The sequence below is a fragment of the Rhodovulum sp. MB263 genome, assembly GCF_002073975.1.
GTDB lineage: Bacteria > Pseudomonadota > Alphaproteobacteria > Rhodobacterales > Rhodobacteraceae > Rhodovulum.
Genome location: NZ_CP020384.1, coordinates 2,314,855 through 2,428,059, shown reverse-complemented (window position 1 = coordinate 2,428,059; position 113,205 = coordinate 2,314,855). Strand labels below are relative to the sequence as shown.

Here is a 113,205-nt window from a genome sequence, read left to right as displayed (position 1 = left end):
GACCCCAATGCCATCGCGCTTGCGACGGTCGACGGGCAGGGCCTGCCGAATGTGAGAATGGTTCTGTTGAAAGAGATCGAGGACGATGCATTCGTGTTCTATACGAATTACGAAAGTGCAAAGGCGGGTGAAATTGTCCTAACGAATAAAGCGGCCTTCGTGTTACACTGGAAATCTCTCAGGCGACAGGTTCGGGTTCGTGGCGTTGCTGAAAAGGAAGATGGTAAAAAGGCCGATGCCTATTATTCTTCCCGGGCCCTTAAAAGCAGACTTGGAGCCTGGGCTTCGCGACAATCCCGCCCTCTGGCGTCGAGGGGCGAATTGATGGCGGAGGTGGCAATGGTGACCGCGCGGCGCGGAACAGCGCCCGCGCGGCCGCCTTTCTGGGGCGGTTTCCGGATACGGCCTCTCGAAATCGAATTCTGGGCAGATGGGGCATTTCGCCTGCATGACCGCTTTCGCTGGTGCAGAGATACACTTGACGGAGAGTGGAGAATCAACAGACTCTACCCTTGATTGCCAGGAATGATTATCAATCCTGATTGTCTGCGGGCGATGATTGCCAGAGGGGCGATCCGGGCCGTCGAAAGACGGAGCAAAAGGCGTCGAATTCTGTAGCGAAGTCTCTGACGGCATTCCTTGCCGCCGAGGCGGTAAGACGACCGGGATCGGATGTATGGACAAGGACAGCGACACGGCGTTGCGCGTCGAAGGGCGTGTTAAATGGTTCGATCCGACAAAAGGCTTTGGTTTTGTCGTGACGGACGAAGGCGGGCCCGACATTCTGCTGCATGCCAATGTATTGCGGAATTTCGGGCAGAACTCGGTCTCGGACGGGGCCGGAATCGAGCTCGTGGTACACAGGACGGCACGGGGCCTGCAGGCGACAGAGGTGCTCAGGATAGAGCCTCCGGTTTCGCCCGGGGCCCCGGCGCTCGAGGATGCCATGCATCTGACCGCCGAAGAGGTGGCGGCATTGCCGTTGGAACCTGCGCGGGTTAAATGGTTCGACAAGGCCAAGGGCTTCGGTTTTGCCAATGTCTTCGGTCGCGACGACGACGTGTTCATACATATCGAGGTGCTGCGGCGGTCGGGGCTGGCCGATCTGCAGCCGGGCGAGGCCATCGCGGTGCGGGTCACCAGGGGCCAGCGCGGACGCCTCGCGATATCGGTGGGTCCATGGGAAAGTGCGCTCGGGCCGGGCGGAGCATCGGCTGGATGACCGGGGCTGCTGCGGCAGCGGGTCTTGTTTTTGCCATTCTGGCGACGGGGGCGGCACAATCTTCTGAACAGGCCTTTGCGCAATCCTCGGCACAAGTCTCGGACTGTGCGGAAAACCGCGTCGATCTGCGCGGCGACTGGGGAACGGCGCGATTCACCGTCGAGCTGGCCGATGACGAGGCCGAACGGGCGCGCGGGCTGATGAACCGCAAGCATCTGGCCGGATCGGCCGGCATGCTCTTTGTCTATCCCCACCCTCAGCGCGTCGCCTTCTGGATGGAAAACACCCTGATCCCCCTCGACATGATCTTTCTCGATGCGGCGGGACGGGTGAAGCGGGTCGCGGCCGATGCGGTGCCGCTCGACCGCACGCCCATCGATGGCGGCCCGGCCATCCTGGCGGTACTCGAGATCAATGGCGGGCTGGCCGCGCGGCTTGGCATCCTGCCCGGAACCGAGCTGCGCCACCCGGCCTTCGGGCCCGATGCGGCCTGGCCGTGCAACTAGAGATCGCGAAGCCTCTTTCCTTGCCCCCGTCCGGGCGCTAAGGAGGCCGTGACGGGGCGTAGCGCAGCCTGGTAGCGCGACGGCTTTGGGTGCCGTAGGTCGTGGGTTCGAATCCCGCCGCCCCGACCAGATCCGGCTTTGCCCCGCATCGGGCGCTTTCCCTTCTTCCGTCATATCCGCTCCTTCGGGCCTGCGCAGAGGCGTTGCGCGACGCCGCCATGCCACGGCCCCGGGTTTGCCGGCTTGCCTTCGGCCCGGGCTGACGGAATGATCGGCGCGGGCAATAACGGAGCAGATCTCATGCGCGGCGTCCTTCTTCCCCTGTCACTGGGGCTGGCGGCGGTGATGGCGCCCTTTGCCCTCGCGCAGGAAACCGACGATGCGGCGCTCATGGCCGAGGCGGCCTGGGACTGGCGCCCCGGCGATCTGATTTTCAGGGACGGGCTCAACGAGAGCGACGGCGTGATCAAACGGGCCTTCGGTCTTCGGTGGGAATCGGTCGGTATCCTGCGGCCCAGCAGCGGCGGTCCCCGGGTGGTCTATGTCGATCCGTCCGAGGGGGTGACCGAAGAGATGCTCTACGTCTATGTCGACGGGCTTTCGGCCCGGGATTACGCGGTCTATCGGGTTCGCGAGGCGGGCCGGGAACAGGCCCGGCCGGGGCAGATGAACGCGGCACAGATGAACACGGCACAGATGGAAACGGGGCAGATGAACACGGGGGCGCTGGCGCAACCGGCCTTGACCGTGTTTTACGGGGCGCCCTCCGATGATGGGCTGATGCTGGGCGACGGCGCGTTCTACAGTGCCGAGCTGGTCTATGAGGCCGCCCTAAACGCCGGTATCGTGCTGGGCGCCCCGATCCGGCTGAGCGATCTTGCCGCCAATCCCGACGATCTCGACCGCGGGCTTCGTGCGCGTCTGGAAGATCACAGATATTGCCGCTACGAGCTGTCCTTCGAGGCCTGCTGGGCCAACAGTCTTGGCCAGCATGCCATCGTCACGACCGGCAGCCTGATCGGATCGGGGATGCTGGAGCGGGTCTTTCCCTGAGCGTCGGAAAACGTCTCTGACGCAAGATGCAGGGGGGGGCGCATGGCGCATCTTGTGGCGTCGGGGCGGCGCGGGGAAGCGCTCCGGTAAGGGGCGGGACAACTCCGGGAGGACCCGGCCGGCTTAGTTAACCCTCCGGGGTGTTTCTGCTTTTCGACGGCGGTCCGGGGGCGGGGCATGCTCCGGGGCCGGAACATTTTCGGACCATTTGCGTAATCCGCTCTGTGCGCGTGATTTTTCAGGCTGTGCCCGGTTTTTCCACAAGCTGTGGATGAATCAACCCGTTGTGGACCGGTGCTCAGTCAACCCCAAAAACTTGGTCTTCGGCGCAAGAATCGCGTTGACCATTCCCTTAAAAATTCGTCAATTTGTATGGGCCTGGCGCAGCGACACCAGATCTAGTGGCGATACCGACGATCGGTGACAGCGCAGAGGCAGGACAGGACATAGGCAGTTCAGGCAGCCGCGCAGGCGGGTGCAACCGGGCCGAGGGAGCGCGGCCGGGAACCTGCTGTCCTTGCCCGACGGCAGGCAAGTCAGCGAACAGGGCCCGCGTCATGCGTGGCGCAGGGAAAAAGGACGGGGCAGATCGATGAAGATCGAACGGAAATTCACCACCGAAGAGACCGGCGCTTACGGAGCGCTCGATTTCACGATGACGACCTCGGAGATTCGCAATCCCGATGGCAAGGTGGTGTTTCGGCTCGAGGAAGTCGAAGTGCCCGCCGGCTGGAGCCAGGTCGCGAGCGACGTGATCGCGCAGAAATATTTCCGCAAGGCGGGCGTGCCGGCCCGGCTGGCGAAGCTCCCCGAAGAGGGCGTGCCGGAATTCCTGTGGCGCTCGGTGCCCGATACCGGGGCGCTCGAGGCCCTGCCCGAGGCCGAGCGCTTCGGCGGTGAGACCTCGGCGCGGCAGGTCTTCGACCGGATGGCCGGGGCCTGGACCTATTGGGGCTGGAAGGGCGGCTATTTCAGCGCCGAAGAGGACGCCCGGGCCTATTACGACGAGATGCGCTTCATGCTGGCCAGCCAGATGGCCGCGCCGAACAGCCCGCAATGGTTCAATACCGGTCTGCACTGGGCCTATGGAATCGACGGGCCGGGGCAGGGGCATTACTATGTCGATTACAGGTCGGGCGAGCTGACCAAATCGACCTCGGCCTATGAACACCCGCAGCCCCATGCCTGTTTCATCCAGTCGATCAGGGACGATCTGGTCAATGAGGGCGGCATCATGGACCTCTGGGTCCGCGAGGCGCGGCTGTTCAAGTATGGCTCGGGCACCGGCACCAACTTCTCGTCGCTCCGCGCCGAGGGCGAGTCGCTGTCGGGCGGCGGCAAGTCCTCGGGGCTGATGGGATTCCTGAGGATCGGCGACCGCGCGGCGGGCGCGATCAAGTCGGGCGGCACCACGCGGCGCGCGGCCAAGATGGTGATCTGCGACATGGATCACCCCGATATCGAATCCTTCATCAACTGGAAGGTCATCGAGGAACAGAAGGTCGCGAGCCTCGTTGCCGGTTCTAAGACCCATGAGCGCCATCTGAACGCGCTGTTCGAGGCGATCCGCGCCTGGGACGGCAAGCCGGAGGATGCCTATGATCCGAAGGTCAATGCCGGGCTGAAGGCCGCGATCCGTGCCGCCAAGAAGGCGCTGATCCCGGAAGGCTATGTCAAGCGCGTGCTCGACTATGCGCGGCAGGGTTATGACGCGATCGAATTCCCAGCCTATGACACCGACTGGGACAGCGAGGCCTATGCCACCGTCTCGGGGCAGAACTCGAACAACTCGGTCCGGGTCACCGACGCCTTCCTGAAGGCGGTGAAGGCCGATGCCGACTGGGAGCTGGTGCGCCGCACCGACGGCAAGGTCGCCAAGACCGTCAAGGCGCGCGAGCTCTGGGCCCAGGTCGGCCATGCCGCCTGGTCCTGCGCCGATCCGGGCATCCAGTTCCACGACACCATCAACGCCTGGCATACCTGCCCGGCCGATGGCGAGATCCGCGCCTCGAATCCCTGCTCGGAATACATGTTCCTCGACGATACGGCCTGCAATCTGGCCTCGATGAACCTGCTGGCCTTCTGGAATGACGGCGCCTTCCTGGCCGAGGATTATGTCCATGCCACCCGGCTCTGGACGCTGACGCTGGAAATCTCGGTGATGATGGCGCAGTTCCCGTCGAAGGAAATCGCGCAGCTCTCCTATGACTTCCGCACGCTGGGTCTTGGCTATGCCAATATCGGCGGGCTCTTGATGAATATGGGGCTCGGCTATGACAGCGACGAGGGCCGTGCGCTCTGCGGCGCGCTGAGCGCGATCCTGACCGGCATCGCCTATGCCACCTCGGCCGAGATCGCGGGCGAGCTGGGCGCCTTCCCGGGGCATGAGCGCAATGCCGAGGCGATGCTGCGGGTAATCCGCAACCACCGCAACGCGGCCTGGGGCAAGGCTGTGGGCTATGACGGGCTCGCGGTGCCGCCGGTGCCGCTCGATCATGCCAACTGCCCCGATGAAGGCCTGGTCGAGATGGCGATCTCGGCCTGGGACGAGGCGCTGGTGCTGGGCGAGAAACACGGCTTCCGCAATGCGCAGGTCTCGGTGATCGCGCCCACCGGCACCATCGGGCTGGTGATGGATTGCGACACCACCGGCATCGAGCCCGATTTCGCGCTGGTCAAGTTCAAGAAGCTTGCGGGCGGCGGTTATTTCAAGATCATCAACCGCTCGGTTCCGGCCGCGCTCGAGGTGCTGGGCTATGGCCCGGCCCAGATCGAGGAGATCATCGGCCATGCGGTGGGCCATGGCACGCTCGGCAACTGCCCCGGCATCAACCACACCTCGCTGATCGGCCATGGCTTCGGCCAGGCCGAGATCGACAAGATCGAGGCGGCGCTGCCCTCGGCCTTCGACATCCGCTTCGTCTTCAACCAGTGGACGCTGGGCGAGGAGTTCTGCACCAGGGTTCTGGGCATTCCGGCCTCGAAGATGGCCGATCCGGGCTTCGAGCTTCTGCGCCATCTGGGCTTCTCGCGCGCCGAGATCGAGGCCGCCAACGACCATGTCTGCGGGACGATGACGCTGGAAGGCGCGCCGCATCTCAAGCCCGAGCATTACCCGGTCTTCGATTGCGCCAATCCCTGCGGCAAGAAGGGCAAGCGCTTCCTCAGCGTCGACAGCCACATCAGGATGATGGCGGCCGCGCAAAGCTTCATCTCGGGCGCGATCTCGAAGACGATCAACATGCCCAATGACGCGACCATCGAGGATTGCCTCTCGGCCTATGAGCTGTCCTGGTCGCTGGGGGTGAAGGCCAATGCGCTTTACCGCGACGGCTCGAAGCTCAGCCAGCCGCTGGCAGCCGCGCTGGTCGAGGATGACGAGGAGGCCGAGGAGATCCTCGAGACCGGCACACCGGCCGAGAAGGCGCAGGTCCTGGCCGAGAAGATCGTCGAGAAGGTGGTGGTCAAGGAAATCGTCCGCAGCAACCGCGAGAAGCTGCCGACCCGGCGCAAGGGCTATACCCAGAAGGCGATCATCGGCGGCCACAAGGTCTATCTGCGCACCGGCGAATATCAGGACGGGACGCTGGGCGAGATCTTCATCGACATGCACAAGGAAGGCGCGGGCTTCCGGGCGATGATGAACAATTTCGCCATCGCGGTGTCCGTGGGGCTGCAATATGGCGTGCCGCTCGAGGAATTCGTCGAGGCCTTCACCTTCACCCGGTTCGAGCCCGCGGGCATCGTGCAGGGCAATGACTCGATCAAGAACGCGACCTCGATCCTCGATTACATCTTCCGCGAACTGGCGGTCAGCTATCTCGACCGGACCGATCTGGCCCATGTCAAGCCGAAGGGCGCGGCCTTCGAGGAGCTCGGCCATGGCCATGAAGAGGGCAAGGCCAATGTCACGCCGGTCTCGGAAAGTGCCGCCTCGAAATCGCTCGAGGTGCTCCGCCAGATCAGCTCGACCGGCTATCTGCGCAAGCGCCTGCCGCAGGAGCTGGTGGTCCTGCAGGGCGGCATGAATGCGGTCGCCCTGGCCGGGGCCGCCGCGCCGGCCGCGGCCGTGCCCGGCAATGCCGCAGCCGCTGTGCCGACGGTGTCCTCTGCCACCGCCATCGTCTCTGGCACGGTACCGATGGATGCCCGGGTCAAGGCCAGGATGCAGGGCTATGAGGGCGATCCCTGCGGCGATTGCGGCAACTACACGCTGGTGCGGAACGGCACCTGCATGAAGTGCAATACCTGTGGCGCGACCAGCGGCTGCAGCTGAGACCGGCAGTCCCGGGCGCCGGGGCGGAACGATATCTAAGGCACCGGCTGAGACCGGGACCATCTGCGAAGGGAAAGACCGTTGCAACTGATCATCGGAAGCCAGATCGTCGCCAATGCCAGGCTGCGTCGCATCCCCGGCGGGATCGAGGCGCAGCTGGCGGGCGATGCGCTCAAGCGGCTGATCGACGCCACCTTCGTCGGTCGCTCGATCGAGGTGCTGGACGGCGCGCACCGGGCGCGCGGGCTCGACGTGACCGATATCCGGATGGCAGGCGCCAGCACCACGGTGACGCTGAAAAGCACCGGAGCGCGCAGCATGCATTGAGACCGGGGGCGGGTGCGCCCGCCCTTATCGCCGGGAAGGACCAGGCAAAGCCAGACGTGTCGAGCGGTAAGGACAGAGCCTGACCGGCGCGCCTCGGCCCCCCTCCATTGCGGAAGGGGGCCTTTTCTTTGTCATCGCCCTTGGCGGGCGGGGTATGCCCTGTTCGGGGTCCGGTTCAGAATGGCGCGAAGCGGGTCGCGGCCCAGAGCAGCGCGATCAGCACCGGCTGATGCAGCAGATAGATGGCGAGACTGTGCCGTCCGGGCCAGGCCAGCAGGGCGCTCAGCCGCCCGGGCGGGCCGGACAGCCGGTGCCAGAGCCCGGCCCGGCCTGCAAACCCGGCCAGCGCCATCCCGGCCAGGAATGCGGCGGCCCAGGGAAAGAGCGGCTCGAAATCGACGCTCGGGCGCGGGGTCGCGGTCAGCCCGGTCCAGTCGAGCCAGCCGCGGTCGGGCAGGGGGCCGGGGCGGGGCATCGAGAGCATGCCGAGCGCGAATGCGGCCGGAACGAGCGGCGGCAGCCTGACCAGCAAGAGCCCCAGCAGGCTTGCGGCGGCAATGGCATGCAGGATGCCGAAATAGACGAAGGAGGCCGGAAAGACCGCCCAGGTGCCGAGGCTCACCAGCGCGGCCGCAGCCAGGATGCGCAGCAGGCGGCGCAGGAAGGCGCGCGGGCGCAGCCCCCGGCCATGGGCCAGATGCAGGCTGACCCCGGCCAGGGCCAGGAAGGCCGAGGCCACGCCGACCGACAGCAGCCGGAAGCCGCCGGTGACGACGGTGCCCGGCGGCAGATGGCCGAACAGCTCGAGATCGTAGCTGAAATGGAAGACGACCATGCCGAGAAGCGCGGCGCTCCGGGCAAGGTCGAGGGCGACGATCCGGCCCGGGCTGCGGCGGGCCTCGCTCAATCGGGCTGGTACCCGGCGATCAACTGGCGCAGCCCGAAGATCGCGCCCGCGGCGATGGCGGCCAGCGTCACCGGCGCCGACCAGGCCAGCGTGGCGAAGGCGGTCAGCCCCTGACCGATGGTGCAGCCAAGCGCGAGAACGCCGCCGATCCCCATCAGCGCGGCCCCGCCGACCTGCCGGCCCAGCTCGCGCGGGTCCTCGCAGGCTTCCCAGCGGAACGACCGGCGCCGCCGCGAGCCGAGCCAGGCGCCGCCCAGCACCCCCAGCACCGAGCCCACCGAGAAGGAGAGCCCGCCCGCCGAGGAGGTCATCATCCACATCAGCGTCCGGCCGAGCGGGGCGGTGAAGGTGTGGCCCTCGACATCGACTGCGCCCAGCGTGGCCTCATGCAGCGCCGATGTCCCCCAGAGCGCGGCACTCACCGCCAGCCCGGCCGCGACCGCCCAGCCGATGCGGTGCGGCTCGGCCCGGAGCGGCCGGTGCCAGAGGCCCCAGCCCAGCGCCAGCGCCGCCAGCCCCAGCGCCAGCGCCAGCGGTGGCAGCCCGGTCAGGGCCGCCCCCGTCAGCGCAAGGCTTTGCGGCCCGTCCGAGGGCTGTTGCGGGAAGGCCAGATCGCGCAGGGGCGCCAGCGGGCCCGACAGGGTGACGAAGCCGAAGATCGAGATCACGACGACGATGACCAGCGAGCGCAGATCGCCGCCGCCGAAACGCGCCAGCGCGCCGAAGCCGCAATTGCCGGCAAGCGCCATGCCATAGCCGAAGGTCAGCCCGCCCAGAATGCTGGCAGCCGGGTTCCAGCGGATCGTGTGATAGATCGTGGCGCCGGTATCGATCTGGCCTGCCGCCGCCAGCAGCGCGGTGGTGGCGATGGCGACCCCGAGGATCACCCCCCACATCCTGAGCCGCCGCTGATCGGCGCCCCAGATCGCGGTCTCGATCGCGCCGAGCGTGCAGAAATCGCCCAGCCGGGCGGCCAGCCCCAGCACGCAGCCGGTCACGAGGCCGATCAGCGCGGCAATGGCCCCTGGCGGTATCGTCTCCATCCGTCTCCCCCTCCGGCGGTGCCGTTCGCGGGCGCCGCCTCCTTTCGGTCGCCTCCTCCCGTCGCCGCTCTAGTCCCCCGGGCGCGCGGCCGAGGCTTGCGCCGGCGCCGTGGCATTGCAGAACATGTCATGCATCAGTTCAAGCAGACGGCGGGCCTTCTCGTCGGCCAGCGAATAATAGATCGCCTTGCCCTCGCGCCGGTAGGAGACCAGCCCCTCGAGCCGCAGCCGGGCCAGCTGCTGGCTGACCGCGGCCTGACGCGAGGACAAAAGCATCTCGAGCTCTGTCACCGATTTCTCGCCGGTCGAGAGATGACACAGGATCATCAGCCGTCCCTCATGCGACAGCGCCTTTAGAAAGCTCGAGGCGCTCTCGGCATGCCGGAGCATGTCCCGGGCCTGCATTTCATCCATCGACGGAGAACCGTCGGTCTGGGTCTGGGCAATATCTGTGGCCATACGTTCCCGGGGCGCGTCAGCAACGCCCCGTCTTCTCCTCGGTTGCGGCGCTGCCTGTCGCGCGTCGCGCCCTGGCCTGCCGGATGCTCATCCCCCTTCTCCCTCGTCCGTCTGCGCCCATTCGGGCTGTCGTTGCAACAGGGCGCCGATCAGGCCCCAGAAGAAATCCTCGCCCGGGTACCCTTCGAGACGGCCGATCTCAACCCCGTCGCGCAGCAGCACGAAGGTCGGAGTGAACCGGGGTCTGGAGACAAGTCGCACGTCTTTTGGCAGATTGGCGTCCAGATCGATCCTGCGCAAGGGGGCGGTGCGGCCTTCGCGGGTCTTCGGCCAGATCGGTGCGATCTCGCGGTCCCACAGCACGCAATAGGCACAGCCGACCCGCTCGAACAGGCCGAGTTCAAGCCCGGCCCGCGCGGGCGCCCCCGCCATCAGCGCCAGCCCGGCCGCGCAGATCCCTGCCCAAAGACGAGTGGTCATTCGACCTGGGGTCATTTTTTGCTATCCCGTCATATATACAAATCGTAATATGTTTCTGCATTGGCGGCAAGGGAGGGCTGGGATGCTGGAGATTTCCTATGGGGGGGCTGCACTGGCGGGGCTTCTGTCCTTCCTCTCGCCCTGCATCCTGCCGATCGTTCCCTTCTATCTGTGTTACATGGCGGGGATCTCGATGACCGAGCTGCGCGGCTCGGACCGGATCCCGCCCGGCGCGGTGCGTCGCCTCATGGTCTCGGCCATCGCCTTCGCGCTTGGGGTGACCTCGATCTTCGTGCTTCTTGGTATGGGGGCGACCGCGCTGGGGCAGGGCTTCCGGCAATGGAAGGACGAGCTCAGCTATGTCGCCGCACTGATGCTGTTCCTGTTCGGGCTGCATTTCCTGGGCATCCTCCGCATCCCGCTCCTTTACCGCGAGGCGCGGATCGAGACCCGGGCCGAGCCCAGCACGCTGATCGGCGCCTATCTGATGGGGCTGGCCTTCGGCTTTGGCTGGACGCCCTGCGTGGGCCCGGCGCTGGCGGCGATCCTGATGGTGGCCAGCGGCATGGGCGACATTGCCCGGGGCGGGCTTTTGCTGCTGGTCTACGGGCTGGCGATGACGCTGCCCTTCGTGCTGGCCGCGGCCTTCGCCCGGCCGTTCCTGGGCTGGATGCAGCGCAACCGGCGACATCTGGGCCATGTCGAGAAGGCGATGGGGGCGATGCTGGTCGTCTTCGCGGTTCTGATCGCCACCAATTCGGTCGGCTACCTCGCGCAGGTGCTGATCGACACCGTGCCGTGGTTCACCACGCTTGGCTGACCGTGTTTCAGGGAGGAAGACCATGAGACTGACGACGCTTCTTGCCGCGGGCTTCGTTGCCCTGGCTGGGCCGGCACTGGCCGTGCCGATGGGCGATGACGGGCTGCACAAGCCCGACTGGCTGCGCGAGACCTTTCGCGACATGCGCGAGGATCTGGCCGAGGCGGCGGCCGGGAACCGGCGGATGCTGGTGATCTGGGAACAGCGCGGCTGCATCTACTGCACCCGCATGCATGAGGAGGTGTTTCCCGATCCCGGGATCGGGGCGCTGATCCGCGAGCATTACTTCGTCGTGCAGATGAACCTCTTCGGCGATGTCGAGGTGACCGATTTCGACGGCACCGTGCTGACCGAGAAGGAGATGGCGCGCCGCTGGGGGGTGATGTTCACGCCGACGATGATGTTCATGCCCGAGACCGCGCCCGAGGGCGGGACGACGGCGGCGCAGGCGGCGGTGGTCACCATGCCCGGGGCCTTCGGCAAGGGCACGACGCGGGCGCTCCTGCAATGGGTGCTCGACCGTGGCTATGAGGGCGACGAGCATTTCCAGAAATACCTGGCCCGTACCATGGCCGATCCGGGCAACTGAACCGGCGGCGGGCCGGTGTCGCATGCAAATAATTATATTTGTTGTTGCGTGCCGCGGGAGGGCTCCGCTACAGTCGGAGCGAGGAGAGACAGGGAGGAGGCTGCGGCAATGCAAGGGATCGGGTTGATGACCGCCTGCCTTGCCCTTTGGGCAAGTGTGGCGCCGGGGGCGGCCGCAGAGGTCGCGCCGCAGGCCGTCGCGGTGGATGCCCAGGGCCATGTGGCCCTGCCGCTCACCGATGCGCCGGGCGATCCGGCACAGGGGCGCCGGCTGATGACCGACCGCTCGGTCGCCAACTGCATCGCCTGTCATCAGGTCACCGAGATGTCCGACGCACAGTTTCCCGGCACGGTCGGCCCGTCGCTCGACGGGGTCGCCGCGCGCTATCCCGAGGCGATGATCCGGGGCATCCTGGTCAATTCCAAGAACGTGTTCCCCGACACGGTGATGCCCGGCTATTACCGGGTCGAGGGCTTCAACCGCCCGGGGATCGCATTCACCTCGAAGCCGATCGAAGGAGAGATCCGGCCGCTGATGACGGCCGGGCAGATCGAGGATGTCGTCGCCTATCTGATGACGCTGACGCAGTGATCGGCCCGGTCTCCGGGCATGTCCGAGCAAGGAGGGAGAAGATGGAGTTCACCAGACGAGGAGCGATGGCGCTGGGCGTCGGGCTTGCCGCGGCGCTGACGCTGCCGGCAGGGGCGGTGCAGGCGGCCGTCGAGGACAAGATCGCCGAGTTCACAGGCGGTGCCGAGGCGGGGGCCGATGGTCTTACCCTCACCACGCCCGAGATCGCCGAGAATGGCAATACCGTGCCGATCGAGGTCGACGCCCCCGGCGCGGTCGAGATCCTGGTGCTGGCCTCGGCCAACCCGACCCCCGATGTCGCGCGGGTCAGCTTCGGCCCGCTGGCCGGTGCGCAGCGCCTGTCGACCCGGATCCGGCTGGGCGGCACCCAGGAGGTGATCGCGCTCGCGAAGATGGGCGATGGCAGTTTCCGGCGCGCGGCCAATACCGTGAAAGTCACCATCGGCGGCTGCGGCGGCTGAGGTTCGGGCCAAGGCTGAAGCTGAAGCTGAAGCTGAGGCGAGAGGAGGAGAACGAGACATGGCAGAAGGCGTCAAGGCCCGCGTCAAGGCCCCCAGGACGGCGGCGGCGGGTGAAACCGTGGTGATCAAGACCCTGATCAGCCACCAGATGGAATCGGGTCAGCGCAAGGACAGCGACGGCTCTCTCATCCCGCGCTCGATCATCAACCGCTTCGCGGTGGCCTTCAACGGCCAGAACGTGATCGACGTCGCGCTGGCTCCGGCGATCTCGACCAATCCCTATTTCGAGTTCGAGGCGCAGATCCCCGAGGCGGGCGACATGGTCTTCACCTGGTATGACGATGACGGCTCGGTCTACGAGGAAGTCAAGTCGATTGCCATCGGCTGAGCCGGGCTGCGAGCGGTCGTTGAGGCGCCTCCGCTGTGGCGGCGGGGGCTCCGAGGGAGGGGAAGGCATGAAGACCATGACAGGACGGCTGGCGGCTGCGGCGCTGGCCTGCTGCGGCACGCTTGGCGGTGCCGCGGTCTCGGCGGGGCCGGACGATCCGCTGGTGATCAACGAGGAGATCGAGATCGTCACCCGGGCGCCGGCGCCTGCCCATCTGGCGGACCGGTTCGACGAGATCCGCTCGGGCTGGACCTTTCGCAGCGACGATACCCAGGCGCTCGAGATGGACGATTTCGAGAATCCGGGCATGGTCTTTGTCGAGGAGGCGCGCGCGGTCTGGGACAGGCCCGAGGGGACCGAGGGCAAATCCTGTGCCGATTGTCACGGCGCTGTCGAGGAGGGCATGTACGGCCAGCGCGCGGTCTATCCGAAATATGTCGAAAGCGCGGGCAAGGTCCGCACCCTGGAACAGATGATCAATGCCTGCCGCAGCGCGCGGATGGGCGCCCCGGAATGGGATTATATCGGGGCCGACATGACGGCCATGGTCGCGCTGATCGCCTCGGTGTCGCGCGGGCTGCCGGTCAGCGTCGCCATCGACGGCCCGGCGCAGTCGACCTGGGAGAAGGGCCGCGAGATCTACTATACCCGCTATGGCCAGCTCGACCTGTCCTGCGCCAATTGCCACGAGCAGTATTTCGACCATTACATCCGCGCCGACCATCTGAGCCAGGGCCAGATCAACGGCTTTCCCAGCTACCGGCTGAAGAACACCAGGCTCAATGCCGCGCATGACCGCTTCATCGGCTGCATCCGTGACACCCGTGGCGTGCCCTTCAAGGCGGGCTCGCCCGAATTCGTGGCGCTGGAGCTTTACGTCGCCTCGCGCGGCAACGGGCTGTCGGTCGAGGGGCCGTCCGTCCGCAACTGAACGAAGGGCCCGCACCGGTTTCGGCGCGGGCCCTTTCCGACCAGAGATATTCATCTTGGCGCATATGATCTGCGCCCACGACCCGGAAGAGGAGGCCGAGACGATGATCGCGCGACGGGATTTCCTACAGGCCGCCCTTGCCGCCTCTGCCATCTGGGGGGCGTCGGGCACGGGCAACTGGGCGCGGCTTGCCGCCCGGCAGGCGCTGAGCCAGGACCGGCTCCTGGAGTTCGACAGCTTCGGCAATGTGACGCTTATCCATGTCACCGACATCCACGGCCAGCTCGTGCCCATCTGGTTCCGCGAGCCCGAGGTCAATATCGGCGTGGGGGCCGCCGAGGGGCAGCCTCCCCATGTGACGGGCGCCGATTTCCTCAGGCTCTACGGCATCCCCGCCGGCTCGCCCGAGGCCTATGCGCTGAGCTATGTCGATTTCGTCTCGCTGGCCCGGGGCTATGGCCGGATGGGCGGGCTCGACCGGGTGGCGACGGTGGTCAAGGCGATCCGCGCCGACCGGCCCGAGGCGCTGCTGCTCGATGGCGGCGACACCTGGCACGGCTCCTATACCTGCCTGCGCTCGGCCGCGCAGGACATGGTCAATGCGATGGCCTTGCTGAAACCGGACGCGATGACCAGCCATTGGGAATTCACCCTCGGCACCGACCGGGTCAACGAGATCGTCGACGGGCTCGACTTCGCCTTTCTCGGTGCCAACATCTTCGATGCCGAATGGGACGAACCGGCCTATGAGCCCTACAGGATCTTCGAGCGCGGCGGCGCGAAGATCGCGGTGATCGGCCAGGCCTTCCCCTATCTGCCCATCGCCAATCCGAAATGGATGTTCCCCGGCCTCAGCTTCGGCGTCCGCGAAGAGCGCATGGCCGAGGTGGTGGACGAGGTCCGCGGCAAGGGTGCCGATCTGGTGGTGGTGCTCAGCCATAACGGCTTCGATGTCGACCGCAAGATGGCCGGCAACGTGCCCGGCATCGACGTGATCCTGACAGGCCACACCCATGACGCGCTGCCTCAGCCGGTGATGGTCGGGCAGACCCTGCTGATCGCCTCGGGCTCGAACGGCAAGTTCGTCACCCGGCTCGACCTCGATGTGCGCGAGGGGCGGATGATGGGCTTTCGCCACAAGCTGATCCCGATCTTCTCGGACGCGATCGCGCCCGATCCCGAGATGACCGCGCTGATCGAGCGCGAGCGCGCGCCCTACAAGGACGAGATGGCCGAGGTGCTGGGCACGACCGACGGGCTGCTCTACCGTCGGGGCAATTTCAACGGCACCTGGGACGATCTGATCTGCAACGCGCTGATCGACGAGCGCGAGGCCGATATCGCGCTGAGCCCCGGGTTCCGCTGGGGGCCGAGCCTGCTTCCGGGCGATCCGATCACCCGCGAGGATCTCTATAGCGCGACCGCGATGACCTATCCGAACGCCTACCGCTCCGAGATGACGGGCGAGATGCTGCACACGATCCTCGAGGACGTGGCCGACAATCTCTTCAACCCCGATCCCTATTACCAGCAGGGCGGCGACATGGTCCGGGTCGGCGGCATGGGCTACCGGATCGACGTCACCAGGCCCCAGGGCCGGCGGATCACCGACATGACGCTGCTGAAGACCGGCGAACAGATCGATCCGGCCCGCTCCTACGTGGTTTCGGGCTGGGCCAGCGTGAACGAGGGCACCGAGGGGCCGCCGGTCTGGCAGGTGGTCGAGGATTACATCAAGCGCCAGGGCACGGTCCGGGTCGACCCGAACAAGTCTGTCGTGGTCAGTGGCGCATGAGCGGGACGAAGGAGGATGAGGCGATGACCGACCGGCCGGGCGCGCCCACGCGGCGCGGGTTTCTGAAGGCGGGGCTGGCGGGGGGCGGCGCGCTGGTCGCGGGCAAGGCGGCGGCCGAGGGCCCCGATCCGGTGATTCCCGACCCGCTGATCACCGAGACACAGCCCTGGGCGCAGATGTGGGGCGACGGTGTCGACGTGACCCCCTATGGCCTGCCCATAGACTACGAATCCGACGTGATCCGGCGCAATGTCGACTGGCTGACGGCCGACACGATTTCCTCGGTCAATTTCACCCCGATCCATGCGCTCGACGGCACCATCACGCCGCAGGGCTGCGCCTTCGAGCGCCACCATTCGGGCGCCATCGATCTGCCGAAGGAAGATTACCGGCTGATGATCAACGGGCTGGTCGAGACGCCGCTGATCTTCACCTATGCCGATCTCGAACGCTTCCCGCGGGTGAACCACACCTATTTCCTGGAATGCGCGGCCAATTCGGGCATGGAATGGGCGGGCGCGCAGCTCAACGGCGCGCAGTTCACCCATGGCATGATCCACAACATGGAATATTCCGGCGTGCCGCTGCGCACGCTCCTGCAAGAGGCCGGCGTCAGGCCCGAGGGCAAATGGGTCTATGTCGAGGGGGCGGATGCCTCCTCGAACGGCCGCTCGATCCCGCTCGAGAAGGCGCTCGACGATTGCCTCGTGGCCTTCAAGGCCAATGGCGAGGCGCTTCGCAAGGAACATGGCTATCCGGTCCGGCTCTGTGTGCCGGGCTGGGAGGGCAACATGTGGATCAAGTGGCTGCGCCGGGTCGAGGTCACGACCGAGGCCGTCGAAAGCCGCGAGGAGACCTCGAAATACACCGACACGCTGGCCGACGGCACCTCGCGCAAATGGACCTGGGCGATGGATGCGAAATCGGTCATCACCGCGCCCAGCCCGCAGGCGCCCATCACCCACGGGCCCGGGCCGCTGGTCATCACCGGGCTGGCCTGGTCGGGCCGGGGCGCGATCGAGCGGGTCGATGTGTCGCTCGATGGCGGGGCGAACTGGCAGACCGCGCGGCTGGCCCGGCCGGGGCAGAGGATGGCGCTGACCCGCTTCTATCTCGATATCGACTGGGACGGGTCCGAGATGCTGCTGCAATCGCGGGCGATGGACGAGACCGGCTATGTCCAGCCCACCAAGACCGCGCTGCGCGAGATCCGGGGGCTGAATTCGGTCTATCACAACAACGGCATCCAGACCTGGTGGGTCAAGACCAGCGGAGAGGCGGAAAATGTCGAAGTCTCGTAACCTGCCGGCCGCCGCGCTGCTTCTGGCCTTCGCCGGTCCGGTTCAGGCGGGCGATTTCGGTCTCGGCCGCCCGGCGCTGCCCGAGGAAATCGCGGCCTGGGATCTGGATGTGGCCCCCGACGGGCAGGGGCTGCCGGAAGGCTCGGGCTCGGTCGAGGATGGCGAAGAGATCTTTTCGGCCAATTGCGCCATCTGCCATGGCGAATTCGCCGAGGGCGTCGACAATTATCCCAAGCTCGCGGGTGGCGAGGGCACGCTCGACCGCGACGACCCGGTCAAGACCGTGGGATCCTACTGGCCCTATCTCTCGACCGTCTGGGATTATGTCCACCGCTCGATGCCCTTCGGCGCGGCGCAGGTGCTGACGGTCGACGAGGTCTATGCCGTGACCGCCTATATCCTCTATTCGAATTATCTGGTCGACGACGATTTCGTGCTGTCGAACGAGAATTTCCTCGAGGTCGCGCTGCCCAATGCCGAGGGCTTCATCGTGGATGACCGCGAGACGACCGAACTGCCGCGCTTCTCGCAGCCGCCCTGCATGACCGACTGCAAGCCGGAGGTCGAGATCACCATGCGCGCTGCCGTGCTCGACGTCACGCCCGAGGGGGCGGCGGCGAACTAGGCCCGGCCTCTTGAGCGGGCGCGCCGTACGGGCCCATGCGTCGCGGCCCGCAACGGCCCGCGCGCATGGCGGGCCTCTGGCCGCAGGACTGCAGTCCGGCGCGATGTGCCATGGCGCCTGGAGGGCCTTCAGGGGCCGAACGGGCGTGTCCGGGGCAAGGTCGGTTGACCGAGCCTGCGGGACCTGCGTGCCAGCCCTGATCGGGGCCCCTTGATCGCAGTCCGACGCAGCTCAGGCGGGACGCAGCGCCCGGCCGGAGACATGTATATCAGGCAGGGCCGCTGCGCCCGGAGCCTCTTTCCGGGCGTCTCGGGATCCACCGCACCGCGACGAGCCTGCCGGGCGAAAGAGGACGGCGTGGGGGCTGGTCGGTCGTATCAAAGGCGGCATGAAGACCCGGACCCATCCCGTCACGAAGCTAAGTCCGCCGGCTCGTTGCCGTCGGTCAGGAGAGCGCCGATAGCGACGCGCCGGGCGGATCGCCGGCGAGGCAATGATGACGCTCGGGTCCGCGAAACCTATCGGAGCAAGGGATAGGAACCGTCATCCAGGGGCGGACATTGCGCGGCAAGGCCGTTCGCGATGACATGCGGCGCGCGGGGCAGGCGGCGCGACCGCATCGCCTCCCGGCTCGGTCGCCTTTGGGACTGCCGCCTGGCTGCCGCCGGATTGCCGCCCGCCACGAGCGCTGTCCCAAGCTCTGCCTGACCGTCGCCGCTCTGGCTGCAGCCGTCCTCTTCGGGCCATGAGCGCCAACGAACCGGCTCGCGGAACCGGAAAGCAACGCCAAAGCCTTAACGCCGGTCTCAGGCTTTGGCGTCGCTGTCATGGGCCTGTTCTGTTGGCCCCCGGAGATGCGGCGCAGAGACCGCGACAGCCCGGCCGGGATGCGTCATTTCGTCCGCACGATTCGAGGCCCGGTGATGGAGAATCGCTTGCCTGACGCATAGCGGAATTGCATTGATTGCATATGAGGGAGGAACTGTGTCTGATCCTCGCGCTCGCTTTGGGAGGGGCGGGCGCGGGGCGGGCCGAGACACCTGTCGAGGCCATCGGCGACCCTGTCCGTGGCGCCGAGATCTGGGTCTATTGCAGCGGCTGCCATGAAATCGGTCCCGGGGCGCAGCCCGGCATCGGCCCGCCGCTGAACGGTCTGTTCGGACGGCGCGCGGCCTCGGTCCCGGACTTTCCCTATTCGCAATCGATGCGGCGGGCGGGCGATGACGGTCTGACCTGGACGCTGGAGACACTCGATGCCTATCTGGAAAACCCGCTGGTGCTGGTCTCGGGCACAAGGATGAGCTTTCCGGGGCTTGAGGACGCGGGTGAACGCGCGGACCTTCTGGCCTTCCTGCGCCGCTATTCCGACAAGCCCTCGAACATCCCCGAGGCGGCGCCGACCGCGCGCGCGGAGGAACCGCGGCTGCCCGAGGCGACGCTGGCGCTGGTGGGCGACCCGGCCTGGGGCGAATACCTCTCGAGCGAATGCACGACATGCCATCAGCGCGACGGCTCCGACCGGGGCATCCCCTCGATCACGCTCTGGCCCGAACGCAAATTCGTTCTGGCTATGCATGCCTACAAGCAGAAGCTGCGCCCGCATCCGGTGATGCGGATGATGGCCGGGCGCCTCTCGGACGAGGAGATCGCGGCGCTGGCGGCCTATTTCGGCGGGCGGGGCCTCTGACGGCCGGCCCTCACTGACAAGACGACCGGAAACGCGCGAATTCATGTCCATGGGGAGACAGAGACATGAGCCTGAACAGACGAAGCTTTCTGGGCACGGGGCTGGCGCTGGGCGCGGCGCTGTCGGCGCCCGGCGCCATCGGCCAGGCCCGGCCGCGCGTGGTGGTCGTGGGCGGTGGCGCGGGGGGCGCGACGGCCGCGCGCTATGTCGCCAAGGACAGCGGCGGCGCCATCGAGGTGGTGCTGATCGAGCCCGGCAAGAGCTATTACACCTGCTTCTTCTCGAACCTCTATCTGGGCGGGTTCCGCGAGTTCGCCTCGATCGCCCATGATTACGGGCGGCTTGCCAGCCGCTACGGCATCAACGTGATCCACGATCTCGCCGTCGATATCGACCGCGCGGCCCGCTCGGTCACGCTCGCCTCGGGCCATGCGCTGGGCTATGACCGGCTGATCGTCGCGCCGGGGATCGATTTCGTCGACGGCGCGGTGCCGGGCTGGGATCTGACGGTGCAGAACCGGATGCCGCATGCCTGGAAAGCGGGCAGCCAGACGCAATTGCTGAAGGCCCAGGTCGAGGCGATGCGCGCGGGCGGCGTCTTCTGCATGATCGCTCCGCCCGACCCGTTCCGCTGTCCGCCCGGGCCCTATGAACGGGTCTCGATGGTCGCGCATGTCCTGAAACGGCAGAACCCGACCGCCAAGATCCTGATCGTCGATCCCAAGGAGAGCTTCTCGAAACAGGCGCTGTTCGAGGATGGCTGGGCGCGCCACTATCCCGGCATGATCCAGCGCATCGGTCCCGATTTCGGCGGCGCCGATATCGAGCTGCGGCCAGCCGGCATGGAGGTCGTGATCGACGGCATGGTCGAGACGGTCGATGTCTGCAACGTGATCCCGGCGCAGAAGGCGGGCCATATCGCCGCTGTCGCGGGGCTGGCCGATGACAGCGGCTTCTGCCCGATCCTGCCGGGAACGATGCAAAGCCGGTTTGATGAAAATGTCTATGTTCTGGGCGATGCGACAATCGCCGGAGACATGCCGAAATCGGCCTTCTCGGCCAACAGCCAGGCCAAGGTGGCGGCGATGCAGGTGCACGCGGCGCTGACCGGGGCGCGGGCCTTCCCGGCGAAATACTCCAATACCTGCTGGTCGCTGATCGACAGCGAGGACGGGGTCAAGGTGGGCGCCTCCTATCAGGTCGGCGCAGACAGGATCGCCAAGGTTGACGGCTTCGTCAGCCAGATCGGCGAGGATGCCGCACTGAGGAAAGCGACCTATGAGGAAAGCCTTGGCTGGTATGCGGGCATCACGGCCGACATCTTCGGCTAGGCCCGGGGGGCGGCCTCCGGCGGTGTGCCGGGGGCTTTCTGTCCGGGGGAGAACGGGCCGGGCGCGGTGCGGGCCTAGCTCCCCCGATGCTGTGACGCAGCGTAATGCTGCGGTGCAAGGCGGCGGAATTCTGCCGGTGAGTCGCCGAGAGGTTGTCGTCAAGACGCGAATGTTCCTGACAGATGTGATATGGATTAATGCAAGGGACGCCCGTTGCCTCCTGATGCGACGAGGACGGCCCATGCGGCAGGGACGAATTGGGAGGAGTCGGCCGTGAACATGATCCAGGATATCAGACAAACTGCGCCCAGACCGGTGATGCGTCCGCGCCCTCACCCCGTCTTCGGCAAACTCGGCCCGATGCCGGCCGCGTCGCTGCGTGCGATGGTCGGTTATGGCCTGAACGAGGCCGAGATCGGGCGCTATTTCGGCGTCACGCCATCCTCGGTGCGGCGCCTGAAGCGCAGCCTCGGCATCTGCGACAGCGCGGCGGAGTGATCCGCCGCCCTGCCACCGGCCCGGGTCCGTTTCGCCCGGGTCTGGCCGGATTGCGCCTGGGCCGAAAGGCAGATCGCGCGCCGGGCGCATAATCTTCCGCCCTGAGCTTTCCCTGCGCAATCGCTTGGCTGTGTCCGGAGATCCGGCGTGGCCAAGGCGCGGCGTCCTGCTGGCATGGGCGACGTGGGTGACTTGGGGGGCGCGCCGCGGGGTGGGTCTTCAGCCGACCGGGCTGAAATCTCCATAGGCTCCGCCCGCAAAGACCAGCGGCGGGCCCTCGCGCCGGGCGCATTCCTCGACATGGCCGATCACGATGGCATGGTCTCCTGCGTCATGCAGCGCGACCTGGCGGCAGAGAAAGCGGGCGATCCAGCCCTGTTCGAGCAGCGGCGGATCGGCATCGGGCGCATAGTCGAGCCCCTCGAAATCGTCGCCCGAGCGGGCAAAACGCGCGGCGATGTCTTCCTCGCCCGCGCCCAGCACATGGATGGCGAAACGCTCGGCCCCGGTCATCGCCGGATAGCGTGCCGAGGCGCGGGCGGGCGACCACAGCACCAGCGGCGGATCGAGCGAGACCGAGGAAAAGCTGTTCGCGGTCATGCCGAGGGGGCCGTCGGGACCGGCGGCCGTGACCACGGTCACGCCGGTCGCAAAGCAGCCGAGCGCATCGCGATAAAGGCGCTTGGTGTCCGGGCCGGGAATGAATCGTTCCATGGGTCTTGCCGTTCTTCGGGTCGGTTGCGGGCGGCACCATGCGCCAGATGGCCGGCGGCGGCAACCTCGCCCGGTGGCACGCCGTTTCCGGGGCAAGGGCAAAGGCCCGCTCCGGGCTGGGCGCGCAACCTTCGCCGCCGCGCACGGCGTGACCCGCCAAAAAGGGGGCGCGCTTTCGTCGCGGCCCCCTGTCTGGTTCTGAAATGCAGTCTCATTCTGAAGGCGCGTCGTGAAATTTCCGGTCGCCGGATGGCGAAAAGATCGTTCCTGGTTACGATCGTCGCACCGTTTAACGAAACTCAGTCTAGACGCATTTCATGACATCCGTCCGGGGATGGCTTGCCCGGAGCGGGAAAAGGTGGCGCATCGGTTAAAAAGACGCCCTGTCCCGCTCACTCTGCCGCCATATCGAGCGCGTGAATGCGATGGACGAAGCGATGGGCGGCTTCGCCGGCCAGATAGGTCAGCCTCCCGCCGGCAATGGTCATCTCGACCATGCGCGTCCGCTCGTTGATCACGCAGAGATCGGCGCGTCTTCCGATATCGAGCCGACCTCGGTCGGGCAGGCGCAGGATCTCGGCCGGACGCTGCGAGACCATCGCCCAGGCCTGCGGCAGGGTCTTCAGCCCCAGATCGACCAGTCGCCAGACCGCGTGGGACAGCGCCGGATAATAGAAATCCGACACCAGCGCATCGCAGAGCCCCTGCGCGATCAGGTCTGTCGCCGGGACCTGTCCGGGGGGAGATCCGTCCTGCATCACATCGGGCGCGCTCAGCAGCACCGGATCGTTCATGGCCTTGGCGGCGGCGGCGGCGCGCCGGGTGGTGGGAAATTCGGCGATCCGGGCGCCGATCATCGAGAAGCGCTCGCGGGTCTCGCCATCGGGGTCGCCATGCGAGCCGTACAGGACCCCCATCGTGTCGAAGGCCTCGGCCAGCCGGCAGAGATAGCGCGGAACATCAGGCCGGGCCGCCTGCGCCGCCGCGAGCCCGTCGCGATCCGCGCGTCGCGGCGGCGGCCAGGTGCGCTCCTGCAGCCGCTCGGCCGCGGCATCGAGCCGGTTGTGGAACATGACATAGTCGATGCGATGCCGACCGATGGCATCGAGCAGCCGCTCGGCGGTGGCTACGGTATGGATCTCGCAGCGAAGCTGAAGACGCAGATCGGTCAGCATCCGGGGCCGGTAGGCCGCGAGCGCGGCCATCAGCGCCTCGGCCCGCTCAGGGGCACGATGCCCGCCCTCCCAGGACCAGTCCTGCGTCAGCCAGCCGGTGGTCACGCCATGGACGGCGGCCTCGCGGTCGGTCGCGGCCAGCGCCAGATCGGGCACCAGATCCGGCGCGAGCGGTGCGGTGCCGGGACCGGCCGGGCGCCGGGGCAGGTGGCGGCCGAAACTGTCGGCCTGCAGATCGACGATGCCGGGCAGGATCAGATAGCCCGTCAGGTCGACTTCCGGCAGCGGGCCCTTGGTGATGCGGCCCTCGGCGATGGCGATCGAGCGTCGCTGCATTTCGCCGTCGCGCAGGATGCTGGCGCCGGTGAAGCGGAGCGGGTGAAGGAACTGGGGCATGTCGCGGCTCGGGCGGCTGGCGGGGGTGACGTGGCCCGCGAAGGATAGCCGTCCACTGTATCGTCGGTGTGACAAGGAACCGGCGCCTGCCCGGGGTCATTCCGGGTCATTCCGGGGGGCAGGGGCGTGGGATGTCCGTCCTTCCGGGGCCGCTCAGCCGCAAGAGCCGTCACTGGCAAGAGCCGTCAGTCGGGGCATCGCTCCTTGGGGGGATCGTCGGTCACGATCAGGCTCACCCGGTCGCCCGCGAACCAGGTGCGGCCGTATTCCACCGCCCGGCCCTCGGGGTCGACATTGACCGAGACGCTGCGCAGGATCGGGTCGCCCGGACGCAGCTCCAGATGCAGGGCCTGGGTCGGACTGGCGCGCTCGGCCGTGATCCGGGTCGAGGCCCGGGTGTAATCCGTCACCCCGCTTCGGGCCAGCGCCGCGGTCACGCTTGCGGTTTCGGCCAGCGTGTCCAGTAGACCGGGAAATCGTTCGGCCGGGAACACGCTGCGAAACAGCGCAAGCGGGTGGCCATCGGCCAGCGAGATCCCCTCCGAGACATGCACGGGCGCGCCGTCTCTCAGCCCCAGCGCCTCGGCCTCGCGCCGGTCCGCTGCGCGGGTCGTGTGCAACAATGACTTGCGTTCGGCGCTCTGACCGGCCGCAGCCAGGTTCCGGTGCAGCCGCACCCGCCGTCCCAGCGGATAGTCGGTCGGCCGCGCCGTGACATAGACGCCCGCGCCGCGCCGGGCCTGCACCAGCCGCGCCTCGGCCAGATCGGCCAGGGCCCGCCGGACCGTATGCCGGTTGACCCCGAAGCGATGTGCCAGATCGGCCTCGCTGGGCAGCTTGTCGCCCGGGCGGTAGCTGCCGGAGGCGATCTCGTGGCGAAGCGTGGCGGCAATCGAGCTCCAGAGCGCGGCTTGGGTCATTTCCTCGACATCTTTCATCCCCGAGCCTTGCATGACTCGCCAGGTTCCCGTAACAACTTGTCTAGTTGTATAGGGCTGTGGATAAGTCGGCAAGCCATCGCAGGCCCGGATCGCGGGCAGGGCGGGGCGGGACATGGAAAATGGGCCATATGCCGACAGGGCGCCGGAAATGCCTGTGGATAAGTCTGGGAACAGAAGTGGATGCGCAGCAGAAAACACCCCCGGGGCGGAGGTGGGCAGGGCGCGGCCGGGTCGTGGCACCACGGTGCCCATCGGTCTCGGAAGCCCGCCGCATACACACAGTCCGCGGCCTCTGCAAGGGGGCGGACATCCGGTCTCGTCGCGGCAGGCGGCTTGTCCGATCTGGCCCTGCGCGGCCGGGCAGGGGCGAGGACCGGCTTTCCCGGGCGTTCGGACCCGGGACGGCGCATCGGGCGTGACAACGCGGGGTCCGAAGCGCCTTTCGTCGCGGGGGCGGCCGGCGCATTCCCGGGCCCGCGGGGCAGGAGAGTGTCACCCGCTTCATGCCCCGAAGAGACAGGGTGCCGCGTTCGCCTGCTCGCCGGGCGCCGCCGGGTCTCTGCGGCGGGCGACCGGCATCAGGCGGACCGGCGGTGACACGCTGCCCCGCGAGGCGTCAGCAGCTGCGATCCGGGCCTGGCGCGGCGGGTCAGCCCTTGCGTCAGCCCGAAAGGCTGTAGCGGTGCAGGTTGTGGAACCGCCCGTCCTTCGCCTCGCCGAAAAGGCAGAGGCTCCTGATCCGGATCGGCCGGTCGATCAGCGGCTCGAGCACGGGGCCCAGCACCACCCGCGTGGCCTCGGCCTCGGCGGCCTTCAGCGGTCCGGTCAGGGTCATGTGAAAGCGGTATTCCTCCATCACATAGGGATAGCCCCATTTCTCCAGCAGCTTGCGCTGCCGGGTGCTGAGCCGGTCGGGATCGCGCCGGGCCAGTTCCGCGGCCGTGGGCGCGGCGCGAAAGCCGTCCAGCGCCTTGACCACATTGCCCGCCATCTCGATCAGCCGCCGGGTGTCGCCGCGCGGCGTCAGCGCCAGGAAGCCGCCCAGAAGCGACAATCTCAGCCCCTCGATCAGCACCGGCCGGAGCTGGCCCGACAGCGCCACGACCGAGGCATGCAGGATCCCGATATCGCTGCCCTCGGCCAGCCGGAACGGCGCCTTGACGGTGGCGTGGAACCCGTATTTGCGCGGCGTTGCGGTCAGGTCTTCGACCGGCCTTGGCAGACCGCGCAGCCGGGGCTGCGCCCGGGTCGCCCCGGCTTCGGCATCCCAGCCCAGCCAGGCCTTGCCGAAATCGCCCAGGGCGCCTTCATCGGGCGCATAGTAGATCGCGTAGCGCCGGTAGCCTTCCATTGCCCCCTCCGCACTGGGATGCCGCGCCGTTCCCGTTATTGTCCTGCCCCAATTCACGCCGCGCATCAATAAGGAGGCGCCGATGCTCCCGACTGCCGAGACGGTTCTCGCCAATGCCACGCTGGTTCTGCCCGATGACATCCGGGTCGGGTCGGTCCGGATTGCCGGGGGCAGGATCGCCGCCATCGATACCGGCCCGGCGGTGCCTGCCGGGGCCATCGATTGCGGCGGCGATCTGGTGATGCCGGGGCTGATCGAGCTGCATACCGACAATCTCGAACGCCATATCCAGCCGCGTCCGGCCGTCGACTGGCCCCATGCCAGCGCCATCGTCGCGCATGATGCCGAACTGGCGGGCGTCGGCATCACCACCGTCTTCGACGCGATGCGGGTGGGCTCCATACCGTCCGGCAAGGCGCGTTACCGCCCCTATGCGCGCGGGCTTGCCTCGGAACTGCTCGATCTGCGGGCCCGCGGCGCGCTCCGGATCAGCCATTTCCTGCATCTGCGCGCCGAGATCTGTTCCGAGACGCTGCCCGAGGAAATGGCGGACTTCGGTCCCGAGGACCGGGTCGGCATCGTCAGCCTGATGGATCACACCCCGGGCCAGCGCCAGTTCCGCGACGAGGCCCGGCTCAAGGCCTATGTGATGGGCAAGCACAATTTCACCGAGGCCGAGTTCAGGGACCATGTCGCCGGGCTGAAACAGCTGCGCGCGCGGAATGGCGCCCGGCACGAGGTCCAGGCCCTGGCCGAGGCCCGCCGCTTCGGCGCGATCCTGGCCAGCCATGACGACACCACCGCCGACCATGTCGCGGTTTCGGCGGCTCAGGGCATCCGCCTGGCCGAGTTTCCGACCACGCTCGAGGCGGCCGAGGCCTGCCGGGCCGAAGGCATCGCGGTGATGATGGGCGCGCCGAACCTGATCCGTGGGGGCTCGCATTCCGGGAATGTGGCGGCGGCCGAGCTGGCCGGGCAAGGGCTTCTCGACATCCTGTCCTCGGACTACGTGCCCTCGGCGCTTCTGATGGGGGCGCTCCGGCTTGGCGATCTCTGGGGCGATCTCGCGCGCGGCATTGCCACCGTCACCCAGGCGCCCGCCGATGCGGTGGGGCTTGGCGATCGCGGCCGGATCGCGCCGGAGGCGCGGGCCGATCTGATCCGGGTGGTGCGGATCGGCGGTGCTCCGGTGGTGCGCGGCGCCTGGGTGCAGGGCGCCCGCATCGCCTGACGGCCGGGGCGCCTGCTTGTCGCGTCACTTGCCGGGCCTTGCGCAGGGCTTTGACCTGCGGCTGCCTTTTTCCTATTTTAAGATCCGTATCCGTGGTCCGCTTGCGAGGCTCCCATCATGTCCAAGACCCCCGTGACGCCCTCTGCCGCCGCCGCGCTCGAGGCGGCCCTGCGCGCCCAGGCCGAAGGCTGGGGCATGATGGCCTGGGTCGGGGCGACCATGGCCGATCATGTCCGCCGCACCGGCAGCGAAATGGCTGCCTTCGCGCGGGACGAGGCCCGGCGCAATGCCGATGCGATGCAGCGCCTCGCCGCCTGCCGCACCCCCGAAAGCCTGACCGACTGGCAGGGGGACTATCTGGGCGAGACGGTCGCGGCCTGTCGCGACGAGGCCGAGCGGCTGGCGCGGATGCAGGCCGAGGTCTGCGACATGACCCTGAGCCGGATGACCGGCTGGCGCGACTGACATCGGCGGGATGCCGGTCTTTCGATCCGGCCGGGTTTCGCGGCTTCGTAAAGGGTTTGTTTACCTTTCACGCTGCTTTGACGGGATACGGGCAGGTTCGATACGACGAGGAAACCTCAGGGAGTCGAAAGGATGTTGCAGAGCCAGTGCCATGACTGCGCCGAGGCCGTCGTCGCGCCGCCGCCGCTCCGGTCAGGCCCTCGACCCGGCTCTCGGGCAGGGCTTCCGGCCGGACCGCAGGCTGATCGCCGGTCGGGCCGCGCGTCGGACCTGCATTGCGGTCGCGCGCAGACCGACGCCTTGTCCTTCCCGGTCTGGCCCGAGGCTCCGCGCGGTCCGTCCGGCTGTTTCATTCCCGCCGCGCCCGGGATGCCAGGCGGGACCGGCATTGCGGCGCCGTCGCCTGCCGGGCCGGAAAGGCCCGCGATCCGTGCCCGTTTCGGTCGGCGCCTCGGCCAGCACATCGCCCTGCACATCGCCGCAGGCGCCGGGCTGGCCGAGGCTGCGGTTATTTCCGATATCGGGCGGTGCGATCCAATGCGGCGTGGCCGGACGGCAGAGACCCTCTGCAACCGGCGTCGCGGACGCCCGGCGCTCGACAGTCTTTATGGCGGCAAGATGGCCGACGAGGGGCCCGGCCCGGGCGCTCTCACCCGGCTCGCGACCGATGCCGGCAGCCCGCGTCCGAACGACATTGGCAGTGCCAGAGCAGAGGGCGCTGTCCCGGCAAGGCCGCCGCATGGGCGGATCGAAGGCTTCGGGGCGGGGTCCTGCGCGCAGCCGGGGCCGTGCTGTGCCGGCACCCCCTTGCTTCGGCTCGTCCGGTCAGGGGCCAATGGCATGCAGGCCTGTGCTGACGACAAGCGGGCGGTCGCGTGGTTCCATCAGGCCGTCCTTGCGCATGGCGCCGGCATCGGCAGGCCGCGGCCCGCGACCGGCACCCGCTTGTCGTCGATGGTCCGCCCGTCCGGCACTGCCAGGCATGGAGCATCCGGCAAGGGTCGTGAGTGCGGTCCTCCCGAGGACATCGCCCATGAAGAGGAACATCATCGGGAGCGGAAACCCTCTCGTCAGGCACAGCCTCGCCGCGAACGGCTCGTATCTGGCCTTCAGGATCATGAGCAAGGGCCCGTTTCATGACGGCTCTTGACCGGCCATGGAGCCGGGCCTCAGGCGGGCAGGGCGTGCCTGCCCTATCTCAGCGAACGGATCGGCTGTCGGGCACAGCATGAGGCAGAAAGCCCGAAAGAAGATCGGGACCAGACCGGGAAATTTCCCGGCACGGCCCGCGTGCCGACCGGTCAGCGGCCTCAAGACAGGTCGATCCGCAGGGTCGAGTGCCGCCGGATCGAACGGGGGCGGCCCATGATGCAAAAGGCCACCATCGCGAAGCGGGCCATTTCCGGCCGTTGGAGCGCCGGCGGGTAAAGCTCTTCGACCGCGAAGGCCGGAAGAGCATTCCCATCATCCCGAGGATCCCGCCTGGCATCTTCCTTCCGGTCCGGGCATTCGGTCCCGCGATCAGGCGCATGAAAGCGCTCATGCGCCTTCCGGATGGGCCGCATGGCGTCGTCCGGGCATCCTCTCGCCGCCGCCGCCCGCCGCCCCGATCCGTCGCCGGTTGATCCTTGCGTCCTTTTTGCGGTCCTTTTTATTTTGGGTGCTCTCACGGGGTCCGGGTCGGAGAATGCCGCGTGGCGTGCAACATTCGGACCGTCCTGCCGGGGCCGGTGGCAGTGTTCCGGCCGGTGGCCGGTTGGGGGGCTTGGGGGCATTCCGGCCGGATGGCCTGTCCGCTTGGGGCTTTCCGCGCCTCCGGAACGGGGACGCGCCCCGCATTCCCGCCCGGGGCGCGTCCCTGCGATGCCGGGTGAGGTCTGCCATGCCGTCGACTGCGGTGGTCGTCTCGCGCATCGCGGGCGCAGAAATCCCCGGACGCGGAGCTCCTGGGGCCGGCAGCCCTTTCGGATCGCGGATGATCCTCGTCTCGGGGGGCGGAACCGGCCTTCACACCGGCGCGGCCGATCTCCGCGCCGGTGCCGGTCAGGCCCGGCCCCGCCTGGGCCGGGGCATCGGCGCGCGGGCGAGCGTCGCGGGTATCCCCGACCTGTCGCAGAGCCCGGCGCCGGCCCGCCATCGAGGCGACCCTCCGGGCCGAGCTTCTCGGTCCCACCATGGATGCCACCGCCGTCAGGGCCGCAGAGCGGGCGGGGGGGGCTCACCTGCGATCTCCGGAGGCGGACGCGAGGGCTTTCCCGTTCGGGGGCTGGCCCCGCTTCCGGCAAGCCCCTGCGATCCGGATCCGCGCCCCTGGCGATACCGAGGCTGCGGGCCGGCCCCTGTCCGGCTGCGGCGGGACGGGGCCGGGCGGTGTTCGGCCCGCCGTCAGAGCTTTCTGAGGTGATAGGATTTCGGACGGGTCAGATTCTGATAGCCGATCACCGACAGCCCGCCGCCGCGACCGGTATCCTTGCAGCCGGTCCAGCACAGCGCCGGGTCGAGATAGTCGGCGCGGTTCAGGAAGACGGTGCCGGTCTCGATCCTCTGGCCGATCCGCTCGGCCCGCGTGACGTCATTGGTCCAGATCGAGCAGGTCAGCCCGTAATCGCTGTCATTCATCAGCCGGATCGCCTCTTCGTCATCCCTGACCGGCAGGATGCCGACCACGGGGCCGAAGCTTTCCTCGCGCATCACCCGCATCTCATGCGTCACCCCGGTCAGGATCTGCGGCATCAGATAGGTGCCGCCATCCTGCGGGAAGAGCGCGGGGTCGATCATCGCCTGCGCCCCCGAGGCCACCGCCTCGGCGGTCTGGGCGCGGACGTGATCGGCAAAGCGCGCCTGCGCCATCGGCCCGATGGTGGTCTCGGGATCGAGCGGGTCGCCCAGCCGGTAGCCCTCGACCAGTTTCACCGCCTTCTCGAGGAAGCGGTCATACAGGCTTTCGGCGACATAGATCCGCTCGATCCCGCAGCAGCACTGGCCCGAATTGAACATCGCCCCGTCGATCAGCACCTCGACGGCCATGTCGAGATTGGCATCCTCGAGCACATAGCCCGGATCCTTGCCGCCGAGTTCCAGCCCCAGCGGCGTGAAGGTGCCGGCGGCCGCCCGCTCGATGGCCCGCCCGCCCGCGACCGAGCCGGTGAAGTTGACGAAGTCGAAGGCGCGTTCCGAAATCAGGGCCGAGGCGGTGCCATGATCGAGAAAGACGTTCTGGAACACGTCCTCGGGCACGCCCGCGGCATGGAAGGCGCGCGCCATCCGCTCGCCCACCAGCAGCGTCTGGGTCGCATGTTTCAGCATCACCACATTGCCCGCGATCAGGGCCGGCGCGATGGTGTTGATCGCGGTCATGTAGGGGTAGTTCCAGGGCGCGATCACCAGCACCACGCCATGCGGGTCGCGCGAGATGTAGCGCTTGAAGCTGCCGCTGTCCTCGGCCGCGATCGGCGCCAGCGCGGTCTCGGCGATCCCGGCCATGTATGTCGCGCGCTCCTCGAAGCCGCGGAACTCGCCGCCATAGCGGATCGGGCGTCCCATCTGCCGGGCAAGCTCGGGGACGATCTCGTCATTCATGGCGCCGATATTGGCGACGGCGTCGAGCACCAGCGCGATCCGCTCGGAAAGCGGGCGCGCGGCCCATCCGGCCTGCGCTGCGCGGGCGCGCGCCACCGCTTCGCGCGCCGCCTCTGGCGTAAGCGTGACGCGTTCGGCCAGGACCGATCCGTCAATCGGGGAGATGCAGGTCAATATGGTCATCGGGGGGGTCTTCCGTTGTCAAAGGAGCAGCCCCCCGCAACGTTTCCGCGTGCCGGGGGCCGGTCTTCGGAGAAAACGGTCCGGGCGTATAGGGGGCGCCCGTGGCCGCAGGTTAGGTCCCGGCCGGTTTCCGCCGGGGCAAAGCTCTTTCCTTCGGTCCCGGCGGCGCGGGTGCCATGGCCGAGGAGGATATCGGCCATCGCGTCGCGTGGCGGAGAGGAGATGCACAGCGGCTCTGCCGCGGCGCACGACCTGCGCGGAATGTCCCGCATGCAGGCAATGTCATGGATATGCCGCGCGGAAGCGGGGCCGGAACGTGGCGGCATCGCGATGCCTTCAGTCACGGCCTTGCGCAGGGGAGGCCGCGCCGGAAAGGGAGGAATGTCCGCTCCGGCGATCCGGTATGCGATCCGCTGCGAGAGGCCCTGGCTGCGGCCGGAGCTGATCCCGATGCCTGGAGTTGCGGCAGGGGCGCTCTGGCTTGTGGTGGCGGGGCGCGCCGGCGCAGAGGGGCGATGGCGCCTGCTGTCCGCGCAGAAGGCATTGCCGCTATTTTCTCGCGACGACGGCCGGCGCCCGACGGTACTGCCGGGGCGGTCTCCGGGGCATTTCCTGTGCCAGTCCGGCGGGAAGGTTGCGGCACAGGCGCTGGACCGGACGCTGGACTGGGCCTTGGGTCGGGCGATCTTGCTGACTGCGGGCCGGGCGAGGCTAAGACACCCGGCCGCCGGTCTTGTCGGGCGGCAAGGGGTGTCCCGGCCCTCCGGCCCGGCCGCGGCCCTCGAAGGCAGGACTTGCGGACCCGGCGCGTCGGCCCGCAGGGCCTGCGCTTTCGGCATCTCGCGCAGCGCAGGCGACCGAAGCGGGCGGTCGACATGGTCGCAGGGATCGCATCGCAGCGCCGGGCGCCGTCCGGGCAGAGGGCGGATCGGTTCGCGGCCGGGCCGGAGCCTGTCGGCGCCCTTGCCATCGCCCCGTTCCTGGGCTCGGGAGCCGAGCGCATATCCGTCGCGCGGCGGCCTGTCCGGATCGCTGCCCGCCAAAAGGGGGCGGCAGGGGGGATCGGCACGGCCACCATCGGCGAAATGCCGGGCCGCGCCGCCTTGGCCCATCGGCTCTCTCCGCGTGTCGATCAGACGGATAAGCTCTGTCCCGATCCCGTCTCCGGTCCCTGTGACCGTCAACTCATCGAAACTTGTCGGGCCGGGCATCGGACGGAATTCCTCTCAGGGGGGGGCGGCCCAAGCCGTCGCTCCCGGGCGGCCGCGCCGCCCGGTTCTTGTTTGCTGCATCGGTGAAGATCAGAATGCGCCGAAGTTCAAGCGCGTCTTCGGGGCAGGGGGGCAGGCGCGGCGGCTCACCGCAGGGCTGCGAGCACAAATTGCAACTTTTCCGTGATTTCAGAGACATGGCTATCGTCTATGATGAAGGGCGGGGCCAGAAGAATGTGGTCTCCCCGCCGCCCGTCAAGGGTGCCGCCCATCGGATAGCAGATCAGCCCGGCCTCGAAGGCGGCGGCCTTCAGCTGGTCATGCAGCTTGCGCCCGGGGTCGAAGGGACGCCGGGTGGCGCGGTCCTCGACCAGTTCTATGCCGCGGAACAGGCCGCGACCGCGGATATCGCCGACATGGGGATGATCGCCAAGGGTCGCGCGCAGGGCCGCGTCGAGCTTGTCGCCCATGACCCGTGCCCGGTCGACCAGCCCGTCCGCGGTCAGCCGGGTGACGACCGCCAGCGCGGCGGCAGCGGCGGTGGGATGGCCCATATAGGTATGGCCGTGCTGGAAGAAGCCGCTGCCCGCCGCGATGGTGTCATGGATGCGGGCGGTGCAGAGCATCGCGCCCACCGGCTGATAGCCCGCGCCCAGCCCCTTGGCGATGGCGGTGATGTCAGGGGCGACGCCATCCGCCTCGCAGGCGAACAGCGTGCCGGTCCGGCCCATGCCGCACATCACCTCGTCAAGGATCAGCAGCACACCGTGGCGGTCGCAGATCTCGCGGATGCGGCGGAAATAGCCCGGCACCGCAGGCACCGCGCCCAGCGTCGCGCCGACCACCGGTTCGGCGACGAAGGCCATCACCGTCTCGGGGCCGAGCCGCTCGATCTCGGTCTCCAGCTCGTCGGCCACGCGCCGGCCATAGGCCGCCTCGCTCTCGCCCTCGGCCCGCCCGCGATAGGCATAGCAGGGCGCGATATGCGAGGTCTCGATCAGGAGCGGCGCGAAGGGGGTGCGGCGCCACATGTTGCCGCCGGTCGCCAGCGCCCCCAGCGTGTTGCCATGATAGCTCTGGCGCCGCGCGATCACCCGGTGCCGCCCGGGCTGGCCGCTTTCCAGCATGTATTGCCGGGCGAGCTTCAGCGCCGCCTCCATCGCCTCGGACCCGCCCGAGACCAGCCAGACCCGCGCGATGCCCTCGGGTGCATGGGCCACCAGCAGATCGGCCAGCCGCTCGGCGGGCTCGGAAGTGAAAAAGCCGGTATGGGCGAAGGCGACCCGGTCGAGCTGGGCCTTGATCGCCTCTGTCACCGCCCGGTCGGAATGCCCGAGGCAGGAGACTGCGGCACCGCCCGAGGCGTCGAGATAGCGCTTGCCGGTCGTGTCGAAGAGATAGACGCCCTCGCCGCGGTCGATCACGGGAAGTGCGGCGCGGGAGTTGCGGGGAAAGATATGAGACATGGGACAGCCCTGGCAGACGAGTCGCAACGGGCGACAGACGAAGCGGAACTGCAACAGACGTTTCAGGAATTGACAATCTGTAAAACGGCTGAGACCCTTATGTCTCATCGAATCCGGGAGGCGTCCGGTGCCGGGCCCGGATCAGGGTCTGATCAGGACCCGATCATGACCGGGGCAGGGGACGGGACGCCAGGATCAAGGGGGGCAATGTCGGACCAGCCATCGATCGAGGACAGGATCGCGTCGGGTTATGACGCGCTCAGCGCCAGGCTGCGCGATGCGGCCGACTATGTCGCGGCGCATCCGGTCGATGTGGCCAGCCGCTCGTTGCGCTCGGTCTCGGCCTCTTCGGGCCTCTCGCCCGCGACCTTCTCGCGGCTGGCCCGGGCGCTGGGATTTGCCAGTTACGAGGAGATGCGCGAGCTGTCGCGACGCGCGGTCGGCCAGCGCTATGTCAGCCTGTCGGAAAAGGTCCGACGCTTGCAGGCAGAGGCCGGGCAGGGAGAACAACCGCCTTTCCTGCTGCGCCATTCAGGCGCCTGCATGGCCAATCTCGAGGCCGCGACCCGGCTGGTCGATCCGGACCGGCTGGAAGCGGCGGTCGAGCGGCTGCACCGGGCGCGGCATGTGACGCTGTTCGGGGCGCTGGGCTCGACCGGCATCGTCGAATACATGGCCTATCTCGGCAGTTACTTCGCCCCCAACTGGTCGATCGCGGCGGGGATGGGGACCTCGCTGGCCTCGTCGCTGGCCGATCTCGGCCCAAAGGATGCGCTGGTTGTCCTGACCAAGCCGCCGCATGCCCGCCGCGCCGTCCTTGCCGCCGAGATGGGGCAGGAGCGCGGCGCCTTCGTCATGGTGGTGACCGACACCCATGCCTGCCCGGCGCTGAAATCGGCCGATGCGGGCTTCATCCTACCCTCCGACAGTCCGCAATTCTTCTCGTCCTATGCCGCAAGCCTTGTCTTTCTGGAAACCGTCATCGGCATGCTCGCGGCGCGGGCAGGGCCTGCGGCCAAGGCCCGGATCGAGAAGATCGAAACCCGCAACCACCGGCTCGGGGAGTTCTGGGTCGGCTGAGCCCGGCCCCAGCCCGTGCCGACAATCATCGTGCCGGCAATCATAACAAGACCGAACAACAACCGAGGAGTGTTCAATGACCTTTCCATTCAAACCCCTAGCCGCCGCGGCGGTGCTGACGGCCATGGCCGCCCCTGCGGCCCATGCCGAGGACTTCATCACCATCGGCACCGGCGGCGTGACCGGCGTCTATTACCCGACCGGGGGCGCGATCTGCCGCCTGGTCAACAAGGGCCGGAAGGATCACGGCATCCGCTGCTCGGTCGAATCCACCGGCGGCTCGGTCTATAACCTCAAGACCATCCGCGCGGGCGAGCTGGAATTCGGCGTCGTCCAGTCGGACTTTCAGTATCACTCCTATCATGGCAGCTCGCCCAGCTTCGAGGGCGACGGCCCGTTCGAGGGGCTGCGCGCGGTATTCTCGCTGCATCCCGAGCCCTTCACCGTCGTCGCCCGTGCCGATTCCGGCATCCGCGAGCTTGACGATCTCAAGGGCAAGCGGGTGAATATCGGCAATCCCGGTTCGGGCCAGCGCGGCAACATGGAAGTGGTGATGGCCGCCAAGGGCTGGACCATGGACGATTTCGCCCTCGCCTCCGAGCTCAAGCCCGCCGAGCAGTCGGCCGCGCTCTGCGACAACCAGATCGATGCGATGATCTATACCGTGGGCCATCCCTCGGGCGCGATCCAGGAGGCGACCACCGCCTGCGACTCGGTCCTCGTCAACATCCGGGGCCCCGAGATCGACAAGCTGGTCGAGGAAAACTCCTATTACCGCAAGGCGATCATTCCGGGCGGCATGTATCGCGGCAATGACGAGGATACCGAGACCTTCGGCGTCGGCGCCACGCTGGTCAGCTCTGACGCGGTCTCGGAAGAGGCGGTCTATCAGCTGGTGAAGGCGGTCTTCGACAATCTGGACGACTTCAAGGCGCTTCACCCGGCATTTGCCAATCTCAAGGCCGAAGAAATGATCAAGGACGGCCTGTCGGTGCCGCTGCATGACGGTGCGGCGCGCTATTATCGCGAAAAAGGCTGGATCGACTAAGCCCAGCGTACATTATGGCAAAAGAAGGACGGGCGCCGCTGTGGCGCCCGTCCGCTCCAGGGGCGCGGCGACAGCGTCCGGATAATGACGGCCGCGTCACGCGCGCGGTCCAGCCGGGAGACAGAGCGATGGCCGACAAGGCAGCCGGGGGGCGCGCCCTCAGCGAGGAAGAACTGCAGGATCTCGTGGCCGCCTCGGATGCGGGCGCGCGCAGCCCGGCGGGTGCGGTGGGGCTGTTCCTGGCCGGGGTCGCTCTGTTGTGGTCGGTGTTTCAGGTGGTGCTGGCCTCGCCGCTTTCCAATCTCATCCTGCCCGGCGACATCGTGAACAATTCGCGCCAGATCCATTTGGCCTTCGCGATCTTCCTGGCCTTCTGCGCCTATCCCGCCTTCCGCACGAGCCCGCGCCGCAAGGTCCCGTTGCAGGACTGGGCCTTCGCGGTGCTGGGCGCGCTGATCGCGCTTTACGGCTACATCGTCTATGACAAGATCGTGCAGTCGGGCGGCCTGGCCGACGATACCGACAAATGGGTGGCGCTGGTCGGGCTTCTGCTTCTGTTCGAGGCGGCGCGCCGGGCGCTGGGCCCGGCCATGGCGATCATCGCCTCTATCTTTCTGGTCTATGTCTTCTTCGGCGCGGCGCCCTGGGTGCCCGAGGTGATCCGCTGGAAGGGCGCGAGCCTGCAAAAGGCCATGAGCCATATGTGGACCACCTCCGAAGGCGTCTTCGGCATCGCGCTGGGCGTGTCGACCAAGTTCGTCTTCCTCTTCGTGCTGTTCGGCGCGCTGCTCGAGAAGGCGGGGGCAGGCAACTACTTCATCAAGATGGCCTTCGGCGCGCTCGGGCATCTTCGGGGCGGCCCGGCCAAGGCCGCGGTGGTGGGCTCGGCCGCGACCGGGCTGATCTCGGGCTCGTCGATCGCCAATGTGGTGACCACGGGCACCTTCACCATCCCGCTGATGAAACGGGTCGGCTTCACCTCGGAACAGGCGGGCTCGGTCGAGGTCGCAAGCTCGGTCAACGGTCAGATCATGCCGCCCGTGATGGGGGCCGCGGCCTTCCTGATGGTCGAATATGTGGGGATTTCCTATGTCGAGGTCATCACCCATGCCTTCCTGCCGGCGCTGATCTCCTACATCGCGCTGGTCTATATCGTCCATCTCGAGGCGGTGAAGCGCAACATGCCGACCCTCGGCCATGGCGTGACCTCGCTCGGGCGCACCGTCGGCGGCATGTTCGCCTTCTTCGCGGGCTTCGCGCTCCTGTGCTATGGCGTGCAATATCCGGTCGGCTGGATCGTCGCGGCCCTGCCCGAGGGCGCGGGCTGGGTGCTGGCGGTGCTGGTCTTCGCGGCCTATCTGGCGCTGCTGGCGCTGGCTGCGACCGTACCCGATCTCGAACCCGACGATCCCAATGCGGCGCAGGTGAAACTGCCCGTCATTTCCGAGATCTACAAGTCGGGCCTCTACTTCCTGCTGCCCATCGTCGTGCTCGTCTATTTCCTGATGATCGAGCAGAAATCGCCGGGCCTCTCGGCCTTCTGGGCGACCGCGCTGCTGTTCGTCATCCTGATCACCCAGCGCCCGCTCAAGGCGCTGTTCCGGGGGGGCAGCGGGCTTCTGGCCTCGACCCGCGAGGGCGGGCTCGATCTCGTCTCGGGGCTGATCGCGGGCGCGCGCAACATGATCGGCATCGGGCTTGCCACCGCCACCGCAGGCGTCATCGTCGGCACCGTCACCCTGACCGGCATCGGGCAGGTTATGGCCGATCTCGTCGAATTCGTCTCGGGCGGCAACCTCGTCCTGATGCTGATCTTCGTCGGCATCCTGTCGCTGATCCTGGGCATGGGCCTGCCCACCACCGCCAATTACATCGTCGTCAGCTCGCTGATGGCGGGGGTCGTGGTCCATCTCGGCGCCCAGTCGGGCCTGATCGTGCCGCTGATCGCGGTGCATCTCTTCGTCTTCTATTTCGGCATCATGGCCGATGTGACGCCCCCCGTGGGGCTGGCCTCCTTTGCGGCCGCCGCAGTGTCGGGAGGCGACGCGATCCGGACCGGCTTCATCGCCTTCTTCTATTCGCTGCGCACCGTGGCGCTGCCCTTCGTCTTCATCTTCAACACCGACCTGCTGCTGATCGACGTGACCTGGGCCCAGGGCATCCTCGTCTTCATCGTCTCGACCGTGGCGATCCTCGTCTTCACCGCGGGCACCATGGGCTGGTTCGTCACCCGCAGCCGGATCTATGAAAGCGTCGCGCTGATCGCGATCTCCTTCCTGCTGTTCCGGCCCGATTTCGTGATGGACCGGCTGCAGCCGCCCTTCGCCGATCTGCCGCCCGCCCGCTTCGAACAGGCACTCGCCGCGGCCGAGCCGGGCGATACGCTCCGGCTGCGGGTCGCGGGCCCCGACTTCGTCACGCTCGAGCCCAAGGAGACCACGCTCGTCGTCACCGTCGGCGACGAGCAGGGCGGCCCGGCCCGGATGGCCGCGACAGGGCTTCTGCCCGACGAGATCGACGGGCAGGTCGTGCTGGAGGAGCCGATGTTCGGCACCCCCTTCGCCGAGACATTGCAGGGCTTCGATTTCTACGGTGATATCCCGGTGACGCTGACCGCGCTGCGGGTGCCGCAGCATCAATGGCCGCAGGAGCTTGTCTTCCTGCCCGCGCTCGCGCTACTGGGCGGCGTGTTCTGGTTGCAACGGTCCCGCGCCCGACGGGAAGGAGTGCCCGCATGATCCGTGCCATTCTCTGTGCCATCGATGTCAGCCAGCCCGAACATGACCGCGAGGTCCTGACCGTCGCCGCCCGGCTGGCGGCGATGGATGGCGCCCGGCTCGACGTCATCACCGTGCTGCCCGATTTCGGCATGAGCGTCGTCGGACAGTTCTTCGACAGCAGCTACCATGACAAGGCGCTGTCCCGCGCCCGGCGCCTGCTGAACGATTTCGTCAGCGAGGTGATCGGGGCCGAGGCCAATGCCGCCGTCCGCCATATCGTCCTGACCGGCAAGGCCTATGAAGAGATCCTGCATGCTGCCCGCGAGGCGGGCAGCGATCTGATCGTGGTCGGCGCCCACAAGCCCGAGCTGAGCGACTATCTGCTCGGCCCCAACGCCGCTCGCGTGGTCCGCCATTCGGACTGCTCGGTCTACGTGGTCCGGCCCTCGTCCTGACACCTGCCCTCGTCCTGACTCCTTCCGGCGACCGGACATGAAAAGGGGGCCCGTGCGGCCCCTTCTTCTTCTTGGCTCAAATACCCGTCTTGCGACGGCTGCCACAGGCGGCCGGCCGGGCTCAGCTCCGCTGCCCGGCAAAGCGCGCCTGCCAGTCCTCGCGCTCCTCGTCCAGGATCTTGCGAAACAGCATCTCGGGCGTGGTGAAGGCCTGGCCCGGCGCCAGCCGCTCCATCGCATGGGTCATCTGCGTGGGCCAGGTATCGTCCTCGGTGCCCATCGCCTCCATCATCGCCTTCGCGGCATCGGGAATGAAGGGCGCCGACAGCACCGCGTAAAGCCGGATCAGGTTCAGCGAGAAGCGGATGATCGCGGCGGCCTTGTCCGGGTCTTCCTTGTAGACCGACCAGGGCGCCGCCTCCTGCAGATATTCATTGCCCGCGACCCAGATCGCGCGCAGCTCGGCCGCGGCCTTGCGGATCTCCATCGCCTCCATATGCGCGTCATAGGCGCGGATGCGGATATAGAGATCGTCGTTCAGCTCCTGCTCGCGGTCGCCATAAGCGCCGCCCTCGGGCACCGCCTCGCCGAATTTCGAGCGGCAGAACTTGGTCACGCGGCTGACGAAATTGCCCAGCACGTCGGCCAGGTCCTTGTTCACAGAAGCCTGGAAATTCTCCCAGGTGAACTCGCTGTCCGAATTCTCGGGGGCGTGCGACAAGAGCCACCAGCGCCAGTAATCGGCGGGAAGGATCGACAGCGCCTGATCCATGAACACGCCCCGGCCCTGGCTGGTCGAGAACTGGCCGCCATCGTAATTCAGGTAGTTGAAGGACTTGATGTAATCCACCAGTTTCCAGGGATCGCCCGAGCCCATGATCGTCGCCGGGAAGCTCAGCGTATGGAAGGGCACGTTGTCCTTGCCCATGAACTGGACATAGCGCACGTCTTCCGCGCCCTCGTCGAGCCGCCACCAGCGCCGCCAGTCGGCCTCGGGGCGGCCGTTCTTCTCGGCCCATTCGGCCGAGGCCGCGATATATTCGATCGGCGCGTCGAACCAGACATAGAAGACCTTGCCCTCCATGCCGGGCCAGTCCGCCTCGCCCTTCTTCACCGGAATGCCCCAGTTCAGATCGCGGGTGATGCCCCGGTCCTGCAGCCCGTCGCCATCGTTCAGCCATTTCTTGGCGATCGAGGTGGTCAGCACCGGCCAGTCGGTCTTGTCGTCGATCCAGGCCTCGAGCTTGTCGCGCATCTGCGACTGGCGCAGATACAGGTGCTTGGTCTCGCGCACTTCCAGATCGGTCGAGCCCGAGATCGCCGAGCGCGGCGCGATCAGGTCGGTCGGGTCGAGCTGCTTGGTGCAGTTCTCGCACTGATCGCCGCGCGCCTTCTCGTAGCCGCAATTGGGGCAGGTGCCCTCGATATAGCGGTCGGGCAGGAAGCGGCCATCGGCATTGGAATAGACCTGACGCTCGCTGACTTCCTCGATCAGGCCGTTCTCGGCCAGCCGGCCCGCGAAATACTGCGTCAGCCGGTGGTTCTGCGGGCTCGACGAGCGGCCGAAATGGTCGAAGGACAGCCGGAAGCCGCGGGCCAGCTCGGCCTGCACCTCATGCATCTCGGCGCAATACTCCGCTACCGGCTTGCCGGCCTTGGCCGCGGCCAGCTCGGCGGGGGTGCCATGCTCGTCGGTGGCGCAGAGGAACATGACCTCATGGCCGCGGGCGCGGCAGTAGCGGGCATAGAGGTCGGCCGGAAGCTGGCTTCCGACGAGGTTGCCCAGATGCTTGATCCCGTTGATATAGGGGATCGCCGAGGTGATCAGGATGCGTGCCATCTGCCGTTGCCTTCTTGCCGGATCTTGAGGCCCGTTTATCCTGCCATGCGCCCGAGGGCCAGAGCCTCGTGGGGCTCTGGCGCGGCCTTTGGGGCGCTATTGCGCGGTATATCCGCCATCGGCGAGATGATAGCTGCCGGTGATGAAGCTTGCGCGGTCCGACAGAAGGAAGGCCACCAGCCCCGAGATCTCGTCCGACCGGCCCATCCGCCCGACCGGATGGAGCGCCGTCACCCGCGCCTGGGTTTCGGCGTCGAGCCCGGTCTCGATCATCGGTGTCCTGACGAAGGCGGGGCCGACGGCATTGATGCGGATGCCGCGCTCGGCATAAGCCAGGGCCGCCGATTTCGTCAGCCCCAGCAGCGCGTGCTTGGCCGCCACATAGGCGGGTGCCGTGGCCATGCCGACGCTGCCGAGGATCGAACTCATGTTCACCACCGCCCCGCCGCCCGAGGCCTCGATCGCGGGCAGGCCGAAGCGCAGGCCGTAGAAGACGCCGTTGAGGTTGATGTCGATGACATCGCGCCAGCCGTCCAGCGGATAGGCACCGGCATCGGCCGAAGGCCCCGAGATCCCGGCATTGTTGACCAGCAGATGCAGCCCGCCGGTGGTTTCGACCGTGCGCGCGACCAGCGCCTCGACGGCGCCCGGATCGGACACGTCGCAGGGCATGGCATAGGCCTTGCCGCCCGCCGCGGCGATATCCTCGACCACGGGGGTCAGCTTCGAGGCCGTGCGCGCGGCCAGGCAGACCGTGGCCCCCGAGGCGGCGAGTTCATGCGCGATGGCAGCTCCGATCCCGGTGCTTGCACCGGTGATCAGCGCGGTTTGGCCGTCGAAGCGGATATCCATTTGTTTTTCTCCGGTTGTGGCTCGGTCCTCACCTCAGATCGGGGGCGGTGAGGGGCCTTGCAAGCGGGGGTGCCTTTGGGTCGCAGCCGCGGCTTTGCCCGGGCCGGACAGGGCCGCCGGGCCGTGCCGGGACGGCCATGATCGGGTGTCTCGACATTACGTCTTGTTGTTTAGATGTTCTCTATATGTTTTTCCCGCCTCCCCGGGTGGACGATCTGCTAAACTTCGCCCGTGCAAGGAGGCCGGTATCCGGAAGGGGACCGGCCTCGCGTTTCCGGGCCCCGCGTTTTCTGGCCCAGCGTTTTCTGGCTTCGCGTTTCCGGTCAGGGCGGTTGGTTGTCGAGGTCGCCGTCGCGTTTTGTCGTCCCGCGCCGTCGCCTCGTTTCGGCGCACCGACTGGTGCTCCGACTGGCGCCCCGACTGGGGATCCGCATGCCGGGGCCGACATGCGGGGCGAGCAGATGGGCGAACCGGAATGGGCGAGAACAAATCCGCCTTGCACCGGCCCATCCTCGGGATACCTTTTCGTGCGGACTGCAATGAGGGATAGAACATGAGGAAAGTTTCGCTGGGTCGTACCGGGCTGGAAGTGTCCTGCCTGTGTCTGGGGACGATGACCTGGGGCAGCCAGAACGACCAGGATGAGGCACATGCCCAGATCGACCTTGCCTGTGAACGGGGCGTGCAGTTCATGGACACGGCCGAGATGTATCCGGTGGCGCCGGTCCTCGCGGAAACCGTCGGCCGCACTGAACGGATCATCGGCAACTGGTTCCGGGATACCGGCCGCCGCAAGGACTGGATCGTCGCCACCAAGATGACCGGCGAGGGCATGAAGACGGTGCGCGAGGGCGAGCCGGTCTGCCGCGACTCCCTGCTCAGGGCGGTCGAGGGCTCGCTCCGGCGGTTGCGTACCGATTATATCGACCTCTACCAGCTGCACTGGCCGAACCGCGGATCCTACCATTTCCGCAAGAACTGGCGCTACGACCCCTCGCATCAGGACCGCGCCGCGACGCTGGCCAATATGGAAGAGGTGCTCGAAACGCTCGACGAACTGGTCAAGGCGGGCAAGATCCGCCATTTCGGGCTGTCGAACGAAACCGCCTGGGGCATGGCGCAATGGCTGCGCCTGGCCGACGAAAAGGGTCTGCCGCGGGCCCGGACGCTTCAGAACGAATATTCGCTGCTCTGCCGGCTTTATGACACCGACCTGGCCGAGCTCGGCGTGAACGAGAACCTGCCGCTGTTGGCCTACAGCCCGCTTGCCACCGGCCTTCTCAGCGGAAAATATGCGGGCGATGTCACGCCCGACGGCTCGCGCCGGTCGCGCAGCCCCGATCTTGGCGGACGGATCACGCCCCGGGTCTGGGAGGCGGTGTCGGGCTATCTGGCGATCGCCAAGGCGCATGGGCTCGACCCGGTGCAGATGGCGATTGCCTTCGTCGCCAGCCGTCCCTTTCCTGTGATCCCGATCATCGGCGCGACCTCGACCGCGCAGCTCGAGACCGCCCTGGGCGCGGCCGATCTGACCCTGTCGCCCGAAATCCAGGCCGAGATCGCGGCGATGCACAAGGCCTATCCGATGCCGTTCTGAGGGCTGCCGCGGCCGGATCGGCCGGGACGGCGGGGACGGCGGGGCCAATTCGTTGCATCTCTGGCACGCCCGGCATCCATCGCGCGAACGATCCGGCCCGGCCCTTGCCCCGATGGGGACGGAGGACATTATGGGCGCTGTGACTTGGGGGAGAGCATGTGCCTTCGGACGAATAGCGGGACAGGTCGCGGCCGGGTATCGGCCGCCGGGGCGGCGTGACCGGCACGGTTGCCATTCTCGGCGCCGGGGTTGCCGGTGCGGGCTGGGCTGCGCGCTTTGCCCTGATGGGCTGGTCTGTGCGCGTGTTCGACCCCGATCCGGCGGCCGTCGCGCGCGTGGCGACGGTGCTCGGCAATGCCCGCCGCGCGCTGCCCGGCCTGTCGGAGCGGCCCCTGCCCGCCGAGGGCGAGGTGGTCCATGTCGCCACCATCTCGCAGGCGGTATCGGGCGCGGGCTGGATCCAGGAAAGCGTGCCCGAACGGCTGGATCTCAAGCGCACGCTTTACCAGAAGGTGCAGGAACATGCCGCCGATGAGGCGATCATCGCCTCCTCGACGGCGGGCTTCACCCCGACCGCGCTTTACGGGCAGGGTGCGCGGCGCTGCCAGATCGTCGTGGCGCATCCGTTCAACCCGGTCTATCTGCTGCCGCTGGTCGAGCTGGTCCTGGCCGAGGACGCGCCCGGCTGGGCGCGCGAGCGGGCCGATCTGGTGCTGCGCGGCATCGGCATGATGCCGCTGCCGGTCCGGCGCGAGATCGACGGCCATATCGCCGACCGGCTGATGGAGGCGGTCTGGCGCGAGGCGCTCTGGCTCGTGCATGACGGGGTTGCCACCACCGCCGAGATCGACGAGGCGGTGCGGATGGGGGTCGGGCTCAACTGGGCGCAGATGGGGCCGTTCGAATCCGCACTGCTGGCCGGAGGTGTCGCCGGGGTCGACAAGGTGGTGTCGCGGATCGGGCCGGGTCTCGATCTGCCGCGCACCCATCTGACCGAGATGCCCGAGGCGACCGAGGCGCTGGCGCGGACCGTGGCCGAACAGGCCGGGGCGCAGGCCGGCGGGCGGCCGCTCGAAGAGCTGGAGCAGGTCCGCGACAGGAACCTCGTCGCGGTGCTCCGGGCGCTGAAATGGGCGGGCTGGGGGGCGGGCGCGCATCTGCGCGGCTTTGACGCCCGGCTCGGGGAGGGCGAGGCGGACATCGCCGGGCCGATCCGCAGCGTGGCCCGAACCGTGCCGCTGGACTGGATCGACCATAACGGCCACATGACCGAGGCGCGCTATATGCAGGTCTTCTCGGATGCGACCGACCGGGTGGTCGAGCTGATGGGCTGCGACGCGGCCTATGTGGCGGGCGGGGCGGGGTTCTTTACCGTCGAGTCGCATATCCGCCATCTCGCCGAGGCAAAGCCCGGCGCGGCGCTCAGGGTCGAGAGCCTGTGCCTGGGCGCGGAAGGCCGCAAGCTCCATCTGTTCCACCGGCTGTTCGCCGAGGGGCGCGAGATCGCGACCGCAGAGGCATTGCTGGTACATGTGAGCCTCGAGACCCGTCAGGCCTCCGAGCCCGGGCCGGAGGTTGCCCGCCGGATGGCCGAGATTGCGCGCGCCCATGCCGCGCTGCCCCGTCCCGCCGGGATCGGCCGCTCGGTCGGTCAGGCACCGCTCTGATCCCCGGCCCGGCCCGCCCGATTCGCGCGCGGTCCGGGCCTCGGGGCGACAGGCTTGCAGGGCGTTTGGTCAGGCGAGACGCTGGAATTTCGAGATCTGGTCGCGATTGTCGAAAAACGGCACGCTTGCGGGGGGCAGCCCGCCCCGGATCAGCTGCGTGACCTCGGCCAGGACCACTTCGGTGATGAAGGGCAGATCGAACCGGCGCACCTCGGCCAGCGGGATCCACTGAAGCTGGCTCAGCTCGTCCTCGGCGCCCGAGAAATCGTCGGGGTCACTGGCCAGTGCCTCGGCCTCGACCAGGAAGAAGCGTGCATCGAAGCGGCGCGGCCGCCCCGGCGGGGTGATGGCGCGAAAGATGAAGTGAAAGCCCTCGGGCGAGGGCAGATGCCCGGTGGCGGCAAAGCCGCGCCAGCCCTTCGGGGCGGGGCCGGGCCATGTGCCGGGACGCCCGAGGATCTGCCCGGTTTCCTCCCAGAGCTCGCGGACCGCCGCGGCGGCCAGCGCGCCGGCCATGGCCGGCGCGGCCTCGGCCTGAAGCCGCGCGGCGCAGGCGGCGGCCAGTGGACAGGCCAGGGGCACCGTGGCATCGACCGGATCGACGGCGCCGCCCGGAAAGACCATCTTGTTGGGCATGAAGGCTGCGCTTGCCCCGCGCTGCCCCATCAGCACGCGCGGGCCCGTGGCGGCATCGCGCAGCACGATCACCGTTGCCGCATCGCGGATCGGTGGGGTCTCTATTCCGCCGGTTGGCCGAAGCCGTGCATCCGTTTGGCCCATTGCAATGCCACCATCACCCCTTTCAGTCTCGGCAGAAGGTAGAGCGCCAGGGCGACGCAGCCAATCGAAAAGACCGAGGTCAGCACCAGAGGGTCGGGGCGGAAGGCGGCGATGCTGCCTGCGACCAGCGGCGCGCTCAGCAAGCCGACGATCAGCACCGTCAGATAGGCCGGGCCGTCATCGGAATGGTGGTGGTGGAGCTCTTCCATGCAGACGGGGCAGTGTTCGCGTACCGCGAGATAGCCCGACAGCATCGGGCCGGCTCCGCAATTCGGGCAACGTTTGCACCAGCCGCGCAACACGGCCGCGCCAACGGGTCTGGCGTGAGATCCGATCATGTCACCTGTCCGTGTGTCCCATCGCATGCCGCGTCCTCGGCCTGCCAGATCAAGCTAGTCACGCGCTGAACGGTTAAGAATGGGACCGTCTGTCCTTGCGGCGGGATGTCGCGGCCCCGGGCCGGCTTGGCACTGGCGCGCAGAGCCGTGCCGCCAGGGGCAAGGTCGCCCCGAAGAAAGCCCGGGGAAAGCCCGGGAAAATAGCGTCGCGCGACAGCCCCGGGGGCCAAGCTGAAGCGGGCCGCGCGAGAGAAAATCGCGCGGAATGGGCCGAGGGCGACGGAAACCCGCAGGGGTTCCGTAACAGCTTCTGAAGGCGGACGACGCGGGGTCGTCCGGCAGAGAGAACCGAAGGAGACCGAGATGGCACGGAATGCAACGAAGATGTCGCGCGCGGCACTTGCGATCGGGGCGGCGGCGATTCTGTCGCTGACGGCGCCGGCAATGGCCCAGCAGGGGCCCGGGGCGGCCGCAGGGCCGGGGACGGGGCCGGTTGCCGGGCCGGGCGGTGCCCGTCAGGGCATGCTTTTCGGCCGGATGGACGCCGATGGCGACGGCGCGATCTCGCCCGAGGAATTCACCGCCCGGGCCCGGGCCCGTTTCGCCGATCTCGATACCGATGGTGACGGCCTGCTCTCGCCCGAGGAGGCAGAGAAACTCGGCCCGGCCGGCCGGGGCCGCGGCAAGGGGGACTGGAGGCAAAGAGGGCAGGGCTGCGGCATGCAGCCGGGCATGCAGCGCGGTGGCGGCATGCCGGGCGGCTGCGGCATGGGCCAGGGCATGATGGGCCACGGCATGATGGGACAGGGTAGGGGCGGCGCCTGCGGTCATCCCGGCGGCATGGGGCCGCGGGGCGCGATGGGCGGCGGATACGGGATGTTCGGCGGGCTCGATGGGTCCGGACCGATGGGCTATGGCGGCTTCGGCGATCCCTCGCTCAGCCCCGAGGACCGCGCCGAGCGCGCCCGGAGGCTGGTCGAGATGATGGATGCCGATGGCGACGGCAAGCTCAGCGCCGAGGAGCTGGCCCAGCGGCCGGGGCCCGCGATGATGTTCAACCGCATCGATGCCGATGGCGATGGCAGCCTGTCGAAGGAGGAATTCGAGGCCGGAATCCGGGCCTTCCGCGGCATGATGCGACAGCAGGATCCGACCGCGCAGCCTTGAGGCGCGGGATGGCGGGCGTCGTCCTGACGGGGCGCTGCCCGCTTGCCGGGCCCGGGGCGACGGGGTAGGCCGAAAAGCAGGATGGACATGCCTTTCGATGCCGGAGACGGAGAGACCGACGAGGCGCTGCTTCTGGCCTGTGGCCAGGGCGATGCGCGTGCCGTGCGGCTGCTCACGCTCAGGATGACGCCCCGGATCCTGTCCTATGCCCGCCGCCTCCTGCGCGACGGGGCCGAGGCCGAGGACGTGGCCCAGGAGGCGATGCTGCGGCTCTGGCGTATCGCGCCCGACTGGCGCCCGGGCGAGGCACGGGTGACGACCTGGCTCTACCGCGTCGTCACCAACCTTTGTACCGACCGGCTGCGTCGCCGGCGGGCCAGGGCGCTCGACGAGGTGCCCGAGCCGCCCGATGACAGCCCGGGCGCCGAGGCGCGGCTGCAGCAGGCGGCGCGGGTCGCGGCGCTTGAGGCGGCACTGGCGCTTCTGCCCGAGCGGCAGCGGCAGGCGGTGATCCTGCGGCATATCGAGGGGCTCTCGAACCCCGAGATCGCCGCGATTCTCGAGATCGGCGTCGAGGCGGTCGAAAGTCTGACCGCCCGGGGCAAGCGGGCGCTGGGCCGGATACTGGCAGGGCAGCGCGAGGCATTGGGGTTCGACGATGACTGAACCGAGGATGAAAGACGAGACGCTTGAGGCTCTGTTCGAGGCGGCGCGGCAGGACCGGGCCGAGCCCTCGGCGGCGCTGATGGCCCGGATCATGGAAGACGCGATGGTGACGGCCGCCGCCGCGAGGACGGCACCGCGGCGACAGCCCACGCGGCGACGGAGCATTCTGGCGCTTCTGGTGACGGCCATCGGCGGCTGGCCGGCCCTTGCCGGGGTTGCGACAGCGGGCGTCTTCGGGCTCTGGATCGGGTATGCCGGGCCTGGCGATGTCGGCAGGCTCAGCACCGAGATTCTCGGATCGGCCTATGGGCCGGGCGATCTGATGCCCAGCCTCGACACCTTTCTGACGGAGGGATAAGCATGTCCGACCCCGAAGCGACCGCCCCGCCCCGGCGAGGCCGCAACCGGCTCTCTCTGGCCCTGGGGCTCAGCCTTGCGGTCAATGTGCTGCTGCTGGGCCTGATCGGCGGCGCGTTTCTAAGCCACAGGCCCGGTGGCGGTCTGTCCGATGCCGTAACGATGAGGGCGCTCGGCCCCTATGGGCGTGCGCTTTCCGATAGCGACCGGGCGGAGATCCGCAAGGCGCTGCGGGCCGAGGCGCCGCGGGTCCGCGAAGAGCGGCGCGAGGTGCGGCAGGGCTTTCGCGACATGCTGACCGCGCTGCGGGGCGACACTTTCGATGCCGAGCGGATCGCGATGGTTCTCGACCGTCAGGGGGCCCGGGTGCAGACCCATGCGGGGATGGTACGGCAACTCATGCTCGACCGCCTGTCGGCGATGTCGCCCGAGGAGCGTTCGGCCTTTGCCGACCGGCTCGAACGGGTGCTGCGCCACGGCCCGCCCGGCCGCGACCGTTGCCCGGTTCCGCCCCAAGGCCGCTGATCTCATCCCGCGATCCGCGCGCGCGGCCTGAACAGCCTGAACAGGTGCGGGCGGGTTTTCCCGGTCCCGGCCGTCCGCGATGTCTTTCACGGTCTTTCGCGCAGGTGCGCAGGTGCTCTCAAGCCGCGCTGCGCGACATCTCGACGGTGTTTCGGCCCGAGGCCTTGGCGCCGTAAAGCGCGCGGTCGGCATGCTCCATAATCTCGCGCACCTCTGTCTCGAGATCGCCCTGGCCGGTGACGAAGGCGCAGCCATCGCCGATCGTCACGCCCACGCTGATCGTCACCGGGATCTCGCCGGCGCCGCCGGGCAGGGCCATCGGCAGGCGCTCGATCGCCTGGCGCAGACGCTCGGCGGTGCTGCGGGCGCGCTCGGCATCGGTTTCGGGCAGCGCCACCATGAATTCCTCGCCGCCGATCCGTGCGATCAGATCGACCGCGCGCAGATTTTCCTTGAGCCGCCGCGCCACCTCGACCAGAACGGCGTCGCCCGAGGCATGGCCGTAATGGTCGTTGACCAGCTTGAAGCGGTCTATGTCGAGGATCATCAGCGCGAAGCTTCGCCCGGTCTCGGCCGCGCGTTCGGCGATCCTGGCGACATGGGGCAGGGCGTAGCGGCGGTTGAAGAGCCCCGTCAGCGGATCGGTCACCGCGAGGCGCAGGCCGTCCTCCAGCGTTGCCCGCAGCCGGTCCGACTGCGCCTTGCGCCGGATCTGCATCTTAATCCGGAGCGCCAGTTCCTGCGCATCCATGGGGTCGGCGATCAGGTCATTGGCGCCCAGATCGAGCGCCATCGCCGCCGTTTCGCGCGCCGCCTCGGGCACCACGATCAGGATCGCGGCATCGCGCGAGCCGGGATGGGCGCGCAGCTCGCTGACCATCCGCAGGCCTGCCCCGTCGGGCGTCAGGTCGGCGTCGATCACATAGGCATCGGGCGGCACCGTGCCCGGTTGCGGATTCAGGGCCTCGGCCCGGCTCAGCACCGTCAGGCTGTCCGAGAGCAGCGGCACCAGCGCGGCGCGCCAGGCGCGCGCCCGGCGCGGATCGCTGGCGATCAGCGCGATCAGACCGGGCGGGGCGAAATCCGGGGCCGCCTCGGCGAAGCCCAGCACCTGATGGGTGCCGTTGCGAAGCGCGAGTTCCTCGGCGGTTTCCCGCGCCCGCAGCAGGCTGCGCACCCGCGCCAGCAGGATCGTCTCATCGAGCGGTTTCGACAGGAACTCGTCGGCCCCGGCCTCCAGCGCGCGCATCTTGGTTTCGGGCGCGCGGCCCGCCGTGACAACGATCAGCGGGATCGAGGAGGTCTCGCGATCGGCCTTGAGCCGCCGGCATAGGTCGGTTCCCTCGATGTCGGGCAGGCACATGTCCAGCAGGATCAGGTCCGGGTGTTCGGCGCGCGCAACTTCGAGAGCCGTCCGGCCGTCGCTGGCCTGGAGGACCTGGTAATGGGCGTTGCGAAGACGAACCTTCATCACGATCCGGTTTGTCGCAACGTCATCCACGATCAATATTCGGCGAGACATCGGCTCTCCACAGGAAATGCGTTTGGGAACCATTTACCCTGTTTTTCGGGTTCATTTTTGAGACGTATTCGTTAACAAACCCTTTAACGTTTTGTCGGGGTGTCAATGGATGCAGGATTTCGCCGAAACTGTGGCGCTTGAGGCGCTGGCCTGGCTGGTCGGCGATGACGAGCTGTTGCCGGTTTTCCTGGGCGCGACGGGGGCCAGTGCGACAGATTTGCGCGAGCGGGCGTCGGAACCGGACTTTCTTGCGTCGGTTCTGGACTTCCTGCTGCTTGACGATGCCTGGGTGCTGCGATTCTGCGCGGCCGTCGGTCGGCCCGGCGAGGCGGTGCTGGCGGCGCGGGCGGGATTGCCCGGAGGCGCCGATCCGCACTGGACCTGATTGCCGGGTATTTTCGTTGCTTTTCGATCCGCGGGGGCTTGCAGCCGAGTGCCGCGCACCCCAGAACGGGCCGGGACAGACAGGAACCGGCATGACCAGGATCTCGGCAATCCTTTTCGACAAGGATGGAACGCTTTTCGACTTTCAGCGGAGCTGGGCCGGCTGGGCGCTCGAGTTGCTGAACGAGCTCGCACAGGGCAGCCCGGCCCGCCGTGCGGCGCTGGCGCGTGCGCTGGGCTTCGATCTTTGCGCCGGGCGCTTCCGTCCGGACAGCCCGGTGGTCGCGGGCACCACCGATGATGTCGTGCGGCGGCTGCTGCCGCATCTGCCGGGATGGCAGCCCGAAGAACTGGCGCGGCATCTGACCGAGGCCTCCCTCGCCGCGCGCATGGTCCCCGCCGTCGCGCTCGGGCCGCTTCTCGAGCGGCTTGCCGCGCGGGGGCTCGCGCTCGGGGTCGCGACCAATGACGCCGAGGCGCCCGCGCTTGCCCAGCTCGAGGCGGCAGGTGTGCGCGGCGCCTTCGATTTCGTCGCGGGCTTCGACAGCGGCCATGGCGCCAAGCCGGAACCGGGGCAGGTGTTGGCCTTCGCCGCCGCGACCGGCCGCAGCCCGGACGAGGTGCTGATGGTGGGCGACAGCCGGTTCGATCTGGCCGCGGGCCGGGCCGCGGGGGCGGCGACCGCGGCCGTTCTGACCGGCACCGCCCGGGCCGAGGATCTGTCCGACCTCGCGGGAGTCGTGCTGCCCGATGTCGGCGCGCTGCCGGAGTATCTCGACGGGATCGGGGCCGAACGCGGCTGACCGCCGAGAGGCGCCCCGGCGCTCTGGTCCGCGTGTCCGCCCGGCGCTATGGTCGCGCGGCGAGGATCTAGGAGACAACGATGGCAGAGGCAGCGGACGGCCAGCCGGGGCGGTGGAGCTTCGGAATTCTGGGCGGCGTCGCCGGGCTTGCGGCCTGGCTTATGTTCGGGCTCTTGCCCGGGCCGATGGCCGGGCTGGCGCGGCTTCACCTGTTCCTCTCGGTTTTCGGAACCGCCTTCTTCGTCGCCGCGCTTGCCATGGCGGGCGCGCTCCGGCTTGGCCGGGCGCTGGCGGCGGCGGCCCTGATGGCCCTGCCGATGGCCGGGCTCGTGACCTGGGCCAGCCTGCGTTTCGACACGGTTTCGGGCGCGCTCGACGATATCGTCGCGCCTGCCGCCTTTGCCGCATTGCTGGTCCTGGCGCCGCCCTTCCTGATCTCGGGTTTCTCTCCCGGCGGGCGCTGGCTCGATTATCGCGCGCTGTTCACCCGGTCCTGGGAGATCATGGTGCGGCTTGCCGCGGCCTGGCTTTTCGTCGGGCTGGTCTGGGGGATCCTGTTTCTGTCGAACGCGCTGTTCGGTCTGGTCGGATTGCAGGCGATCGACTGGCTGCTGGATCTCAGGCCGGTGCCCTATCTGCTGAGCGGGGTCACGCTGGGGCTTGCGCTGGCGGTCGTCGGCGAGCGGTCCGAATATCTCTCGCCCGAACTGGTGCTGGGGCTGTTCCGGTTGCTGCTGCCGGTCGTGCTGGCCGTGGTCGCGGTGTTTCTGCTGGCCTTGCCGCTGCGCGGGATCGGGCATCTCTTCGGCGGTCTGTCGGCGGCCTCGATCCTGCTGGCAACGGCCTTCGGTTCGGTCACGCTGATTTCCTCGGTCGCCGATGCCGGGGAGGAGTGCCGGCCCCGGGGCGGGCTGGCCGAGGGAAGCGCGCGACTTCTGGCGCTTCTGCTGCCGGTTCTGGCGGCGCTGGCCGGAACCGCCGTGGCGATGCGGTTGGGGCAGTATGGCGCGACGCCCGAGCGGGTGCTGGCCGCGATTCTGGCCTTGCTGGCACTGGGCTACGGGCTTGGCTATGCCGCCTCGGCGCTTCGGCCGCGGCATTGGGCGGTCGGGGTGCGGCGGGTCAATGTGGCGATGGCGCTGACGGCGATGGTGCTGGCGGCGGGGCTGTTGACGCCGCTGCTCGATCCGCAGCGGATCTCGGCCTCCGATCAGGTGGCGCGCTACGCCGCCGGGCGCGTTCCGGCCGAGCAGCTCGATCTCTGGACCCTCGGCCATGACTGGGGCCGGGCGGGGCAGGCCGCGCTCGCGCGGCTGGCCGCGATGCCGGACGGATCCGGCGACGAGGGCATGGACAGGCAGCTTGCCACGCTGAAGCTTGCAGCGAGCCGCTCCGATTTCGAGATGGCGCGGCGTGGCCGCACGCTTGTCGAGGATCGAAACCGGCTGGTCGGGACGCTTCCGGTCCGGCCCGAGGGCGCGGTGCTGCCCGAGGGGTTCATCGCCGGTCTGCGGCCCTGGGAAGTCCGGCAGTTCTCCGAAGCCTGCGCCCTGCGCACGGCCGGGGGCAACCCCTCCTGCGTTGCGGTCCTGGCCGATCTCTCCGGCGACCGGCCCGGCGACGAGATCCTGATTCTGGCCCAGCGCCCGGGGGAGGGCCCGCTGCTGCGCGCCTATTTCCCCGAAGCGAGCGGCTATTCGATGCGCAGTCCCGACTATCTCGGTGGGGCCAATCCCTATCGAGACGCGGGCGCCGCCATCGATGCCCTGATCGCGGGCCGTTACGAGCTGCGGCCGATGCGGCTCAATGCGGTCGAGGTCGAGGGCCGGACGCTGTTCTTCGGGCGCTGAGCCGCAAGGCTGATCCGGCGCGCCGGGCCCCGACGCCGATCGGGGCAGCGGATGCCGGCCGGGGCGGGCGCATCTTTGCCATTTCTTAAGCCGACGCGGAGAGGATCGCCTCTGCCAGATCGTTCAGGGAGTGGGCCGGTTCGTATGCACGGGCTGATCAATCGCGCCATCCATTTCTTTCTTGCCGACACCTATGGTCAACAGGTGTGGGCCGAGATCGTGCGCGATGCCGGGCTGGAACGTCACGCCTTCGAGGCCATGCTGAACTACGATGATGATACCACCGAGGCGCTGCTTGGCGCCGCCGGCGCCCGGCTCGGTCTGCCGCAGACCATGCTGCTGGAGGATCTGGGAACCTATCTGGTGTCGCATAGCGCGCTCGAACCGGTCCGGCGCCTGCTGCGCTTCGGCGGCGAGACATTCCTCGATTTCCTGTTCTCGCTCGAGGATCTGCCCGACCGCACGCGGCTTGCCGTGCCCGATCTGGTCCTGCCCGAGCTGCGCCTCGCCGAAGATGCGGCCGACGGGTACCGGCTCGACTGTCGCGGCGACTGGCCCGAGGCCTTCCATATCCTGCAGGGGCTGCTTCGGGCGATGGCCGACGATTACGGGGCGCTGGTTCTGCTCGAACCGCTTGAAGAGCGGCCCGATGGTGGCCTTCTCGGGGTCCGCCTGCTCGACAGCTCCTTCTCGACCGGCCGCAGTTTCTCGCTGAAGGGGCCGCTGCCATGACGCACCTGTCCGACAGGCCGGGCGGCGACGAGGGCGTGGGCTGCGACGCGGGGCCGGGACTGTCCGGTGCCGCGCTCGACCGGCTGATGCCGATGCATGTCTGGATTGGCGCCGGCGGTGAGGTGCTCCGGGCCGGGCCGACCCTGCAGCGTCTGGCCGGGGCACCGCTGCTGCCATGCGCCTGGACCGAGATCGTCACCTTGCGCCGGCCCCGCGCGGCGCGTCGGCTGGACGATCTGTTGCAGATGCAGGGCGTTGCGCTCAAGTTCACGCTGAATGCCCGGCCCGAGATCGCGCTCAAGGGGCTGGTGGTTCCCTTGTCCGGGGGGGCGGCGCTGCTGAACCTGTCGCTCGGGATCTCGCTGGTCGACGCCGTCGGTCGTTTCGACCTCACCTCGTCGGATTTCGCGCCGACCGACCTCGCGATCGAGCTTCTCTATCTCAACGAGGCCAAGACCGCGGTCGTGGGAGAACTCAGGCGGCTGGCGCTTCGGCTGAACGGGGCCCGTGTCTCTGCCGAGGTCGAGGCCGCGACCGACACGCTGACCGGGCTTGCCAATCGCCGGGCCTTCGACGATGCGCTGAGCCGGCTGGTTGCAAGCGACCTGCCTTTCGCGCTGATGCAGGTCGATCTCGACCTGTTCAAGGCGGTCAATGACAGCCATGGTCATGGGGTGGGCGATGGCGTCCTGCGCATCGTCGCGGCGGTCCTGCGCAGCCATTTCCGGAGCCGCGATGTCGTCGCCCGGATCGGCGGCGATGAATTCGTGGTGCTGATGGTCGATTTTGGCGACCGCGATCATCTGCTTGCCCATGCCTCGCGGCTGATTGAACGGATCGAGCAGCCGATGAGCCTGCAAGGGGTGGAATGCCGGATTTCGGCCAGCATCGGCATCGCGCTTGCGACCGTCTCCCGGCGGCCCTCTTCCGACGTGCTGCTGCAGGAGGCCGATATCGCGCTCTACGACTCCAAGCGGCGGGGGCGCGGCCGGGTCACGTTCTACGACCAGTGGCAGCAACGCCGCCGCGCTCCGGGCGACGACGCGTTCTGAGCCTGTCCCGCCTTGCCAGGGCGGGCCGTGCATGCCGGCCGGAATATCCCCCGTGAGATGCTTCCCCAAGCGGAAACGCCCGGCCGTTTCCGGCCGGGCGTCCTGGGGCGATGCGCAGCTTTCCGGCGCCGTGTCACTTGGCCATGCGGCCGCCCGCGACCTTGCGGATCGTGGTATAGAACAGCGGCACGAACAGCACGCCGAGGATGGTGGCGCTGAGCGTGCCGCCCAGAACGCCAGAGCCGATGGCGTTGCGCCCGCCCGAGCCCGCGCCCGAGCTCAGCACCAGCGGCAGCACGCCGAGGCTGAAGGCCATCGAGGTCATGATGATCGGCCGGAACCGCTGCTGGGCAGCATGGATGACGGCCTCGAACAGGCCCTCGCCCGCCTCTTGCCGGTCGCGGGCGAACTCGACGATCAGGATCGCGTTCTTGCCGGTCAGGCCGATCACCGTCAGCAGCGCCACCTGGAAGAACACGCCGTTCTCGAAATTGCCGAGCCAGGCCGCCAGAAGCGCGCCAAGAACCCCGATCGGCATGGCCAGCATCACCGCGAAGGGGATCGCCCAGCTTTCGTAAAGCGCGGCGAGGCAGAGGAACACCGCCGCCAGCGACAACGCATACAGAAGCGGCGCCTGGCTGCCGGATTCGCGCTCTTCCAGCGACAGGCCGGTCCAGGCGATGGCAAAGCCGGGCGGCAGCTGGCCGGCCAGCCGCTCCATCTCGGCCATGGCCTCGCCGGTGGTCACGCCATCGGCCGGCGAACCCTGAAGCTGCATCGAGGGCATGCCGTTATAGCGGGTCAGGCCCTGGGCGCCGAATTCCCAGCTTGCGGTCGAGATGTTCGAGAAGGGCACGAGCCCGCCCGAGTCGTTCCGGATCCGCCACAGCTCGATATCCTGGGGGGTCGCCCGTGCCTCGGCATCGCCCTGGACATAGACCCGCTTGATCCGTCCGCGATCGACGAAGTCGTTCACGTATTTGCCCGCCCAGGCAACCGAGAGCAGATTGCCCACATCGGTCGCCGACAGCCCCATCGCACCGGCTGCGCGCCAATCTATGTCCAGATTGAACTGGGCCGCATCCTCCAGCCCGTTGGGCCGGATCGATCCGATCTTCGGGCTTTGCGCGGCCATTCCCAGAAGCTGGTTGCGCGCGGCCAGAAGTTCCTGGTGGCTCTGGCCGCCGCGGGCCTGCAGGTAGAAGTCGAAGCCCGAGACGTTGCCAAGCTCGATGACCGAAGGCGGCACGATCGGGAACACCAGCGCGTCCTGGATCTGGCTGAACGAGCCGAAGGCGCGTCCGGCGATGGCCTGCACGCTTTGCGACGGGTCCTCGCGCTCGTCCCAGTCCTTCAGCTGGACGAAGCCGATCCCCATGTTTTGCCCCTGTCCGGCGAAGGAGAAGCCGGTGACGGTGAAGACAGAATTGACGTTCTCGGCCTCGTTGGCCAGGTAGTAGTTCTGGATCTCGTCGGCCACCGCCTGGGTGCGTTCTGCGGTCGCGCCGGTCGGGCCCTGGATCAGCGTGAACAGGATGCCCTGATCCTCCTCGGGCAGGAAGCCCGTGGGGGTCCGGATGAAGAGCAGCGCCATCACCCCGGCCAGCGCGATATAGATCACGCCGACCCGAAGCGGCCGCCGCACGATCCAGCCCACGGTCGAACCGTAGCCTCCGGCGATCTTCTCGAACAGGATGTTGAACCAGCCGAACGGGCCGCGATGGGTATGGACCGCATCCTTCGAGCGCAGGAGCGAGGCGCAGAGCGCGGGCGTCAGGGTCAGCGCGACCAGCACCGACAGCGCCATCGCCGAGACGATGGTGACCGAGAACTGCTGGTAGATGACGCCGGTCGAGCCGCCGAAGAAGGCCATCGGGATGAACACCGCCGACAGCACCAGCGCGATGCCGATCAGTGCGCCCGTGATCTGGCCCATCGACTTGCGCGTGGCCTCGCGCGGCGACAGACCCTCTTCCTCGATGATCCGCTCGACATTCTCGACGACGACGATGGCGTCGTCGACCAGAAGGCCGATCGCCAGCACCATGGCCAGCATGGTCAGCGTGTTGATCGAATAGCCGAAGATCGCGAGCACCCCGAAGGTGCCCAGCAGCACCACGGGCACTGCCAGCGTCGGGATCAGCGTGGCGCGGATGTTCTGCAGGAACAGCAACATCACCAGGAAGACCAGGATGATCGCCTCGAACAGGGTCTTGACCACCTCCTCGATCGAGATCTTGACGAAGGGGGTGGTGTCGTAGGGGATCACGTAGTCGACGTTATCGGGAAAGAACTCGGAGAATTCGTCAATCTTCGCCTTGACCCGGTTTGCGGTTTCGAGCGCGTTGGCGCCGGGCGCGAGCCGGAGTGCCATGCCGGCGGCGGGCTGGCCGTTCCGGCGGGCGATGGTGGAGTAGCTCTCGGCACCGATCTCGACCCTGGCGACATCCTTCAGTAAAACAAGTCCCCCGTCGGTTTCGGCGCGCAGCACGATCTGCTCGAAATCCTCGGGCGTCGACAAGAGCGATTGCGCGGTGATCGTCGCGTTCAGCTGCTGACCGTCCGGGGCGGGCAGGGAGCCGAAGGAACCGGCCGAAATCTGTGCGTTCTCGGCCGAGACCGCCGCGACCACGTCCGAGGGGGTCATCTCATAGGCGGCAAGCTTGGAGGGATCGAGCCAGATCCGCATCGCATATTGCGAGCCGAAGACCTGCACCTCGCCGATGCCCTCGATCCGGGCGAATTCGTCAACGAGGTTCGCTTCCAGATAGTCCGACAGGTCGACCTGATCGAGTGTACCGTCCTTCGAGATCAGCGCGATCACCATCAGGAAGCTGGCCGAGGACTTGCGCACGGTCACGCCCTGGCGCTGCACCGTCTCGGGCAACAGCGCGGTCGCCTGTGCCAGCTTGTTCTGCACCTGCACCTGGGCAATGTCGGGATTGGTGCCGGTCTCGAAGGTCAGCTCGATCGAGGCGCCGCCTTCCGAGGTCGAGGAGGACGAGATGTAGCGCAGCCCGTCGAGGCCGGTCATCTGCTGTTCGATGACCTGGGTCACGGTATTGGCGACCGTGTCGGCCGATGCGCCGGGATAGGTTGCACTCACCGTCACGTTGGGCGGGGCGATCTGCGGGTATTGCGCGACCGGCAGCGACGAGATCGACAGCAGCCCGATCCCCATGATGAGGATCGAGATGACCCAGGCGAAGACCGGGCGGTCGATGAAGAAACGGGCCATTTACAGGGGCTCCTTGCCGTTCAGTTGCCTTGGGCAGGCTGGCCTTCGCCGCCGCCGTCCGAACCGTCTGCCGCCGCGGCGCCGCGTTCCTGCGGAGCGACCTTGGCGCCGGGCTGGACCTTCTGCAGACCGGCCACGATCACGCGGTCGCCGTCGCTGACGCCGTCCGTCACGATCCACTCGTTGCCGCTGTCGCGCAGCACCGTCAGCACGCGGGACTCGACCACGTCCTCGGCATTGACGACCAACGCCGTCGGTCGGCCGCGGCTGTCGCGGCCCACCGCTTCCTGCGGCACGAGGATCGCGCCCTCGATCACGCCCTGGGGCATGTCGGCCTGCACATACATGCCCGGCAGAAGCAGTCGTTCGGTGTTGGGGAAGTTCATCCGCAGAACGATCACGCCGGTCTGCTCGTCGACATGGGGCTCGGCCGCCGTCAGAGTGCCCTTGTGTTCGTAGCCGCTGCCGTCGGGCAGGTTCAGCTCGACCGAGACATCGGCATTGGCCAGCCTGCGCTCGGTATGGCCGCGGCGCCAGTGCACCAGCTCGGCCGCCGACATGGTGACGTCGACATAGACCGGATCGAGCGTCCGGATCGTTGCCAGCGGCTCGGCCTGTCCGGCCGTCACCAGCGCGCCGCGCGTGGTCAGCGAACGCCCGACCGTGCCCGAAAGCTGCGCCTTTATCGTGGTCCTCTCGAGGTCGATCTCGGCGCTCAGAAGCTGTGCCTCGGCAACCTGCAGCGCGGCGCTCGCGGCATCGCGCGCGGCAATGGCGTCATCGACCTTCTGCTCGCTCGCCACATTGCGGTCAAGCAGCGTCTGCACCCGGGTTGCCTCTTTCTCGGCGGCTTTCAGGTTGGCCTCTGCCTGCGCGACCGAGGCCCTGGCCGCAGCCACCTGGGCCTCGTAGCTGGCCGGGTCGATCTTGTAGAGCGCGTCGCCGATCTCGACATCGGCGCCTTCCTCGAACAGACGGTCGGTGATGATGCCCGCCACCTGCGGCCGCACCTCGGCCATGCCCGAGGCGATCACGCGCCCGGGCAGTCTGGTCTTCAGCGTCACATCCTCGGCCTTGAGGGTGACGACGGTCACTGCCGTCGGCGGTTGTCCGCCGCCCTGGGCCTGCGCGAAGGCGGCGGCCGCGGTCAGCGTAAGTGCCGCAACTAGAACAGGAAGAACGGCCCGGGAAGGGCGCGGACGGGATCGCGTCATGTAAAAGCTCCTCTCGGGGCGGTCATTCGGTCGCACGGATTTACAAAACCTTCGGGTTTCGGTATTTGCTTCCGCGCCTCTGTGCAACATCAAACTGCACGGCGGATATGACAGTCACCTTAACTGCGGAAGAGTTGCCTTGAACCGATGCGCAACCGCACCAAGGCGCGGCAGGCCGCTGCAGATGACGGCTTCCGAGCGCGAGGCTGTGATTCTGGACGCGACCGAGAAGGTGCTGCTGGCAAGCGGCCTTTCGGGCACCACCATGGCAGCGGTCGCCTGCGAGGCGGGCATGTCCAAGCGCACCCTCTATGCCGTCTTCGACGGGCGCACGGAGCTGTTCGCCGGCGTGCTGAGGCGGCTCGGGGCACGGGTGGTGCGGCCGCTGACACCGGCCGAGCGCGACCTGCCGTTGCCGGCCCGGCTGAAGCGGCTGCTGGGGCCCGATCTCGCCCCCGGCATCTGTGCCGCGCCGCTCGAGCTGTTGCGTGCGGTCATGGCCGAGGCCCCGCGCTATCCCAACCTGGTCGAATTGCTGATCGAGGAGGGGCCGCGCAGCTTCAGCCGGGCGATCCGCGACGAGCTCGACCGCGCCGTCGCCCGCCGCGAGATCCGGCTGTCCGATACGGCGCGTGCCGCCGATCTTCTGCTCGACATGGCCTTGCCCTGCACGATCGAGGACCTGCTGCGCGGCGTCGAGGACGATGTCGCGCGCATCCGCGAGCGGATCGAGCTGGCGGTCGATGTCTTCCTGTCGGGGGCCGACGGCCGGGTCTGAACCCGCCGCCCGCGCCGTCTCTTCCGGCCCCGGTCATTTCCCTGTAGAAAATTGTCAACGAAACCGGGGAAAACGGGAGGCACTTGCCATGCAGCATATTCTCGCCATCGACCAGGGGACCACGTCGAGCCGGGCGATCCTGTTCGACAAGGACCTTGGCGTGGCTGCGACCGCGCAGGAGGAATTCGAACAGCACTACCCGGCCAGCGGCTGGGTCGAGCATGATGCCGACGATCTCTGGACCTCGACCGCCGGGACCAGCCGCGAGGTGATCGAGCGCGCCGGACTGGCCTCGGAGGATATCGCCGCCATCGGCATCACCAATCAGCGCGAGACGACGCTGGTCTGGGATCGTGCCACCGGCCGTCCGCTGCATAATGCCATCGTCTGGCAGGATCGCCGCACCGCCGATCTGTGCCGGGACCTGCGCGAGCAGGGCTGCGAAGCGCAGGTGACCGAGATCACCGGGCTGCTGCTCGACCCTTACTTTTCGGCCACCAAGCTCAAGTGGATCCTCGACAATGTCGACGGCGCGCGGGCGCGGGCCGAGGCGGGCGAACTGGCCTTCGGCACCGTCGACAGCTGGCTGGTCTGGCGGCTGACCGGGGGCAAGGTGCATGTCACCGACGCCACCAATGCCGCGCGGACGATGCTGTTCGACATCCGCAAGGGCGTCTGGTCCGAGGACATGTGCCGGATGCTCGACATCCCGATGTCGATGCTGCCCGAGGTGCGCGACTGCGCCAGCGATTTCGGCATGACCCGGCCCGACCTCTTCGGCCGCGAGATCCCGATCATGGGCATCGCGGGCGACCAGCAGGCGGCGACCATCGGTCAGGCCTGCTTCCGGCCCGGCATGCTGAAATCGACCTATGGCACGGGCTGTTTCGCGCTCCTGAACACGGGCGACGCCCCGGTCGCCTCGAAGAACCGGCTGCTGACCACGATCGCCTATCAGATGGACGGCAAGCGGACCTATGCACTGGAAGGCTCGATCTTCATCGCGGGCGCGGTGGTGCAATGGCTGCGCGACGGGCTCGAGATCATCCGCTCGGCGGCCGAGACCCAGGGACTCGCGGAACGCGCCGATCCCGGTCAGGATCTGGTGCTGGTGCCGGCCTTCACGGGGCTTGGCGCACCCTACTGGAACGCCGACTGCCGGGGCGGGGTCTTCGGGCTGACCCGCAATTCTGGGCCTGCCGAATTCGCCCGTGCCGCGCTGGAATCGGTGGGCTATCAGACCCGCGATCTGCTCGAGGCGATGCGGGCCGACTGGTCGGCCGAGGGCGATACCGCGCTGCGCGTCGATGGCGGCATGAGCGCGTCGGACTGGGCGATGCAGTTCCTGGCCGACATCCTGGGGGCCCAGGTCGACCGGCCGAAGGTGCTGGAGACGACGGCGATGGGTGCGGCCTGGCTCGCGGGCCAGCGCGCGGGGCTTTACCCGGCGATGGCGGAATTCGGCGAGACCTGGGCGCTGGAACGGAGTTTCACCCCCGCGATGGAAGCCGACGAGCGCGAGGCGCGCTATGGGCGCTGGAAACGCGCGGTCGCGGCGGTTCAGGCAGTCTGAGCGTGACAGCCTTCGACTTTGCCGGGCCGGGTCGCATCGTCTTCGGCCGGGGCCGGGCGGCCGAGGCGGTGCCCGCGCTTCTGGGCTGGGGCCGGCGCATCCTTCTGGTGCGGGGCGGGTCGGTGGCCTTTGCCGACCGGCTCGCGGCCGATCTTGCCGGGGCGGGTGCCGAGGTCTGCCAGATCCGCGGCCGGGGCGAGCCCGATCTGCCGGGGCTCGAGGCGGCGCTTGCCGAGGCGCGGGCCTTCGCGCCCGAGGCGGTTGTGGCCGTTGGGGGCGGCGCGGTGATCGATCTGGGCAAGGCGCTGGCCGCGCTTGTGCCTTCGAACCGGCCGGTGATCGATCATCTCGAGGTGGTGGGCGCGGGTCTGCCGCTGCCGCGCGCGCCCTTGCCCTTTGCCGCCCTGTCCAGCACGGCGGGAACCGGGTCCGAGGCCACGCGCAATGCCGTGATCGGCGTGCCCGCGGCGGGGCGCAAGGTCAGCCTGCGCGATATCCGCATGCTTCCCCGTCTGGCGCTGGTCGATCCGGCCCTCACAGACGGCTGTCCGCGCGCAGTGACGCTGGCCTCGGGGCTCGATGCCATCGTGCAGGTGATCGAGCCCTATCTGTCCTGCCGCGCGACGCCCCTGACCGATGCGCTGTGCGCCGCGGCGATCCCCGAGGGGCTGGCGGCGCTGCCGCGCCTGATGGCGGCCGAGGACCCGGCGGCGCGGGACGCGATGGCGCGGGTCAGCCTCACCGGCGGGCTCGCCCTGGCCAATGCCGGGCTCGGCGCGGTGCATGGGCTCGCTGGCGTGATCGGCGGCCGGATCGGGGCGGCCCATGGCGCGATCTGCGGCCGCTTGCTGGTGCCGGTCCTGCGGGCCAATCGCGCGGCGCTGGCCGGGGCAGGGAAGGACCTGGCCCGGATCGAACGGGTTCTGGACTGGATCGGCGCGGCTTTCGGCGGACAGGGCGTGGAGGCTCTGGACCGGTTCGGAGACTGGATCGCGGCGGCGGGCCTGCCGCCGCTGCCCGCTATGGACCGCGCTGAGGTCGCGTCCGAGGCGATGGGCTCGTCCTCGATAAAGGGCAATCCGGTGCCGCTGTCGGCCGCGACGCTGACCGAGGTGCTGGCCGAGGCCTGAGCCCGCCTGCAGGTCAGCCCGTCAGGCGGTCTGCCCGGGCCGGTCGGGCGGTGTCGGCCTCGCGCAGCGGGCGGGCGGACAGATTGTCCTGCCTCAGGTCGGGCCGATGCCGCGTTTGGGAGCGTCGCGATGGATGCGGGGGGCGTATCCGGGCGGACCCGAAGTCGAAAGCGCCGGGCTCGAAGCCCTGCCTCCGCTCATGAGGATCCGCGGCCCAAATCCCCTGTCGAATGTCACGCAAATCTGACTCACTGGCGCCATTTTTCTGAATCAAATAGGCATGCAGCGCTAGGCAAAAGCAACCCAAACGTCAGGCATTTCCGACCCAAGTCAGCCCCTCGCAACGCCTTCACAAAGGGCGGGAAGCCGACTGTGTCTGCATCCGCAAAATTGGCAAGTTCTCTGGAAGCCGACTCCAAAAGTTCGGTTGATTGAGCTACTCCCCATCGGTTGGACAGTATCTGGCGTAATTTAAGCTACTCTTTGCACCTGCTGATCGGGTTTGTTGATATCATTTCTCTGCCAATAAACCAGCGCCGGTGGCTTGCCGCCGAGGGCTGAGTGAGGACGCTGGTGGTTGTAGAAGGTCATCCATTTCCGGATAGCCCCTTTCGTCTCTGATCCGGTCTCCCAGGCATGCAGGTAGACGCATTCGTATTTCAGGGTTCGCCACAGCCGCTCGATGAAGATGTTGTCGAGGAATCGGCCTTTCCCATCCATCGAGATGCGCACACCGGATCGGCGGAGCCGGTCGGTCCAGGCGCAGGACGTGAACTGGCTGCCCTGATCCGTGTTCATGATCTCGGGCGGGCCGAACTTGTGGATGGCCTCGCTCAGTGCTTCGACGCAGAAGTCGGCCTCCAGGGTGTTCGAGATCCGCCAGGATAGAACCTTGCGCGTGTGCCAGTCCATGATCGCTATGAGGTATAGGAACCCGCGGCGCATGGGCAGGTAGGTGATGTCCGAGCACCAGACCTGGTTCGGACGATCCACGTGCAGCCCTTTCAGAAGGTAAGGATAGGTCTTGTGTCCTTTCGCCGGCCTGCTCGTGTTGGGCTTCTGGTAAATCGGCATCAGCCCCATGAGGCGCATTAGCCGGCGTATTCGCTTCTCGTTCACGAGATGCCCGTCATTGCGCAGGTGCCAGGTCATCTGGCGGACACCGAAGAACGGCGTCTACAGGAACTGCTCGTCGATCTGCCGCATCAGGCCGAGGTTCTGTGCGGTCTCTCCCTTCGGCTCGTAGTAATAGGACGAGCGCGCAATCGACAGCAGCCTGCACTGCTGACCGATGGACAGCTGAGGATGGTCAGGCTCGATCATACCGCGCCTCACTTCCCGCCCCAGGGCTTCAGCTTTCGTTCCAAAAAGAGTTGGCCACCGCCAGCTCCCCGATCTTGGCGTGGAGCTCCTTCACCTGCTCCTCGTCGATCTCGGGTCTCTTGCGGCCACCGCGCTCGAACACGCCGGACGCGCCTTCGAGCAGGGCGCGCTTCCATTGATGGATCATCGTCGGATGCACTCCGAACCGGCTCGCCAGCTCGGCCGCCGTCTCTTCACCCTTCAGGGCTTCCAGCGCGACCTTCGCCTTGAACTCAGGCGCGTGCTGCTTGCGTTTCGACATCTCTGATCTCCTTCTCGTCGAAGATCAGCAGACTGCAAATCGTAGCTTACGTCACTGTCCGAATTTCGGGGGGTAGCTCAGATACACCGCGTGAATGTTCAGCAGGCCGCCTTCGCGGCCCGCCGTCAATCTTACCAGGCGTTGTAGCCGAGGTACTTCCCGGACATCTCGATCTTCACACGATCGCCTTTCGGATTAGCGACACGCTCTACCGTCATGTCGAAGTCGATCGCGGACATGATGCCGTCTCCGAACTTCTCATGGATCAGCGCCTTGATGGTGGGGCCGTAGACGCCGACGATCTCGTAGAGGCGGTAGATGCAGGGATCAGTCGGAACGGTTTGTTGCCAAACCTTTGTCGGGCTCTCGACCATGGCGTCGGTGGCCTCTTCGGGGAGGTCAAGCAGGGCGACGAGGGCCTTGGCCTTCTCCTCGGTAAAGGCGTTCGTGCCCATGGCGGCGGAATGCGTCCAAACGGCCGACATGCCGATCTTTTCCGCGATGGCTTCCCAGGTCAGGCCGGCCTTCTTCTTGGCGCGGATGATCAGGACGGTGACGTCTTCCTTGGTAATGTCTTCGCTCATTGTCAGATCTTTCATCGTGGTCCTCCGGGTTGGGTCAGGGTGTGGAACCCTACGCTAAGCCGACAGTGGTCGTCCGAACAGCATGCGGCGAACGGCTGGAAGGAGCCCATACTTCGTGCTGCTGCGGGATGAGCTAATGTCTGACAACTCACCACGATAGGTAAAAACTTAGCTACGTAATCTTTGGTGACGCGCGATGAACACAAGAGCCATAGGAGCGCTCGCACACAGCCAAACTAAAAATATCGCGAAATCAGACTCCATGAAGCTGCCAGCACCTATGCCAACAAAAAACGCAATCGACGAAACAACGAAACAAGCAAGCGTTCGCACGTCTATATGCGACTTGCTGAGATGTTTCTCACCGAAGACGAGCCGGTCAGTTGCACACACACACCAACTTAACGCGTTCCATATAGTGTACATCGTTCATTGCTCACGCAAACTGTTTCATGCCGTCGAAAATGGCACGAGTGTTTGCTTGAGCGCAACCGAGGCAAGCAAGGCCAAGATCTCAAAGCAGTCACTGGCGCAGCTACGGCGAAAACTCACTAAGTCGCTCTCTGGACGTTGGCGGCTACAGGGCGTGCTGCAACCGCGATGAACGGCCGCTTCCGCGATCCGCGGGCGGCGCAGGCTTGAGTTGTCGAACGGCGGCTATCGGCAGGTTCCTGTCATTTGCGCAGGCGCGAGGGAAGCCTGGAAATTCATTCAACACAGCGCGCCGACTGTGGTATTAATGCGGACGCATTTCAAGACCTGCCGTGTCAGACGGCAGGATGCCCCGGAGCGTGACGGTTTTCGGCCAATCTTGACAAGTTTTTCCGGAGACATCCCGCAGGCGCGGCCGGACAGCGACCATTGATATCCATCGGGAGCATGTCAGATGACCGGAACGATTTCCACGAACCGTCGCACCGTCCTGAAAGGCGGAGCAGCTCTTCTTGCCGTGCCATTCCTTGCCCGAAGCGCCGCCGGACAGGCCAGCCACCTGCGCGTCAGCATGACCAGCGAAGAGGGCATCGCCCACCTCCGGACCTACCGCAAGGCCGTTGCCGCGATGTGGGCGCTGGAGCCCTCGGATCCGCATAATTGGTTCCGCTATGCGATGATCCACCTGATGGACTGCCCGCATGGCAACTGGTGGTTCTTCGTCTGGCACCGCCCCTATGTCGCCCACCTGGAACGGATCGTCCGGATCTACGGCGAGGACGAGAACTTTGCCATGCCCTACTGGGACTGGACCGCCGATCCCTTCGTCGCCGACACTTTCTTTGCCAGCGGCACCTATCCCGACAACGCCCTCGATCCCACCAGCAGCCATTACCCCGACTGGGACAGCTTCGAGAGCGCCTATCACGACCCGATCGAGGCTTTCTGGAGCGGCCTCAGCGACGCCCAGAAGCAACAGGAGACCCTGCGGGACTTCCCCGATTTCGATAGCTTCTGGACCACGGGCGTGCAGCCCAATTTCACCGCCGACCGCGCCAACGGGCGCTCGAAGACGCTCGCCGCCCCGGATCTGACTCCGCCCGCCTCGGATGCGGTCACGCTGCCGATCATCGAGGCCGGGCTCGCGCCAGAGATCTTCACCACCGTCGTCGCCACAAGCGACGCCCGCACCGGTTTCAACAGTCCCGAAAGCCAGAACCACAACCAGGGTGTGGGGGCCGCCATCATCGAGGGTCAGCCGCATAACAAGGTGCATAACGACCTGGGAAGCGTCGCGGGCGGCTGGATGCCCTCGCTTCTGTCCTCGGTCGATCCGATCTTCTTCATGCATCACTGCAATGTCGACCGGCTCTGGGACGTCTGGACCACGAAGGAACGGAATGCGGGCCGGACCGCACTGCCCACAGCAGAGGAGGCGCCGCGCTTCGATCCCGAGGCCTTCCTCTTCTATATCGACGATGCCGGGCAGCCCGCCCCCAGCACCGCCGGCGCCTCCATGGCTATCGAGCCCTGGGGCTATGCCTATACGCCGGGGTCGGGGTCCGCTTCCGCCGCTGGACTGCAGTCCAGGCGCGGCATCGCTCCCAATGCAATCGCCCTGGCAAACAAGGATTTCGGTCTGAACGAGGGGGCCACGGCCAGTCTCTCCCTGCCCGAGGGCTTTGCGGCCGCCGGGAAGGAAGAGACAAGGCAGTTTGCCCAGGTCACCTTCAAACCCCCGAGGGAGCTTAAGGGGCTGAGCTTCGATGTCTTCGTGTCTCCCGGCGGCGAGATGCCAGAGCTGTCAGAGGACAGCCCCGGTTTTGCCGGCTCGTTCGAGTTCTTCGGCATGTTGCAAGGCCATGACCACGACTTCACCGCGGTCATCGACGTGACCGATGCCATGACGCGCCTGCGTGAGGCTGGAACGCTGCGTGAAAGTGGCGCGATCGACGTGACGCTGGCGGCTTCGGGAACGGCGATCAAAGGTCAGATGCTCGAATCCGCGCCATTGGAGGGGGTTCTCAAATCGGTCGTCTTCGAAAGCTTCTGACCCGAAACCTCCGCATCCCGGCCGGACCGACAGCCATGGTCCTTTTCTGGGCCGCCGCCACGACCGTTCAGGCGGCGGGCGGCGGTACCGGGATGGGCCCGTCGGCGATCGAGGTCGCCCCGGGCGCGGGCGCTCTGGTCCTGGCCGTGCGCACGGGTCCCCTGCCGGCCGGCGCCGAACTGGTGCTCGAAACGAGCGGGGGACGCCGCATCGGCTCGGTATCGCCCTTCGGAGCGACCGCTGCCACGTCTTCCGCCGTGCAGACCCATCTCGTTCCGGTCCCCGCGGGAACCCTTCCGGAAGGCCGGATCGAGATCCGCGCGAAGCTGGTCCTGCACGGCTCTGAACGGGCCGCGACCGCCCGCGAGTTCCTCGGCGCGGCGATCATCGGACATTAGCCGTGCGGTCTTGGTATTCGGCAATCGGATTTCCGGCAGAGAGCGCCCGAGCGGGTTGCCCCGGAGCCCGTATCGGCCGCTCCGCTGCGCGAGAGCCAGGGTTGCAGTTCCAACTACCCACGCTCTGCCAAGCATTCCCGACCCAAATGCCAAGCATTTCTGACCCAAGACATGCCATTGTCCGGGGGATATGCCCGTAGAGCGCCATCAATCGGTTCCAGGTGTCGACGGGTGTCGCGTATTCCAAGCCACGATGCGCGCGATGGTGGTAGGCATCGACGGCGATCCGCAGCCCCAGCACCTCGCATGCGCGCGACACCACATTGAGCTCGAGACGGTCGATCCATCGATCGCCCCGCCCTTTCAGGATGCGGTCGGTGAGATACTGCTCTAACGGGCTGTGGCCTGCGTGGATCATCGGCTGATCCACGACCCAGCCGTAGTGCTTCCGAAGCTGCGCCGAAAAATCCCTGGCATCTTTGCTAAACTTCTCTGGCGGGAGGGTCACGAGCATACAGCCATGCTCGGGGCAGCCTCTGATCGACGAGAATTTCCACTGCAGGCGGCGCGGAACACGCCACGATTCAGCTGCAGACGGTGCCTCTGCCCTTACACATTCGGGGCAGACACGGACGCGCAAGCGTTGAAAGCTCTGGAGGGAGGCAAATTCGTCTCGCAGTCGGAAATGCCCTTTTCCGAGGTGGCGGACTGACACCCATTCCAACGCAGCTGCATCGCACCCGGCCAGCTGCGCCAATTGCCCTATCGCGACCTTCTCCCCACGGAACAAGGGATCGATTGGAAAGGCAATGTCGCCGCAGAATCTTTGCATGGAGCTTGCGCCGCCCCTCGCCGCGAGTCGGGACAACAAGGACGATGCCGGCTCGAACGCCGCATGCGGCACAGTCAGCGGCAACTGAGGAAAGGTATTTCCGGGGATGGCAGGGAGGCTCTTGGCCAAACGAGACTTCCGAGATCAGACAAAGGCAGGATTGTCCTGACCCTACGATCGCGAGCTCAACCGGGCAACGCCACTCCGCATTCCGGAAGTTCCGCCTGCGGGGTCAGGCATCTGACATGAAAGTCAGTTTTGCCTGACACCCCACATCCCCCGTCCTTCCAGATCGAAGGGAAATGCCTGCCCCCGGCGGTTTCGGCGGCGACATGGAAGTAGGCGGGCCTGTTTCTCGACGCGCCAGCCCCGAGCCGGTCGCGGGACCGCGGCGTGATGTGCCGCCGCGCGAGGGTTTCGCGACGAGGCCCGTCGCGAGTTGCCGTGGCCCGGGGGATGTCAGCCTGCGGGCCGGGCGGGGTCATCCGGGATGACGGCGAGCCTCAGGCCAAGGCCAAGCATGGCGAGCATACCGCTCAGCGACAGCGTGGCCAGCGCCGCGATCCAGGACTGCGTGATGAACAGCGCGATCGCGGCACAGGGATAACCGACCGCCATTCCGACCAGAACCAGTCCCAGCATTTATCGCAATCCTCGTGTCACAGCTTTGTGAGCCAGAAGCGCTGCAATCGAGGAGGAAATAAGGCAGGACCGGGGCGTTTCCGGCGCAGAGCGTCCTCGTTTCAGACCGAGACGGCGCGGATCAGGCGGTCTTTCGGCAGCTCGGCCTTGGTCCCCGACAGGGTGATGCGGCCGCGCTCCATCACGTAGAAGCGGTCGGCGAGGTCATGGGCGAAGTCGAAATACTGCTCGACCAGCAGGATCGCCATCCGGCCCTGATCGCGCAGATGGGCGATCACCCGGCCGATCTGCCGGATGATGCTGGGCTGGATGCCTTCGGTCGGCTCGTCGAGCAGCAGGAGCTTGGGCCGGGCGATCATCGCCCGGGCGATGGCCAGTTGCTGCTGCTGGCCGCCCGACAGATCGCCGCCGCGCCGCTGCGCCATCTCCTTCAGCACCGGGAACAGCTCGTGGATCTCGTCGGGCACGAATCGTTCGGAGCGGGGCAGGCAGGCGAAACCGGTTTCCAGATTCTCGCGCACGCTCAGCAGCGGAAAGATCATCCGCCCCTGCGGCACGTAGCCCACGCCGCGACGGGCCATGGCCTGGGCCGAAAGCCGCCCCAGCGCGGCACCGTCCAGCTCGATCCCCCCGCCCGAGCGCGGATGGCTGCCCGAGATCGCCTTCAGCAGGCTGGTCTTGCCGACGCCGTTGGTGCCCATGAGGCAGGTCACCTCGCCCGTGCGGGCCTCGATATCGACGCCATGCAGGATCTGCGAGCCGCCGTAATGCAGCGTCAGGCCATTGGTTTTCAGCATGGTTTCCCGCATCTCTCAGCGCCCCAGATAGACATCGATCACCTGCCGGTTCCTCGTGACATGGTCGAGACTGCCCTCGGCCAGAACCGATCCCTCATGGAGCACCGTCACCCGGCAGCCGAGCCGCCGCACGAAGTCCATGTCATGTTCGACGACCACCACGGCGCGGGTCTTCGCGGCCTCTTTCAGAAGCCCGGCCGTGTGCGCGCGCTCGGCAAGCGTCATGCCCGCGGCGGGCTCGTCGACCAGTAAAAGGCGCGGCTCCTGTGCCAGCAACATGCCGATTTCCAGCCATTGCTTCTGGCCGTGGCTGAGGTTGCCCGCCTTCCGCCCAAGCTGGTTTCCCAGCCCGATTTCCCCGGCCAGTTCGGCCACCCGGTCGCGGTCGCGCGCGCTCTGGCGATAGAACAGCACGGCGAGGGGGCTGCGGTCCTTTCTCAGCGCCATCAGCAGGTTGTCGAAGACCGACTGGTCCTCGAACACGGTCGGGCGCTGGAACTTGCGGCCCACGCCCTCGCGCGCGATGCGCGCTTCGCTCATCTTCAGAAGCGAGACCGAGCGCTCGCCCCAGAGCACCCGGCCCGTATCGGGGCGGGTCTTGCCGGTGACGATGTCCATGAAGGTGGTCTTGCCCGCGCCATTGGGGCCGATGATGGCACGCAGCTCGCGCGGGCCGATCTCGAAGGAGAGGTTGTCGATGGCGCGGAAGCCGTCGAAACTGACGGAAACGCCCGAGACCTCGAGCAGGGCTGTCATTCGCTGGCCTCCTCTTCGCGGAACGGGCCGGTATCCGGACCGGGATCGGCGCCTTGGCGGGCGGGGCCTCTCCGGCGCGGGATCAGATCGACGAGCCCGCCGATGCCCTTCGGTGCGAACAGGGTGACGAGGACGAAACCGAGGCCCAGAAGTACCTGCCACCAGTCGACCCATTTGACGGTGTAGAGGCCAAGCGGCAGGTCGGGCGCCTGACCGCCGGTGAACCAGCTCGACAGAAGCGAGACGAGGCCCGCGCCGATCACTGCGCCGTAAAGCCGGCCCCGGCCGCCGATGGCGACCCAGACCGCGAGATAGATCGAGGCGATGGGCGCCATCTCGGCCGGGTTGATGATGCCCGCCTGTGGATAGTAAAGCGCACCCGCAATGCCCGCGATCACCGCCGTCAGGGTGAAGACGAAGAGCTTGTAGGCCTCGACCGGATAGCCGAGGAAGCGCACCCGCGCCTCGTCATCCCGGATGCCCCGGATCACCGAGCCGAACTTGCCCGAGACGACGAAGGCCGCCAGCAGGTAGCCCAGCCCCAGTGCCAGGGCCGAGGCCCAGAAGAACCAGATCGACAGCAGCGATTGCGGCACATCCGCGGCGCCGGGGATGTTCTGCAGCCCCGAAAGCCCGTTATTGCCCCGTAGCCCGCTGTCGTTCTGGAAAAGATACAGCGACAGCGCCAGCGTCATCGCCTGGGTCAGGATCGACAGATAGACGCCGGTCACGCGCGAGCGGAAGGCGAGCCAGCCGAAGATCAGTGCCAGCAGCCCCGGCACCAGCACCACAAGGGCCAGTTGCAAGGGCAGCGAATGGGCGAAGGCCCAGATCGCGGGAAAGTCCGAGCCGCCGACCACGCCGAAGATCTGGCTGCCGATGGCGTCGCGGATCTCCTGCGGTGTGGGCGGGATCGGCGATTGCGCCAGCGAGGCCGCGACGATGGTCTCGGTCCGGGCATACATCAGCCACATGCCGATCATGTAGCCGCCGAGCCCGAAAAAGGCGAAATGGCCTAAGGACAGGATGCCGGTATAGCCCCACACGAGATCCATCGCGATGGCGATCAGGCACAGGCAGAGCGTCTTGCCCAGCGTCTTGACGAAGCTCGTCGAGACGAGGCCCATGCCGATGCCCTCGCCAAGGACCGTGACCGCGGCCACGAACACCGCAAGCAGACCGAGGAAGATCAGCACCGACGGGTTTCGGGCAAAGAGGCTTTGTTTCAAAGGCCTGCCTCCTGCCGCGCGAGGCGCTTGGTGTAATAGGCGCTGTGCGGGTCGATCCGGTAGGTGCCGAACGGGCCGCAGGGCTCGAACCCCTGGCCTTCGTAAAGCGCGCGGGCCGCCGCGAAGGCGGCTGCGGTTCCGGTTTCGAGCCAGAGCGCGCGATAGTCGCGTTTCAGGGCCTCGGTCTGGATCGCGGCCAGCAGGGCTGCGCCGACCCCTTGCCCCCGGCAGGCGGCGGCGGTGTGCATCGACTTGATTTCGCCGGCCTCGGGCGAGAGCGCCTTCAGCGCGCCGATACCCGCGATCTCGGCGCCGTCCCAGGCGGCCCAGACCGTGACCTCGGGCATGTCGAGCCCTTCGAGGGGCAGGAAATGGCGGCTTTCGGGCGGGCTCGTAGCCTCGCAGAACGCGGCATGGCTGGCCAGAAGGCGGCGGATCGCCGGATCGGACAGGTCGGCAAGGGGGATGCAAAGCGCCATGATCTCAGTCTCCTGCGGCGCGGCCCCGGAGCGCGACGATGCCCCGCGGCCGGATCTGGATGAAGAGGATGATGAAGAGGATCATGTAGGTCTGGGCCGCGAGCGTATTGCCGGGGTTCAGCCACTCGATGCCCTTCTGGAGGAAACCGATCATGGTGGCGCCCATGAGCGTGCCCCAGATATTGCCGACGCCGCCCACGACCACGGTCATGAAGCTTTGCACGATATAGTCCTGGCCGAGCTCCGAGGTGACCTTGGCATAAAGCCCGATAGCCACGCCCGCGACCCCCGCGATGCCCGAGCCGAGCCCGAAGGTCAGCATGTTGATGCGGTCGGGGTCGATCCCCATTGAAGCGGCCATGCGCGGGTTCTGGGTCACCGCACGGATCTCGAGCCCGAGCCGCGTCCGGCGCATGATGAAGAGGAAAAGCGCAAGGAACAGAAGCGCCAGCACGAATATCGCGATCCGGATATAGCTGATCGAGACCACGTCGTTGAGATGCAGCGCGCCGTCGAGCCAGGCGGGCGAGGTCAGCGGCCGGGCCTGGGTGCCGAAGATGTTCCTGGCCAGCTGCTGCAGCGCGACCGAGATGCCGAAGGTCGCCAGCAGCGTCTCCAGCGGCCGGTTGTAAAGCCAGCGGATCACCAGCCGCTCCATCGCAACGCCGGCCGCGAAGGTCACGGCGAAGGCCAGCGGCAGCGCGATCAGGATCGAGAGGGTGTAATCCGGCACGATCTGCTGGACCACATAGCCGGTATAGGCGCCCATCATGATGAACTCGCCATGGGCCATGTTGATGACCCCCATCACGCCGAAGGTGATGGCCAGCCCGATGGCGGCGAGAAAGTAGATCGACGCAAGCGACAGCGCGTCGAGCGAGAGATTGACGGCCTGGTTCAGCCCCACCTTGAAGGCGATGGCGTCGAGCGCGGCCTCGGCGGCGGCGGTGACCGAGGGGTCGGGTTCGGCGTAGCGGTCATAGAAGACATGGGCATCGAGCGCCGCCTGCACCTCCGCTTCGGTCGCTGTGGGCGGCACGAGGCCCTGATCCTCCAGCGCCGCATAGGCACGGTCGCGGGCCTCGTCGCTGTCGAGGCCGGCCACGGGCAGGCCCGCGACGGTGCCGTTCTCGATATGGGCCGCCAGCGCGTTCCGTTTGTCGGCGGCGCTGATGCGGGGCCGGGCCAGACCGGCCTCGACCAGAAGACGGTAGGCCTCTGCCGCGGGCAGGGCGTCGCTGCCCGGGCTCAGGCGGCGCGCGATGTTCTCGTCTCCGGGCGGCGCGCCGGGGGCGACCGCGCGGGTGGTGGCGACCAGAGGGTTCAGCGCGGCGCGCACATCGACGCCCAGATCGCCCGCGAAACTCTCGATGGCGGCGATCCGGTCGGCCGGATCGGGGGCGTAGGCGATGGTCAGCAGCCGTTCCAGCCGCTCTTTGCGGGCCCTGAGCCCCGGATCGGTCTCGGTCGCGATGGCGCCGCGCAGCGCCTCCAGATGACCGGGCGCGGCATCCCGCGCGATGGCATCGAGCGCGCCCGAGCGGACCGCCGGATCGGGATCCGTCAACTGGAAGGGGACCAGCGCCGCGCCGATCAGCGCGCGCACGCCGCTATTTGGCCGGAGCTGCTCCAGCTCCTGCCGGGTCGCGGGGCCGGTATCGGCGCCGGTGGCGATGTCGATCAGGCGCTCGCCGCCGGCCCCGCTTGCCTCGGCGAAGAAGAAGCGGCCGTCGGATTTGCGCAGGTAGAGCGCCCGGTCCTGCCATCTCTCCAGCACGCTCCGGGCCTGGGGCAGGCCGCTGGTCGCGACCGCGGCGATGGCCGGGCCGATGGTCCTGCGTGAGCTTTTCTCGATAAGCCAACGGTTTTCCTGAAGAATGATCTGGATCGGACTGGTCTGGTCCGAAGATGACCCGGCCGTGGCCGACTGCGCCAGCGCGGGCCCCGCGACCGGACCTGCGAAAACCACCGCGACCAGCACAAGGCAGGCGAAGAGAACGGAGTAAAGGCGCATCTGGGACCCTGCTCGGAAAAGGCGGGGGCAAGGCGCGCCGCCCCCGGTCCGGATCAGTAGTTCGACTTGATCTGCACGCAGGTTTCGGTCTCGGTATTGTACATGCCGCAGCCGAGATCCTTCCAGTCCGAGGTCAGGACGGCCGAGCCGGGCAGGTAGTCGGTCCAGGCATCGCCCGGCACCGGATCGGTCTCGCTGATGATGTCGAACTGGCCGTCGGCGCGGATCTCGCCGATCAGCACGGGCTTGGTCAGATGGTGGTTCGGCAGCATCTCGGCGGTCGAGCCGGTGAGGTTGGCATAGGTCTGCCCGATCATCGCCTTCGTGACCGCGTCGACATCGGTGGTGCCGGCCTCTTCGACCGCGTTCACCCACATGTTGAAGCCGATATAGGTCGCCTCCATCGGGTCGTTGGTGACCCGGTCCTGGCCCATCCGTTCCTTCCACTTGGCCACGAAGGCCTCGTTCTCGGGCGAGGTGGCGGATTCGAAGTAGTTCCAGGCCGCGAGATGGCCGACGAGGTTCGAGGTGTCGAGGCCCGAGAGTTCCTCCTCGCCGACCGAGAAGGCCACCACGGGGATGTCCTCGGCCGAGATGCCCTGCGCCGCCAGCTCCTTGTAGAAGCCGATATTGGCATCGCCATTGATGGTCGAGATCACGCCGACCTTCTTGCCATCGGCGCCCAGCGCCCTGACATCCGACACGATCTTCGACCAGTCGGACTGGCCGAAGGGGGTGTAGTTGACGAAGATGTCGGCGTCGGGGATGCCCTTCGATTTCAGATAGGCCTGAAGGATGTTGTTGGTGGTGCGCGGATAGACATAGTCGGTGCCCAGAAGCGCGAATTTCTCGACGCCCAGCTCGTCCAGAAGATAGTCGGTCGCGGGGATCGCCTGCTGGTTCGGGGCGGCGCCGGTATAGAAGACGTTCTTCGAGCTTTCCTCGCCCTCATACTGCACCGGATAGAACAACAGCCCGTTCAGCTCCTCGACCACCGGCAGCACCGATTTGCGGCTGACCGAGGTCCAGCAGCCGAAGATGACGTCGACATCCTGCACCGTCAGCAATTCGCGCGCCTTCTCGGCGAAAAGTGGCCAGTCCGAGGCCGGGTCGACCACCACCGCCTCGATCTGCTCGCCCAACAGGCCGCCCTTGGCGTTCTGCTCGTCGATCAGCATCAGCACGGTATCCTTCAGCGTCATCTCCGAAATCGCCATCGTGCCCGAAAGCGAGTGCAGCACGCCCACTTTGATATGTTCGGCCCGGGCGGGCATCGAGATCGCCCCACAGGCCACCGCGCCAAGCAGGATCTTCTTCATGGATGTCATGGTCTACCTCCGGGCGTATGGACCCCGCACCGGCCCTTGCGCATCCCGCGCGGGCGGCGGCGGCCCGGCTGCCAGATCTTGTTGCGTCCCGCGCGGCCCCCTCGGTCCGTCCCCGGGGCTGCCGCACACCCGACAGGACCGATCCCGGTCGCCGCTGCGGGTGAGCGAAGGGTTTCCCCGTGCCGGAAGACTCGCAATCGCAACTCCGTGAAACAGGGGGCGTAATTCCGGCGCGCCCCGAGAAACCGCCTTGAAACCGGTCAATTCCGGGCATTCCGCCCAATAAATGGGCGGCTTGCGCGTGGAGGGGGCGGGGCTGCACCGAAAATCCGTGCAGCCCGGTTCGCGATGCGGAAGAACGGGGGCGCAAGATATCGAAAGGGGGCGGGCACATCGCCTTTGAGGGAAAATCCGCCATGGACCTCGCGCCGGTCTCGCCGCCGCGCGCCATCGGCGAGGTGCGGCTCTCGGTCAGGAACGGCCCGCGCGGAACGGCGATCGCCGGGCTGCGCCAGAGCGGTGCCTTCAAGGCGGTGTTCCCGCGCGTGACCGGGGCCGGAGCGACGCCGCCGCTCGAGGCGGTGCTGGTCAATACCGCAGGCGGCATCACCGGCGGCGACCGCTTTTCCTGCACGCTTCAGGCCGGGGCGGGCAGCCATCTGCGGCTGACGACGCAGGCGGCCGAGCGCGCCTATCGCGCCCGGCCAGGCGAGACCGGCCGGGTCGCGAACCGGCTGAGTGTGGCGGCGGGCGCGCGGCTCGACTGGCTGCCGCAGGAAACGATCCTGTTCGAGGGCTGCTGCCTCGAACGCAGCCTCATCGCCGATCTCGCCCCCGGCGCCCGGCTGCTTTTGGTCGAGCCGCTGGTCTTCGGGCGCGCGCTGATGGGCGAGCGCCTGCATGCCGCGCGGTTCCGCGACCGGATCGAGATCCGCCGCGACGGGGCGCCGCTTTATCTCGACGCGCTGCGCTTCGAGGGCGATGTGGCCGCGCAACTGGCCCGGCCGGCCGTGGCGGGCGGGGCCGGGGCGCTGGCGAGCCTCGTGCTGGTCGCGCCCGATGCGGCGGCGCATCTGGCGCCGATCCGCGCGCTGCTGCCCGCGGCCCTGCCTGCGATCGGCGGCGCCAGCCTGCTGGCCGGGGACGTGCTGGCATTGCGTCTGCTGGCCGCCGACAGTTACCACCTGCGCAAGGTGCTGATCCCTGTGTTGACGCGCCTGACCGAAGCCTTGCCAAGATCATGGATGAGCTGACATGCAACTGACCCCCCGCGAAAAAGACAAGCTTCTGATCGCCATGGCCGCCGAGGTCGCCCGCAGGCGGCTGGCCCGTGGCGTCAGGCTCAACCACCCCGAAGCGATCGCGCTGATCACCGATGCGGTGGTCGAGGGCGCGCGCGACGGCCGCTCGGTCGCCGACATGATGGAGGCGGGGGCGCAGGTCGTGGCGCGCGAGCAATGCATGGAGGGCGTGGCCGAGATGATCCACGAGGTTCAGGTCGAGGCGACCTTCCCCGACGGCACCAAGCTCGTCACCGTTCACAACCCGATCCGCTGAGGTGCGCCGATGATTCCCCCGATGATCCCCGGAGAGCTTTTTCCCGCAGATGGCAACCTGACCTTGAATGCAGGGCGCGAGTCACTCACCTTTATGGTGGCGAATACCGGAGACCGGCCGGTTCAGGTCGGCAGTCATTTCCATTTCGCCGAAGCCAACCCCGCGCTCGATTTCGACCGGGATGCCGCGCGGGGCCTGCGGCTCGATATCGCCGCGGGCACTGCGGTCCGCTTTGAGCCGGGCCAGCGCCGGGAGGTGCGGCTGATCCCGATTTCCGGGCAGCGGCGAATCTTCGGCTTCAACCAGAAGGTGATGGGCGCGCTTTGAAGTGCCCGCATCGAGCGTTATACCGCAAGGAGGACCTGCGATGACTTTCACGTCCCCGGCCTTTTTCGCTGCCAATCCGTATCTGGCGGCGACTGTGATGTTCGATCAGCAAATGCGCCTGTTTCAGGCGGGTACCGATTTCATGCTGCGGGCCAATCCCTGGGCCCTGATGATGCGGGCGGGCGGGTTCGACCCGCTGACCGCCGATTCCGGGCTCAGCCGCGCCGATTGTGACGACGACATCCCGCTCGATGCCGGCATCGCCATGGGCGTGGGGGCTGAGGCCGAAAGCCGGAAACGGTCGGCGCGTTCGCCGGCCCCGCCCGATTCCGTCGCCGGGCCCGCTGCCAGTGCTTCCACCAGTGCTGCCGCCGGTCCTGCTGTCAAAGCTGTTGGCAATGCTGCCGCCAGTCCCGCCGCCAGTTCCGCCGACCCGACCGCCAGGGAGCCCGTTGCCGGGCGGCGCGCCGACGCGCCCGCTTCGACGCCCGCCCAGGCCTCTGTCCGGGCGCCTGCCGCCGCCGCGGAGCCGGGCCGCCATGTCCCGCACGGTTCCCTGCCTGTTGTCCCATCCGGGCCGACAGCCGAGGTGACATCCGGACCCGGGGCCAACCCCGAACCCGAGCCTGCCATGGCCGAGGCCGCGCCCGCCGCTGCGACGGCATCGGGCAGCAAGTCAGGGACGCGGGGGACGGCGGCGGCGCGCAAGGGATCCGCGTCGCGCCCGGCCCGTTCCGGGACGTCGGGCCGGGCGCGGCGCAAGCCCGCCTCGCCGCCGACCCTGCCGCGCGGCGGGAACGAGCCCGAGGGCGATAGGTGAGGCCTCTCACGGTGGCACTCGCGGCGCTTTCGGTCTTCGGACTGCCGGGACAGGCGCTGGCCGCCTGTCCCGGCGAGACGCAGGCCGAGATGAACCGTTGCGCCGATCAGGCCTATCGCGAGGCCGATGCCCGGCTCAACGCGGCCTGGCCCGCAGCGCGGGCCTCTGCCGCCGCTGCGGGGGCGGGTGAGCTGCTTCTCGATGCGCAGCGCAAGTGGCTTCTGTTCCGCGATGCCGCCTGCGCGGCGGAAGCTGCCCCCTATGAAGGGGGCAGCCTGCAACCGGTGGTGCGGCTGGACTGCCTGCGTCGGCTGACAGACCGGCGCAGCGCCGATCTGCGCGCCCTGTCGCAATGAGACCGAGGCCGCATCGGACCGCTGCGCGTCCCGTCGCGTGTCCCGGCCGTCGCCGCCTTGCAGCCTTTCCCCGACCGGCGCCTGCCGCGACCGGTGCCGTCGTTCTTTCTTCCCCCGCATGAGGTTCCAGATGCCCGTCACGATTTCCCGCGCGGATTATGCCGCGATGTTCGGCCCCACCACCGGCGACCGGCTGCGGCTGGCCGATACCGACCTGATCATCGAGGTCGAGCGCGACCTGACTGCCGAACGCGCCGGGGGCGACGGCAATGCGCCGGTCTATGGCGAGGAGGTCAAGTTCGGCGGCGGCAAGGTCATTCGCGACGGCATGGGCCAGAGTCAGGCGACCCGCGCCGAGGGCGCGGTCGATACCGTCATCACCAATGCGCTGATCCTCGACTGGACCGGGATCTACAAGGCCGATGTCGGTCTGAGGGACGGCCGGATCGCCAGAATCGGCAAGGCCGGCAATCCCGACACCCAGCCCGGCGTCGACATAATTGTCGGCCCCGGCACCGAGGTCATCGCGGGCGAGGGCAGGATCCTGACCGCGGGCGGCTTCGACAGCCATATCCATTACATCTGCCCGCAGCAGATCGAGGATGCGCTGCATTCCGGTCTCACCACCATGCTGGGCGGCGGCACCGGGCCTGCGCATGGCACGCTCGCCACCACCTGCACGCCGGGGCCCTGGCATCTGGGCCGGATGCTGCAGGCGGCCGATGCCTTCCCGATGAACCTCGCCTTCGCGGGCAAGGGCAATGCCTCGCTGCCCGGCGCGCTGGAGGAACAGGTCAAGGCCGGGGCCTGCGCGCTGAAGCTGCACGAGGACTGGGGCACCACGCCCGCCGCCATCGATTGCTGCCTGTCGGTGGCCGATGCGATGGACGTGCAGGTGATGATCCATACCGACACGCTGAACGAGTCGGGCTTCGTCGAACATACCGTGGCGGCGATGAAGGGCCGCACCATCCATGCCTTCCATACCGAGGGCGCGGGCGGTGGCCATGCGCCCGACATCATCAAGATCTGCGGCGAGGAATTCGTGCTGCCGTCCTCGACCAACCCGACGCGGCCCTTCACTGTGAACACGCTCGAGGAACATCTCGACATGCTGATGGTCTGCCACCATCTCGACAAGTCGATCCCCGAGGATGTGGCCTTCGCCGAAAGCCGGATCCGGCGCGAGACCATCGCCGCCGAGGACATCCTGCATGACATGGGCGCCTTCTCGATCATCGCCTCGGACAGCCAGGCCATGGGCCGGGTCGGCGAGGTCATCATCCGCACCTGGCAGACCGCCCACAAGATGAAGGTCCAGCGCGGCCGTCTGTCCGGGGAGACGGGAGCGAACGACAACCTGCGGGTCCGCCGCTATGTCGCGAAATACACCATCAACCCCGCCATCGCCCATGGGATCAGCCACGAGATCGGCTCGGTCGAGGAGGGCAAGCGCGCAGATCTGGTGCTTTGGAACCCTGCCTTCTTCGGGGTGAAGCCCGAGATGGTGCTGATCGGCGGCACCATCGTCTGTGCCCAGATGGGCGACCCTAATGCCTCGATCCCGACGCCGCAACCGGTCTATACGCGGCCGATGTGGGGCGCCTATGGCCGCTCTGTCGAGAATTCGGCTGTCACCTTCGTCTCGGCTGCGGCCGAGGCCGAGGGCATCCGCGCCCGGCTGGGGCTGGCCAAGCAGACCGTCGCGGTCCGCCATACCCGCGGCATCGGCAAGCGCGATCTCAGGCTGAATGACGCGATGCCGAAGGTCGAGGTGAATCCCGAGACCTACGAGGTCCGCGCCGATGGCGAGCTGCTGACCTGCGCGCCGGCCGAGGTTCTGCCGATGGCGCAACGCTATTTCATGTTCTGAGGTCATGATGATCACGGTGACGATCTGCGCCGCAATGCAGCACAAAAATGTCCCCCTTGCAGCGAATGCGCTGGGCCGGGCGGTATGTAAGCCCTATTTTAAGGGGAAAGGGGGGAAACCATGCCTGTGGATACAGACGGAGGTTTCCGATGGCGACTCCATTCATGACGGTCAAGTCCGTGCCCGGGGGCATGGCGGAACGGCTCGACCTGTTCTTCGCGGGGCTCGGTCTCGGAGTGAATCCCTATGGTTTGCGACGTGCGCGGATGCGGGAGATCCAGAACCTGAACGCCTGTTCCGACGCGCAGCTGGCCAAGCTGGGCATCACCCGGGACGATATCCCGGGCTATGTCTTCCGCGACCTCTTCAACTAGGCGCGCAGGCGCCGGGGCGGGCGGCATGAGCGGGCTTCCGGTGGCGCTCGATGTCCGGCCCGGCGCGGGGGCGGACGAAGACAGCGTGACGCTTGACTATGACGCGCGGTTTCTGCGCCGCAAGCGGCTTGTCAGCGATGGCGGGCAGGCCTTCCTGCTGGATCTGGCGCATACGACCTCGCTGGCCGAGGGCGATCTGATCGTGCTGGAGGACGGGCGCGGCATCGTCGTCAGGGCCGCGGCCGAGCCGCTTCTGGAAGTGACGGGCACCGATCTTGCCCGGCTCGCCTGGCATATCGGCAACCGCCACACGCCCTGCCAGGTCGAGGAGACTCGGCTGTTGATCCAGCGCGATCACGTGCTTCTGGACATGCTGGGCCGGATCGGCGCGACCGTGCGCGAGGTGGTCGAGCCCTTCACCCCCGAAGGTGGCGCCTATGGCCATGGCCGCACCCATGGCCATTCCCATGGCGACGCCCATGGTCATTCGCACGATCATGGCCATGACCACGATCATGACCACGGGCACCACCATCACCACGACCATGGCCACAGCCACAGCCACGGCGCGGCGGACCATCTGCACGAGCACGAGGCCGAAGGCTGCTGCGGCGGATCGGGGCAGGGCGGCTGCGGCTGCGGCGGTCACGACCATGGCGGCCATGGTCCCGCGTCCGGACGCAAGACCGGCGGCTGCGGAGGCGGGGGCTGCTGCGGGCATGGTCACTGACGGCCAGATCCTGAGGCTGGCGCAATGGCTCTCGCCCGCCTATCCGGTGGGGGCCTTCGCCTATAGCCACGGGCTGGAATCGGCGGTCGCAACCGGCGCAGTCGCGGACGGACCTGCCTTGCAGGACTGGCTGACCGATATCCTGCGCTTCGGCGCCGGACGTTCCGACACGATCTTCCTCAAGGCCGCCTATGAGGCTCCGCCCGGGGATCTGCCCGAAATCGACGCGTTGGCCCGCGCTTTTCAGCCCTCGGCCGAGCGGCGGACCGAGACCACGGCCCAGGGCGCGGCCTTCGCCCAGGTCACCGCCGCGGTCTGGCCGGACGATCTGCCCGCCTTCGCCTATCCGGTGGCGCTTGGCCGTGCCGCGCGGCTCCATGACCTGCCGCTCGGGCTGACCGCGCGGATGTATCTGCAGGCCTTCCTGTCGAACCTCGTCTCGGCGGGGATCCGGCTCATTCCCATCGGCCAGACCGAGGGCCAGCAGGTGCTGACCGCGCTGCAACCGCTCTGCGAGGAGGTGGCAGAGGCCGCTCTGGGCGAGACGCCCGACGATCTTGCCGGGACGACCTTCCTCGCCGATATCGCGTCGATGACGCATGAAACCCAGTATTCGAGGCTTTTCCGCACATGACTTCCCCGCATGGCCCCCTCCGCATCGGCATCGGCGGTCCCGTCGGCGTCGGCAAGACCACGCTGACTGCCGCACTGGCCCGCGCCTTCTCGAGCACCCATTCGATCGCGGTCGTCACCAATGATATCTACACCCAGGAGGATGCCGAGGCGCTGATGCGGATGCAGGTGCTGCCCTCCGAGCGCATCAGGGGCGTCGAGACCGGCGGTTGTCCGCATACCGCGATCCGCGAGGATGCCTCGATCAACCTCGCGGCCATTGCCGAGCTGAGCGCGCGCTTTCCCGATCTCGAGATCGTGCTGATCGAGTCGGGCGGCGACAATCTCTCGGCCACCTTCAGCCCCGAGCTGGCGGATGTGACGGTCTATGTGATCGACGTGGCGGCGGGCGAGGAGATCCCGCGCAAGGGCGGCCCCGCGATCACCCGCTCGGACCTGCTGGTCATCAACAAGACCGACCTTGCGCCCTATGTCGGTGCCGATCTGGGCGTGATGGAGCGGGACGCCAAGCGCATGCGCGGGGCGCAGCCCACGGTCTTTGCATCGTTGAAACAGGGCGAGGGCGTCGGGCCCATCGTCCGGCTTCTGTGCGAGATCGGCGGGCTGACCGAACCGGTTTAACCCGGCTCGGGCATCCGGAACGGCCCGGCGCCTCGGCCGGGGCCCGGGCCGCTACGCTGTCCGTGGCCGCCGCAACCGCCACCATGCCCGCCGCATCCGCAGCCCTGGCCGTGACCATGACGATGACCGTGGCCGTGGCCTCCGACATTGAAGACCGGGTTGATGACCGGGCCGCGCAGGCTGGGCAGATAGCCGCTCAGGAACAGGGCCCAGCCGGTGCAGAAGGCGGCCGCGGTGGCATCGAGAAGCGGCTCGTAAAGCGACGGCACCACGGGCGCCGCGAGCCGCAGCCAGACCGCGCCCCAGAGCAGCGCGAAGCCGGCCTTGTGCACCGGGCCGATGCGCAAGAAACCGTCCGCGCGCCGGGCCGCTGCCCGCGCCGCAATCGAGAAGGCAAGTCCCGACATCGCGCCCATCATCAGCACATGGATCGCGTCGGCCTCGCGCCAGGGCAGGGGGACCAGCGCCGCAAGCCCGGTCAGGGCAAGCCCCATGGGCGCCCAGGCGAAGGCCAGCACCAGCATCAGCGCGGGGGCATAGCCAAAGCCCGAAAGGCTGCGCCAGTGCCGCATCCGCCAGAGCTGGGCCGCGCCTGCCGGGATCAACAGCGCCGATCCGGCGGTGACCGCGCCGCCCAGCGTCAGCGCCATCGCGGCCAGCATCAGGCCAAGTCCCGCGCGGCTGGCCAGCGGGTCGATCTCGGGCAGGCGGCCGCCCCTGCGCCCGACCCAGCCCGCGATCAGGGCGGGCGCCATGGTTCCCGCGATGATCGAGACCTTGATCGCGAAGAACAGCACCAGCACGCGGGTCATCGCGGCATCGCCCGGAGCGCTCAGATAGCCCAGCGCGGTGGCGAGGAAGGCCGCATCGGCAAGCCCCAGAAAGGCGATGGCCGCCGGAATGACCCAGCGGTCCCAGCGCCGTCCCGAGACCACGGCGCGCAGATAGGCGGCCGTGAACAGCGCGTAGAAGGCCAGCCCCGGCGCCAGCACCACGGCCAGCGGCAGCATCTGCCCCAGGGCAGCCGCCAGCCGCGCCAGCGCCCAGAGTCCCGCCAGTACCATCAACCCGCGCCCCGTCACCCGCCGCGCCCCGGTCCAGTTCGGCATCGCGGTCAGGAAATAGGCTGCCATCGCCGCGCCGCCGACGCCCACGGTCATCTCATGCGCATGCCAGAGCGTCGTCGTGCCGAGCGCGGGGACCGGCAGCCCGATCCTGTCGCCGAAGCGCCACCACGCGACCGCCAGCACCGCCCAGAGCGCCGACAGCGCGAAGAACGGCCGGTGCGGCGACAGCCAGATATCGCGAAGGAGCCGCCCGGTGGCGATGGCGGTCAACGGAGCGCTCCTGCCGCGGCCGCGGGGCCGGATCTCGGGAGCGGCGTCGGTCATGGCAGGAGTCCTCGGTTGAATAAAGGTGAGTCTCGTACTCGGGTTTACGCCGTGCCTAGGGCGCGGGGCAAGTGCCGCGGCTCAGGCCGGGGCGAGCGTTACCGAAACATCGGCAGGTCTGGCGCAATAGGGCGAGGATGTGACCAGCACCTGCATGCCGGTCGCGGCATAGGCGGCAGCATTCTCCGGCGTGATGCCCCCGGCCGCGGCCAGGCAGCCGGTCCAGCCCGCCAGCGCGCGGGCGGCGGCGGCGGCCGCGTCGGGAGAGAATTTCTCGAGCTGCAGCACGTCGGCCCCGGCCTCGGCGGCAGCCTCGGCTTCGGGCAGGGTCTTGACCTCGACCACCACGCGGCGCTCGGGGCAGGCAAGGCGAAGCGCGCCGATCTGGGCTGCAAGCGCCGCCGCACCGCCGAAGGCGCGATGCTCGGGAAACAGCAGAACCGTGTCGGAAAGCCCGGTGCGGTGGATCTCGGCGCCGCCCGCCACGACGGCCTTCAGCGACAGCGCGCGGGTGCCGGGCACGGCCTTGCGGGTACAGGCGATGCCGATGCCGGGGGTCACGGCGCGGGCCGCGTCGACGAGGGCGGCGGTGGCCGATGCCACGCCCGAGGCCCATTCGGTCAGGGTCTGCGCGACCTTCCAGCCCAGAAACAGCGCCTCGGCCGGGCCGGTGGCTTCGGCAAGCAGCGAGCCCGCCGCGACCGGCGTGCCGCTTGGGGCCGCGATCTCGGCCCGGGCGCCCAGAAGGGCGAAGATCCGCGCGGCCTCCTCGGTGCCGCAGACGGTCATCGGCCCGCGCGCCCGCATCGTCAGCCGGCCCGCTGCCGCGCCGAAGCCGAGGCTCCGGGTGGTCAGGTCGCCATAGGGGGCATCCTCCTTCAGGAGGCCAAGGAGGGTGGCGTCGTCGAGGGGCAGCATGGCAATGGGGTCCTTTCGCTGAGACGACCCGCCTCGATCGTGACCGAGCGGTCGGCAAGGGCGCGGGCCTCGGACGGGTCATGGGTGACGATGAGCGCGGTCATGCCCAGCCGGCGGCGCAGCGCGTCGAGCTCGGCCCAGAGCCCGGCCCGGGTATCGCGGTCGAGATTGGCGAAGGGCTCGTCGAGCAGCAGCAGCCGGGGTCGCAGCGACAGCGCACGGGCCAGGGCGGCGCGTTGCCGCTCGCCACCCGAAAGCCGGGCAGGGCGGCGATGCGCGCGGTGGGCGATGGCGCAAAGCGCCAGCGTTTCGGCCACCCGCCGGGCGCGGGCCCGGCGGCCGAGACCGGCGAAGACCAGCGGCAGCGCCAGGTTCCCGGCGACGCTGAGATGGGGGAAGAGGTGCAGATCCTGGCTCATGTAGCCGAAGCCGCGCCGGTGCGGCGGCAGGCCGGTCATGTCCCGGCCCTCGTAGATCACCCGGCCGCGATGGGGCAGAAGCCCGGCCACGATCTTCAGAAGCGTGCTCTTGCCTGCGCCCGAGGGGCCGAGCAGGGCCACCGCCTCGCCCGTGCCGATCTCGAGATCGAGCGGCCCCAGCACCGCGTTTCCGATCCGTTCAAGCCTGAGGGCGGGCATGCCGGGCCTCCGTCATCGGGTCGGGGCGGTCGGCGGTCAGCAGCCGGATCGCCAGGAGAAGCGCGAAGGCCAGCGCCAGAAGGATCAGGGCGCAGGCGATGGCGATGTCGGTGCGGCCGCTGGCGATGTTGAGATAGACCGCCATCGGCAGGGTTTCGGTCCGCATCCTCGTGGCGCCCGCCAGCATCAGCGTGGCGCCGAATTCGCCCAGCGCCCGGGCCCAGCCCAGCACCGCCGCCGCCATCAGTCCGCGCCCGGCCATCGGCAGCTCGACCAGAAGCGTGGCCCAGAAGGGCGGCAGGCCCAGCGTCGCGGCATTGGCGGCATAGTCCGGATCGACGGCGCCGATGGCCGCGCGGGCGCTGCGGATCACGACCGAGCTGGCGATATAGGTCTGGGCGAGGATCACGCCCGCGGGCGAGAACAGGATCTCGATCCCGAGCCCGGCCAGCGCCCCGCCCACCGGCGCCTCGCGTCCCAGCAGGAACAGCAGCCCGATGCCCGCCACCAGCGGCGGCGTCACCATCGGCAGATCGAGCACGGTCTCGACCACCGCCTTGCCGAAAAAGCGCCGCCGCGCCAGGAGCCAGGCGGTGGGCAGGCCCAGAAGCAAGGCCAGCGCCAGCGCGATCAGCGAAGAGCGCAGCGACAGGGCGATGGCAAAGCGGGTCTCTTCCGCGGCCAGCGCCTCGGCGAGGCCACTCAGCGGCAACTGGCTGGCAAGGGAGACGAGCGCGCCGAGGATCGTCGCCACGATCAGCACGAGCGGCGCCCAGAGCAGGATCGCCAGCCCGCGCATCGGCCTATTCCGCGCCGAAGCCCGCCGCCTCGAAGGCGGCGCGGCCTTCGGGCGAGGCGAGGAGCGCGATGAAGGCGGCGGCCAGGTCGGGCGCGTCGGCGCTTTTCAGCAGGCCCGCGGTGATCTCCTCGGCGCTGTAGCATTCGGCCGGGACCGGCACGAGCGCGATGCGCGCGCCATGGGGCAGCGCGGCCGAGCGCGCGAGGATCGCGGCATCGACATCGCCGCTCGCGACATACATCGCCAGCTGTTGCAGCGTGGTGGCGCGAACGACGGTATTGGTACGGATCGCTTCGGGATCGCCGCAGCGTGCCATGATCTCGTCGGCGGTGCGGCCGAGCGCCATCGCCTGCGGATCGCCCAGGGCGAGCCGAAGCCCGGGGCGGCCCAGATCGGCGATCCCGGTGACCCTGTCCGCCGCCGCCTGCGAGACCCCGATCGCCGCGCCATGGATGCCGAGCGCGACCACGCCCGAGAGCCGGCCCTCGGCCTCGAGCTGGTCCGAGAAGAAGCGCGTGCCGGCGATGAAGACATCGCCCCTGCCGGTGGTCCGGGCCCGGGCGAGGATCTGGCCGGTCCCGGCATATTCGATGGCAAGCTTTGCCCCGGTCCGGGCCTCGAAGGCGTCTGCCAGCGGCTCGATTGCGGGGCGAAGCCCGGCGCCGGAATAGACATGAAGGGTTTCGGCAGGCGCAGCGGCGGCCAGACCGAGGCTCAGGACGGGTCCGAAAACGAGGGAGAGGCGCATCATGGCGGGACTCCTTTCAGCGGCTGCGGGCGATGGCGGGCGGGACCTGTGCGGGCGATTGTGCGGGTTCGGCCAGCGCCACGGCCTTGAGCCGCGCCACCACCAGCTCGCCCGGTTTCAGCATCAGCCGATCCCAGGATTTCAGCGAGACCCGTGCCAGAAGCGCTGCGCCGCGCCCGTCCGGGCCAAGGCGCAGCCGCACGGTGATCTGATGCGCGCCCGCGGGCTCGGCGCCCTCGATCCGGGCGGGCAGGGCATTGAGGATCGTGGTGTCGAGCGGCGCATGCCGCCCGAGGCTGACATCGCTGGCGGGAATGCGCAGCCGCCTGCGCTGCCCGTTCGGGCCCAGATCACCGGGCACGACGACCACGCCGCCCGGCACCCGCACCTCGGACAGCCCGTAGCGCGGGTCGCGGCCCACGACCTCGCCATCGATCACGGCCGCGGGCTCGGGCATGTGGATCAGGGGCAGCGCCGGATCGGCCAGCATCCCGGCCAGGGGCCCGGCGGCGCGGACCCGGCCCGCCTCCATCAGGACCAGCGTATCGGCCAGCCGCTCGACCTCGGCGATGTCATGGCTGACATAGAGCACGGGGATCGACAGCGCGGCATGCAGCCGTTCGAGATAGGGCAGGATCTCGTCCTTGGAAAACCGGTCGAGCGCCGAGAGCGGCTCGTCCATCAGCAGCAATTCGGGCTGCGAGAGCAGCGCCCGGCCGATGGCGACGCGCTGGCGTTCGCCGCCCGACAGCATCCGGGTCGGCCGGTCGAAGAGGGGTGCGATGCCCAGAAGCTCGGCCACCTCGTCTTCGCCGATCCGGATCGGTCCCTTCACCCGGCGCAGTCCGAAGGTCAGGTTGGCGCGGACCGAGAGATGCGGAAAAAGGCTTGCCTCCTGAAAGACATAGCCGACGGCGCGGCGATGGGGCGGACGGAAGCGGAGGCCCTCCTGCCAGACCTCGCCATTGACCGAAAGCCGGCTGTTCCGCAGCCGCAACAGCCCCGCGATGGCCCGCAGCACCGTGGTCTTGCCGCAGCCCGAGGGCCCGAACAGCGCGGTGATGCCCTCGCCGGGGGCGGTGAAGCCCGCATCCAGCTCGAAGCCGCCGAGGCGGCCCATGAAATCCGCCTCGATCATTTCCGGCCTCCGTTCAGCCGCCGCTCGATCAGCATCATCGCCAGGATCACGATGAAGGACATTGCCAGCATGCCACCCGCCAGCACATGCGCCTTGGGCCATTGCAGCGTCTCGACATAGTCGAAGATCGTCACCGACAGCACCTTGGTCCGGCCCGGGATGCCGCCGCCGATCATCAGCACCACGCCGAATTCGCCGACGGTATGGGCAAAGCCCAGGATCGCGCCGGTCATGATGCCGGGGCTGGCCAAGGGCAGCGCCACCGAGAAGAAGGCATCCAGCGGCGCCGCGCGCAGCGTCGCCGCCGCCTCGAGCGGGCGCGGGCCCATCGCCTCGAAGGCGTTGCGGATCGGGTTCACGACGAAGGGCAGGGAATAGACGACCGAGCCCAGCACGAGCCCGGTGAAGGTGAAGGAGAGCTGCCGCCCCAGAAGGCCGGTCAGCGGGCTGTGCGGCCCCATTGCGATCAGCAGGTAAAAGCCCAGCACCGTCGGCGGCAGCACGATCGGCAGCGCGACGACGGTGGCGACGACCTCTTTCCAGAGTCCGCCGCCCTGCGCCAGCCACCAGGCCAGCGGCGTCCCCACCAGCAGCAACACGACCGTTGTGATGCCTGCCAGCTTCAGGGTCAGCAGGATCGTCTCGATCATCGCCGCGTCGAAGAGGGGGGACGCCGTCATCGCTCAGTCCTCGGTGCCGTAGCCGTATTTCCCGATGATCGCGAGCGCCTCGGGGCTTTTGAGGAAGTCGAGATAGGCCCGGGCGGTCTCGCTGTCGGCGCCCCTGGTCAGCAGCACAGCATCCTGACGGATCGGGGTATAGATCTCCTGCGGGACGATCCATCGCGATCCGCCTTCCTCGGCGATGACCTGCGACAGCGCGACGAAGCCCAGCTCGGCATTGCCGGTGGCCACGAATTGATGGGTCTGGCTGATGCTCTTGCCCTGCACGATCTTCGGCTCCAGCGTCTCGTAGAGGCCGAGCGCCTTCATCGCCTCGACGGCCGCGGCGCCATAGGGGGCGGTCACCGGGTTGGCGATGGCGATATGGGCGATGCCGGGCCGGGCGAGTGCGTCCGAGCCATCGTCGAGGGCCCCGGCCTCGCTGCTGTAAAGCACGAGCTTGCCGACCGCATAGGTGAAGCGGCTGCCATCCACGGCATGGCCCTCGGCCTCGGCCTTTTCGGGGCGGGCCTGATCGGCGGCGAGGAACACCTCGAAGGGGGCGTCCTGGGTGATCTGGGTGTAAAGCTGTCCGGTCGAGCCGAAGCTGTAGGTGACGCGATCGCCGGTGGCTTTCTCGAAGGCCGCGCCGATTTCGGTCGCGGCATCGGTGAAGTTCGCGGCGACGGCGACCACGGTTTCGGCGGCCCGGGCCGGAGCGCTCAGCGCCAGCGTGGCAAGGAGGGCGGCAATGCCGCTGCGCAGCGCGGTCGGACGGAATGTCATGGAGGATCCTTTCCCCTTCAGGTCGGTGAGGTGGTGAGACGATGGGACCGGGGGCGCGCGCTCAGGGCATCGCCACGATGACGTGGCTGGCCTTGAACAGCGCGGTCGCGGTGCTGCCGGTCTTCAGGCCGAGCGCCTCGGCGCTTTTGCGGGTGACGATGGCGGTGATGGTCTTGCCCTCGCCCAGATCGAGCGTCACCTCGCTGTTGACCGGGCCGTCCTCGCGGGCCGAGACGGTGCCGGTCAACCGGTTGCAGGCCGAGATCGCCACGGGCGCCTCGCCGGCGGCCAGCATCACGAAGGTCGCCTTGATCAGCGCGAAGACCTCGGCGCCTTCGGCAAGCCCCATATCCGTAGCGCTGCGTTCGGTGATGATGGCGGACAGGCGATGGCCGTCGGTCAGCGCCATGTCGATCTCGGTGCTGACCGCGCCCGGGGTGACGCGGGTCACGGTGCAACGGAACGTGTTGCGGGTACTCGTTTGCATCATGAGGCTCCAAAGCGTGTTCACCGCGCCGGCCGGCGCGGTCTTCAATCCGGTGTCGATGGCGGCAAAGGTCTTTCCGAGTGCGCTTTCCAGCATCGAGAAACACTCGATCACGGCATGTCCGGTGCGCGTCACCCGGGCGCCGCCGCCCGCCCGACCGCCCGGCGCCGCTTCGACCAGCGGATGGGCGAAGAGGTTGTTCATCGAGCCGACCGCATCCCAGGCGGCCTTGTAGGACAGCCCGATCTCGCGCGCGGCGCCGGCAATCGAGCCCTGTGCCTCGATGGCCTGCAGCAGCCGGATGCGGTCTCCGCCGACCCGCGGGGCGCCCTCGCGCTGAAGGGTGAGGGCGGCTTTGAGCGATGGGGTCGACATCGGGCGGGGTCCTGTGAACATATTCAGCGCTATATATTTTTACGACATAACGAGCCGCGCCGGATTGGCGCAAGCCTGAACATTAAGAAGGCCGACTTTATAGCGGTTTTGAAGAAGCTGTCCTCGCGCTGGCGCGATCCGTCGCAGGGCGGGGATAAAGCGGGTGGCGAAACTCTGGGCAACCGGCGCGAATATGCCTTCAAACAAGGCAATTTCACAAGAAATCCGACATGGGATCACTCGACTCGACAGGTTTCAGCCCGAAGCGGGCCGTGCCCCGCGCCCCGGCCTCTGGCGGCGCAAAGACGTGCTGCATGCCCAATTCCCGGGCATGGCGTGCCTTGCGGCGGAGACGGGACGGCGCGCGGGATGGTTGAGGCAGGGATTTCGATATATAGTCTACCTTTATAGTGATGGATTGGCGTTGATCGACCGACCCCGCCCGGAGGCCCCAATGATCCCGACCAGATGCCTGCTTGACGATGCCGATGGCGATGTCGCGGCCCTGACCTTTGCGGCGGGCGAGGCCCCCGGCCCGCTGATCGCGGCCTTTCTGGCGCGGCTTCGCAGGCAAGGCCGCCGGGTGCTGAGGCTGCCGCAGAGCCGTGGAGCCTGCCCGACGGCCGGGGCGGAGGTGCCGGATCTGCTGGCGATCACCCTTTGCGGCGGGGCTTTGGCCGAACGGCACTGGCGACCGGCGCTGATCCTGGCCGCTGCGGCCCGGCGGCCGGTTCTGGTGCCGGTGCCCGCGGCGCGGTTCGGGGCCTGGCTCGATCTGACCGGCGGCTGTGCCGTACGGCTGGCCTGCCATCCGGCCGCGCTCGATGATTGGTGGCGAACGCTCTATCCCCCGCTTCCGCCTGAACGGGGCCTGACCGGCGGGGCCTGCGCGCTCTGGAAATGACCGCAGGCCTGACCGGTGGATCAGAGCCGGACGACGCAATCCCTCCCGACCGGATCGGCGGCGTTCCCCTTGGGAGGGCGCCCTCCGGGACAGGGGCCGCCCGGTCGGTCCCGGTCATGCCCGTCGCGGCCTGACGGCTGTGCGCCGAGGCCGCCTTGGCAAGTGGGCGACCGCAGCGCGACGCCCGGCCGCGATCCCTGACAAGGCGGCGCGATCATCGCCAAGTTCCCGTCGCGCGGGGGGGGGGCGCCTCTGCGGTCTCCGCCCGCTCGGGCTTTCGGCGGTGCCCGGCAGATCCTTCATCGCAAGGCCGTCACGATGGGGCGGCGGGTGTCGAGACCTGTGGGGCGGTGGTCCGTCCGGCCAGGCGCGGCCTCGTTCCGCCCTGGTCCGGGGCGCGTGGCAGGCAGAACGGAGGCCCGGTGAAATGCCGGTGGCGGCCGCGGCAAGGTGGGCTGATGGGGGAATGCGGGCCGCGGCCTTGTATCCCGGCAGGTGCGGGCCGCGATGCCTTCCGGTATCGACGGAGGCGGTTTCATTTCTCATCAATTCCGAAATCCGCGCGCAAGCCGGATCTTGCGGGCCTGCGCATGCGGGCTAGAACCGGAGCATGGACAGTTCCTCTTCCTCCGCTCTCTGGACCGCCCGCGCCCAACGTCTGCGCGCCGACGAGCCCGTGCCCGTTGTCATGGCCGAACCGGGTATCGCACCGCGCGGCACCGTGCTTCTGGTTCATGGCCGGAACGGTGCGCCCGATCAGGTACAGATCGCGGTCATCGCCGAGGCCTATCTCGCGCGCGGCTGGCGCGTCGTGGCGCCGGAACTCCCCAATTCCATCGCGCTGCCCGCTTCCGGGCCGGCCGACCGGCTGACCATGGACGGGCTGCGCCGGGCCGCGGCCGAGGTCATGGTCTGGACCCGCGCGCGCTGGCCCGAGGCTCCGCTGGCGCTGGCGGGCCACAGTCTGGGTGGCTTTGCCATCGGCCATCTGGGGGCCGATTTGGGCGACCCGCATCATGTGCTGGGCGCCTCGCCGGTGCTGTCGGGCGCGCGACTTCTGGCGGCGCGCGTGGCCATGGGGCCGCCTGCCGTCGCCGCGCTGGAGCGCGAGGTGCCTCTGATGCGCGCGGGCATGGAGGCCGAGGATGCCGCGCCCGCGCTGGCCCGGATCGCGGCGCCGCTGGGCGTGATCACCGGGGCCGAGGACGGGATCGTGCCGCTGGCCGATGCGCGCGCCTATTTCAACGCGGCGCCGAACGGGCGGTTCTTCGGGGCGCTGCCGGGGCAGAACCATTGCCCGGCAGGGCCCGGCGTGGCGGCGATGCTGGGCGTCGCGCTGGCCGCGCTGGGCGCGTGAGCGCGGGGCCGGACCGGGGTTGGGTCGCGGCCCGGCGCGAGGGCGCGGCGCGGGCGCTGCGCCGCGCGGTGTCGGCCACCGGGCTGTCCCGCCACCGCGCGGGCTTCGGCTGGACGGTGGTGCCTGCGCCGGGGTCGGTCCTGGCCTCGACGCGGGTGGCCTCATGGGACCCCGAGCCCGATTATTTCCACCACTGGACCCGCGATGCGGCCATTGCGCTTGCCGCCATTCCCGAGGCGATGGCGGCCGAGCCCGGGGCGGCGGGGTTCTGGCGGCAGGCGGTCAGCGATCATGTCCGCTTTTCGCTGGCGATTTCGGACCCCGACCGGCGCGGGTCTTGCGTCAACCCTCTGAAAGACAGCGCGACCGAGGCCTTCCGGCCCTATCTGCGCCCCGATGCCGAACTTTCCGCCCTGACCGGCGCCGCCTGGCTGGCCGAGCCGCGTTGTGCCGCCGATGGCGGCCCCGATCTCGAACGCTGGGGGCGGCCGCAATTCGACGGGCCTGCGCTGCGGGCCGCGGCGCTGATGCGGCTGGGCGCGGCGATGCCCGAGGCGCGAGGCGCGGAGCCCGACCGGCTGATCGCACGCGATCTCGACTTCACGCTGGCCATGGCCGGGGCGCCCTGCCTCGGCCCCTGGGAGGAAGAGCCCGCCCGGCGCAGCAGCTTCACGCTGATCGCGCAGTGGGATGCGCTCGATCTCGGGGCGCGGCGTCTCGGGCGGGCGGATCTGGCCGAGGCGGCCGGGAAGATCGCCGATCTGATCGCAGGCGCCGCCGATCCGGTCTCGGGCGGCTGGCGCGAAAGCCTCGAGGCGGCGCCGGGCGCGCTCGATGCCGCGACGGTGCTGGCGCTGGTGCAGGCCGGGCGCAGGGATGGCCCCTTCGCGCTGACCGCGCCCCGGACCCGGGCCACCATGGCGGCGCTCGAGGCGCTGTTTGCCGGGCTCTATCCCGTGAACCAGGGCCGCACCGCGCCCGCGCTGGGGCGCCGGGCGGGGGATGTCTTCTTCGGCGGCAATCCGTGGTTTCCGGTCACGCTGGGCTTTGCCGAGGCCTATTACCGGATCGCAGCGGCAACCGGCGCTGCGGCCGAGTTCGAGCGGGCCGAGGCGCTGATGGCGGTGGTGGAAGACCTCGCGCCCGAGGGCGACGACCTGCCCGAACAGGCCGACCGCGAGACCGGCGCGCCTGCCTCCTGCCTTGGGCTGACCTGGTCATCTGCCGCCTTCCTCATGGCCGCGGCCGCCCGCGATCAGGCGCTGGCCGCCAGATAGGGCGCGGAAAAGCCCAGCCGCAAAAGCCCCCGCCGGATCTCGGGCCGGTTTGAGACCAGCCGCCAGATCAGCCCCGAGCGGTGGTTCTCGAGCCCCACCACGATCGGCCCCTGATCGATGGCCAGGCGGCTTTTCGCGACCCAGTCCCCATTCGGGCAGAAGGCATCGACAAAGCCCGCCTCGCCCCAGATCCGCTCGCCCAGATCGTCATGCAGATGGCGCAGCACCGGCATCGCCTCGGCGGGTGCGTAGGGAAAGGACGAGAGCGCCGCCGTGGGCGTGATGACGCCGGTATCATGGGTGGGCGAATGGGCGGCATAGCCCTTCGGGTCGTCGCTGGCCGTGAGGCCCCAGCAGTCGGGGCCGTAGCCTGCATGGCCCTTCGGGTTCGCCAGGCAATGGGCGCGGTTGACCAGCGCATGGGCGCGGGCCTGGGCGCCGTAATCGGCATAGGCATCCTTAAGTCCGCGCGGGTCGATCCCGAGGAAGGGATATTGCGAGAGGAACAGCGGCCCGCCCCAGTCGGGCCCGAGCGGCAGGACCGTGCCGGCATAGCTGCGGCCGTTCACGAAGCTCGGCGTCTTGACCCAGCTTTCGTGATAGCTGGCGGGCGGGATGGGAAAGGTCTCGGACCCGGCGCCCAGGACGAAGACCGGCATCGCCTCGTTCCAGCCTCGGATCGGCAGCGCGGTCGCCCCCCAGGGCCGCTTGGGATGGCGGTGCCACATCACCGCGCCATCCGCGCGCAGATGCGCAGCCCAGTTCACCGCGTCGTAAAGCGCCTCGATCCTGGCGCCGATCCCGGGGGCCTCGGTGAAGAAGGCGGCGGCACCCAGAAGGCCCGTCATCAGGAAGGCGGTCTCGACCAGATCGCCGCCATCGTCGCCCGCCATGAAGGGCAGGACGCGCCCGGTCGCGCCATGCAGGAAATGCGGAAAGACGCCCTCGAAGCGGTCGGCGCTTTCCAGAAACCCCACCAGCCGTTCCACCCGGTCGAGGATCTCGCGCCGGGGCCGCCAGCCGCGCTCGGCCGCGACGATCTGGGCCAGAAGCCCGAAGCCGGTGCCGCCGGTGCAGACCGTGTCCTCGATGTCATAGCCGAAGGCCCCGGCGCTGCGCTCGCGCGCCATGCCGCTGACCGGATGGCTCCAGTCGAGGAAATACCCCGCCGTCGCCTGGGCGATGCGGTCGCGCAGCAGGGCATCGTCAAGGCCCCGGATCACGCCAGCCATGTCAGTGTCTCCGATTGGGTGTCGCGGCTGTTCGGGCCGACATGCAGCAGGATCCGGCCCGGATCGCGGACCCATTCCGCCGCGTCCAGCGCGGGCGCCAGCGGGTATTGCGCCATCTCGGCGCTGATCTCGAAGGCGACCTCGCGTTCCTCGCCGGACGCCAGCTCGACCTGGCGGAACGCCACCAGCCGGCGCGCGGGCCGGGTGATGCGGGCCTCGGGGTCAGAGAGGTAAAGCTGCACCGTCTCGATCGCGGGCCGTGTGCCGGTATTGGTCAGCGTGACGCTCAGGCTGACGCGGTCGCCCGGCCGGGCCTCGCGGGCCGAAAGCCGGGGCGGGCCGTAACCGACCTCGGTATAGGACAGCCCGAAGCCGAAAGGGTAGGGCCGGCTGTCATCCGCGAGGTCGAGCCAGCCGGTGCGGAACTTGGCGAAATGCCCGGTCCAGGGACGGCCGGTCGGGTCCTCGGCATGGCTGAGCGGGGTCTGTCCGGGCCCGGCGGGCAGGGTGACGGGCAGCCGCCCCGAGGGCTCGGCCCGGCCGAAGACCAGATCGGCCACGCCCTCGGGCCCGGCAATGCCGCCATGCCAGGCGTAGAGCAGCGCGCCGCATTGCCGTTCGATGCCGCCGAGCGCCAGAGCGCGGCCCGCGAAGACCGCGACGATAAGGGGCGTGCCGGTCGCGGCCAGCGCATCCAGCAGGCGGCGCTGCGGCGCGGGCAGGTCGGGACAGAGCCGCGACGAGGATTCGCCCGCATGTTCCTTGGCCTCGCCCAGCGCGACCAGCACCACATCGGCCGCCTTTGCCGCCGCGACCGCCTCGGCCAGCATGTTGGCCTCGCTTCTGGGATCGCGGGTGACGGTCGTGCCATGGACGTTCAACCGCTCGATCAGCCAGTCTTCCTCGACCAGATTGCAGCCCGGGGCATGGTCGGGCGGATGCCCGGCCAGCGCCGTGATCGCGGCCAGAAGCGGCGTCACATCCTCGGCCCGGCCCGAGACCGACCAGGTGCCCAGCATGTTGGCGCTGTCATCGGCCAGCGGCCCGATCAGGGCCAGCCTCGTGCCCGGCGAAAGCGGCAGGAGGTCGTCATTTTTCAGCAGGACGGCGGATTGCGCGGCGGCCTTGCGGGCCAGCCTGCGGCCCTCGGCCCGGTTGGGGGCGGCGGGCGTGCCGGTCAGCCCGCGCCAGGGATCGTCGAGCAGCCCGAGCCGCGCCTTGAAGCCCAGCACCCGGGCACAGGCCCGCTCGATCAGCGCGCGCACCTGCTTTGCGGACAGGTTCAGCCCCGCCTCGGGCGCCTCGAGCCCGGTTTCGGCCAGTGCGGGCAGATGGGTCAGGTAATCCTCGCCCACCATGTCCATGTCGATGCCTGCGGCCAGCGCGCGCAGCACGACCGTGGCCGGGCTGCCCAGCCCATGCGCGACCAGTTCGCGGATGCCGGTATAGTCCGAGACCACAAGCCCGTCGAAGCTCGCCCGACCGCGCAGCCAGCCCTCGATCAGCGGGCCATGGGCATGCATCGGCAGCTTGTTGACGGCGTTGAAGGCGGCCATGACCGAGGCTGCGCCCGCCGCCACACCTTCGGCGAAGGGCGGCAGGTAGATCTCCAGCAGATCCTCCCAGGCCAGCGAGGCATTGTCGTAGTCGCGCCCCGAAAGCGGCGCGCCATAAGCCACGAAATGCTTGAGGCAGGCCGCGACCCGGCCGGGGGTGGCCGGGTCCGGGCCCTGAAGGCCCCGGGTCATGGCGGCGGCGATGGCGCCCGCGAGATGCGGATCCTCGCCGGGGCTCTCGGCCATCCGGCCCCAGCGCGCATCGCGGCAGACGTCGATCATCGGCGCATAGACCTGATGCAGCCCTTCGGCCGAGGCCTCGGCGGCGGCGAAAGCGGCGGTTGCCTCGATCAGCGCCATGTCCCAGCTCGCGGCCAGCGCGATCGGCAGCGGAAAGACGGTGCGATGGCCGTGGATCACGTCCTCGGCAAAGAACAGCGGGATCCCGAGGCGCGAGCCCGCCAGCGCGCGCTCCTGCAGCGCCCGGGCCGAGGCCAGCGACTTGGTGCCGAAGATCGCGCCGACCGCGCCCGCATCGAGCCGTTTGGCCAAAGGCGTTTCGGTCGCTTCGCCGGTGGTCAGCCCTTCGCCCGCAGCCAGCAGGTTCAGCTGGCCGATCTTCTCGGCCAGCGTCATCTCGGTCATCAGCCGGGCGACGGTTTCTTCGGTGCCTGTGCTGGCCATGCGGGCCTCCCTTCGCCGCGCCTGCCGGACCGTCGCGCGCCTATTCCGCGGCGTGGCGGGCGGCGGCAAGGCTCGGCGGCATCACCGGTCGGACCCGGCCCACGCCCTGCGCAATGTCGAGCATCGCGGTATAGAAGGGGCGCCCGTCGGGGTCGTAGGGCAGGGTTTCGCCATGCAGAACCGCGATCACCGCGGCCTTCGGCAATTCCTCGCATAATGCGTCATGGAAATCTACCGAGGCGTTCACGTCAAGCGCCGAGGTGGCCTCGTCCAGCAGCAGGATGTCGGGCCGCATCAGCAGGATGCGCGCCAGCACCAGGCGCTGTTTCTGACCGCCCGAGAACACCGTGCGCCAGGTCTTGCCGTGATAGAGATCGCTGTGCATCTCGGTGACGAAGTCCTGAAGTCCGGCGCGGAACAGCACCCGCGCGACCACCAGATCGGCATGCTTCTCGGCCGGGTCCGGGTAGCAGACCAGCGATTTGAGGCTCATCCGCTCGGGCAGGTCGGGTTCCTGTCCGGCAAAGAACAGCCGCGCGCCCCCGGCCAGGGCGACGCGCCCCTCGCCGTAGGGCCAGAGCCCGGCCACGGCCTTGAGGATGCTGCTTTTGCCCGAGCCATTGGCGCCGCGCAGGTAGATCCGGTCGCCGCGCCCGAGCCGCAGGCGCGGCAGCTCGACGAAGGGCGTGGCATCGTGACCGCGATGGCAGAGCGCAAGCCCGGAGATCTCGACCAGCGCGCCTTTCGCGTCGCGGCTGCGCTCGAAGCGGCTGATCCCGGTCTCGGCATAGAACTCCTGCCGCGCCCGGACCCGCTCGATCGCGGCGGCAAGCTCGGTCAGCCGCCCGGCATTGGCGCGCAGCGTCGCGATCTCGGGCATCACGTTGATGAACCAGGACAGATCGCCGATCAGCCCGGCGGTCAGCTCGCTGCTGGCGGCGAAGGTCTTGAAGCTCATGTGCCCGGCCATGAAGGCGGGCAGGGCGGGCAGATAGGCCAGCATCCTGTGCGACAGGAAGTTGTAGAGATCGGTGAACAGCATCATCCCGGCGCCAAGCCCGTTCTGCCGGCCCCAGGTGCGGTCGAGTGCGGCGTAAAGCCGGGTGTTGATCCGGCGCTGGGCGCGTTCCCCGCGCGAGGCGGCGATCTGGCCGACCCGGTGCAGAAGCCCGCCCAGCTCGCCCCGCCAGGCGCCGTCGCGGCGCTGGCGCTGCAGCTTGAGCCGTTCGATGATGCGCCCGAGCCGCCAGGCGACCCAGGTGATGGCCGGTACGTAAAGCAGGATCAGCCCCGCCACCAGCAGCGCCGTGCCGTATTCGCCCGGCACCAGATCGACGCGCGCGGCGAGGCCGGGGCCGAATTCGGCCTCGATCCAGGCATTGGCCGCAGCGCCCCAATGGTCGAGCTGCGGCACCGGCTGGCTGCGTTCGAGGATCGCGGCCGAGACGAACCAGACCGAGGTCACTGCGCCCCAGAGCCCCATGGTCAGCCCGATCAGCCCGCCGTAAAGCCCGATCGAGCATTCGTCGATGCGTTGATCGATGGCGTCGGGCATGCGCGCGCCGCGCGCGGTCTCGCTGCGGTCGCTCATCAGATCGAGGGCGATGCGTTCATCGGCGAGCATCGCGGCATCGAAGCGGCCGATCAGCCAGGCCCGGGCGCGCCGGTGCAGGGTCGAGGACAGGAAATGGCGCAGCGCCACGCCGCAGGCGCGGGCGGCATAGATCCCGACCAGGGCGGCGGCGGCCATCAGCAGCAGCTCGGCCGGATCGACGCCCGCTTCGGGGCGGTGGAAATTGGCCAGTGCCGCGAGGAAATCGGCGCTCGAGGTCGCGACCCAGACGCTGGCCTTGCTCAGAAGCGTGGTCAGTCCGAAGACCACGATCGTCAATGTCCAGGCCTCCGCCCAGCGGGGGGAGACCCAGTAGGCTGTCACCAGCCCCCAAAATCCCGACAATTTACGCACAACCGCTCTCGCCTCGTTCGCGCGCACCTGTCCTGTGACGTGCCAGCCGTTTCCGGCGGCCGCCCGGGCAAGGCGCCTCTTATGGTTTGTGTCGCGCCCCGCGAGCCGGAGACCCGGCTCTCTTTGTAGCGCTGCATCAATTATCGGCGAAAAATGGCCGAAAGTCCAAAAAAATCCTCCCCTGAAAACCTTCACAAAAGGCTATCGGAGCGGTTGGAGGGGGCGGAGGGGCCCGATGCTGGGCCTTTCTGCCAGAGCGGATGGAGCGGGATTTGCAGAGAAAAATATAATTTGTCAGAGATTTGCAGAGGTCTTTCCTTCCGTCGCCGGAACGATTCTGAAATCCTGTGGATGTTGCGGAATTATCGCTCTCAGGTTGTCAATACCGATCGGTGCCGCGTCTTTGTTCTTGACTGCGCTCGGTCAAGGCCCCCCTCCGCCAGGACAAGATCCGCATTCGGCGGGCCGCGCGGGCGGAAATGACGGCGCCGCCGGGGGCATCCCGGCGGCGTGTCGGAAGGCAGAGGCCGCGGCCCGAGCGGTCGGGCAACTCAGATCGACTTGAGGTATTCGAGCAGGGCGCGCTTGTCCTCCGCGCTCAGCGTGGTGCCGTAATCATGGCCGCAGCGGCTGTTGCCGGAACTGAGATCGTCGCAGCCGGTGGTCTCGATCACATGGTCGAAGGCGGTCTGCTCGACCGCCATGCCGACCGCCTCGAGGTCATAGGCCGGGCCCGGCGTGAAGGCGGCGATGCGTTCGGCGGGCGGGGTCAGGAGCTCGCGCAGGGTCGGGACCGAGCCGTTATGCAGATAGGGCGCCGCGGCCCAGATCCCGTCAAGCACCCGGGCCTCATAGGCACAGGGCGCGGCCGCGCTTTCCAGCATGCCGTCATCGCCGCTTTGCGGGAAGGCGCCGCGCAGATCGTCGAATTCGGCCATGAATTTCTCATCGTTCTGGAGCGCGGAGACGGCGGCGCTGGCCTCGAGCCCGCCCGAGAGGCGAAAGCCGACGGCATGCTGGATGATGGCGCCTGTCACCGAGGCGCTGAGCAGGTCGAAGGCGGGCGCCTCGGCGCCGATCGGCTTGCTCGACAGCGGGACTTTGGCGCCTTCCAGCACGCCGGTCCTGGCGGTCCGGGTCAGGATCTCGCATTCGCGTTCGTCGGTGCCTGCGGGCAGGATCGGCGTGGCCCAGGTCGAGTGGAAGATCGAGCGGAACGCGCCCTGGCGCTTGCCGTGGCACTCGACGCAGCCGCCCTGATCGGTCGGGCGGGCGAAGACCGCGCCGCCCTGTTCGACCAGACCGGCATCGAGCTCCCAGGGCCAGCGCGGTGCGCCGATATCCCAGATCCATTCCTCCAGCGCCTTCAGCCCCTCCCAGTTTGCCGAGTTGTTGGTGACATAGTCGCGGTTGAAAAGAAGCCCCTGCTTCTCGATCGGATGGAATTCGCCGAAGACGCCGTAGACCTCGCCCAGATTGCGCGCGAGCCCCAGCAGGTCGTTGCCGTTCGCGGCAAAGCCCGGCCATTGCGTCATGTCCTGGCGCGCCGCGTTCCACAGGAACGGATAGCGCGTCGGCGCATCGGCCAGCATGACATTCTCGGGGATCAGGTAGGCGTCTTCCGGCGCGCCGAGATCGAGCCCGGTCAGCCGGTTGAAGATCATCGAGACCGCGTCGAGCCGGACCGGCCCCCAGCCCGGATCGGGCAGCGAGCGGCTGATGAGGGTATGGAAGCGCAGGCTCCAGGTCTCGAGCTCGTCGCGCAGCCCGGCGCGGTCGTCCTGATCTTCGGCCACCTTGTCGGCGAAGGCCTCGAATGCGGCCTCATCCTCCAGCATGGCCCGCACCGCGGCGTCGAGATCTGCGAGGAAGCTCTGGAAATCGACGATGGCCGGGCCACCATCGATCCGGTAGGCGGTGCCGCTCACCTCGATCTGGCGGGTGTGGCAGGCGGCGCAGGTCATCCCGATGGCGGTGTCGCCCATGCCCTCATTGGTGGTGAAGCCGACCGGCAGGGCCGTGCCGTCGTCGCGGTCGGGCATCGGCAGATAGCCATAGCGCGCCAGCCCGTCGGCCAGAAACGGCGTCCCGTCGGGCTGCATCAGCGCCTCCATCCAGGCCAGCGGCATGATCCGCGAGCCCTGATCCTGGGTGTAGAAGGCGGCGCGGAGCGAGGGGCTCCAGCTGTCGCCCTGATCGACAAAGACGGTCTGTGCGGCGGCGGGGGCGGCAAGGCCGGACAGGAAAAACACGTAAGAAAGCGATTTCGTAAACATTGATTCCTCCCAGAATTGAATGTTTAGAACTCTCTCATTCCTTGCGTGTATTTTCCACGATTTTCCGTAGCGTCAACCTTGACGGCCCTGGCGTGCCCCCAGACGTGCCCCTGGCCGGGCCGCCCTTTCAGCGTGCCGGCGCCCCGGTCTGGCCGCTGCCCGGTTCGGCCACGATCCTCACGATCCGGCCGAAGACCGGCGAGGGTGCTGTGCCGTCGCCGATGCCCAGGACCCCGATCCGGGCCATCCGCCCCTGCAGCAGGGCCTCGATCCGGTTCCGCGCCTCGGGGTCGAGCTGGTCCAGAACGTCGTCCATAACCAGCCAGTCGGGACCGCGCAGCAGCGCTCTTGCAAAGACCAGGCATTGCTTGTCGCTCTCGCTCAGCAACTGGTCCCAGCGCCCCTCTTCGGCCAGCGCCCCGGTCAGATGCCCGAGCCCGGTCGCGCTCAGCGCCGCAGCCATCTCGTCGCGGCCGTGACGGCGGGCCGGTTCGGGATAGCAAAGCGCCAGATCGAGCCGTCCCGGCGGCACATAGGCCCTGCTCGGCATGTACATCACCCGGTCGGAGGCGGGCATCGAAAGGCGGCCCTCGGCCCGGGTCCAGAGCCCGGCCAGCGTCTCGAAGAGAAGCGTCTTGCCCGAGCCCGATCCGCCCTGCAGCAGAACCCTTTCGCCCGGGGCGAGGGATATCTCGGGCGGGTCGAGCCTGACGCCCACATGCGGGGTGACGACATGCAGCCCGGAAATCTCGATCCGCGGGGCGCCCTCGTGCCGGTCGATCCGCGGGGCGGCGTCATCGGCTTCGGCCCGGTCGACCGCCCGGACCGCGCGATGAAAGCTCGCGACCCGGAACAGCGTCGCGCGCCAGGTCGCGATCACCGCGAAATTGCTGACGAACCAGCGCAGCGAGCCCTGAACCTGGGTGAAGGCGCCGGCCACCAGCATCAGCTCGCCGATGCTCATGTCCGAGGTGAAATAGAAGGGCGCGGCCACCAGGATCGGCGCGACCAGCGTGAACCAGCCATAGCCCGCCGTCACCCAGGTCAGGTTCGCGGTGGCCAGGATCACCGCCTCGACGATGCCCACGACCCCGGCGAAGCTGGTCTCGATCCGGGCGGTCTCGGCGCGTTCGCCGCGTTCGAGCGCGATCCGTCCCGCAGCCTCGCTGACCCGGACCAGATCGAAGCGCAGCGTGGCCTCGCGCGCGGATTCCTCGGCCCTAAGCGCGACCAGCGGGCGGCCGACGCGCCAGCTGAGCCAGGAGGCGGCAGAGGCATAGAACAGCGCGCACCAGACCATGAAGCCCGGGATCTCGTGGCTCTGCCCGGCGAAGGTCAGGCTGAAGCCCTCGGATTTGTGCCACAGCACGCCGATGAAGGACCCCAGTAGCAACGTCGCCTGGAACAGCCCGATCCCCAGCGCCGCGCTCAGATCCGCGAGCTGGTCGATATCGGCCTGCAGCCGCTGGTCGGGATTCTCGCCGATCTTGCCCGCCCGCGACAGCCGGAGCGCACGCCCCGGCGCCATCCAGTCGCGCACCAGCGCCCGGAACAGCCCGCGCCTGAGCGTCAGCTTCATGGTCTGGTCGAGCCAGAGCTGGCTGACATTCAGGACCAGCAGGATGCCCGCCAGCACCGCGAAGACGCCAAGCTGGGTCACGAAGGCCGCCATGTCTTTGCGGGTGAGGGCGTCGTAGAAGGGCTCGTTCCAGGCGTTCAGCCGGATCTGCATATAGGCGGTCAGCCCGATCACCGCGACCAGGGCCGCCACCAGCAGCGCCGCCCGGCGCCCGAAGCCCGAGCTGCGGAAAAGGCCCAGCGTGTCGCGGATCTGGCTTCCGAGCCGGTTTTCCGCCGCGATGTCCCCGCTTCTAGCCAAGGCGCGCCGATCCCTGTTGCGCGGTTCCGCTCACATTCGATCTCCTCCGGCCCGGACCGTGTCCTCGCCTGTCTCCGATAGCGGGGCCGGGGACCGGTTCGCAAGCGCAGGACGGCCGGTCCGGGCAGGACCTTGCGTCCCGACCGGCGAGATCCCGCCTCAGCGCGCCAGCGTCAGCAGCGTATCGAGATCGAGATCGGCCTCGATCTCGTCGGCCAGACGGTCGAGCGCGGCCTCGACCGGGTCCTCCGCCGCCCGGCCGGGGGCGGCATGGCCGCCGATCGAGGCAAGCCAGTGATGGCGGAACGCCCCGGTCCCGAACAGCCCGTGCACATGGCTGCCCATCACCCTTCCATCCTCCGAGACCGCGCCCTCGGGCGTGCCGTCGAGATCGAGCCAGGGCCGTGCGGTCGCCGGACCCGCGACCCGGCCCATATGGATCTCATAGCCCGAGACGGGCTGGCCGCTGATCCGGTCCGTGGCCGCGATCCGGACCAGCCGCTTGTCGCCGGTCATCACCGTCTCGATATCGAGCAGCCCGAGCCCCGGCGTCTCGCCCGGGGGCCCCTCGATGCCCTTGGGGTCGCGCACGACGCGGCCCAGCATCTGATAGCCCGCGCAAAGTCCGATCACCCGGCCGCCCCGGCGCAGAAGGGCGCGCAGGTCGATATCCCAGCCCTCGGCGCGGATCGCGTCAAGCGCGGCGCGGGTGGTCTTCGAGCCCAGCAGGATCGCCGCATCGGCATCTCCCGGCACCGGCTGGCCGGGCTTCAGCCAGCGCAGATCGATGCCCGGTTCGGCCGCCAGCGGATCGAGATCGTCGAAATTGGCGATCCGGGGCAGTTCGGGCACCGCGATCACCAGCTGCCCGCCCGCGCCCTTGCGCCGCCCGAGCCCCAGCGTATCCTCCTCGGGCAGGGCGCGCGCGGCCTCGGACCAGCGCAAGAGCCCCAGAACCGGCCAGCCGGTCTCGGCCCGGATCTCGGCGGCGGCGGGGGCGAAGACGGCCGGGTCGCCACGGAACTTGGTCACGATGACGCCGCCCACGCGGGCCCGCTCGGCCCCGGTCCAGAGCCGGTGATGGCCGATGGCGGCCGCGGTCACGCCGCCGCGCGACTCGTCGCCCAGCAGGACCACCGGCAGGTCGGCGGCCTCGGCCAGCCCCATGTTCGAGATGTCCTGCGGGCGCAGATAGCGCTCGGCGCCGCTGCCCGCGCCCTCGATCAGCACCAGGTCATGGTCCGCCGACAACCGGTCGAGGCTTTCCACGACCCCGGCCCGCAGCCCGGGCTTGAGCGCCTGATAGGCCGAGGCCGAATAGCGGCCCAGCACGCGGCCCCGCAGCACGACCTGACAGTCGATATCGGTCTCGGGCTTCAGCAGCACCGGGTTCATGTCGACCGTCAGGGCCGCGCCCGCGGCGCGCGCCTGCAGCGCCTGGGCCCGGCCGATCTCGCCGCCATCGGCGGTGACGGCGGCATTGTTCGACATGTTCTGCGCCTTGAAGGGCGCCACTTTCAGCCCCCGGCGGGCATAGGCACGCGCGAGCCCCGCGACCAGCAGGCTCTTGCCCACATCCGAGCCGGTGCCCAGCACCATCAGCCGCCGCGCGCTCATCGCGCCAGCGCCAGCAGCGCGTCGAGATCGAGATCGCGTTCCAGCTGGTCGGCCAGCGCATCCAGCGCCGCCTCGACCCGGGCGGCATGGTCGAGCCCCGAGGCCCGCCCGCCCATCGCCCTCAGCCAGTGCCGGCGGAAGCCGTCGGCGGCAAAGAGCCCGTGCAGATAGCCGCCCATCACAAGGCCATCGGCCGAGACCGCGCCCTCGGGGCGGCCGTCGAGCCGCAGCCAGGGCCGCTCGAGCCCCGGCCCCCGGGTCACGCCCATATGCATCTCGTAGCCGGTGACGCTTGTGCCGCTGATCGCATCCTCGGCCGCGATCTCGACCAGCCGCTTCTCGCCGCCGATCTCGGTCTCGATATCCAGAAGCCCCAGCCCCTCGGTCTCGCCCGGCGGGCCCTCGATGCCGTCGGGGTCGCGCACCTTCCGGCCCAGCATCTGGAACCCGGCGCAGATGCCCACGACCCGCCCGCCCCGGCGCAGATGGCCGAGGATGTCGATGTCCCAGCCATTGGCGCGGATCGAGTCGAGCGCGGGCCGGGTGGTCTTCGAGCCCGGCAGCAGTACCAGATCGGCCTCGGCGGGGATCGGCTCGCCCGGGCGGACCCAGCGGAGATCGACGCCCGGCTCGGCCGACAGCGGATCGAGATCGTCGAAATTGGCCATCCGCGCGATATGGGGCACCGCGATCACCAGTCCGGTACCGCCGCCCGAGGCCGGCCGCTCGAGCGCCAGCGCATCCTCGGCCGGAAGCCGCGCGGCGCCCTCGAACCAGTGGGCGACGCCCAGGAAGGGCCAGCCGGTGCGTTCGGTGATCGTCGCGCAGGCCGGTTCGTAAAGCGAGAAATAGCCGCGGAACTTGTTGACCAGATAGCCCGCGATGCGGGCGCGTTCGGCCGCCGTATGCAGGCACCACGAGCCCACCACGGCCGCCATCGCGCCGCCCCGGTCATTGTCGGTGACGAGGATCACCGGCAGATCGGCGGCCTCGGCAAAGCGCATGTTGGCGATGTCGCTCTTGCGCAGATAGGTCTCGGTGCCCGCGCCCGCGCCCTCGACCAGCACCAGATCGGCCCCGGCCGCGACGCGGTTGAAACTGTCCATGACCGCGGGCAGGAGCTTGGGCTTGAGCTTGTGGTAATGCCGCGCGGGCCAGTTGCCCAGCGGACGGCCCCGCAGCACCACCTGCGAGCCGACCATGGCCTGCGGCTTCAGCAGCACCGGGTTCATGTGGATCGAGGGGGGCAGCCCCGCGGCCTGCGCCTGAAGCGCCTGGGCGCGGCCGATCTCGCCCCTGGGGGCGGTGCCGTCGGGGCCGGGAGGCAGGTCGCTGTCGGCGGCGACGGCGGCATTGTTCGACATGTTCTGCGCCTTGAAGGGCGCGACCTTCAGGCCGCGCCGCGCATAGGCGCGGGCGAGCCCTGCGACCAGGAGGCTCTTGCCGACATCCGAACTCGTGCCCTGCAGCATCAGGGCCTTCGCGCGGCGCGGCGGCACCGGGTCGAGCATCGGTACCGAGATTTCGGGCATCGGCGGGGCCGCATCGCCGGGGGGCAGGTCGGGATAGCGGCTCCGGGTCCGGTCAAGGGTCATGGCGGCTCCTGCGACTTTCGGCAGGGGGTGTCGGACGGGGCCCTGCGGATGTCAAGCGCGGCTCAGAACTCGACGCCCGGCTGGCCCTTTATGCCCGAGCGGAACGGGTGCTTGACCAGCGTCATCTCGGTCACCAGATCGGCCGCCTCGATCACCTCTTCGGGGGCGTTGCGCCCGGTCAGGACGACATGCGACAGCGGCGGCTTCTCGGCCTGCAGGAAGGCCACCACCTCGGCCGGGTCGAGATAGCCGTAGCGCAGCGCGATGTTGATCTCGTCGAGCAGTACCATGCGGATTTCGGGGTCGCGGATCAGCTCCCTGGCCTTTTCCCAGCCCTTTTCGGCCGCGGCGATGTCGCGGGCGCGGTCCTGGGTTTCCCAGGTGAAGCCCTCGCCCATGGCATGGAACTGGCAGAGATCGCCGAAATGCGAGGTCAGAAGCCGCCGCTCGCCGGTATCCCAGGCGCCCTTGACGAACTGGACCACGGCACAGGGCATCTGATGGGCGATGCAGCGCAGGATCATCCCGAAGCCCGAGGAGGACTTGCCCTTGCCGGTGCCGGTATGCACCAGGATCAGCCCCTTCTCGCCGGATTTCCCGGCCATGATCTTGTCGCGCGCGGCCTTCTTCTTGGCCATCTTGCTGGCATGGCGGGCGTCGTCGGCTGCGGTATTGGTGGGGGCGGTATCGGTGGCGGCGGCGGTCTCGTCGGTCATGGGGGCTCCTTGCGCGTGTCGGGGACAGCTTAGCGGGCGGGGCCGCCGCGTCAAACCCGGGCCGCGCGGCGGTTGTGCCGATTGACAAGTCCCGAGCTGCTTGCAATGACGGATGCGTGACCGGTTCGCCCGGGCCCGAGGGTCCGGACGTGAAAAGGGAACGCGGTGCGCCCGTCCGAAGGGACGGGCAATTCCGCGGCTGCCCCCGCAACTGTAAGCGGCGAGCACGGCTGAGAACGCCACTGGGGAGGCCCCCGGGAAGGCCAGCCAAGCTGAGACCCGCAAGCCAGGAGACCTGCCGGCCGCCCGTTTCCCCGCAAGGGAGGCGGTTTCCACCGGACGCCGGGGTGCGCGTCTGGCCCGGTTCGGCCGCAGCCCGGCCGCTCCGAGCCTCTCATCCCGTTCGTCCTTTCTCCCGCGGCCTGTCCGGCCGCTCATGTTGAAAGGCAACGACCTTGATCTTCCACGGCAATCTCGTAACCGCCGCGCTGGCACTGACCCTCGTTCCCGGGGTCGCGGCGGCGCATTTCCAGCTGGCCTATACCGAGCAAAGCCTCATCGACGCGCCCGGCGACGTGCCGGTCAAGCTGATCTTCTGGCATCCGCAGGAAAGCGGGCCGGTCATGGATATGGGCGAGCCGCTGGAATTCTACGCCATCCATCGCGGCGAGCGGATCGACCTCAAGCCGACGCTCAGCCAGACCGTCTTTCGCGGTCCGCTGAACGAGGCTGTGGCATGGGATGGCAGCCTGCCGGTCAAGCGGATGGGCGATTACGTCCTGGTGACGGTGCCCGCGCCCTATTACGAGGACTCCGAGGATATCTACATCCAGCAGATCACCAAGACCTACGTCAACCGCGGCCAGATGCCCACCGACTGGGACGGCCCGCAGGGGCTCAAGGCCGAGATCCTGCCGCTGGTCAAACCCTATAACGTGATCGCGGGCTCGACCTTCACCGGGCGGGTGCTGTCCGAGGGCGCTCCGGTCGCGGGTGCCGAGATCGAGATCGAATACATGGCGGCCGAGCCCGACATGGCGACGGGCGCGCCCAAGCCCGCGACGGCGGGGCCGTTGCCGGGCGGCGCGGTTGTCGCGGTGACGGACGAGAACGGCTATTTCACCTTCGGCGTGCCGAAGGCGGGCTATTGGGGCTTTGCCGCGCTGGGGGTCGGGCCCGATACCGAACATGAGGGCAAGGAACTCAGCCAGGATGCGGTCCTCTGGATCCGCGCCTTCGATCTGAAATAGGGGCGGGGCCATGCATATCGTGGACGGGGCGCTGGCGGCGCCCGTGGTGATCGGCGGTGCGGTGCTGGCGGCCGGAGGCGTCGCCCGCGGGTTGCGCGATCTGACGCTCGAGAAGATCCCCGCCGCCGGGATGCTCTCGGCCAGCTTCTTCGTGGCCTCGCTGATCCATGTGCCGATCGGCCCGTCCTCGGTGCACCTGATCCTGAACGGTCTGGCCGGGCTGGTGCTCGGCTGGGCCGCCTTTCCCGCGCTGTTCGTGGGGCTTCTGCTCCAGGCGGTCTTCTTCGGTTTCGGCGGGCTGACGGTGCTGGGGGTCAATACCCTGAACATCGCGCTGCCCGCGGTGATCGTGCATTACCTCTGCCGGCGCGGGATCGCGTCCGGCAGTCCGCGGACCGCCGCGATCTGGGGCGGTATCGGCGGCGCGCTGGCCATCGCGCTGACCGCCGCGCTTGTCGGTGTCGCCCTCGCGCTCAGCGGTGCGGCCTTTCTTCCGGCGGCCAAGCTGGTCTTTCTCGCCCATGTTCCGGTGATGGCGATCGAGGGCCTGCTGAGTGCCGCAGCCGTCTATCTGGCCATCCAGGTCAAGCCCGATCTCTTTCTCAGCCTGCAAGGACCCGCCCGATGATCCGCCCGATTTTCCTGACCCTGGCGCTTGTTCTGGCGCCCATGCCCGCGCTCGCGCACAAGGTGATCGCCGCCGCCTATCCCAGCGGGGCCCTGATCGAGGGCGAGGTCGGCTTTTCCAATGGCGACATGGCCGTCGATGCCCCGGTCGGGGTGTTCGATCCCGAGGGCAACCGCCTCGGCGAGACGATGACCGATGCCGACGGTCTGTTCACCTTCCGCCCGACGCGCGCCGTGGCCCATGTCTTCCGCGCCGATCTGGGTGCGGGCCATGTCGCCGAATTCACCATGAGCGCCGAGGAGGTCGCGGCGATCCTCGACAGCCCCGCCGCTCGGGCTGCCGCCGAAGCTGCCGCTGAAACCGCCCCTGAAGCCGGGGCAGGGGACGCGGCCCCGGTTTCGGACGGGGGCAACCCCTCGACCTTCCCGCTGGAGGCGGCCCCCGCCCGGGCGCCCGCCGGGTCTTCGGCGGCCGCGCTGATCGCCGCGCCGGGGCTGAGCGAGGCCGACAAGGCCGAGATCGCGAAGATGCTGCGCGACGAGCTGCGGCCGCTGCGCCGCGAGATCGCCGCCTATCGCGAGAAGAACGACCTTCAGTCGATCCTCGGCGGCATCGGCTATATCATGGGCATCTTCGGGCTCGGCTTCTATGTCGCCGCGCGGCGCCGGATGAAGGGCTGACCCCCGGTGTCCGACATCCTCACCGCCGACCGGGCGGCGCCCGGTGCCGTCTCGCGTCTTGACGGGCTCGATCCGCGCACGCGGCTGATCGGGGCGGGGGCTTTCGCCTGCGTCACGGTCGGCGCCTCCTTCCTGCCGGTGCTGCTGGCGGCGCTTCTTCTGGCGCTGGGGCTGATGGCGCTGTCGGGCCGGGCGGCGGGCCGGACGCTGCGGCGGATGGCGGCGATGGACGGCTTCATCTTCCTGCTGGTGGCGATGCTGCCCTTCACCACGCCCGGCACGCCGGTCATGGCGCTCTGGGGGTTCGAGGCCTCGCGCGAGGGGCTCCTGCATGCCGCCCGCATCCTGCTGACCGCCAATGCGGTGGTGCTGGCGCTCCTGTCGCTGGTCGGCACGCTCGAGCCGGTGACGATGGGTCAGGCGCTTCACCGTCTCGGCACGCCCGAGCGGCTGGTGCATCTGCTTCTGTTCACCATCCGCTATATCGAGGTGCTGCGCGCCGAATACCTGCGGCTGCGCCGGGCGATGAAGGTCCGGGGCTTCCGGCCCGGCACCTCCTGGCATACCTATCGCAGCCTCGGCTATCTGGTCGGCATGATGCTGGTCCGCGCGGTCGAGCGCTCGGAACGGGTGCTGGCGGCGATGAAATGCCGGGGCTTCTCGGGCCGGCTCCCGATGCTCTCCGGCTTCGCCTACGGCCCGCGCGACGCGGCCTTCGGTGCGGGGCTCGGGGCGCTGTTGCTGGCGATGATCCTGGCGGAGCTTGTCCATGGCGTTGTTTGAGATCGACGGGCTCGTCTTCGGCTATCCCGGCCGGCCGGCGATCCTGCAGGGCGCGGGGCTGAGGCTCGAGGCGGGCCAGAGGCTGTCGGTCGCGGGGGCGAACGGCTCGGGCAAGTCGACGCTGTTGCAACTGATGGTCGGGCTTCTCGTTCCGCAGGCGGGGCGGATCCGTGCCTTCGGGCAGGTGCGCCGGGCCGAGCCCGATTTCCACGAGGTGCGCCGCCGGGCGGGGCTGGTCTTCCAGGACCCCGACGATCAGCTGTTCTGCCCGACCGTGGCCGAGGACGTGGCCTTCGGGCCGCTCAATCTGGGGCTCGGCCGCGAGGCGGCGATAGCCAGGGTCGAGGCGGTGCTGACCCGGCTCGATCTCATGCATCTGAAGGATCGTGTCACCCACCGGCTGTCGGGCGGCGAGAAGCGGCTGGTCAGCCTTGCCGCGGTGCTGGCGATGGAGCCCGAGGTGCTGCTGCTCGACGAGCCGACCAATGCGCTCGACGAGGAGAATGCCGGGCGGCTGGTCGCGATCCTGCAAGGTCTGCCGCAGGCGATCCTGCTGGTGACCCATGATGCCGAGATGCGCGCGCGGATCGCGCCCGAGGGGCTGCGGCTGCAGGCCGGGCGGCTGGTGCCCGCCTGAGCCGTCAGCCCCGCTTTCAACCTCGCCGCATCAGGTAGATGTCCATCAGCCAGCCATGCCGGGCGCGGGCCGCGTCGCGGGTCTTCAGGATCTCGGGCCCGGCCTCGGCCAGCGGCCCGGCGATGGCGATTTCCTCCGCCATGCCCAGATAGGCGCCCCACCAGATCCGGATGCCCTCGGGCGCGAGGGTCTGGAAGGCGCAGCCGCCATCCAGCATCGCGACCACGGTGTCCGCCCCTTCGGGCCAGCCATGATCGCGGATCTGCCGTCCGGTGGTGATGACGACCGGCGCGCCGATCTCGTTCAGCGGGATGCGATGGGCGGCGCAGAGCGCCTGGATCGCGGTGATGCCCGGGATGACGGTGATCTTGGGCGCGGGCGACAGCCGTGCCGCGAT

General features: G+C 68.4%; 100 protein-coding genes, 1 tRNA gene, 3 pseudogenes and 1 riboswitch (2 of these 105 cut by a window edge). Of the genes and pseudogenes, 59 read left to right on the top strand and 45 right to left on the bottom strand.

Going from position 1 to position 113,205, the window contains the following annotated elements; all coding sequences use genetic code 11:
- From pdxH to B5V46_RS11295, 7 genes are all read left to right on the top strand, one after another.
- Nucleotides 1-516: the 3' portion of a pyridoxamine 5'-phosphate oxidase gene (pdxH, locus tag B5V46_RS11325; RefSeq protein WP_080616699.1), read on the top strand. Its footprint begins 90 nt before the window's first position; the window shows 516 of its 606 coding nt (coding positions 91-606); the start codon falls outside the window, past its left edge; it ends in the stop codon at nucleotides 514-516.
- A gap of 160 nt (nucleotides 517-676) precedes the next feature.
- Nucleotides 677-1,222 carry a cold-shock protein gene (locus B5V46_RS11320; protein WP_080616698.1) on the top strand — a complete coding sequence of 182 codons (546 nt, stop codon included), beginning with the start codon at nucleotides 677-679 and terminating at the stop codon, nucleotides 1,220-1,222.
- Nucleotides 1,219-1,728 carry a DUF192 domain-containing protein gene (locus tag B5V46_RS11315; RefSeq protein WP_080616697.1) on the top strand — a complete coding sequence of 170 codons (510 nt, stop codon included), beginning with the start codon at nucleotides 1,219-1,221 and terminating at the stop codon, nucleotides 1,726-1,728. The genes B5V46_RS11320 and B5V46_RS11315 overlap by 4 nt, the downstream gene beginning before the upstream one ends.
- A gap of 52 nt (nucleotides 1,729-1,780) precedes the next feature.
- Nucleotides 1,781-1,857: transfer RNA gene (locus B5V46_RS11310), tRNA-Pro, on the top strand.
- Nucleotides 1,858-2,028: 171 nt separating this feature from the next.
- Nucleotides 2,029-2,781 (top strand): hypothetical protein, encoded by a 753-nt coding sequence (locus tag B5V46_RS11305; protein WP_080616696.1) that lies wholly within the window; start codon nucleotides 2,029-2,031, stop codon nucleotides 2,779-2,781.
- 592 nt (nucleotides 2,782-3,373) lie between these two features.
- On the top strand, nucleotides 3,374-7,057 hold the full coding sequence (locus B5V46_RS11300; protein ID WP_080616695.1) for a vitamin B12-dependent ribonucleotide reductase: 3,684 nt from the start codon (nucleotides 3,374-3,376) through the stop codon (nucleotides 7,055-7,057).
- Between the two features lie 81 nt (nucleotides 7,058-7,138).
- Complete coding sequence (locus B5V46_RS11295; protein WP_231119096.1) at nucleotides 7,139-7,384, top strand: hypothetical protein; 246 nt, start codon at nucleotides 7,139-7,141, stop codon at nucleotides 7,382-7,384.
- Nucleotides 7,385-7,559: 175 nt separating this feature from the next.
- Here the strand turns inward: B5V46_RS11295 and B5V46_RS11290 are convergent, their stop codons facing one another.
- The 4 genes from B5V46_RS11290 to B5V46_RS11275 all read right to left on the bottom strand — a co-directional run bounded on the left by B5V46_RS11290 (nucleotide 7,560) and on the right by B5V46_RS11275 (nucleotide 10,273).
- Nucleotides 7,560-8,291, bottom strand: a complete 732-nt coding sequence (locus B5V46_RS11290) for a DUF1624 domain-containing protein (RefSeq protein WP_231119095.1) — start codon at nucleotides 8,289-8,291, stop codon at nucleotides 7,560-7,562.
- Entirely contained in the window at nucleotides 8,288-9,334 is a 1,047-nt protein-coding gene (locus B5V46_RS11285) for a YeeE/YedE family protein (protein ID WP_080616693.1), read from the bottom strand. The genes B5V46_RS11290 and B5V46_RS11285 overlap by 4 nt, the downstream gene beginning before the upstream one ends.
- 69 nt (nucleotides 9,335-9,403) lie before the next feature.
- Nucleotides 9,404-9,748: a helix-turn-helix transcriptional regulator gene (locus B5V46_RS11280; protein WP_080618031.1), complete on the bottom strand. Its 345-nt coding sequence runs from the start codon at nucleotides 9,746-9,748 to the stop codon at nucleotides 9,404-9,406.
- Nucleotides 9,749-9,880: 132 nt separating this feature from the next.
- On the bottom strand, nucleotides 9,881-10,273 hold the full coding sequence (locus B5V46_RS11275) for a hypothetical protein (RefSeq protein ID WP_080616692.1): 393 nt from the start codon (nucleotides 10,271-10,273) through the stop codon (nucleotides 9,881-9,883).
- Nucleotides 10,274-10,355: 82 nt separating this feature from the next.
- Between B5V46_RS11275 and B5V46_RS11270 the strand changes: the two genes are divergently transcribed.
- From B5V46_RS11270 to B5V46_RS11215, 12 genes and pseudogenes are all read left to right on the top strand, one after another.
- Complete coding sequence (locus B5V46_RS11270) at nucleotides 10,356-11,093, top strand: cytochrome c biogenesis CcdA family protein (RefSeq protein WP_080616691.1); 738 nt, start codon at nucleotides 10,356-10,358, stop codon at nucleotides 11,091-11,093.
- A 22-nt stretch (nucleotides 11,094-11,115) separates the two neighbouring features.
- Nucleotides 11,116-11,682 (top strand): thioredoxin family protein, encoded by a 567-nt coding sequence (locus B5V46_RS11265; RefSeq protein WP_080616690.1) that lies wholly within the window; start codon nucleotides 11,116-11,118, stop codon nucleotides 11,680-11,682.
- 126 nt (nucleotides 11,683-11,808) lie between these two features.
- Entirely contained in the window at nucleotides 11,809-12,273 is a 465-nt protein-coding gene (gene soxX / locus B5V46_RS11260) for a sulfur oxidation c-type cytochrome SoxX (protein ID WP_080618030.1), read from the top strand.
- Nucleotides 12,274-12,314: 41 nt separating this feature from the next.
- Nucleotides 12,315-12,734, top strand: coding sequence for a thiosulfate oxidation carrier protein SoxY (gene soxY, locus B5V46_RS11255; RefSeq protein ID WP_080616689.1), 420 nt, complete (start codon nucleotides 12,315-12,317; stop codon nucleotides 12,732-12,734).
- A gap of 58 nt (nucleotides 12,735-12,792) precedes the next feature.
- A complete protein-coding gene (gene soxZ, locus B5V46_RS11250) occupies nucleotides 12,793-13,122 on the top strand; it encodes a thiosulfate oxidation carrier complex protein SoxZ (RefSeq protein ID WP_080616688.1) in 330 nt (109 codons plus the stop codon).
- Nucleotides 13,123-13,189: 67 nt separating this feature from the next.
- Nucleotides 13,190-14,053, top strand: a complete 864-nt coding sequence (soxA, locus tag B5V46_RS11245) for a sulfur oxidation c-type cytochrome SoxA (RefSeq protein WP_080616687.1) — start codon at nucleotides 13,190-13,192, stop codon at nucleotides 14,051-14,053.
- 103 nt (nucleotides 14,054-14,156) lie between these two features.
- Nucleotides 14,157-15,848, top strand: coding sequence for a thiosulfohydrolase SoxB (gene soxB, locus B5V46_RS11240; RefSeq protein ID WP_080618029.1), 1,692 nt, complete (start codon nucleotides 14,157-14,159; stop codon nucleotides 15,846-15,848).
- A gap of 23 nt (nucleotides 15,849-15,871) precedes the next feature.
- Nucleotides 15,872-17,149, top strand: a complete 1,278-nt coding sequence (gene soxC, locus B5V46_RS11235; protein ID WP_080616686.1) for a sulfite dehydrogenase — start codon at nucleotides 15,872-15,874, stop codon at nucleotides 17,147-17,149.
- Nucleotides 17,133-17,768, top strand: a pseudogene (locus B5V46_RS11230) (c-type cytochrome); the annotation flags it as partial. The gene soxC and the pseudogene B5V46_RS11230, both read left to right, overlap by 17 nt.
- Before the next feature lie 976 nt (nucleotides 17,769-18,744).
- Nucleotides 18,745-19,461: a cytochrome C gene (locus tag B5V46_RS11225; protein ID WP_080616684.1), complete on the top strand. Its 717-nt coding sequence runs from the start codon at nucleotides 18,745-18,747 to the stop codon at nucleotides 19,459-19,461.
- Nucleotides 19,462-19,526: 65 nt separating this feature from the next.
- On the top strand, nucleotides 19,527-20,792 hold the full coding sequence (locus B5V46_RS11220) for an NAD(P)/FAD-dependent oxidoreductase (protein ID WP_080616683.1): 1,266 nt from the start codon (nucleotides 19,527-19,529) through the stop codon (nucleotides 20,790-20,792).
- Between the two features lie 318 nt (nucleotides 20,793-21,110).
- Nucleotides 21,111-21,290 (top strand): hypothetical protein, encoded by a 180-nt coding sequence (locus B5V46_RS11215; protein WP_080616682.1) that lies wholly within the window; start codon nucleotides 21,111-21,113, stop codon nucleotides 21,288-21,290.
- 219 nt (nucleotides 21,291-21,509) lie between these two features.
- Here the strand turns inward: B5V46_RS11215 and B5V46_RS11210 are convergent, their stop codons facing one another.
- The 4 genes from B5V46_RS11210 to B5V46_RS11195 form a co-directional block, all read right to left on the bottom strand.
- Nucleotides 21,510-22,004: a flavin reductase family protein gene (locus B5V46_RS11210; protein ID WP_080616681.1), complete on the bottom strand. Its 495-nt coding sequence runs from the start codon at nucleotides 22,002-22,004 to the stop codon at nucleotides 21,510-21,512.
- Nucleotides 22,005-22,396: 392 nt separating this feature from the next.
- Nucleotides 22,397-23,575 carry an alpha-D-ribose 1-methylphosphonate 5-triphosphate diphosphatase gene (locus B5V46_RS11205; protein WP_080616680.1) on the bottom strand — a complete coding sequence of 393 codons (1,179 nt, stop codon included), beginning with the start codon at nucleotides 23,573-23,575 and terminating at the stop codon, nucleotides 22,397-22,399.
- Nucleotides 23,576-23,760: 185 nt separating this feature from the next.
- Entirely contained in the window at nucleotides 23,761-24,513 is a 753-nt protein-coding gene (gene phnF, locus B5V46_RS11200; protein ID WP_369822778.1) for a phosphonate metabolism transcriptional regulator PhnF, read from the bottom strand.
- A 664-nt stretch (nucleotides 24,514-25,177) separates the two neighbouring features.
- The gene (locus B5V46_RS11195) at nucleotides 25,178-25,867 is read right to left on the bottom strand and encodes a DUF1045 domain-containing protein (protein ID WP_080616679.1); all 690 of its coding nucleotides are present in this window, start codon (nucleotides 25,865-25,867) and stop codon (nucleotides 25,178-25,180) included.
- Nucleotides 25,868-25,949: 82 nt separating this feature from the next.
- Between B5V46_RS11195 and B5V46_RS11190 the strand changes: the two genes are divergently transcribed.
- Together B5V46_RS11190 and B5V46_RS11185 are read left to right on the top strand one after the other, a co-directional pair.
- On the top strand, nucleotides 25,950-27,098 hold the full coding sequence (locus B5V46_RS11190; RefSeq protein WP_080616678.1) for an alpha-D-ribose 1-methylphosphonate 5-triphosphate diphosphatase: 1,149 nt from the start codon (nucleotides 25,950-25,952) through the stop codon (nucleotides 27,096-27,098).
- A gap of 117 nt (nucleotides 27,099-27,215) precedes the next feature.
- A complete protein-coding gene (locus B5V46_RS11185; protein ID WP_080616677.1) occupies nucleotides 27,216-27,563 on the top strand; it encodes a phasin family protein in 348 nt (115 codons plus the stop codon).
- 2,385 nt (nucleotides 27,564-29,948) lie between these two features.
- Here B5V46_RS11185 and B5V46_RS11170 read toward each other — a convergent pair.
- Nucleotides 29,949-31,325, bottom strand: coding sequence for an aldehyde dehydrogenase family protein (locus B5V46_RS11170; protein WP_080616674.1), 1,377 nt, complete (start codon nucleotides 31,323-31,325; stop codon nucleotides 29,949-29,951).
- Between the two features lie 1,357 nt (nucleotides 31,326-32,682).
- A complete protein-coding gene (locus B5V46_RS11165; protein WP_080616673.1) occupies nucleotides 32,683-34,002 on the bottom strand; it encodes an aspartate aminotransferase family protein in 1,320 nt (439 codons plus the stop codon).
- Nucleotides 34,003-34,209: 207 nt separating this feature from the next.
- On the opposite strand from B5V46_RS11165, the gene B5V46_RS11160 reads away from it, so the two are divergent.
- From B5V46_RS11160 to B5V46_RS11145, 4 genes are all read left to right on the top strand, one after another.
- Nucleotides 34,210-35,082, top strand: coding sequence for a MurR/RpiR family transcriptional regulator (locus B5V46_RS11160; RefSeq protein ID WP_080616672.1), 873 nt, complete (start codon nucleotides 34,210-34,212; stop codon nucleotides 35,080-35,082).
- A 76-nt stretch (nucleotides 35,083-35,158) separates the two neighbouring features.
- Nucleotides 35,159-36,130, top strand: coding sequence for a TAXI family TRAP transporter solute-binding subunit (locus B5V46_RS11155; protein WP_080616671.1), 972 nt, complete (start codon nucleotides 35,159-35,161; stop codon nucleotides 36,128-36,130).
- A gap of 128 nt (nucleotides 36,131-36,258) precedes the next feature.
- Entirely contained in the window at nucleotides 36,259-38,868 is a 2,610-nt protein-coding gene (locus B5V46_RS11150; RefSeq protein WP_080616670.1) for a TRAP transporter permease, read from the top strand.
- A complete protein-coding gene (locus B5V46_RS11145) occupies nucleotides 38,865-39,305 on the top strand; it encodes a universal stress protein (protein WP_080616669.1) in 441 nt (146 codons plus the stop codon). The genes B5V46_RS11150 and B5V46_RS11145 overlap by 4 nt, the downstream gene beginning before the upstream one ends.
- 121 nt (nucleotides 39,306-39,426) lie before the next feature.
- On the opposite strand, the gene metG is transcribed toward B5V46_RS11145, so the two are convergent.
- On the bottom strand, nucleotides 39,427-41,145 hold the full coding sequence (gene metG, locus B5V46_RS11140; RefSeq protein ID WP_080616668.1) for a methionine--tRNA ligase: 1,719 nt from the start codon (nucleotides 41,143-41,145) through the stop codon (nucleotides 39,427-39,429).
- A 96-nt stretch (nucleotides 41,146-41,241) separates the two neighbouring features.
- The gene (locus tag B5V46_RS11135; RefSeq protein WP_080616667.1) at nucleotides 41,242-41,997 is read right to left on the bottom strand and encodes an SDR family NAD(P)-dependent oxidoreductase; all 756 of its coding nucleotides are present in this window, start codon (nucleotides 41,995-41,997) and stop codon (nucleotides 41,242-41,244) included.
- A gap of 553 nt (nucleotides 41,998-42,550) precedes the next feature.
- Here B5V46_RS11135 and B5V46_RS11130 point away from each other — a divergent pair.
- Both B5V46_RS11130 and B5V46_RS11125 read left to right on the top strand, forming a co-directional pair.
- On the top strand, nucleotides 42,551-43,594 hold the full coding sequence (locus B5V46_RS11130; RefSeq protein WP_080616666.1) for an aldo/keto reductase: 1,044 nt from the start codon (nucleotides 42,551-42,553) through the stop codon (nucleotides 43,592-43,594).
- 215 nt (nucleotides 43,595-43,809) lie between these two features.
- Entirely contained in the window at nucleotides 43,810-45,261 is a 1,452-nt protein-coding gene (locus tag B5V46_RS11125; protein WP_080616665.1) for a 3-hydroxyacyl-CoA dehydrogenase NAD-binding domain-containing protein, read from the top strand.
- Nucleotides 45,262-45,330: 69 nt separating this feature from the next.
- Here the strand turns inward: B5V46_RS11125 and B5V46_RS11120 are convergent, their stop codons facing one another.
- Together B5V46_RS11120 and B5V46_RS11115 are read right to left on the bottom strand one after the other, a co-directional pair.
- On the bottom strand, nucleotides 45,331-46,041 hold the full coding sequence (locus B5V46_RS11120; RefSeq protein ID WP_080616664.1) for an NUDIX domain-containing protein: 711 nt from the start codon (nucleotides 46,039-46,041) through the stop codon (nucleotides 45,331-45,333).
- The gene (locus B5V46_RS11115) at nucleotides 45,999-46,379 is read right to left on the bottom strand and encodes a DUF983 domain-containing protein (RefSeq protein WP_080616663.1); all 381 of its coding nucleotides are present in this window, start codon (nucleotides 46,377-46,379) and stop codon (nucleotides 45,999-46,001) included. Before B5V46_RS11115 ends, B5V46_RS11120 begins: the two co-directional genes overlap by 43 nt.
- A gap of 363 nt (nucleotides 46,380-46,742) precedes the next feature.
- Here B5V46_RS11115 and B5V46_RS11110 point away from each other — a divergent pair, with 363 nt between their 5' ends.
- From B5V46_RS11110 to B5V46_RS11095, 4 genes are all read left to right on the top strand, one after another.
- Complete coding sequence (locus tag B5V46_RS11110) at nucleotides 46,743-47,546, top strand: EF-hand domain-containing protein (RefSeq protein ID WP_080616662.1); 804 nt, start codon at nucleotides 46,743-46,745, stop codon at nucleotides 47,544-47,546.
- Between the two features lie 81 nt (nucleotides 47,547-47,627).
- Nucleotides 47,628-48,212: an RNA polymerase sigma factor gene (locus tag B5V46_RS11105; RefSeq protein WP_080616661.1), complete on the top strand. Its 585-nt coding sequence runs from the start codon at nucleotides 47,628-47,630 to the stop codon at nucleotides 48,210-48,212.
- A gap of 7 nt (nucleotides 48,213-48,219) precedes the next feature.
- Nucleotides 48,220-48,570, top strand: coding sequence for a hypothetical protein (locus B5V46_RS11100; protein ID WP_080616660.1), 351 nt, complete (start codon nucleotides 48,220-48,222; stop codon nucleotides 48,568-48,570).
- A gap of 2 nt (nucleotides 48,571-48,572) precedes the next feature.
- On the top strand, nucleotides 48,573-49,094 hold the full coding sequence (locus B5V46_RS11095; RefSeq protein WP_080616659.1) for a periplasmic heavy metal sensor: 522 nt from the start codon (nucleotides 48,573-48,575) through the stop codon (nucleotides 49,092-49,094).
- Between the two features lie 118 nt (nucleotides 49,095-49,212).
- On the opposite strand, the gene B5V46_RS11090 is transcribed toward B5V46_RS11095, so the two are convergent.
- Nucleotides 49,213-50,616: a diguanylate cyclase gene (locus tag B5V46_RS11090; protein WP_080616658.1), complete on the bottom strand. Its 1,404-nt coding sequence runs from the start codon at nucleotides 50,614-50,616 to the stop codon at nucleotides 49,213-49,215.
- 109 nt (nucleotides 50,617-50,725) lie between these two features.
- On the opposite strand from B5V46_RS11090, the gene B5V46_RS11085 reads away from it, so the two are divergent.
- The 5 genes from B5V46_RS11085 (at nucleotide 50,726) to B5V46_RS11065 (ending at nucleotide 55,437) form a co-directional block, all read left to right on the top strand.
- Complete coding sequence (locus B5V46_RS11085; RefSeq protein ID WP_080616657.1) at nucleotides 50,726-51,001, top strand: DUF3572 domain-containing protein; 276 nt, start codon at nucleotides 50,726-50,728, stop codon at nucleotides 50,999-51,001.
- 91 nt (nucleotides 51,002-51,092) lie between these two features.
- Complete coding sequence (locus B5V46_RS11080) at nucleotides 51,093-51,803, top strand: HAD family hydrolase (protein ID WP_080616656.1); 711 nt, start codon at nucleotides 51,093-51,095, stop codon at nucleotides 51,801-51,803.
- Between the two features lie 80 nt (nucleotides 51,804-51,883).
- Complete coding sequence (locus B5V46_RS11075) at nucleotides 51,884-53,653, top strand: DUF4153 domain-containing protein (protein WP_080616655.1); 1,770 nt, start codon at nucleotides 51,884-51,886, stop codon at nucleotides 53,651-53,653.
- Nucleotides 53,654-53,797: 144 nt separating this feature from the next.
- The gene (locus B5V46_RS11070) at nucleotides 53,798-54,385 is read left to right on the top strand and encodes a heme NO-binding domain-containing protein (protein ID WP_080616654.1); all 588 of its coding nucleotides are present in this window, start codon (nucleotides 53,798-53,800) and stop codon (nucleotides 54,383-54,385) included.
- A complete protein-coding gene (locus B5V46_RS11065) occupies nucleotides 54,382-55,437 on the top strand; it encodes a GGDEF domain-containing protein (protein WP_080616653.1) in 1,056 nt (351 codons plus the stop codon). Before B5V46_RS11070 ends, B5V46_RS11065 begins: the two co-directional genes overlap by 4 nt.
- A gap of 133 nt (nucleotides 55,438-55,570) precedes the next feature.
- On the opposite strand, the gene B5V46_RS11060 is transcribed toward B5V46_RS11065, so the two are convergent.
- Complete coding sequence (locus B5V46_RS11060; RefSeq protein WP_080616652.1) at nucleotides 55,571-58,675, bottom strand: efflux RND transporter permease subunit; 3,105 nt, start codon at nucleotides 58,673-58,675, stop codon at nucleotides 55,571-55,573.
- A gap of 20 nt (nucleotides 58,676-58,695) precedes the next feature.
- Entirely contained in the window at nucleotides 58,696-59,889 is a 1,194-nt protein-coding gene (locus B5V46_RS11055; protein ID WP_080616651.1) for an efflux RND transporter periplasmic adaptor subunit, read from the bottom strand.
- A gap of 184 nt (nucleotides 59,890-60,073) precedes the next feature.
- On the opposite strand from B5V46_RS11055, the gene B5V46_RS11050 reads away from it, so the two are divergent.
- From B5V46_RS11050 to B5V46_RS11040, 3 genes are all read left to right on the top strand, one after another.
- Nucleotides 60,074-60,667 carry a TetR/AcrR family transcriptional regulator gene (locus tag B5V46_RS11050; RefSeq protein ID WP_080616650.1) on the top strand — a complete coding sequence of 198 codons (594 nt, stop codon included), beginning with the start codon at nucleotides 60,074-60,076 and terminating at the stop codon, nucleotides 60,665-60,667.
- 88 nt (nucleotides 60,668-60,755) lie between these two features.
- The gene (gene glpK, locus B5V46_RS11045) at nucleotides 60,756-62,240 is read left to right on the top strand and encodes a glycerol kinase GlpK (RefSeq protein WP_080616649.1); all 1,485 of its coding nucleotides are present in this window, start codon (nucleotides 60,756-60,758) and stop codon (nucleotides 62,238-62,240) included.
- A 2-nt stretch (nucleotides 62,241-62,242) separates the two neighbouring features.
- On the top strand, nucleotides 62,243-63,370 hold the full coding sequence (locus B5V46_RS11040) for an iron-containing alcohol dehydrogenase (protein WP_080616648.1): 1,128 nt from the start codon (nucleotides 62,243-62,245) through the stop codon (nucleotides 63,368-63,370).
- A 471-nt stretch (nucleotides 63,371-63,841) separates the two neighbouring features.
- Here B5V46_RS11040 and B5V46_RS19805 read toward each other — a convergent pair.
- Both B5V46_RS19805 and cynS read right to left on the bottom strand, forming a co-directional pair.
- Nucleotides 63,842-64,994 (bottom strand): annotated as a pseudogene (locus B5V46_RS19805) (IS3 family transposase).
- A gap of 131 nt (nucleotides 64,995-65,125) precedes the next feature.
- A complete protein-coding gene (gene cynS, locus B5V46_RS11025) occupies nucleotides 65,126-65,593 on the bottom strand; it encodes a cyanase (RefSeq protein ID WP_196774235.1) in 468 nt (155 codons plus the stop codon).
- An 871-nt stretch (nucleotides 65,594-66,464) separates the two neighbouring features.
- On the opposite strand from cynS, the gene B5V46_RS11020 reads away from it, so the two are divergent.
- Nucleotides 66,465-68,063, top strand: coding sequence for a tyrosinase family protein (locus B5V46_RS11020; RefSeq protein ID WP_080616645.1), 1,599 nt, complete (start codon nucleotides 66,465-66,467; stop codon nucleotides 68,061-68,063).
- Nucleotides 68,064-68,098: 35 nt separating this feature from the next.
- On the top strand, nucleotides 68,099-68,461 hold the full coding sequence (locus B5V46_RS11015; RefSeq protein ID WP_080616644.1) for a hypothetical protein: 363 nt from the start codon (nucleotides 68,099-68,101) through the stop codon (nucleotides 68,459-68,461).
- Here the strand turns inward: B5V46_RS11015 and B5V46_RS11010 are convergent.
- The 8 genes from B5V46_RS11010 to urtA form a co-directional block, all read right to left on the bottom strand.
- Nucleotides 68,448-69,365, bottom strand: coding sequence for a TniQ family protein (locus B5V46_RS11010; RefSeq protein WP_080618026.1), 918 nt, complete (start codon nucleotides 69,363-69,365; stop codon nucleotides 68,448-68,450). The two genes, B5V46_RS11015 and B5V46_RS11010, sit on opposite strands and share 14 nt — an antisense overlap.
- Before the next feature lie 387 nt (nucleotides 69,366-69,752).
- A complete protein-coding gene (locus tag B5V46_RS11005; protein ID WP_080616643.1) occupies nucleotides 69,753-69,935 on the bottom strand; it encodes a hypothetical protein in 183 nt (60 codons plus the stop codon).
- A gap of 101 nt (nucleotides 69,936-70,036) precedes the next feature.
- Complete coding sequence (gene urtE, locus B5V46_RS11000) at nucleotides 70,037-70,732, bottom strand: urea ABC transporter ATP-binding subunit UrtE (protein ID WP_080618025.1); 696 nt, start codon at nucleotides 70,730-70,732, stop codon at nucleotides 70,037-70,039.
- A gap of 15 nt (nucleotides 70,733-70,747) precedes the next feature.
- Nucleotides 70,748-71,488: an urea ABC transporter ATP-binding protein UrtD gene (urtD, locus tag B5V46_RS10995; protein WP_080616642.1), complete on the bottom strand. Its 741-nt coding sequence runs from the start codon at nucleotides 71,486-71,488 to the stop codon at nucleotides 70,748-70,750.
- Nucleotides 71,485-72,717 carry an urea ABC transporter permease subunit UrtC gene (gene urtC / locus B5V46_RS10990; RefSeq protein ID WP_080616641.1) on the bottom strand — a complete coding sequence of 411 codons (1,233 nt, stop codon included), beginning with the start codon at nucleotides 72,715-72,717 and terminating at the stop codon, nucleotides 71,485-71,487. The genes urtD and urtC overlap by 4 nt, the downstream gene beginning before the upstream one ends.
- The gene (locus B5V46_RS10985) at nucleotides 72,714-73,196 is read right to left on the bottom strand and encodes a GNAT family N-acetyltransferase (RefSeq protein WP_080616640.1); all 483 of its coding nucleotides are present in this window, start codon (nucleotides 73,194-73,196) and stop codon (nucleotides 72,714-72,716) included. The genes urtC and B5V46_RS10985 overlap by 4 nt, the downstream gene beginning before the upstream one ends.
- Nucleotides 73,197-73,200: 4 nt before the next feature.
- The gene (urtB, locus tag B5V46_RS10980) at nucleotides 73,201-75,210 is read right to left on the bottom strand and encodes an urea ABC transporter permease subunit UrtB (RefSeq protein ID WP_080616639.1); all 2,010 of its coding nucleotides are present in this window, start codon (nucleotides 75,208-75,210) and stop codon (nucleotides 73,201-73,203) included.
- Between the two features lie 53 nt (nucleotides 75,211-75,263).
- Nucleotides 75,264-76,538, bottom strand: coding sequence for an urea ABC transporter substrate-binding protein (urtA, locus tag B5V46_RS10975; protein ID WP_080616638.1), 1,275 nt, complete (start codon nucleotides 76,536-76,538; stop codon nucleotides 75,264-75,266).
- 416 nt (nucleotides 76,539-76,954) lie between these two features.
- Between urtA and B5V46_RS10970 the strand changes: the two genes are divergently transcribed.
- From B5V46_RS10970 to ureG, 10 genes and pseudogenes are all read left to right on the top strand, one after another.
- Nucleotides 76,955-77,791, top strand: a complete 837-nt coding sequence (locus B5V46_RS10970) for an urease accessory protein UreD (protein ID WP_080616637.1) — start codon at nucleotides 76,955-76,957, stop codon at nucleotides 77,789-77,791.
- A gap of 1 nt (nucleotide 77,792) precedes the next feature.
- Nucleotides 77,793-78,095 carry an urease subunit gamma gene (locus B5V46_RS10965; protein WP_080616636.1) on the top strand — a complete coding sequence of 101 codons (303 nt, stop codon included), beginning with the start codon at nucleotides 77,793-77,795 and terminating at the stop codon, nucleotides 78,093-78,095.
- Nucleotides 78,096-78,116: 21 nt separating this feature from the next.
- Nucleotides 78,117-78,422, top strand: a complete 306-nt coding sequence (locus B5V46_RS10960; RefSeq protein WP_080616635.1) for an urease subunit beta — start codon at nucleotides 78,117-78,119, stop codon at nucleotides 78,420-78,422.
- Nucleotides 78,423-78,462: 40 nt separating this feature from the next.
- Complete coding sequence (locus tag B5V46_RS10955) at nucleotides 78,463-79,242, top strand: hypothetical protein (RefSeq protein ID WP_080616634.1); 780 nt, start codon at nucleotides 78,463-78,465, stop codon at nucleotides 79,240-79,242.
- A complete protein-coding gene (locus tag B5V46_RS10950; RefSeq protein ID WP_196774234.1) occupies nucleotides 79,239-79,598 on the top strand; it encodes a lysozyme inhibitor LprI family protein in 360 nt (119 codons plus the stop codon). The genes B5V46_RS10955 and B5V46_RS10950 overlap by 4 nt, the downstream gene beginning before the upstream one ends.
- 130 nt (nucleotides 79,599-79,728) lie before the next feature.
- Nucleotides 79,729-81,471: an urease subunit alpha gene (gene ureC, locus B5V46_RS10945; RefSeq protein ID WP_080616633.1), complete on the top strand. Its 1,743-nt coding sequence runs from the start codon at nucleotides 79,729-79,731 to the stop codon at nucleotides 81,469-81,471.
- Nucleotides 81,472-81,620: 149 nt separating this feature from the next.
- A complete protein-coding gene (locus B5V46_RS10940; RefSeq protein ID WP_231119093.1) occupies nucleotides 81,621-81,845 on the top strand; it encodes a DUF1127 domain-containing protein in 225 nt (74 codons plus the stop codon).
- 25 nt (nucleotides 81,846-81,870) lie between these two features.
- Nucleotides 81,871-82,374, top strand: a pseudogene (gene ureE, locus B5V46_RS10935) (urease accessory protein UreE); the annotation flags it as partial.
- A 190-nt stretch (nucleotides 82,375-82,564) separates the two neighbouring features.
- Entirely contained in the window at nucleotides 82,565-83,209 is a 645-nt protein-coding gene (locus B5V46_RS10930) for an urease accessory protein UreF (protein WP_080616630.1), read from the top strand.
- Nucleotides 83,206-83,829 (top strand): urease accessory protein UreG, encoded by a 624-nt coding sequence (gene ureG / locus B5V46_RS10925; RefSeq protein WP_080616629.1) that lies wholly within the window; start codon nucleotides 83,206-83,208, stop codon nucleotides 83,827-83,829. Before B5V46_RS10930 ends, ureG begins: the two co-directional genes overlap by 4 nt.
- On the opposite strand, the gene B5V46_RS10920 is transcribed toward ureG, so the two are convergent.
- The 9 genes from B5V46_RS10920 to B5V46_RS10880 all read right to left on the bottom strand — a co-directional run bounded on the left by B5V46_RS10920 (nucleotide 83,826) and on the right by B5V46_RS10880 (nucleotide 91,771).
- On the bottom strand, nucleotides 83,826-85,220 hold the full coding sequence (locus B5V46_RS10920) for an NnrS family protein (protein WP_080616628.1): 1,395 nt from the start codon (nucleotides 85,218-85,220) through the stop codon (nucleotides 83,826-83,828). The genes ureG and B5V46_RS10920 overlap by 4 nt on opposite strands.
- Nucleotides 85,221-85,301: 81 nt before the next feature.
- Nucleotides 85,302-86,138, bottom strand: coding sequence for a ModD protein (modD, locus tag B5V46_RS10915; RefSeq protein WP_080616627.1), 837 nt, complete (start codon nucleotides 86,136-86,138; stop codon nucleotides 85,302-85,304).
- Nucleotides 86,099-86,776 (bottom strand): ABC transporter ATP-binding protein, encoded by a 678-nt coding sequence (locus B5V46_RS10910; RefSeq protein ID WP_080616626.1) that lies wholly within the window; start codon nucleotides 86,774-86,776, stop codon nucleotides 86,099-86,101. The genes modD and B5V46_RS10910 overlap by 40 nt, the downstream gene beginning before the upstream one ends.
- Nucleotides 86,757-87,575, bottom strand: a complete 819-nt coding sequence (locus tag B5V46_RS10905) for an ABC transporter permease (RefSeq protein WP_080616625.1) — start codon at nucleotides 87,573-87,575, stop codon at nucleotides 86,757-86,759. Before B5V46_RS10905 ends, B5V46_RS10910 begins: the two co-directional genes overlap by 20 nt.
- A gap of 4 nt (nucleotides 87,576-87,579) precedes the next feature.
- Complete coding sequence (gene modA, locus B5V46_RS10900) at nucleotides 87,580-88,326, bottom strand: molybdate ABC transporter substrate-binding protein (RefSeq protein WP_080616624.1); 747 nt, start codon at nucleotides 88,324-88,326, stop codon at nucleotides 87,580-87,582.
- 13 nt (nucleotides 88,327-88,339) lie between these two features.
- Entirely contained in the window at nucleotides 88,340-89,461 is a 1,122-nt protein-coding gene (gene modC, locus B5V46_RS10895; RefSeq protein WP_080616623.1) for a molybdenum ABC transporter ATP-binding protein, read from the bottom strand.
- On the bottom strand, nucleotides 89,458-90,141 hold the full coding sequence (gene modB, locus B5V46_RS10890) for a molybdate ABC transporter permease subunit (protein WP_080616622.1): 684 nt from the start codon (nucleotides 90,139-90,141) through the stop codon (nucleotides 89,458-89,460). The genes modC and modB overlap by 4 nt, the downstream gene beginning before the upstream one ends.
- 3 nt (nucleotides 90,142-90,144) lie before the next feature.
- Nucleotides 90,145-90,909: a molybdate ABC transporter substrate-binding protein gene (modA, locus tag B5V46_RS10885; protein WP_080616621.1), complete on the bottom strand. Its 765-nt coding sequence runs from the start codon at nucleotides 90,907-90,909 to the stop codon at nucleotides 90,145-90,147.
- A 61-nt stretch (nucleotides 90,910-90,970) separates the two neighbouring features.
- Nucleotides 90,971-91,771: a TOBE domain-containing protein gene (locus tag B5V46_RS10880; protein ID WP_080616620.1), complete on the bottom strand. Its 801-nt coding sequence runs from the start codon at nucleotides 91,769-91,771 to the stop codon at nucleotides 90,971-90,973.
- 454 nt (nucleotides 91,772-92,225) lie between these two features.
- Here B5V46_RS10880 and B5V46_RS20245 point away from each other — a divergent pair, with 454 nt between their 5' ends.
- The 3 genes from B5V46_RS20245 to B5V46_RS20235 all read left to right on the top strand — a co-directional run bounded on the left by B5V46_RS20245 (nucleotide 92,226) and on the right by B5V46_RS20235 (nucleotide 95,309).
- Entirely contained in the window at nucleotides 92,226-92,675 is a 450-nt protein-coding gene (locus B5V46_RS20245) for a DUF2478 domain-containing protein (RefSeq protein WP_080616619.1), read from the top strand.
- A 610-nt stretch (nucleotides 92,676-93,285) separates the two neighbouring features.
- Nucleotides 93,286-94,032, top strand: coding sequence for an alpha/beta hydrolase (locus B5V46_RS20240; RefSeq protein ID WP_080616618.1), 747 nt, complete (start codon nucleotides 93,286-93,288; stop codon nucleotides 94,030-94,032).
- Entirely contained in the window at nucleotides 94,029-95,309 is a 1,281-nt protein-coding gene (locus tag B5V46_RS20235; RefSeq protein ID WP_080616617.1) for a glycoside hydrolase family 15 protein, read from the top strand. Before B5V46_RS20240 ends, B5V46_RS20235 begins: the two co-directional genes overlap by 4 nt.
- Here B5V46_RS20235 and B5V46_RS10860 read toward each other — a convergent pair.
- From B5V46_RS10860 to cobO, 8 genes are all read right to left on the bottom strand, one after another.
- Nucleotides 95,288-96,541: a glucoamylase family protein gene (locus B5V46_RS10860; RefSeq protein ID WP_080616616.1), complete on the bottom strand. Its 1,254-nt coding sequence runs from the start codon at nucleotides 96,539-96,541 to the stop codon at nucleotides 95,288-95,290. The genes B5V46_RS20235 and B5V46_RS10860 overlap by 22 nt on opposite strands.
- The gene (locus tag B5V46_RS10855) at nucleotides 96,529-98,781 is read right to left on the bottom strand and encodes a glycoside hydrolase family 3 N-terminal domain-containing protein (RefSeq protein ID WP_080616615.1); all 2,253 of its coding nucleotides are present in this window, start codon (nucleotides 98,779-98,781) and stop codon (nucleotides 96,529-96,531) included. Before B5V46_RS10855 ends, B5V46_RS10860 begins: the two co-directional genes overlap by 13 nt.
- A gap of 40 nt (nucleotides 98,782-98,821) precedes the next feature.
- Nucleotides 98,822-100,663, bottom strand: coding sequence for an ATP-binding cassette domain-containing protein (locus B5V46_RS10850; RefSeq protein WP_231119304.1), 1,842 nt, complete (start codon nucleotides 100,661-100,663; stop codon nucleotides 98,822-98,824).
- 635 nt (nucleotides 100,664-101,298) lie between these two features.
- Nucleotides 101,299-102,999, bottom strand: a complete 1,701-nt coding sequence (locus B5V46_RS10845; RefSeq protein WP_231119092.1) for a di-heme-cytochrome C peroxidase — start codon at nucleotides 102,997-102,999, stop codon at nucleotides 101,299-101,301.
- Nucleotides 103,000-103,150: 151 nt separating this feature from the next.
- Nucleotides 103,151-104,902 (bottom strand): ABC transporter ATP-binding protein/permease, encoded by a 1,752-nt coding sequence (locus B5V46_RS10840; RefSeq protein ID WP_080616612.1) that lies wholly within the window; start codon nucleotides 104,900-104,902, stop codon nucleotides 103,151-103,153.
- A 159-nt stretch (nucleotides 104,903-105,061) separates the two neighbouring features.
- Complete coding sequence (locus B5V46_RS10835; protein WP_080616611.1) at nucleotides 105,062-106,519, bottom strand: cobyric acid synthase; 1,458 nt, start codon at nucleotides 106,517-106,519, stop codon at nucleotides 105,062-105,064.
- On the bottom strand, nucleotides 106,516-108,030 hold the full coding sequence (locus B5V46_RS10830) for a cobyric acid synthase (protein WP_080618023.1): 1,515 nt from the start codon (nucleotides 108,028-108,030) through the stop codon (nucleotides 106,516-106,518). Before B5V46_RS10830 ends, B5V46_RS10835 begins: the two co-directional genes overlap by 4 nt.
- Nucleotides 108,031-108,176: 146 nt before the next feature.
- Nucleotides 108,177-108,830 carry a cob(I)yrinic acid a,c-diamide adenosyltransferase gene (gene cobO / locus B5V46_RS10825; RefSeq protein WP_080616610.1) on the bottom strand — a complete coding sequence of 218 codons (654 nt, stop codon included), beginning with the start codon at nucleotides 108,828-108,830 and terminating at the stop codon, nucleotides 108,177-108,179.
- Between the two features lie 104 nt (nucleotides 108,831-108,934).
- Nucleotides 108,935-109,148: riboswitch (cobalamin riboswitch) on the top strand.
- A 137-nt stretch (nucleotides 109,149-109,285) separates the two neighbouring features.
- Between cobO and B5V46_RS10820 the strand changes: the two genes are divergently transcribed.
- The 5 genes from B5V46_RS10820 to B5V46_RS10800 are packed head-to-tail and all read left to right on the top strand — an operon-like array spanning nucleotide 109,286 to nucleotide 112,808.
- Nucleotides 109,286-110,080: a DUF4198 domain-containing protein gene (locus B5V46_RS10820; protein ID WP_231119091.1), complete on the top strand. Its 795-nt coding sequence runs from the start codon at nucleotides 109,286-109,288 to the stop codon at nucleotides 110,078-110,080.
- 10 nt (nucleotides 110,081-110,090) lie between these two features.
- Entirely contained in the window at nucleotides 110,091-110,708 is a 618-nt protein-coding gene (gene cbiM / locus B5V46_RS10815; RefSeq protein ID WP_080616609.1) for a cobalt transporter CbiM, read from the top strand.
- Complete coding sequence (locus B5V46_RS10810; RefSeq protein WP_080616608.1) at nucleotides 110,705-111,388, top strand: hypothetical protein; 684 nt, start codon at nucleotides 110,705-110,707, stop codon at nucleotides 111,386-111,388. The genes cbiM and B5V46_RS10810 overlap by 4 nt, the downstream gene beginning before the upstream one ends.
- Before the next feature lie 6 nt (nucleotides 111,389-111,394).
- Nucleotides 111,395-112,171 carry a cobalt ECF transporter T component CbiQ gene (gene cbiQ / locus B5V46_RS10805; RefSeq protein ID WP_080616607.1) on the top strand — a complete coding sequence of 259 codons (777 nt, stop codon included), beginning with the start codon at nucleotides 111,395-111,397 and terminating at the stop codon, nucleotides 112,169-112,171.
- Nucleotides 112,158-112,808: an energy-coupling factor ABC transporter ATP-binding protein gene (locus B5V46_RS10800; RefSeq protein ID WP_080616606.1), complete on the top strand. Its 651-nt coding sequence runs from the start codon at nucleotides 112,158-112,160 to the stop codon at nucleotides 112,806-112,808. Before cbiQ ends, B5V46_RS10800 begins: the two co-directional genes overlap by 14 nt.
- Before the next feature lie 16 nt (nucleotides 112,809-112,824).
- On the opposite strand, the gene cobF is transcribed toward B5V46_RS10800, so the two are convergent.
- A protein-coding gene (gene cobF, locus B5V46_RS10795; protein ID WP_080616605.1) for a precorrin-6A synthase (deacetylating) crosses the window boundary here: on the bottom strand, nucleotides 112,825-113,205 show its 3' portion. 366 nt of this gene lie beyond the right edge of the window; 381 of the gene's 747 nt are visible here — the last part of the coding sequence; the start codon falls outside the window, past its right edge; its stop codon occupies nucleotides 112,825-112,827.

Bases quoted from the DNA above. Each gene is read 5' to 3' on its own strand.
- B5V46_RS11320 (WP_080616698.1), top strand. From the start codon at position 677: ATGGACAAGGACAGCGACACGGCGTTGCGCGTCGAAGGGCGTGTTAAA.
- B5V46_RS11315 (WP_080616697.1), top strand. From the start codon at position 1,219: ATGACCGGGGCTGCTGCGGCAGCGGGTCTTGTTTTTGCCATTCTGGCG.
- B5V46_RS11305 (WP_080616696.1), top strand. From the start codon at position 2,029: ATGCGCGGCGTCCTTCTTCCCCTGTCACTGGGGCTGGCGGCGGTGATG.
- B5V46_RS11300 (WP_080616695.1), top strand. From the start codon at position 3,374: ATGAAGATCGAACGGAAATTCACCACCGAAGAGACCGGCGCTTACGGA.
- B5V46_RS11285 (WP_080616693.1), bottom strand. From the start codon at position 9,334: ATGGAGACGATACCGCCAGGGGCCATTGCCGCGCTGATCGGCCTCGTG.
- B5V46_RS11280 (WP_080618031.1), bottom strand. From the start codon at position 9,748: ATGGATGAAATGCAGGCCCGGGACATGCTCCGGCATGCCGAGAGCGCC.
- B5V46_RS11275 (WP_080616692.1), bottom strand. From the start codon at position 10,273: ATGACCACTCGTCTTTGGGCAGGGATCTGCGCGGCCGGGCTGGCGCTG.
- B5V46_RS11270 (WP_080616691.1), top strand. From the start codon at position 10,356: ATGCTGGAGATTTCCTATGGGGGGGCTGCACTGGCGGGGCTTCTGTCC.
- B5V46_RS11265 (WP_080616690.1), top strand. From the start codon at position 11,116: ATGAGACTGACGACGCTTCTTGCCGCGGGCTTCGTTGCCCTGGCTGGG.
- soxX (WP_080618030.1), top strand. From the start codon at position 11,809: ATGACCGCCTGCCTTGCCCTTTGGGCAAGTGTGGCGCCGGGGGCGGCC.
- soxY (WP_080616689.1), top strand. From the start codon at position 12,315: ATGGAGTTCACCAGACGAGGAGCGATGGCGCTGGGCGTCGGGCTTGCC.
- soxZ (WP_080616688.1), top strand. From the start codon at position 12,793: ATGGCAGAAGGCGTCAAGGCCCGCGTCAAGGCCCCCAGGACGGCGGCG.
- soxA (WP_080616687.1), top strand. From the start codon at position 13,190: ATGAAGACCATGACAGGACGGCTGGCGGCTGCGGCGCTGGCCTGCTGC.
- soxB (WP_080618029.1), top strand. From the start codon at position 14,157: ATGATCGCGCGACGGGATTTCCTACAGGCCGCCCTTGCCGCCTCTGCC.
- soxC (WP_080616686.1), top strand. From the start codon at position 15,872: ATGACCGACCGGCCGGGCGCGCCCACGCGGCGCGGGTTTCTGAAGGCG.
- B5V46_RS11225 (WP_080616684.1), top strand. From the start codon at position 18,745: ATGAGGGAGGAACTGTGTCTGATCCTCGCGCTCGCTTTGGGAGGGGCG.
- B5V46_RS11220 (WP_080616683.1), top strand. From the start codon at position 19,527: ATGAGCCTGAACAGACGAAGCTTTCTGGGCACGGGGCTGGCGCTGGGC.
- B5V46_RS11215 (WP_080616682.1), top strand. From the start codon at position 21,111: ATGCGTCCGCGCCCTCACCCCGTCTTCGGCAAACTCGGCCCGATGCCG.
- B5V46_RS11210 (WP_080616681.1), bottom strand. From the start codon at position 22,004: ATGGAACGATTCATTCCCGGCCCGGACACCAAGCGCCTTTATCGCGAT.
- B5V46_RS11205 (WP_080616680.1), bottom strand. From the start codon at position 23,575: ATGCCCCAGTTCCTTCACCCGCTCCGCTTCACCGGCGCCAGCATCCTG.
- phnF (WP_369822778.1), bottom strand. From the start codon at position 24,513: ATGAAAGATGTCGAGGAAATGACCCAAGCCGCGCTCTGGAGCTCGATT.
- B5V46_RS11195 (WP_080616679.1), bottom strand. From the start codon at position 25,867: ATGGAAGGCTACCGGCGCTACGCGATCTACTATGCGCCCGATGAAGGC.
- B5V46_RS11190 (WP_080616678.1), top strand. From the start codon at position 25,950: ATGCTCCCGACTGCCGAGACGGTTCTCGCCAATGCCACGCTGGTTCTG.
- B5V46_RS11185 (WP_080616677.1), top strand. From the start codon at position 27,216: ATGTCCAAGACCCCCGTGACGCCCTCTGCCGCCGCCGCGCTCGAGGCG.
- B5V46_RS11170 (WP_080616674.1), bottom strand. From the start codon at position 31,325: ATGACCATATTGACCTGCATCTCCCCGATTGACGGATCGGTCCTGGCC.
- B5V46_RS11165 (WP_080616673.1), bottom strand. From the start codon at position 34,002: ATGTCTCATATCTTTCCCCGCAACTCCCGCGCCGCACTTCCCGTGATC.
- B5V46_RS11160 (WP_080616672.1), top strand. From the start codon at position 34,210: ATGTCGGACCAGCCATCGATCGAGGACAGGATCGCGTCGGGTTATGAC.
- B5V46_RS11155 (WP_080616671.1), top strand. From the start codon at position 35,159: ATGACCTTTCCATTCAAACCCCTAGCCGCCGCGGCGGTGCTGACGGCC.
- B5V46_RS11150 (WP_080616670.1), top strand. From the start codon at position 36,259: ATGGCCGACAAGGCAGCCGGGGGGCGCGCCCTCAGCGAGGAAGAACTG.
- B5V46_RS11145 (WP_080616669.1), top strand. From the start codon at position 38,865: ATGATCCGTGCCATTCTCTGTGCCATCGATGTCAGCCAGCCCGAACAT.
- metG (WP_080616668.1), bottom strand. From the start codon at position 41,145: ATGGCACGCATCCTGATCACCTCGGCGATCCCCTATATCAACGGGATC.
- B5V46_RS11135 (WP_080616667.1), bottom strand. From the start codon at position 41,997: ATGGATATCCGCTTCGACGGCCAAACCGCGCTGATCACCGGTGCAAGC.
- B5V46_RS11130 (WP_080616666.1), top strand. From the start codon at position 42,551: ATGAGGAAAGTTTCGCTGGGTCGTACCGGGCTGGAAGTGTCCTGCCTG.
- B5V46_RS11120 (WP_080616664.1), bottom strand. From the start codon at position 46,041: ATGGGCCAAACGGATGCACGGCTTCGGCCAACCGGCGGAATAGAGACC.
- B5V46_RS11115 (WP_080616663.1), bottom strand. From the start codon at position 46,379: ATGATCGGATCTCACGCCAGACCCGTTGGCGCGGCCGTGTTGCGCGGC.
- B5V46_RS11110 (WP_080616662.1), top strand. From the start codon at position 46,743: ATGGCACGGAATGCAACGAAGATGTCGCGCGCGGCACTTGCGATCGGG.
- B5V46_RS11105 (WP_080616661.1), top strand. From the start codon at position 47,628: ATGGACATGCCTTTCGATGCCGGAGACGGAGAGACCGACGAGGCGCTG.
- B5V46_RS11100 (WP_080616660.1), top strand. From the start codon at position 48,220: ATGAAAGACGAGACGCTTGAGGCTCTGTTCGAGGCGGCGCGGCAGGAC.
- B5V46_RS11095 (WP_080616659.1), top strand. From the start codon at position 48,573: ATGTCCGACCCCGAAGCGACCGCCCCGCCCCGGCGAGGCCGCAACCGG.
- B5V46_RS11090 (WP_080616658.1), bottom strand. From the start codon at position 50,616: ATGTCTCGCCGAATATTGATCGTGGATGACGTTGCGACAAACCGGATC.
- B5V46_RS11085 (WP_080616657.1), top strand. From the start codon at position 50,726: ATGCAGGATTTCGCCGAAACTGTGGCGCTTGAGGCGCTGGCCTGGCTG.
- B5V46_RS11080 (WP_080616656.1), top strand. From the start codon at position 51,093: ATGACCAGGATCTCGGCAATCCTTTTCGACAAGGATGGAACGCTTTTC.
- B5V46_RS11075 (WP_080616655.1), top strand. From the start codon at position 51,884: ATGGCAGAGGCAGCGGACGGCCAGCCGGGGCGGTGGAGCTTCGGAATT.
- B5V46_RS11070 (WP_080616654.1), top strand. From the start codon at position 53,798: ATGCACGGGCTGATCAATCGCGCCATCCATTTCTTTCTTGCCGACACC.
- B5V46_RS11065 (WP_080616653.1), top strand. From the start codon at position 54,382: ATGACGCACCTGTCCGACAGGCCGGGCGGCGACGAGGGCGTGGGCTGC.
- B5V46_RS11060 (WP_080616652.1), bottom strand. From the start codon at position 58,675: ATGGCCCGTTTCTTCATCGACCGCCCGGTCTTCGCCTGGGTCATCTCG.
- B5V46_RS11055 (WP_080616651.1), bottom strand. From the start codon at position 59,889: ATGACGCGATCCCGTCCGCGCCCTTCCCGGGCCGTTCTTCCTGTTCTA.
- B5V46_RS11050 (WP_080616650.1), top strand. From the start codon at position 60,074: ATGACGGCTTCCGAGCGCGAGGCTGTGATTCTGGACGCGACCGAGAAG.
- glpK (WP_080616649.1), top strand. From the start codon at position 60,756: ATGCAGCATATTCTCGCCATCGACCAGGGGACCACGTCGAGCCGGGCG.
- cynS (WP_196774235.1), bottom strand. From the start codon at position 65,593: ATGAAAGATCTGACAATGAGCGAAGACATTACCAAGGAAGACGTCACC.
- B5V46_RS11020 (WP_080616645.1), top strand. From the start codon at position 66,465: ATGACCGGAACGATTTCCACGAACCGTCGCACCGTCCTGAAAGGCGGA.
- B5V46_RS11015 (WP_080616644.1), top strand. From the start codon at position 68,099: ATGGTCCTTTTCTGGGCCGCCGCCACGACCGTTCAGGCGGCGGGCGGC.
- B5V46_RS11005 (WP_080616643.1), bottom strand. From the start codon at position 69,935: ATGCTGGGACTGGTTCTGGTCGGAATGGCGGTCGGTTATCCCTGTGCC.
- urtE (WP_080618025.1), bottom strand. From the start codon at position 70,732: ATGCTGAAAACCAATGGCCTGACGCTGCATTACGGCGGCTCGCAGATC.
- urtD (WP_080616642.1), bottom strand. From the start codon at position 71,488: ATGACAGCCCTGCTCGAGGTCTCGGGCGTTTCCGTCAGTTTCGACGGC.
- B5V46_RS10985 (WP_080616640.1), bottom strand. From the start codon at position 73,196: ATGGCGCTTTGCATCCCCCTTGCCGACCTGTCCGATCCGGCGATCCGC.
- urtB (WP_080616639.1), bottom strand. From the start codon at position 75,210: ATGCGCCTTTACTCCGTTCTCTTCGCCTGCCTTGTGCTGGTCGCGGTG.
- urtA (WP_080616638.1), bottom strand. From the start codon at position 76,538: ATGACATCCATGAAGAAGATCCTGCTTGGCGCGGTGGCCTGTGGGGCG.
- B5V46_RS10970 (WP_080616637.1), top strand. From the start codon at position 76,955: ATGGACCTCGCGCCGGTCTCGCCGCCGCGCGCCATCGGCGAGGTGCGG.
- B5V46_RS10965 (WP_080616636.1), top strand. From the start codon at position 77,793: ATGCAACTGACCCCCCGCGAAAAAGACAAGCTTCTGATCGCCATGGCC.
- B5V46_RS10960 (WP_080616635.1), top strand. From the start codon at position 78,117: ATGATCCCCGGAGAGCTTTTTCCCGCAGATGGCAACCTGACCTTGAAT.
- B5V46_RS10955 (WP_080616634.1), top strand. From the start codon at position 78,463: ATGACTTTCACGTCCCCGGCCTTTTTCGCTGCCAATCCGTATCTGGCG.
- ureC (WP_080616633.1), top strand. From the start codon at position 79,729: ATGCCCGTCACGATTTCCCGCGCGGATTATGCCGCGATGTTCGGCCCC.
- B5V46_RS10940 (WP_231119093.1), top strand. From the start codon at position 81,621: ATGGCGACTCCATTCATGACGGTCAAGTCCGTGCCCGGGGGCATGGCG.
- B5V46_RS10930 (WP_080616630.1), top strand. From the start codon at position 82,565: ATGGTCACTGACGGCCAGATCCTGAGGCTGGCGCAATGGCTCTCGCCC.
- ureG (WP_080616629.1), top strand. From the start codon at position 83,206: ATGACTTCCCCGCATGGCCCCCTCCGCATCGGCATCGGCGGTCCCGTC.
- B5V46_RS10920 (WP_080616628.1), bottom strand. From the start codon at position 85,220: ATGACCGACGCCGCTCCCGAGATCCGGCCCCGCGGCCGCGGCAGGAGC.
- modD (WP_080616627.1), bottom strand. From the start codon at position 86,138: ATGCTGCCCCTCGACGACGCCACCCTCCTTGGCCTCCTGAAGGAGGAT.
- B5V46_RS10910 (WP_080616626.1), bottom strand. From the start codon at position 86,776: ATGCCCGCCCTCAGGCTTGAACGGATCGGAAACGCGGTGCTGGGGCCG.
- B5V46_RS10905 (WP_080616625.1), bottom strand. From the start codon at position 87,575: ATGCGCGGGCTGGCGATCCTGCTCTGGGCGCCGCTCGTGCTGATCGTG.
- modA (WP_080616624.1), bottom strand. From the start codon at position 88,326: ATGATGCGCCTCTCCCTCGTTTTCGGACCCGTCCTGAGCCTCGGTCTG.
- modC (WP_080616623.1), bottom strand. From the start codon at position 89,461: ATGATCGAGGCGGATTTCATGGGCCGCCTCGGCGGCTTCGAGCTGGAT.
- modB (WP_080616622.1), bottom strand. From the start codon at position 90,141: ATGACGGCGTCCCCCCTCTTCGACGCGGCGATGATCGAGACGATCCTG.
- modA (WP_080616621.1), bottom strand. From the start codon at position 90,909: ATGACATTCCGTCCGACCGCGCTGCGCAGCGGCATTGCCGCCCTCCTT.
- B5V46_RS10880 (WP_080616620.1), bottom strand. From the start codon at position 91,771: ATGTCGACCCCATCGCTCAAAGCCGCCCTCACCCTTCAGCGCGAGGGC.
- B5V46_RS20245 (WP_080616619.1), top strand. From the start codon at position 92,226: ATGATCCCGACCAGATGCCTGCTTGACGATGCCGATGGCGATGTCGCG.
- B5V46_RS20240 (WP_080616618.1), top strand. From the start codon at position 93,286: ATGGACAGTTCCTCTTCCTCCGCTCTCTGGACCGCCCGCGCCCAACGT.
- B5V46_RS10860 (WP_080616616.1), bottom strand. From the start codon at position 96,541: ATGGCTGGCGTGATCCGGGGCCTTGACGATGCCCTGCTGCGCGACCGC.
- B5V46_RS10855 (WP_080616615.1), bottom strand. From the start codon at position 98,781: ATGGCCAGCACAGGCACCGAAGAAACCGTCGCCCGGCTGATGACCGAG.
- B5V46_RS10835 (WP_080616611.1), bottom strand. From the start codon at position 106,519: ATGAGCGCGCGGCGGCTGATGGTGCTGGGCACCGGCTCGGATGTGGGC.
- B5V46_RS10830 (WP_080618023.1), bottom strand. From the start codon at position 108,030: ATGCTCGACCCGGTGCCGCCGCGCCGCGCGAAGGCCCTGATGCTGCAG.
- cobO (WP_080616610.1), bottom strand. From the start codon at position 108,830: ATGACCGACGAGACCGCCGCCGCCACCGATACCGCCCCCACCAATACC.
- cbiM (WP_080616609.1), top strand. From the start codon at position 110,091: ATGCATATCGTGGACGGGGCGCTGGCGGCGCCCGTGGTGATCGGCGGT.
- B5V46_RS10810 (WP_080616608.1), top strand. From the start codon at position 110,705: ATGATCCGCCCGATTTTCCTGACCCTGGCGCTTGTTCTGGCGCCCATG.
- B5V46_RS10800 (WP_080616606.1), top strand. From the start codon at position 112,158: ATGGCGTTGTTTGAGATCGACGGGCTCGTCTTCGGCTATCCCGGCCGG.